Origin of the sequence: Streptomyces sp. NPDC059785 (assembly GCF_042732375.1) — a bacterium.
In the GTDB taxonomy this organism is placed as follows: domain Bacteria; phylum Actinomycetota; class Actinomycetes; order Streptomycetales; family Streptomycetaceae; genus Streptomyces.
The window spans coordinates 1-114,492 of the sequence record NZ_JBHWHV010000018.1 but is presented as its reverse complement, the minus strand read 5'-3'; the positions used below and the strand labels follow the sequence as shown (position 1 = coordinate 114,492).

Below are 114,492 nucleotides of genomic sequence, written 5' to 3'. Positions count from 1 at the left end.
AGCGGATCAGGATGTGCGGCAGTCCCGCGGTGCCCAGGACGAGGGCGATGCCCAGGGAGATGAAGTCGAGCTTGGACGTCGAGGTGGCGCCGTACTTCAGTCCGGGCTCCAGGAACGCCGCGCCCTTGGTGCTGTTCTCGGCCGCCGAGCCGAGCAGGTCGGAGACGTTGAAGTCGAACTTGAGCAGCACCAGGAAGGTCAGCAGCAGGGCGCCCGCCATGAGCAGCACGGCCTTGACCATCTGCACCCAGGTGGTGCCCTTCATGCCGCCGATGGTGACGTAGACGATCATCAGGACGCCGACCAGGGCGACGATGCCGATCTTGCCGCCGTCGCTGGTGATGCCGAGCAGCAGCGAGACCAGGACGCCCGCGCCCGCCATCTGGGCCAGCAGGTAGAAGATCGAGACGACGATCGTGGAGGTGCCGGCCGCGGTGCGCACCGGGCGCTGGCGCATGCGGTACGCGAGCACGTCGCCCATGGTGTACCGGCCGGAGTTGCGCAGCGGCTCGGCGACCAGGAGCAGCGCCACCAGCCAGGCGACCAGGAAGCCGATGGAGTACAGGAAGCCGTCGTAGCCGAAGAGGGCGATGGCGCCCGCGATGCCGAGGAAGGAGGCCGCGGACATGTAGTCGCCGGAGACGGCGAGGCCGTTCTGGAAGCCGGTGAACTGCCGCCCGCCCGCGTAGAAGTCGGCGGCGTCCTTGGTCTGCCGGCCGGCCCAGACGGTGATGACGAGGGTCGCGACGACGAAGACGGCGAACAGGGTGATGATCAGGGTGCGGTGCTCGCTGGCCTCTCCGGCCGCCAGCAGGGTGCTCTGAACGGGGCTCATGCGCCGCCCTCCATCCGGGACTTGATCGCCTCGGCCTTGGGGTCGAGCTTGGCGGCGGCGTGCCGCGAGTACCACCAGGCGATGAGGAACGTGGTGAGGAACTGGGCGAGGCCGAACACCAGGGCGACGTTGATGTTGCCGAACAGCTTGGTGCCCATGAAGTCGCCCGCGTAGTTGGAGAGCAGGACGTACAGCAGGTACCAGACGATGAAGCCGACGGTCAGCGGGAAGGCGAAGGAGCGGTAGGACTGGCGCAGTTCACCGAACTCCGCGCTCTGCTGGACCTCGGCGAACTCCTCGGTGGAGGGGAGCCCGGGTCGGGATTTCGAGGGGGGCGGTGCGTCGGTAGCCACGGAGTCTCCTCGGCTGGGCACGGACATACGGCTGGAGCTTCACTGTGATGTGGATCACGTGAGCCGGGTGGCGATGTTAGTGGCACCCGGCCGTGATCCGACAGGGGCCCGATCGTGCTCGCGCTCCCTGTTCAAGGTCACGGCGCCGCGCGTGGACCGGTTCAACCGCTCTGACTTCTTTCGCATGTACTCGCCGGAATTCATTGCTGGCCAGGTGGGGCGGGGGTTAACTTCGCCCTGCACCACCGTCATGTACCTGCCCGAGCGCCACTCGCGTCCGGGCCGGTTCCTGTTCCGGATGATGTGGAGACCCCATGGCTCATCTGCGTTCCAGACGTTCCGGGCGCCGGCTCGCCCTCGCCGTACCGGTCGCGCTGTCGCTCACCGCGACGCTCGGTTTCCTGCCGGGCACCGCGGCCGCGGCCCCCGCCGCCGCGGCCGCCGCGGTGACCGCCGACGGCCCGGAGCTGGCGTACGTGGTCAACACCCGCACGGATCACCACACGATCGGGTCGGTGAAGCGGGCCGTTGCCGAGGCGGGCGGCAGCGTGGTGTACGCGTACGACCGGATCGGTGTGCTCGTCGTCCACTCGGCGAACCCGTCGTTCGCCCGGGAGATACGCGCGGTGCGCGGCGTGCAGTCGGCCGGCGCGACGCGTACGGCGCCGCTGACCGCGTCGGGGACGACGGACGAGGGCGCCGTGCAGAAGCTGTCGGCCGGGCAGGCGGCCGAGACCGCCAGGAGCGCGGCCCCGGGCCAGGAGCCGTACGAGGCCGACCAGTGGGACCTGCGGGCGATCGGCGCCGACCGGGCCGCGAGGACCGACCCGGGCAGCCGCCGGGTGACCGTCGCCGTGATCGACACGGGCGTGGACGACACCCACCCGGACCTCGCGCCCAACTTCTCCGCGTCCCAGTCGGCGAACTGCGTCGGCGGCAAGGCGGACACCAGCGAGGGCGCCTGGCGCCCGTACGACCCGGCCGAGGACTACCACGGCACGCATGTGGCCGGTGAGATAGCCGCGGCCCGCAACGGCATCGGCGTCGCGGGCGTCGCCCCCGGCGTCAAGGTCTCCGCCATCAAGGTGAGCGACCCGGACGACGGCCTGTTCTACCCGGAGAACGTCGTCTGCGCCTTCGTCTTCGCCGCCGACCACGGCGTGGAGATCACCAACAACAGCTACTACGTGGACCCGTGGCTGTACAACTGCCTCGACGACCCCGACCAGCGGGCCATCGTCGACGCGGTGAACCGGGCCCAGCTCTACGCCCAGAAGAAGGGCACGCTCAACGTCGCCGCGGCCGGCAACTCCGCGCAGGACCTCGCCTCGCACGCCCTCCTCGACGACACCAGCCCCGACGACTCGACGCCCGTGCCCCGCACGATCGACCCGCACGAGTGCTTCGACGTGCCGAACCAGCTCCCGGGCGTCGTCACCGTGAGCGCCGTCGGCGTCGACAACGACAAGTCCTACTACTCCTCGTACGGCAACGGCGTGGTCGACGTCGCGGCCCCCGGCGGCGACCGCATCTACCAGATTCCGGACACCCCGTCGCAGAACGGCCGCATCCTGTCCACCCTGCCAGGCAACACCTACGGTTTCCTCCAGGGCACCTCGATGGCGTCACCGCACGCCGCGGGCGTCGCCGCGCTGCTGAAGTCCGCGCACCCGCGGGCGACACCGGCGCAGCTCCAGGCACTGCTCAAGGCCCAGGCCGACAACCCGGGCTGCCCCGCCGTCTACGACCAGGACGGTGACGGCACCGCCGAGGCGGTCTGCGAGGGCGGCAGGCGCGCGAACGGCTTCTACGGCCACGGAGTCGTCAACGCCCTCAAGGCGGTCGAGTAGCCGCGGCGCGGCGGTCCGCCACCCGGACCGCGCGCCCTGAACGAACCGCACGGCCGACACGTCCGCCGCCTGCGCACCCCAGCACGGCCGACGCGTCCGCCGTCCACGAACCCCCGCACGGCTCGTACGAGTACGTACGACCGGTACGTACCGCGAACGAACTGGAGATTCCATGACAGCGCCCCACCCGCGTACCCGGCGCGCGATAGCCCTCCCGCTCGGGACCGCGCTCGCCACGGCCCTCGCCTTCCTGCCGAACATCAGCGCGTCGGCGGCCGAGGGCACCGCGTCGCAGGCCGCCGCCACCACGGCGGTCTCGGACACCGCCGACGCGGCCTCGCTCAGCTACGTCGTCAACGTCCGCCCCGGCACGGCCACTTCGTCCTCCCTCAAGAAGGCCGTCGGCAAGGCGGGCGGCACGATCGTGACGGCGTACGACCGGATCGGCGTGCTCGTCGTCCACTCCTCGAACGCGGACTTCGCCAACACGATCCGCCGGGTGCGGGGCGTGGAGTCGGCCGGTGCCACCCGTACCGCGCCGCTGTCCGCGCAGTCGACCACGGACATGGGCACGCCGAAGGTGCTCACCGCGCAGGAGGCCGCCGGAGCCGGGGCCGCGGCCTCGGACGGGCAGGACCCGCTCGAGTCCCTCCAGTGGGACCTGCCGGCCATCAAGGCGGACAAGGCGCACGAGAAGTCGCTCGGCAGCCGGAAGGTCACCGTCGCGGTGATCGACACGGGCGTCGACGACACCCACCCGGACCTGGCGCCGAACTTCGACCGGAAGGCGTCCGTCAACTGCGTCACCGGCAAGCCCGACACGACGGACGGGGCGTGGCGGCCCACCGCCGCCGAGTCCCCGCACGGCACGCACGTGGCCGGGGAGATCGCCGCCGCCAAGAACGGCGTCGGCATGACCGGTGTCGCGCCCGGGGTGAAGGTCGCGGGCATCAAGGTCTCCACCGAGGCCGGCTTCTTCTACACGGAGGCCGTCGTCTGCGGCTTCGTGTGGGCCGCAGAGCACGGCGTCGACGTGACCAACAACAGCTATTACACCGACCCCTGGTACTTCAACTGCACCGACGACCCGGACCAGAAGGCCCTGGTCGACGCGATCACCCGGGCCACCCGGTACGCGGAGAAGAAGGGCGTCGTCAACGTCGCGGCGGCCGGCAACGAGAACTACGACCTGGCGTCCGACGAGATCACCGACCCGTCCTCGCCGAACGACTCGACGCCCGGCGACCGGGTGGTCGACCCGTCCGAGTGCTACGACATCCCGACCCAGCTCCCGGGCGTGGTCACCGTGGCCGCGACGGGCGCGAAGGGCATCAAGTCGTCCTTCTCCAACCACGGTCTGGGCGTCATCGACATCGCCGCGCCCGGCGGCGACTCGACGGCCTACCAGACGCCCGCCCCGCCCGCCACGAGCGGCCTGATCCTCGGCACCCTGCCCGGCGGCGGCTACGGCTACATGGCCGGTACGTCGATGGCGTCCCCGCACGTCGCGGGTGTCGCCGCGCTCATCAAGTCGACGCACCCGTACGCCTCGCCCGCCGCGGTGAAGGCACTGCTGTACGCGGAGGCCGACGCCACCCCGTGCACCGACCCGTACGACATCAACGGCGACGGCAAGGTGGACGCGGTCTGCGAGGGCGGCAAGAACCACAACAGCTTCTACGGCTGGGGCACCGCGGACGCGCTGGACGCGGTGACCAAGTAGTCACGGGCACCGCGTCCCGTATCCGAGGGGGCCGGTCGGCCGTACGGCAGCACGCCGTCCGGCCGGCCGGCCCTCGCGCGTCCGGAGCCCAACTCGGGCCCCCGCAGGGCGTGTTGATTCGGTACATACGGCACAGTGTGGTCATGACGCGCGCGACCACCACCGCCACGGAGTACGCGTGGGCCGCCCTCGGCGGCGATCCCGCGCTGCTCGCCCACGTCTCGGCCGTCGTACGCGACGGCGCACTGAACGCCCGGCTGCCCGTACGCGAGCTGGCCCGCGCGTGCGTCGGGGCGTGCGCCCTGGCGGCGGCCGAACTGGCCGCCGCGCGGACCGGGGGCGCGGTCCCCGGGGTGCGGGTCGACGACGGGGCCGTCGCCACGGCGTTCGCCAGCGAGCGGTGGCTGCGCGTCGACGGGCGGGAACGGTCGTCTTCGCGCCGCTGTCCCGGTTCTGGCGGACCGCCGACGGCTGGGTGCGCACCCACGGGAACCATCCGCACCACCGGGCGCGGTTGACGGCGGCGCTCGGGCTGCCCGGGGACGCCTCCGCCGAGGCGGTCGCCGGGCGCCTGGCCGGGCGGCCGGCCGCCGAGGCCGAGGACGCCGTGTACGCGGCCGGCGGCCTGGCGGTCGCGCTGCGGACGGCGCGGGAGTGGGCGGCGCACGCACAGGGTGCCGCCGTCGCACGGCTGCCCCTGGTCGGCCGGGAACGGCTGGACGCGGGGCCACCGCGGGCTCTCCCCCGCCCGGCCGCAAGCCCGCTGCTGCCCGCTTCGGGCGTGCGCGTCCTCGACCTCACCCGGGTCGTCGCGGGCCCGGTCGCCACCCGCACGCTGGCCCTGCTCGGCGCCGACGTCCTGCGCGTGGACCCGCCTCGGCTGCCCGAACTCCCCGACCAGCACGCCGACACGGGCTTCGGCAAGCGCTCGGTCACCCTGGACCTCTCCCGGGACCGGCGGGCCTTCGAGGAACTGCTCGACGCGGCCGACGTCGTCGTCACCGGCTACCGGCCCGGATCCCTCGACCGGTTCGGGCCGGCTCCGCGGGCGCTGGCCGAACGCCGCCCGGGGCTGGTGGTGGCCCAGTTGTCGGCGTGGGGCCACGAGGGTCCCTGGGCCGGACGGCGGGGCTTCGACAGCCTGGTGCAGGCCGCCACCGGGATCGCGGTGGCCGAGGGCTCGGCGGAGCGGCCCGGCGCGCTGCCCGCCCAGGCGCTCGACCACGGCACGGGATAGCTGCTGGCGGGCGCCGTGCTGCGGTCCCTCACCGACCGGTCGCGGGAGGGCGGGACCCGGCTGGTGCGGCTGGCGCTGGCGCGGACGGCGGCCTGGCTGACGGACGGGACGCCCCGGGACCCCGGCCCGGCGGACGCCGTCCACGAGGGGCCGGGCCCCTGGCTCACCGAGACCGACAGCCCGCTGGGCCGCCTGCGGTACGCCCGCCCGCCGGTCTCCTTCACCGGCGGGCCCGACGACTGGACGCGGCCGCCGGGGCCGTGGGGCGCCGATCCCGCGCGGTGGGCCACCGGGGCCTGAGGGGCGGATGGGCGCGCGGAGGAGCGGGGAGCGGAGGAGCGGGGAGCGGAGGAGCGGGGAGCGGAGGAGCGGGGAGCGGAGGAGCGGGGAGCGGAGGAGCCGGAAGCGGAGGAGCCGGAAGCGGAGGAGCGGGGAGCGGAGGAGCCGGAAGCGGAGGAGCCGGGAGCGGAGGGAGCCGGGAGCGGGTGGGCGCGGAATGCCGTTCCTCCAGTTGTTTCCCACCACTTGCCCTGATCTGTCCTACCTGGTGAAGATCTTGAGGTGACCCTGATGAGACCGACGGCCGGGGCGGCCGAGGCCACGGACCCCGGCGGCTCCACCCGGCGCCCGGCCACCGGCCGGGCCGTCGCCGTGCTCGCCCTGGTGGCCCTGGCCGCGCTGATCCCGCTGCTCGGCCCGTCCGCCGCGCTGCACGGCACCGGTGAGGCCGCCGCGCCCGGCGCCGGTGGCACGGCCGTGCTGCGTACGGTCCTGTTCGCGGCGCTGTGCGTCCCGGTGGGCGAGCTGTTCGCGGCCCGGCTGGCCCGCCGGGTGCCGGGCGCGCCGCTGGAGCGGGCGCCGCGCAGCCTGGCTCCGTACGCGGCCGTCTGCGGGTTCGCCGCCGCGCTGGGGCTCGCCTCCGTCGTGAGCACCGGCAACCTGGTGCCGCACGGCCTCGGCGACATCGACGTGGGCGGCCTCTACCGGACCCGGGACGGCACGCTGGCGCTCCTGGAGGTCAACGCGTTCGTGGTGGCCGGGCTCTGCGCCCTGTCGCGGCGGCCGGCCCGGCAGGTGTGGCCGCTGACCGCGGTGGCCGTGGCGGAGGCGCTGCGCGCCCATCCGCCGTCCGAGCACGGCCCGCTGACCGGCTCGGGCCTGACCCTCGTCCATGTGCTCTGCGCGACGCTGTGGGCGGGCGGGCTGCTGCACGTGCTGCGGACCCTGCGCGCCTGGCGCGCCCCGGAGGCGGGCGCCGCGCTGCTCGGCCGCTACGCGCGCGTGGCGGCCGTCCTGCTCGCCGCGATCACGGCGACCGGCGTGTGGAGCACCCTGCGCCGGATGCCGCCGGACACCGTCCTGGACCAGCTCACGACGACCGCGTACGGGCGGGTCCTGCTGGCCAAGGTGGTCCTGGTGGCCGGTGTCGCCGCGCTCGCGCTGTGGGCGCGGCTGCGCCTCGCGCGCGCGGCCGACCCGCTCGGGGCGTGCTCCCCCGCGCGCGCGGAGGTGGTGGTGCTGGGCGTGGTCGTCGCGGTCTCGGCACTGCTGACAGCACTGCCGCTGCCGATCAGGTGGTGACCGTCGGTCAGAGTCGGGGACCGTCAGCCGTCAGCCGTCAGCCGTCAGCCGGCGACGATGACCTTCAGGGCGGTGCGCTGGTCCATCGCCTTGTAGCCCTCGGGCACGCCGTCCAGACCGACGGTCAGGTCGAAGACCGGCGACGGGTCGATGGTGCCGTCCAGGACGTCGGGCAGCAGCTCCGGGATGTACGCGCGCACGGGCGCGACGCCGCCGCGCAACGCGATGTTCCGGCCGAACATGACGCCGAGGTCGAGCCCGGTCGCACTGCCGTGCGGCACGCCGACGTAGCCGACGGCGCCGCCCGGCCGGGTGATCTCCACGGCGGTGCGCATCGACTGCTCGGTGCCGACCGCCTCGATGACGCTGTGCGCGCCCTGACCGCCGGTGAGTTCGCGCACGGCCGCCACGGCCGCCTCGCCGCGCTCGGCGACGACGTCCGTGGCACCGAAGCGGCGCGCGATGCCGGTACGCGCCTCGTGCCGCCCGAGCGCGATGATCCGTTCGGCGCCCAGCCGCTTGGCGGCCAGGACGGCGCACAGTCCCACGGCGCCGTCGCCGACGACGGCCACGGTCCGGCCTGCCCGGACGCCCGCGCCGACGGCGGCGTGGTGTCCGGTGCCCAGCACGTCGGAGAGGGAGAGCAGCGCGGCCAGCAGCCGGTCGTCGCCCGCCGCGTCCTTCGGCAGCCGGACGAGGGTGCCGTCGGCGAACGGCACCCGGACGGCCTCGCCCTGTCCGCCGTCGTAGCCGACGGCGCCCCAGACGCCGCCGTGCTCGCACGACGTGGTGAGCCCCTCGCGGCAGTAGTCGCAGACGCCGTCGGACCACTTGAAGGGCGCGACGACCAGGTCACCCGCGCGGACGCCGGTCACGCCGGAGCCGGTCTCCTCGACGACACCCAGAAATTCGTGCCCGATACGCTGTCCGGGCTCGCGCGCAGCCTCGCCCCGGTAGGCCCACAGGTCGCTGCCGCAGATGCAGGAGCGCAGCACCCGGACGACCGCGTCGGTCGGCAGCTGCACCAGGGGGTCGGGGACGTGCTCCACCCGTACGTCGTAGGGGGCGTGGATGGTGGTGGCGCGCATGTGCGGAGGTCCTTGTCGGGCGATCGGCGGTGCGGTGGGCTCAGGAGGTGACCGGCCGCCCCTCACCGTACGCCCCGGTTGGCGCGGGTCTCTCGCCGAGGGTGTCCGGCGCCTCGCGGGCCGGGAGGGTGTCCGGGAGCGGGAGGAGGACGACGGCCGCCGGACGCGCGGGTCGCCACACCGGCCCAACCGGCCCATCGCGCCCGCCTGTTGCGACGCCCCGGCGTCCACTTCACGCCGGATCGACCTGATAGCACAGCAAAAGTTCCGTTGACAGCAGGGGTACGACGGGCCAGAGCCCTCGATGTCAGCGCCGCCCCGTATCCTCAGGGACCATGCTCGAAGACCTCACGACCGCAGCGTCCCCAGCCACCTGGCCGGCCGCGTATCCGAAGGGATACGCGGTCGTTGACGTGGAGACCACCGGACTGGCCCGGGACGACCGGATCATCTCGGCGGCCGTCTACCGGCTGGACGCACGCGGCGAGGTCGAGGACCACTGGTACACGACGGTCAACCCGGAGCGTGACCCGGGCCCGGTCTGGATACACGGCCTGACCAGCGAGGTGCTCGAAGGCGCGCCCCTCTTCCACGAGATCGCCGAGGAGTTCGCCGCCCGCCTGGCCGACCGGGTCCTGGTCGCGCACAACGCGGTCTTCGACTGGTCGATGATCGCCCGGGAGTACGCGCGCGCCGAGCGCGAGGCCCCGGTGCGCCAACGGCTGTGCACCATCGCCCTCTCCAAGGAGCTGGGGCTGCCGCTGCCGAACCACAAGCTGGAGTCGCTCGCCGCCCACTTCGGCGTCGTGCAGCAGCGGGCGCACCACGCGCTGGACGACGCGCGCGTCCTGGCGGAGGCGTTCCGGCCGAGCCTGCGGGCCGCCGCGCGCGACGGCGTCCGGCTGCCCCTGCTCGAATGCCGCCCGCTCACCGAGTGGTCCGCCGCGCCGCGGATCGGCCGGCAGGCCGGGGGCTCCTCGGACGGCTACCGGCCGGGCAGTTGGCGCCCCTCCCGCAAACGCCCCGCATGCCCCTATCCCAACCCAGGGCGGTACGAAGACGGCAAACCGCTCAAGCAGGGCATGCGCATCGCCTTTTCGGGTGACACGTCCGTCGACCGGGAGCTGCTGGAGGACCGCGCCGTCGAGGCGGGACTGCACGTGGCGACCAGCCTGTCCCGCCTCACCAGCCTGCTCGTCACCAACGACCCCGACTCGGGCACGTCCAAAGTGGTCAAGGCCCGGCAGTACGGGACCCCGGTGATCGACGAGGCCGCCTTCGGCCAGCTCCTGCGGGACGTGGAGCCGGCCTCCGGGACGTGACACGGCGCGAGGCCGGACGGACGGTGCTCGCCGGTCGCGCGCGGACGCCGGACGGGCCTGCTCACCGATCGGCCGCGGACGCCGGACGGGCCTGCTCACCGATCGGCCGCGGACGGCCGCGGACGCCGGACGGCCGCGGGCGTCAGACGGGTGATTGCCGGGCGACTCGCCCGGCACCCGCTCGCCCGTGCCGCGGACCGCACCCCACCCTGTGGCGCATGGCACGTTGCGAAGTCTGCGGAAACGACTACGGCATGACGTTCGAGGTGCACGCGCAGGGCGCGGTGCACGTCTTCGACTGTTTCTCCTGCGCGATCCACCGGATGGCCCCCATCTGCGAGCACTGCCGCGTCCAGATCATCGGCCAGGGCGTCGAGGTGGAGGGCCGCTGGTTCTGCGGCGGGCACTGCGCCCGCTCGGAGGGGAAGGTGGGCATCGTCGACAAGGTGTGACCCGGACCACGCGCGCCGCCGGCCCGGACCGCGTACGGCACGGCACCGGCCCGGATCCCGCGCGACACGGCCCCCGCCGGGGACCCTCCCGGCGGGGGCCGCACCGTGCGGGGGTACCGTCAGTGGGGTGTACCGCTTCTTGTTGTCCCGGCAGTGGGTGATCCTCACCCTCGTGATGATCGCTCTCATCCCCACCATGATCGAGCTGGGCTTCTGGCAGCTGCACCGCCACGAGCACAAGGTGGCGCAGAACGAGCTGATCGCCCGCTCGCTGGCCGCGAAGCCGGTCCCCGCGGAGTCGGTGACCTCGCCGGGGCACGAGGTCGAGCACGAGGACCTCTACCGCCGGGTGACGGCCAAGGGCACCTTCGACACCGCGCACGAGGTCGTGGTGCGCCGCCGCACCAACGTCGACGGCAAGGTCGGCTACCACGTACTGACCCCGTTCGTGCTCGACGACGGACGGGTGCTGCTGGTCAACCGCGGCTGGATCGCGGCGGACGGCTCGCAGACCGAGTTCCCCGACGTGCCCGCGCCCGCCAAGGGCGAGGTCACCGTCACGGGGCGGCTGATGGCGGACGAGACGACCGCCGCGAGCGGCATCAAGAACGTCCAGGGCCTGCCCGACCGCCAGGTCATGCTGATCAGCAGCGAGCAGCAGGCGGAGCGGCTCGGCAAGCAGGTGCTCGGCGGCTACATCGAGCAGACCGCGCCCGAGCCCAAGAGCGGCTCGCCCGAGCTGATCCCCGACCCCGAGCACGGCGACATCGGCACGCACATGGCGTACGCCGTCCAGTGGTGGCTGTTCTCGGCGGGTGTCCCGGTGGGCTGGTTCGTGCTGGCCCGCCGCGAGCGCAGGGACCGTGCGGAGGCCGCGGCCAAGGAGACCTCACCGGAGCCGGCAGCCCCGGCGGCGGTCTAGAGCCGGCAGGCGTCCCGGAGACGGTCAAGGACGAGCAGCCGTCCCGGCGGCCGTCCGGGACCAACAGCCGTCCCCGCGACCCGATTGGACACCGTCTTCTTCGGGAACCCGTCCGGAGTGCATCGACGCATCGAGGACTACGCACTGATCGGGGACGAACAGACCGCCGCACTGGTGGGACGCGACGGCTCCATCGACTGGCTCTGCCTGCCCCGCTTCGACTCGCCCGCCTGCTTCGCGGCGCTGCTGGGCGACGAGGAGAACGGACGCTGGCGCATCGCCCCCGAGGGGGCGGACGAGTGCACCCGGCGCGCCTACCGGCCCGACTCCCTCGTCCTGGACACCGAGTGGGAGACGTCCGAGGGCGCGGTGCGGGTCACCGACCTGATGCCGCAGCGCGACGGCGCCCCCGACGTCGTACGCATCGTCGAAGGGCTGAGCGGCCGGGTGACCGTGCGCAGCACGCTGGTGCTGCGCTTCGACTACGGCTCGGTCGTGCCGTGGGTGCGCAAGGCGCACGGCCACCGGGTGGCCGTCGCGGGGCCCGACTCGGTGTGGCTGCGCAGCGAGCCGTCCGTACGCACCTGGGGCAAGGACTTCCGCACCCACTCGGAGTTCACCGTCGAGGAGGGCGAGTCGGTCGCCTTCGTACTGACCTGGCACCCCTCGCACCGCCCGCGCCCGGCCCTCATCGACCCCTACGAGGCGCTGGAGCACAGCCTTCACGACTGGCAGGCGTGGGCGGGCCGCTGCCGCTACGACGGCCCGCACCGGGACGTCGTCGTCCGGTCCCTGATCACGCTGAAGGCCCTCACCTACGCGCCGACCGGCGGCATCGTCGCGGCCGCCACCACCTCGCTCCCCGAGGAACTGGGCGGCGTCCGCAACTGGGACTACCGCTACTGCTGGCTGCGCGACTCCACCCTCACCCTCGGCGCGCTGCTGGCCGCCGGCTATCTGGAGGAGGCCGAGGCCTGGCGCGACTGGCTGCTGCGCGCGGTCGCGGGCGCCCCGGCGGACCTCCAGATCATGTACGGCCTCTCGGGCGAGCGGCGGCTGACCGAGTTCGAGCTGCCGTGGCTGCCCGGCTTCGGCGGCTCGGCCCCGGTCCGGATCGGCAACGACGCCGTGCGGCAGCTCCAACTCGACGTGTACGGCGAGGTCATCGACTCGCTCTCGCTGGCCTGGCAGGCGGGCCTGCCCATGAAGCCGCACATGTGGCGGGTGCAGTGCGCGCTGATGGACTTCCTCACCACCGCCTGGCGGCAGCCGGACGAGGGGCTGTGGGAGGTGCGCGGGCCGCGCCGGCACTTCGTGCACTCGAAGATCATGGCGTGGGTGGCGGCCGACCGTGCCGTCCGCGCCCTGGAGGAGGACTCGGGACTCGACGGCGACCTCGACGGCTGGCGCGCCATGCGCGACGAGGTGCACCGGGAGGTGTGCGAGAAGGGCTACGACCCGGAGCGCAACACCTTCACCCAGTCCTACGGCTCCCGTGAACTGGACGCCTCGCTGCTGCTGATACCGCGCACCGGGTTCCTGCCGCCCGACGACCCGCGGGTCCTCGGGACGATCGACGCGATCCAGGAGGAGCTGGGCCACAGCGGCTTCGTACGCCGCTACAGCACGGACGGTGCCGAGGTCGACGGGCTGCCCGGGGTCGAGGGCACGTTCCTCGCCTGCTCCTTCTGGCTGGCGGACGCCCTGTACCTGACGGGCCGCCGGAAGGAGGCGCGGGAGCTGTTCCGGCGGCTGCTGTCGACGGCCAACGACGTCGGTCTGCTGGCCGAGGAGTACGACCCCGTGGCCGGCCGCCAGCTCGGCAACTTCCCGCAGGCGTTCAGCCACATCGGCCTGGTGAACACCGCCCTCGCCCTGTACGAGGACGAGGAGGCAGGATAGGGCCATGGATCTTGGACTGAAGGACCGTGTGTACGTCGTCACCGGAGCGACCCGGGGCCTGGGCAACGCCACCGCGCGCGAACTCGTCGCGGACGGTGCGAAGGTGGTCGTGACGGGCCGGGACGGCGAGAGCGTCGCCGCGGCCGCCGCGGAACTCGGGGCGAACGCCGTCGGGGTGGCCGCCGACAACGGCGACCCGGCGACCGCCGAGCGGCTGATCGGCGCCGCCCGTGAGCACTTCGCCCGCTTCGACGGCGTACTCATCAGCGTCGGCGGCCCGGCGCCCGGCTTCGTCGCCGACAACACGGACGAACAGTGGGGCGCCGCCTTCGAGTCGGTCTTCCTCGGCGCGGTGCGGCTGGCCCGCTCGGCCGCGGCGGAGCTCGGCGAGGGCGGCGTCATCGGTTTCGTGCTCTCCGGTTCCGTCCACGAGCCCATCCCCGGGCTGACCATCTCCAACGGTCTGCGCCCCGGCCTCGCGGGCTTCGCCAAGTCCCTTTCGGACGAGCTGGGCCCGCGCGGCATCCGCGTCGTCGGCCTGCTCCCGTCGCGCATCGACACCGACCGGGTGCGCGAACTCGACGGCATGTCCGCCGACCCGGAGGCCACCCGCGCGGCCAACGAGTCCCGTATCCCGCTGCGCCGCTACGGCACCCCGGAGGAGTTCGGCCGGACGGCCGCGTTCCTGCTGTCCCCGGCGGCGTCGTACCTGACCGGCCTCATGCTGCCGGTGGACGGCGGCATGCGGCACGGCTTCTGAGGCCCTGCCGCACGGTTCTGGCGCCGCGGACCGCTTTCCCTTCGGGCCTCAGCTGACGCGTTCCGCCCGGTGCCGGGCCGCGCGCAGGCGCACCTCCGCCGGGAGCGCGGCGAGGCCCGCCGAGTCCCGGGCGTGCGCCAGCGCCTCGGCCGTGAGCCGGCGCAGGGTGTCGCCGGGGTCCGCGTGCGGTTGCAGCAGCAGCCGCACCCGTGTTCTCGGTGCGGTGCGCCGCCCGGTGAGCCGGATCCGCGCGCGCTCCACGCCGTCCAGTTCCCCGGCCTCGTCGCTCAGCGCGCTCTCCACGGCCCGGCCGCGCAGCAGCGCGCCCTCGCCGTCGCCGGTGTCGACCAGCACCTCGGCGAGCCGGCGCCGCCGCAGCACCGCCGACAGCCACCACAGGGCGAGCAGGACGAGCGCCGCCAGGACGGCGATGACGGTGGGCCACCACCAGCCCGCGTCCCGCCACCGGGTCCGCCGGGCGGCGCTGAGCAGCACGTCGTGCGGCCCGTCGTGGATCCACCAGGAGGGCGGCCGGACCCCGAGTCCGACGGCGAGCACACTGCCGCCGCCGACGAGCAGCACCAGCCCCGCGAGCGCCAGCAGGACGCGGTTGACGGTCTTCAGCACCGGTGCTCACCTACCCCTTCCGGCCCGGCCGCCGCACGTGCACCGACAGCGCGGGCGACCGGACGAGTCCGAGTCCCCTCATGCCGTCGGCGAGCGTAGCGTCCAGGTCGGCGCGTACGTCGTCGAGTTCGCGGAAGTGCGCCACGGCGCGGCAGTCGACCTTCCGGCGCCGCACCCTGACCCGGGCCGACCGCACGCCGGAGACCTCCATGGCCCGGTCGCGCAGCACCATGGCCGCGGCGCCGCGCAGCAGCCCGGCCCGTACGTCGGGGTGCGGGGACCGCATCGTCAGCACATCCCGCCGGCCCGGTGTCGCGGCCAGGAGGAGCAGCCAGAGCCCGGCGGCCGCGGCGACCCCGGCGCCGACGAGCACCCAGGTGTCGTCCAGGGGCCGTTCGGCGAGCTGCCGGGCCAGCGTCCGGCGCCAGCGCATGGCGGGCCGGTCGGCGCGGACGGCCACCACGTCGTACAGGAAGAGGCCCGCGCCCGCGAGAACGAGGAGGGCGACGATCGCGGCGGGCACGCGGCGCGCCGACCAGAACCGTCCCCGGCCGCCCTCGCCGCCGGCGTCGGGCAGCGGTTCGTAGGCCGCGGCCGGGGCGGACTGGCCGAGATCGCCGTCGGCCGGTGCCCCGTCCGGCTTCTCGATGACGGGCAGCCGCTGCGTACTGCCCTCGGGGTACCAGGGTTCGGAGTGCTGGGGATCAGGGTGCTGGGGATCAGGGTGCTGGGGTACGGGGTGCTGGGGTACGGGGTGCTGGGGTTCGCTCACTGCGTCCTCCCCTGTGCCGCGCCGGGCGCCTGAACCAGGTGCAGCCTCTCCACTTCGACGGCCACCTCGGGCACTTCCAAGCCCGCCAGCGCCCCGACGCGGCGGGCCACTTGACGGCGCACGGCCCGGCACCGGCCGCCGATGTCCGAGGGGTAGCCGAGTTCGAGGCTGACCCGGACGCGCGCGCTCCCGTGGTGCACCACCACCGTGGCGTGCGGGGGCACGGCGTCGTCCGGCAGGTCGTCCAGCGCCTCGTGGGCCGCCTGGGTGGCGATCTTCGCGACGACCCGGTCGGCGATCCGGATGGCGCCGCGCTCGGCGGCCGGCACGACGGTGCCGGGGTGCGTTTCCCGGAACTCTCCGACGTGAGCGGGCACGCCTCACCTCCGCCGGTCGTCGCGGGAACGGAAGAGATCGCCGAGGTCGAGATCGCCCTCGAGGAACCGCCCCACGACGAAGCCGACGGCCCCCAGGGCCGCCACCAGCAGGAAGGCTCCGAATCCGCCGAAGTACCCGGCGAAGCCGAGCGCCATCCCGGCGATCATCCCGATCACGGCCAAGCTCATGGTGCGCTCCTCAACAGTCCGGGCCGCCGGCGGGTCACTGGAGTCGTGACTCCGGCTCCTCGTCCTCCTCGTCCGGCAGCTTCACGTCGCTGACGGCGATGTTGACCTCCACGACCTCGAGTCCGGTCATCCGCTCCACGGCTGTCACGACGTTCTCACGGACCGCCCGCGCCACGTCGGCGATCGACACGCCGTAGTCGACGACGATCTCCAGGTCGAGCGCGGTCTGCGTCTCGCCGACCTCGGCCTTGACGCCGCGCGAGACGGACTTCGTACCGCCGCCGGGCACCCGGTCGCGCACCGCGCCGAAGGTCCGGCTGAGGCCGCTGCCCATCGCGTGCACACCGACCACGTCCCGGGCCGCGAGACCGGCGATCTTCTCCACCACACCGTCGGCGATGGTGGTCCGTCCCCGTGAACCGGGGTCCCCGCCCCCGCGTTTGGTCACGTTCGCCCGGCGGGCTCCCGCCGTGTCCCGCTCGCCCTCGGGGCTGTCCGGCCTGCTCCGCTCGCTCATGTCGGTCATCGCCGTATGTCCCTTTCGATCGCCTTCGACCGTCCTACTTCACCCAGAGTAAGCGGGAATGCACCGTCACGCGCCGTGGATGCGGCAGGCTGGAGCAATGACGGCGGACCGGTGGACGCAGGTTGTACGACGACAGCTGGGACTCGGCAGGCTGCTGCCCCTCGGCGGGGCGCGCGACGGCGCGTGGATCACCGAGGCGGCGGCCGGGACGGTGCTGCGGCACGCGGCAGAGCTCCTGCCGGGCGTGCGCCCCGGCACTTTGCGCATCGCGCTCGCCGATCCGGACGAGGTGCGGGAGGCCGCCGTACCGCCTCCGCCGAGCGCGCTGCCGCCCGGCCCGCTGCGCGTCACGGCCGAGTTCACGGCCGCGGCGGACCCCGCGGCACCGGACTCGGAGCCCCTGCCTCAAACGGCGGACCGGCTGCGTACTGCGCTGCTGGCGGCGGCGCACCAGCGCCTCGGCCTGGCGGTCGACGAGGTGGACCTGCGCGTGACGGACCTGCTGAACGGGGACCCGGACGGCGACAGCGGCCCCGACTCGCCCGCCGCCCCGGACACCGGGGCCCGGCGGCCGGCGGCCGGACCGCCCGCCGGTGACGGCGAGACGTCCCGGGCCGCCGCGGCCGCCCTGTCCGTCCCGGGCGTCACCCGTACGACGGACATGCTGGGGCATCCGGTCCACATCCAGGACACCGGCCCGGGGGACGACGCCGCCCTGCCGCGCCGCCACGTCCGCGTCGAGATCGCCGTCACGGCGGACGTACGCGCCCTGGACGCGGCCCGCGCTGTACGCGGCGCGGTGGCGGCCGCCCTGCCGGACCACCCGTCGGTGGCGGTGGTGGTCACGGCGGTGGACGGCTCCCTGTGAGGCGCCCCCTCAGGGGCGCGGGGCCTTGTCCGTGTGTGTCTAGTCGCCGGCGCCGGCCAGGTCCCGCAGCCGTCGCGCCTGCGCCGCCCGCTCCGCGGCGCGCTGCTCCTCGTACGTCCGCTGCTGGGCGCCGCTCAGCAGCGCCTTGGTCTCGATGACCGCGTCGCGGGGTGCGGACAGCAGCGCGCCGACGAGGTCGCGTACGGCGTCGTCGAGCTGGTCGGCGGGGACCGCGAGGTTGGCGAGTCCGGTCCGCTCGGCCTCCTCGGCCAGGACGTAGCGGCCGGTCGCGCAGATCTCGAGCGCGCGGGCGTAGCCCACGAGGCCGGTCAGCGGGTGGGTGCCCGTCAGGTCGGGCACCAGGCCGAGGCTGGTCTCGCGCATGGCGATCTGCACGTCGTCCGCGACGACGCGCAGATCGCAGGCGAGCGCGAGCTGGAAGCCCGCGCCGATGGCATGTCCCTGCACGGCGGCGACGGACACGATGTCACTGCGCCGCCACCAGGTGAACGCCTCCTGGTACTCGGCGATGGTCGCGTCGAGGTCCGCGTCGGAGCCGCGCGCGAGGTCGAGGAACGACGGTTCGCCGTCGAAGCCCTCGGGCGTGAACGCCTGCCGGTCGAGCCCGGCCGAGAACGACTTGCCCTCGGCACGCAGCACGACCACGCGGACCGTGCCCGGCAGCGAACGGCCGGCCTCGGTCAGCGCCCGCCACAGAGCGGGGCTCTGCGCGTTGCGCTTGGCCGGGTTGGTCAACGTCACCGTGGCGGTCGCCTCGTCGACGGTGAGCCGTACGCCGTCCTTGTCGAGTACCGGGTCGAGCGAAGCCATGGCAAGCCTCCGATGGGTGCGGTCACTGGGGACGCCGTACGACGGCATCCTTAAGTGACTGCACAGTAACCACCCGGTCGATCGCCCGACCGACCGGGTGGCCACCACCGAAGCCGATGGGGACGCCCGGCCTCAGGCCGAGGCGGCCTTCTTGCCCCGCGTCGCCCCGCCACGCCCTCGGAGCGTGACACCCGACTCGCTGAGCATCCGGTGCACGAAGCCATACGAGCGGCCGGTTTCCTCGGCCAGCGCTCGGATGCTCGCACCGGAGTCGTACTTCTTCTTCAGGTCTGCCGCGAGCTTGTCGCGCGCGGCGCCGGTCACCCGGCTGCCCTTCTTCAGAGTCTCGGCCACCCGTGCCTCCTCATGGGAAGTGCGCTCTGGACTTCTCATGATCACCCCTCCCGGGCTTCATGGCCACCCATTCGGCAAGGTCCGTAAGACAAGGTTTTGACGACAGGAGTCCGTCCCCACGAGCGGAATTCCAAATTCCGCACTGAGCCGTTCGTTCGACCGAGCGAGTATCTGGGGGAAGCAGCAGGTCAGCGACGTAAGACGGCCGAGCCCCCGATAACGGAGAGCTCGGCCGGAAAATCGATGTAGGACACACCTCGGTACGAGGAGATCTCACACAGATGATGGATCACGGATCGGCCGAATGATCCATACGCAGTGGATCAGTCTTTCGATCAAGTACCGCTGACGCACGAGACACCCACGAGTTCCGTTGAAGGACGTAACTCTTTGTGGGCCCCGCGGCTACGCCAGGGCGACCAGGTCCGCGTAGTCCGAGCCCCACAGGTCCTCGACGCCGTCGGGCAGCAGGATGATGCGCTCCGGCTGGAGCGCCTCGACCGCGCCCTCGTCGTGGGTGACCAGGACGACGGCGCCCTTGTAGGTGCGCAGCGCGCCGAGGATCTCCTCGCGGCTGGCCGGGTCCAGGTTGTTGGTGGGCTCGTCCAGGAGGAGGACGTTCGCCGAGGAGACCACCAGGGTGGCCAGCGCGAGCCGGGTCTTCTCGCCGCCGGACAGCACACCGGCCGGCTTGTCGACGTCGTCACCGGAGAAGAGGAACGAGCCGAGCGTCTTGCGCACGTCGACCAGGTCGAGGTCCGGGGCGGCGGAGCGCATGTTCTCCAGGACCGTGCGCTCGGGGTCGAGGGTCTCGTGCTCCTGCGCGTAGTAGCCGAGCTTGAGGCCGTGGCCCTCGACGACCTGCCCGGTGTCGGGCTTCTCGACGCCGCCGAGGAGCCGCAGCAGGGTGGTCTTGCCCGCGCCGTTCAGGCCGAGAATGACCACCCGGGAGCCCTTGTCGATGGCCAGGTCGACATCGGTGAAGATCTCCAGCGAGCCGTACGACTTCGACAGGCCCTCGGCCATCAGCGGGGTTTTGCCGCACGGGGACGGCTCCGGGAAGCGCAGCTTGGCGACCTTGTCGGACTTCCGCTCGGCCTCCAGGCCGGCCAGCAGCCGGTCCGCGCGCCGCGCCATGTTCTGCGCGGCGACGGTCTTGGTGGCCTTGGCGCGCATCTTGTCGGCCTGCGAGTGCAGCGCGGCGGCCTTCTTCTCGGCGTTCTGCCGCTCGCGCTTGCGGCGCTTCTCGTCGGACTCGCGCTGCTGCTGGTAGAGCTTCCAGCCCATGTTGTAGATGTCGATCTGGGACCGGTTGGCGTCCAGGTAGAACACCTTGTTGACGACCGTCTCGACCAGGTCGACGTCGTGGGAGATCACGATGAAGCCGCCGCGGTAGGTCTTCAGGTAGTCCCGCAGCCAGACGATCGAGTCCGCGTCGAGGTGGTTGGTCGGCTCGTCCAGGAGCAGGGTGTCGGCGTCCGAGAACAGGATCCGGGCCAGCTCGATACGGCGGCGCTGACCGCCGGAGAGCGTGTGCAGGGGCTGGCCGAGCACCCGGTCGGGGAGATTCAGCGCGGCGGCGATGGTGGCGGCCTCGGCCTCGGCGGCGTACCCGCCCTTGGTGAGGAACTCCGTCTCCTGGCGCTCGTACTGCTTGAGGGCCTTCTCGCGGGTGGCGCCCGAGCCGTTGGCGATGCGCTGCTCGTTCTCGCGCATCTTGCGGATCAGGGTGTCCAGGCCGCGGGCGGACAGGACGCGGTCGCGGGCGAGCACGTCGAGGTCGCCGGTGCGCGGGTCCTGCGGGAGATAGCCGACCTCGCCGGAGCGGGTGACGGTGCCGGCGGCGGGGATGCCCTCGCCGGCCAGGACCTTGGTGAGGGTGGTCTTGCCCGCGCCGTTGCGGCCGACCAGACCGATGCGGTCGCCCTTGGAGATGCGGAAGCTGGCGGACTCGATGAGGACGCGGGCGCCGGCACGCAGCTCGATACCGGAGGCGGTGATCATGGACAGGCTCCAGGGCGATGACGGGTCCCCCGCCCGGCGGGGCCGGAGCGCGGGGAGGTTGGCGGGACGGACGGCTGAGGACGTTCCCGCCGTCTAATGCGCGAGGAGAATGGCCATGGGCCAAGTCTAACGGGCGTCTGCAACCACTTTTTCTGCCCCTTCCGCCTCCCTTCCCTTCCCTTTGAGCCGGGGCGTTGTCAGTGCCGGGTGCGAGACTGTGCAACAGGTCACATTCGCATCACATGCGACTCATATGCGACTCATATGCGACGACGCGGGAGAGAGGGAGTGATCGGCATGACAGGCACGGACGGCGGACGCCCGAGCATCTGCCCGGCGCTGCTGTACGCGGACGCGAAAGCGGCGATCCGGCAGCTCACCGAGGCGTTCGGCTTCACCGAGCTGTCGGTGTACGAGACCGAGGACGGCTCCGTGGCGCACGCCGAACTGGCCTATGGCAACGGCGTGGTGATGCTCGGCTCGAAGGACCGCGGTGCCGTCTTCGACAAGGCGATGAAGGGCGCCGGCCCCGCCTCGGTGTACGTGGTGGTGGACGACGTCGACGCCCACCACCAGCAGGCCGTGGACCACGGCGCGGACATCCTGGTTCCCCCGACCGACCAGGACTTCGGCTCCCGTGACTACAAGGCCCGGGACCTGGAGGGCAACGTGTGGAGCTTCGGGACGTACGCGCCGGAGACAGGGGCGTAGGGGCGGGGTCCGGAGATCCGCCGGTCCGGTGCCCCGCCGGTCCGGGGGTGCGGGGGCCCGCCGGTCCGGGGGTGCGGGGGCCCGCCGGTCCGGAGGGCCGCCCGGCGGTTCCGTCAGCTGCCGCCCGTGTGCACCTGGAAGGCGGCCCGGCGTACGGCCTTGGCCAGGGCCGGGTCCGGGTGCGCGGCGGCGAGCGCCACCAGCACCTGCACGGTGCGGGGGTGCCCGACCGCGCGCACCTCGTCGAGCAGCGCGGGCACGGTGGGCTGCACAGCGGACTCCAGGTGCCGTACGAGGAGCGGGGCCTCGCCGTGGTCGGCGACGGCGGCCGCGGTGTCCACCCACAGCCAGGTGGCCTCGTCCCGGGTGAGGACCTCGTGGGCGTCCTCCGGGTCGTGGCCCTCGTGCTCGGCGAGCCACAGCAGGGCGTAGGGCCGCAGCGGCGTCTCCTCGGCCACGGCGCGCACATCGGGCTCGGCGGGGGCGCCGACCACGCGCAGCGCCTCGAAGGCCAGCCCGCGCAGCAGGGCGTCCTCGCCGCGGGCGGCGTCGAGGAGTTCGGTGACGGCGCTGCCGACGGGGCGGGCGGCGAGCCAGGCGCGGTACTCGGCGCGGGCCGCGTTCGGGCGGAGCTGGGCGCAGCCGCGGAGCATGTCCTCGGCGGCCTGCTCGATGTTGCCCGCGGGGCTCTGCGCGGCGACGCAGATCTGCTCGAGCTTGACCCAGACCGCCCAGCTTCCGAGCGGGGTGAGGGTGGCCTGACCGTCGGCGCAGGTGAGGGCGCCCACGGCGGCGAGGGCGTGCAGGGCCCAGTCGAGCAGCGGAGCGAGGGGGGCGTCGGGGGTCCCGGCCGCGGCGACCGGCTCCACCGCCGCTACGGGGTCCGCCGCCGCCACCGGGTCCCCTGCCGTCGCCGGCTCCGCCGCCGTCGCCGGTTCGGCCGTCTCCACCGGCTCGGCCGATCCGGCCGTATCCCGTTCCTGGGGGTCGGGCTCGGGGCCGTAGGTGATCTCGCAGCGCTCGGTGCGCAGTTCCGTGACGCGCTGTCCGAGGAGGTCCAGGAGCTGGTCCACGGGGACGGGGCCCGCGGAGAGCTGGAGGAAGGAGAGCACCTGGGGCATCGCGGAGACGACCTCGGCGACGGCGGCGGGCTCGTGGTCCACCGGCTCCGGGTACGCGAGCGACCAGGCGTCGAACAGGGCGACCCAGCCGCGCAGTACGGCACTGTCGTCACGGTTCCAGGCGCGCAGGCGCCAGCCCGGGCGCGCGCTGTTGCCGTGCACCTCGACGAGGCCGGCGAGGCGTGCGGTGTCCCAGTCGGCGCGGACCTGAGCCGCGGTCAGGCCCAGGTCGGACGCGGCCTGTTCGGCGGTGACGCCGGAGAGGGTGCCCTTGCCGTCGGGGGTCGCGCCGTCCCGGCCGGGGCTCAGGGGCGTGTCGGCCCAGCGGGCGACGCGGGCCGCGCCGGCCAGCTCGGCGCGTGCCATGCGGGCCAGCTCGGAGGGTGCCGGTGTGCCCTCGGGGGGCCTGGGCGCCGGGCGGCGTGAGCGGCGCTGGGTCACCGCTCGGGGGGCGGCGGCGAGGGGCCGCGGGCGGACGAGTCGGAGCCTGGAGTCGCGCGGGGTACGGGACGTCACGGGTGCAGTCTTCCGGTTGACCCTGCGAAAACCCAAACGGAAAGCCACGCGGGACGACACGCGCGGTCCGCCGAGCCGCTCGTGCCGCCCGTTCGACGCCCGTTCGACGACCACCGGCGCCCGTGGCGGCCGCCGGGACCGCGGACACGGCTCGCGCGTCGCACGACCCGGGCCGCGGCCCCGCCCTACATGAGCGGCGTCAGGAAGCGGCGGAGTTTCTCCTCGTAGTCGGCCGGGGCGCGGTTCCACATGGCGGCGTGCGGGGCGTCCGGGACCTGGTGCAGGGTGACGAGGTCCTGGCGCCGGCGGGCCAGGCGGCGCGAGAGGTCCCAGGGGGCGATGGTGTCGCCGGGGCCGTGCACCAGCAGGGTCGGGACCCGGAGCCGGTCCGGGTGCGCGGCCTGCGTAATGCGGTCGCCGTGCAGACCCGTGCGCCCCTGGGCGGCGCGTACCGCGAGGGGCAGCAGCGCGGCGGGCGTCCGCCGGGCCGCGGCCAGGGCGCGCAGCGTGGCCTCCCAGCTCAGCACCGGCGAGTCCAGGACGAGACCGGCGACGCGGTCCCGCAGCGCGGAGTGCGCGGCGGCGCGCAGCGCCATGGTGGCGCCGGTGGACCAGCCGTACAGGACGACCTGCTCGGCGCCGTGCCGGACGGCGTAGCGGATCGCCGCGTCCAGGTCGCGCCACTCCGTCTCGCCGAGGTGGTGCAGGCCGTCCGGGGAGGCGGGGGCGCCCGGGTCGCCGCGGTAGGCGAGGTTCAGCACGGGGAGCTGCTGCCGGTGCAGGAACTCCATGACGTTCAAGGGATGTTCGCGGGTGGCGCCGAGGCCGTGCACGGTGATCACCCACAGGTCGCGGCTGCCGGGTACGAACCAGGCGGGCAGCGGGCCGAGTTCACCGGGGAACGCGACCTCTGCGTAGTCGAGGCCGAGTGCGGTGCGCGGGTCGCCCAGGTGCAGGTTCGGGGTGAACCACACCCTGTCGCCGGATCGCGGAGTGCCGTGCGTGACGCGTTCGAGGCGGCGTACGACGGTGTCGACGGAGTGTGCGGCGCCGTCGAGGACGGGGCCGACGACCGCGTGCGTGCCGTCGCCGCCGAGCCCGTACGTGCCCGGCCGCAGCGAGGCGAGGTCGCGGGTCAGCGTGACCTGGCCCGCGGCCGTGCAGTGCACGGTGAGCCGGGGTTCGGTGGGCAGCGGCCGGCCGGGGGGTGCCTTCAGCGCGGCATCGCTGGCGTACCGGCCGGCGGCGACGGACGCCGCGCCGGCGGCCAGGGCAACGGTGACGGCGGCGGCCGTCGCTTTGACAGTGCGCACCGGTCCAGTGTCCAGGGACCGCCCGCCATCGGCCAGCGGAAGCCACCCACCGGCGGTTCCCGCCCCGCGCACCGCCCCCACCGCCCCGCGTCCCGTCCCCGCCAACCCGCGCGCCCTCGCCGTCCCACGCACTGTCCCCGCCGACCCGCGCGCCCTCGTCACCGCCCCGCGTCCCGTCCCCACCGACCCGCGCACCGTCCCCACCGGCCTGCGTCCCGTCCCCACCGACCCGCGCGCCATCGCCGCCCCACGCACCGTTCCCACCGGCCCGCGCACCTTCATCGCCGCCCCGCGCACCGTTTCCACCAGCCCGCGCACCGCCCCCACCGCCCCGCGTCCCGTCCCCACCGACCCGCGCGCCATCGCCGTCCCACGCACCGTTCCCACCGGCCCGCGCACCTTCATCGCCGCCCCGCGCACCGTTTCCACCAGCCCGCGCACCGCCCCCACCGCCCCACGTCCCGTCCCCGCCAACCCGCGCGCCCTCGCCGTCCCACGCACTGTCCCCGCCGACCCGCGCGCCCTCGTCACCGCCCCGCGTCCCGCACCTACCGTCTCGCGCAACCCCGTCGCCGTGTCGCGCACCGCTTCCACCGCCCCGCGCCCGGCCCCCGCCACCCCGCGCACCATCCCCGCCACCCGCTGCCGTCGCCCCATGCCGCCACCACCGCCCGTTCCGCTCGTCGTCGCCTCCGCCGCGCGTGTCTCCGGGACCGCGCCGGTGCCGGTGCGGAGCCGGTGCGGTGCCGGGAGCACGCGCGGCAACCGCACCCCGTCTACCCCCGCTGCTGGTTCCGTCTACCTTCGCTGCTGGTCCCGTCTACCCCCGCTGCTGCCCGTACCCCCGCAACCGTTCGCCCGCCTCCGTGAGCTGTTCCGGTGTCAGGAGGGACGGGGTGAGGCCCGGGACGCCGGAGGCGGTGAGCCAGACGCGGCACATCCACTCGAGCTGGGCGGTGCGGTCGTACGCCTGGTCGAGGGTGTCGCCGTAGGTGATCGTGCCGTGGTTGCGCAGGAGGCATCCGGAGCGGCCGGTGAGCGCGCGCAGCATGTTCTCGGCCAACTCCTCCGTGCCGTATGCCGCATACGGGGCAACTCGGACGGGGCCGCCCAGTGCGGCGGACATGTAGTGGATCGGCGGGAGTTCGGTCACGAGGGTGGAGAGCGCCGTCGCGTGCACGGCGTGCGTGTGCACGACGGCGCGTGCGCCGGTGGTGCGGTAGATCGCGAGGTGCATGGGCAGTTCGCTGGTCGGTGCCAGTGAGCCGCGCACCTGGCGGCCGGCCAGGTCGACGCCGACGAGATCGCCCGGCGTCAGCCGCTCGTAGGGCACGCCCGAGGGCGTGACCAGCACGGTGTCCCCGACGCGCACCGAGACGTTGCCCGAAGTGCCGACGACCAGACCGTCGGACACGGTACGGCGGGCCGCCGCCACCAGGCCCTCCCAGGCCCGTGCGGACTCCTCCGGTTCCCCCGGCGCGTCCCGCCGCCGCGCCCGCCCCGGCGCCTCCCGCCCGGCCCCGCCGCCGCCCGCGTCCCCCGCGCCTCCGGTGTTCCGCCGCCGCTCAGTCATGGCGCGATCCTCGCAGCCGGACGCCCCGAGGTCATCGGCATCCCGAGCCGCGACCGGCGCACTTTAGGGCGGAACCCTTTCGTCCGAAAGGGCGCATGTCTGCATACGTCACCCTCTTCATGGATTGGCCGGTGATGACCTGGCATTCAGGGATCTTCCAGTAACCTCTGGGAGGTTTTTCGCGCACGCCGCCATTCCGGGGGGAATCATGGCTCGTGAACACCGATCGCACCGCCACCGCTTATGCGCCGTCGCGGCCGCCGTGACGGCGCTGACCGTCACCGGCACCGTGCTCGCCGACGCACCGGCCACGGCGGCCGGCAAGCCGCGGGGACACGACGTCTCCTCGCACCAGAAACACGTCAACTGGTCGAAGGCGCGGGCGAGGGGCGCCAGGTTCGTCTACATCAAGGCGACCGAGTCGACCACCTACCGCAATCCCTACTTCACGCAGCAGTACAACGGCTCGCGCGCCGCGGGCCTGCTCCGCGGCGCGTACCACTTCGCCGTCCCGAACAAGTCGTCCGGCACCGCGCAGGCCGCGTTCTTCGTGCGCCACGGGGGCGGCTGGCGCGCGGACGGCCGGACGCTGCCGCCCGCGCTGGACATCGAGCACAACCCGTACAGCAGGAAGAAGAAGTGCTACGGCCTCAGCAAGGCGCGGATGGTCCACTGGATCGCGGCCTTCAGCAACGAGGTGAAGCGCCGGACCGGCCGCCGCCCGGTGATCTACACGACCACGCTCTGGTGGAACAAGTGCACCGGCGGCAGCCGCGCCTTCGCGGCGAACCATCCGCTCTGGCTCGCCCGCTACGACGCTGGGAGCGCGGGGGCGCTGCCGGCCGGCTGGTCGTTCTGGACCTTCTGGCAGTACGACAACCGGGGCCGGCTGCCGGGTGACCAGAATCTCTTCAACGGCTCCATGAACCAGCTGCGGAAACTCGCGAGCGGATAGCGAAACCGCGAAGGCCATAAGCGGGGGCCATACGCGAGGCCGTACGCGAGGCCATGAGCGGAGACGCAGATTCCACCTTTGTTCGGTCCGGCGGGCCGTCACTCCCTCGTAAGTGGAGTGGCGGCCCGCCGATTGGGTCACCCCACCGCCCGCCTCAGTTCATCTTCCGTTCACCCTGGTTGCCTACGTTCAGCCTGCCACTGACGTCCAACAGAAGCCTGGGTAAATGGAACACATCACGCTTCTCCTCGGGATCGTGATCGTCACCGCTCTCGTGTTCGATTTCACGAACGGTTTCCACGACACCGCCAACGCGATGGCCACCACCATCTCGACCGGCGCACTCAAGCCCAAGGTCGCGGTGGCCATGTCCGCCGTCCTCAACCTTGTCGGCGCGTTCCTGTCCGTCGAAGTCGCCAACACGATCTCCAAAGGTCTCGTCGACGAATCCGGCATCCAGCCAGAGGTGATCTTCGCGGCGCTCGTCGGCGCGATCCTCTGGAACCTGCTGACCTGGCTCGTCGGACTCCCCTCCAGCTCCTCCCACGCCCTGATGGGCGGTCTGATCGGCGCCACCATCGCCTCGGCCGGCACGGCCGCAGTGCACGGCGGCGTACTGGTCACCAAGGTGCTGATCCCGGCCGTCGCGGCCCCCGTGGTCGCGGGCGTCGCGGCACTGATCGCCACCCGCATGTCGTACGCGCTCGGCGCCAAGGCCGGCGGCAGGTCCACCGAGAAGGGCTACCGCGCCGGCCAGATCGCCTCCGCGGGCCTGGTCTCGCTGGCCCACGGCACCAACGACGCCCAGAAGACGATGGGCATCATCACCCTGGCCCTGGTCGCAGGCGGCGCCGTCGCCCCCGACTCCGACCCGCCGGTCTGGGTCATCCTCTCGGCCGGCTGCGCCATCGCGCTCGGCACCTACCTGGGCGGCTGGCGCATCATCCGCACGATGGGCAAGGGCCTGACCGACCTCCAGCCGCAGCAGGGCTTCGCCGCCCAGACCAGCGCGGCCACGGTCATCCTCGCCTCCTCCCACATCGGCTTCTCGCTCTCCACCACGCACTCCGTCTCGGGCTCCGTGATGGGCGCGGGCCTCGGCCGCAAGGGCGGCGTGGTCCGCTGGTCCACCGCCACCCGGATGTGCGTCGCCTGGGTCCTGACCCTGCCGGCCGCCGCTGTCGTCGGCGCCCTCGCCGAGTGGGTGACCGGCTTCGGCGACTGGGGCACCGCCCTCGTCGCCGTCTTCCTGATCGCCTCCTGCACCGCGATCTGGCTGGTCTCCCGCCGCGGCGAGGTCGTCGACCACACCAACGTCAACGAGCCGGACGCCGATGCCGAGCCCGCCGGTGTGGTGACCGCGGCCATCGCCGCCGTCACCCCGCCCCCGGCCGGCCCCGTGACCGGGACACTCACGGCAACCGTCCCGGCGACCACCGACACCCCGGCGGCCCCGAAGGCCCCCGAGGCCGTGGCCTGACCTCCAAGGACCAAGGAAGCAGCATGAACATCGACTGGGCAGCCCTCGGCTCCGTCTTCGGAGTCAGCCTCGTGGTGACCGTGGTCCTCGTCGGCCTCTTCACCCTGGGCATACTCGGCCTCTCCAAGCGCGAGTCCGCTACCGCGCAGGGCGGATCCGCGGCCCTCGCGGCCACCGGCGCCTGCGTCTGCTTCGCCGCGTGCGCGGCGGCGGTGGCGTACGGGATCTATCTGATCGTCGCCTGACGGCAGGGACCGGAGGCGACGACAAGGGGGACTTCCGAGGCGGGGTGCGGGACCGGAGCGGGTCCCGCACCCCGCCTCCGTGTGGGCCTCGGCACACTGTCCCCGCGCAGGTCAACAGCAAGTTGACGGGTGTTCTCAGCGCGTGGTGAACTGCCAAGGCCAAGTACGGCGGCAGGAGAGGAAGCCCGGTGCGAATCCGGCGCGGTCCCGCCACTGTCACCGGGGAGAACCTCCCCGGGAGCCAGGAACTCTCACCGCCGGTCTCGTCGAACCAGGGCGTGGACACCCTGAGTGAGGACATATCGCCATGCGCGGCTGCCCGGTGCCGTTCCCGTTCCGTGCGTTCAGTGCGTTCCGTACCAGGTGTTCCGGCCGTACGAGGGTGACGGTGCCAGGTCCCGGCTCCGCCGGCGCGGGCATCGGCTGAACCGATGGGTGCCGATCGCGTCTTCGCGTACGGCGCCGCCGCCGGCCTCCTCGGTGACCTGCTCCTCGGCGATCCCCGCCGCGGGCATCCCGTCGCCGTGTTCGGCCGGGCCGCCGGTGCCGTCGAGCGCGTGCTGTGGCGGGACGACCGGGGCCGCGGCGCGCTGCACACCGCCGTCTGCGTGGGCTCGGCCGTCGGGCTCGCCGCGCTGGCCGACCGCTCCGTACGCCGCTCCCGCGCCGCCTCCGTCGCACTGACCGCCGCCGCCACCTGGGCCGTCGTCGGCGGCACCAGCCTGGCCCGGGAGGCCCGCGCCATCGGCGGCGCGCTCGCCGCCGGGGACATCGACGTCGCACGCGAACGGCTGCCGCACCTGTGCGGGCGCGATCCGCAGGCGCTGGACGCCGACGGGATCGCGCGGGCGGTGGTCGAGTCCGTCGCCGAGAACACCTCCGACGCCGTGGTCGGCGCCCTCATGTGGGGGGCCGCCGCCGGGGTCCCGGGGCTGGTCGGCTTCCGCGCCGTCAACACTCTCGACGCCATGGTCGGGCACAAGTCCCCCCGTTACCGCCGCTACGGCTGGGCCTCCGCGCGCCTCGACGACGTCGCGGGCTGGCCCGGCGCGCGGCTGACCGCCGTGCTCGCCACCGTCGCGGGCGGCGACCCGCGGGGCGCCCTGCGCGCCTGGCGGGCCGACGCGAGGAAGCACCCGAGCCCCAACGCCGGACCCGTCGAGGCCTCCTTCGCGGGCGCGCTCGGGGTCCGGCTCGGCGGGACGCTGTCGTACGGCGGCCGGGTCGAGCACCGGCCGGTGCTCAACGAAGACGGCCGGTCCGTGGAGATTGGCGACGTCGAACGGGCCGTACGGCTGTCGCGGCGGGTGGGCTGGCTGGCCCTCGGCGTCTGCGCAACAGGACGGCTGCTGGGGCGACGCCTGCACGCATCACGGCTACGAGGAGGCAGATGATGAGCGGCGGCGGACTACTGGTCGCGGGCACCACCTCCGACGCGGGCAAGAGCGTCGTCACCGCCGGGATCTGCCGGTGGCTGGTACGGCAGGGCGTCAAGGTCGCGCCGTTCAAGGCGCAGAACATGTCCCTCAACTCCTTCGTCACCCGCGAGGGCGCCGAGATCGGACGGGCGCAGGCCATGCAGGCCCAGGCGTGCCGGATCGAGCCGACCGCGCTGATGAACCCCGTACTGCTCAAGCCCGGCGGCGACCGCAGCAGCCAGGTCGTGCTGATGGGCAAGCCGGTCGGCGAGATGAGCGCGCGCGGCTACCACGGCGGCCGGCAGCAGGCGCTGCTCGGCACCGTCCTGGACTGCCTGGCCGAGTTGCGGGGCACGTATGACGCGGTGATCTGCGAGGGGGCCGGCAGTCCCGCCGAAATCAATCTGCGCCGCACCGACATCGTGAACATGGGCATCGCCCGCAACGCGCGGCTGCCCGTGCTCGTCGTCGGCGACATCGACCGCGGCGGCGTCTTCGCCTCCTTCTTCGGCACCGTCGCGCTGCTGAGCCGCGAGGACCAGGAACTCGTCGCCGGTTTCCTGGTGAACAAGTTCCGCGGCGACGTCTCCCTGCTGGAGCCGGGCCTCGACATGCTGAAGGACCTCACCGGCCGCCCCTCCTACGGCGTGCTGCCGTTCCGGCACGGGCTCGGTATCGACGAGGAGGACGGACTCCGTGTCTCGCTGCGCGGCGCCGTCCGCGAGTCCGCGGTCTCCTCCCCCGTCGGCGAGGACATCCTCCGCGTCGCCGTCTGCGCCGTCCCGCTGATGTCCAACTTCACCGACGTCGACGCGCTGGCCGCCGAGCCCGGCGTCGTCGTGCGGTTCGTGGACCGCCCCGAGGAACTGGCCGACGCCGATCTCGTCGTCGTACCCGGCACCCGCGGCACGGTGAAGGCCCTGCGGTGGCTGCGCGAGCGCGGGCTCGCGGACGCGATCGCGCGGCGGGCCGCCGAGGGACGGCCCGTGCTCGGCGTCTGCGGCGGCTTCCAGATCCTCGGCGAGCACATCGAGGACGAGATCGAGTCCCGCGCGGGCGCCGTCGACGCCCTCGGCCTGCTGCCCGTACGCGTGCGGTTCGCGCGCGAGAAGACCCTGACCAGGCCGGCGGGCGAAGCCCTCGGCGAGCGCGTCGAGGGCTACGAGATCCACCACGGCGTCGCGGACGTGCGCGGCGGCGAACCCTTCTTGGACGGCTGCCGGGTCGGCGCCGTCTGGGGTACGCACTGGCACGGCTCGCTGGAGTCCGACGGATTCCGGCGCGCCTTCCTGCGCGAGGTGGCGGCCGCCGCGGGACGCCGCTTCACACCGGCCGCCGGTACATCCTTCGCCGCGCTGCGCGAGGAGCAGCTCGACCTGCTCGGCGATCTGATCGAGGAACACGCGGACACGGACGCGCTGTGGCGGCTCATCGAGTCGGGCGCGCCCCAAGGACTGCCCTTCATCCCCCCGGGAGCACCCGCATGAGCACAGTGTTGTTGTTGTCGACCGCCGACACGGATCTGCTGGCGGCGCGCGCCTCCGGCGCCTCCTACCGGATCGGCAACCCGACCCGGGTGGACGTGGCGGAGGAGCTGCCGGGTCTTGTCGAGGGCGCGGACCTCGCCGTCGTACGCCTCCTCGGCGGCAAGCGCGCCTGGGAGGACGGGCTCGCCGCGCTGAAGGCGTCCGGTGTGCCGACCGTGCTGCTCGGCGGCGAGTCCGTGCCCGACGCCGAGCTGATGGCCGAGTCGTCGGTGCCGGCCGGTGTGGTGGCGGAAGCGCTGCGCTACCTGGTCGAGGGCGGCCCGGACAACCTCACCGAGCTGGCCCGCTTCCTCTCCGACACCGTGCTGCTCACCGGCGAGGGCTTCGACGAGCCCCGGAAGATGCCGGAGTACGGCGTCCACGGCGACCGCCCGCTCACCGAGGGCCGCCCGACCGTCGGCGTGCTCTTCTACCGCGCCCACGAACTGTCCGGCAACACCGCCTTCGTGGACACCCTGTGCGACGCGATCGAGGCACGGGGCGCCAACGCCCTTCCCGTGTACTGCGGTTCGCTGCGCGGCGCCGACGACGGGCTGTACGAGATCCTCGGCCGGGCCGACACGCTGGTCGCCACCGTGCTCGCGGCGGGCGGCACGCACGCCTCGCAGGCGTCGGCCGGCGGCGCGGACGAGACCTGGGACATCGGCGCCCTCGCCGACCTCGACGTACCGGTGTTGCAGGGCCTCTGCCTCACCTCCTCGCGCGCCGCCTGGGAGGCGTCGGACGCCGCCCTCTCCCCCATGGACGCGGCGATGCAGGTCGCCATCCCGGAGTTCGACGGCCGGCTCATCACGGTCCCCTTCTCCTTCAAGGAGCAGGGCCCCGACGACGTACCCGTGTACGTCGCCGACCCCGAGCGGGCCGCCCGCGTCGCCGGGATCGCCGTGCGCCACGCCCGCCTCAAGCACAAGCCGAACGCGGAGAAAAAGCTCGCGCTCGTCTTCACCGCCTACCCCACCAAGCACTCCCGCGTCGGCAACGCGGTCGGCCTGGACACCCCCGCCTCCGCGGTACGGGTCCTGGACGCGCTCCGGGACGCCGGGTACGTGGTCGAGGGCCACCCCGACAACGGTGACGAGCTGATCCACCGGCTGATCAACGCCGGTGGCCACGACGTCGAGTGGCTGACGGAGGAGCAGCTGGCCGCCGCCCCCGCGCGGGTACCGCTCGCCGACTACCGGGCCTGGTTCGACAAGCTCGACCCCGAGCTGCGCGACGCGATGACGGAGGCGTGGGGCGAGCCGCCGGGCAGCCTCTACGTCGACGGCGACGACATCGTGCTCGCCTCCCTCCAGTTCGGGAACGTCGTCGTGATGATCCAGCCGCCGCGCGGCTTCGGCGAGAACCCGATCGCGATCTACCACGACCCGGACATGCCGCCGTCGCACCACTACATGGCCGCGTACAGGTGGCTGGAGAACTCGTTCGGCGCGGACGCGGTCGTACACATGGGCAAGCACGGCACGATGGAGTGGCTGCCGGGCAAGGGCCTGGGCCTGTCCGGCGGCTGCGCCCCCGACGCCGTCCTCGGCGAACTGCCCCTCATCTACCCGTTCATCGTCAACGACCCCGGCGAGGGCACCCAGGCCAAGCGCCGCGGCCACGCCACGGTCGTGGACCACCTGGTCCCGCCGATGGCCCGCGCCGACACCTACGGCGACCTCGCCAAGCTGGAACAGCTCCTGGACGAGTACGCGCTCGTCTCCGACCTGGACCCGACGAAAGCGCCGGCCGTACGCGCCCAGATCTGGACCCTCGTCAAGGCGGCGGAACTCCACCACGACCTGCACGTGGACGAGCAGCCGGACGACGGCGACTTCGACGAGTTCGTCATGCACATCGACGGCTACCTGTGCGAGATCAAGGACGTGCAGATCCGCGACGGGCTGCACATCCTGGGCGGCGGCCCCGAGGCCGAGCCGCGCGTCAACCTCGTCCTGGCCGTGCTGCGCGCCTCCCAGGTGTGGGGCGGCAAGGCGAACGCGCTGCCGGGCCTGCGGGCCTCGCTCGCCGAGCACTTCGGCCTGGTCGAGAAGGAGCTGCTGGCCGAGCCGGGCGCGCCGACGAAGGTACCGGCGGAACTGAGCGACCTGGTCGAGGGACCGTCCCGGACGGCCGCCGACACGATCGACCTGCTGGAGCAGCTGTGCCGGCGGCTCGCGGAGGGCATGGAGGAGCGCGGCTGGGACGCGACGGCGGCTTTCGGCCTGGTCCGTGACATCCTGGGCACCGAACTCGCGCCCGCCGTCGCGGTGTTGGAGTTCGCCTGCCGCGAGGTCGTACCGCGCCTGGCCCGGACGACGGACGAGATCGACCACATCCTGCGGGCGCTGCGCGGCGGTTACGTCCCCGCGGGCCCCTCCGGCTCGCCGACCCGCGGCCTGGTCAACGTCCTCCCGACCGGCCGCAACTTCTACTCCGTCGACCCCAAGGCGATCCCTTCCCGGCTGAGCTGGGAGGTCGGCCAGTCACTCGCCGACTCGCTCGTCCAGCGCTACCTGACCGACGCCGGCGAGTACCCCAAGTCCGTCGGCCTGACGGTCTGGGGCACCTCCGCGATGCGCACCCAGGGCGACGACATCGCGGAGATCCTGGCGCTGCTCGGCTGCCGTCCGGCGTGGGACGACGCGTCGCGCCGGGTGACCGGCTTCGAGATCGTGCCCCTGGCGGAGCTGGGCCGGCCGCGCATCGACGTCACGGTTCGCATCTCCGGCTTCTTCCGGGACGCGTTCCCGCACGTGGTGGGTCTGATCGACGACGCGGTGCGCGCGGTGGCGGAACTGGACGAGCCCGCCGAGTCGAACTACGTGCGGGCCCACGCCGACGAGGACACCGCCGAGCACGGCGACCGGCGCCGCGCGACGGCCCGCGTGTTCGGCTCGAAGCCGGGCGCGTACGGCGCCGGTCTGCTGCCGTTGATCGACGCCCGTAACTGGCGCTCCGACGCCGACCTCGCCGAGGTGTACGCGGTGTGGGGCGGCTACGCGTACGGGCGCGGCCTGGACGGGCGGGCGGCACGCGGCGACATGGAGACGGCGTTCCGGCGGATCGCGGTGGCGGCGAAGAACGTCGACACGCGCGAGCACGACCTCGTCGACGCCGACGACTACTTCCAGTACCACGGCGGCATGGTGGCCATGGTGCGGCACCTGACGGGCGAGAGCCCGGAGGCGTATGTGGGTGACTCGGCCGTGCCCGACCAGGTGAAGACACGGACGCTGGGCGAGGAGACGCACCGGGTGTTCCGCGCCCGCGTGGTCAACCCGCGCTGGATGGCCGCCATGCGGCGCCACGGCTACAAGGGCGCCTTCGAGATGGCGGCGACCGTCGACTACCTCTTCGGCTACGACGCCACCGCCGGGGTCGTGGACGACTGGATGTACGAGAAGCTGTCGGCGGAGTACGTCTTCGACGCCGAGAACCAGGACTTCATGCGGAAGTCCAACCCCTGGGCCCTGCGCGGCATCACGGAACGCCTGCTGGAGGCGGCGGACCGCGGGCTGTGGGCGGAGCCGGACCAGGAGACCCTGGACCGGCTCCGGGCGACCTACCTCGAGCTTGAGGGAGATCTGGAGGGGGACGCGTGAACATCCCGAAGACCCCCGCGTCGGCGGGGAGCAGGCTGTCATCCGCCGTCACGGATACAACGGCGCCGGACCATCCCCGCGGCGGCGGGGACCAGATCTTCACCCTGATCGGCCGTCGGCCCGACCGCGAGCCGCTTCGCCTGGAGTCACCCGAAGGAGTGATCGCCGCGTGAGCACGCCCTTTCCCTTCACCGCTGTCGTCGGGCAGGACGACCTGCGCCTGGCCCTGCTCCTCAACGCCGTGAGCCCCGCCGTCGGCGGCGTCCTCGTCCGCGGCGAGAAGGGCACCGCCAAGAGCACCGCCGTGCGGGCGCTGTCCGCGCTCATGCCGACGGTGGACGTCGTCTCCGGATGCCGTTTCTCCTGCGACCCCGACTCCCCCGACCCCGCCTGCCCGGACGGGCCGCACGCGCCGGGGGCGTTCGAGTCGCGGCCCGCCCGGATGGTCGAGCTGCCCGTGGGCGCCTCCGAGGACCGGCTCGTCGGCGCGCTCGACATCGAGCGGGCGCTCGCGGAGGGGGTCAAGGCGTTCGAGCCGGGCCTGCTCGCCGACGCGCACCGCGGCATCCTCTACGTGGACGAGGTCAACCTCCTCCACGACCATTTGGTCGACCTGCTCCTCGACGCCGCCGCGATGGGCGCCTCGTACGTCGAGCGCGAGGGCGTCTCCGTACGGCATGCCGCGCGGTTCCTGCTCGTCGGGACCATGAACCCCGAAGAGGGCGAGCTGCGGCCGCAGTTGCTGGACCGGTTCGGGCTGACCGTCGAGGTGGCCGCCTCGCGCGAGCCCGACCAGCGGGTGGAGGTCGTACGGCGGCGGCTCGCCTACGACGACGACCCGGACGGCTTCGCGGCGCGCTGGGCCGGCGAGGAGACCGCCGTACGGGCGCGGATCGTCGCGGCGCGGGAGCTGCTGCCTTCGGTGCGCCTCGGTGACGCCGCGCTGCGGCAGATCGCCGCGACCTGCGCCGCGTTCGAGGTGGACGGCATGCGCGCCGACATCGTGATGGCACGCACGGCGACGGCACTGGCCGCGTGGGCCGGACGTACGGACGTGCTCGCCGAGGACGTGCGGCAGGCGGCGCTGCTCGCGCTGCCGCACCGGCGGCGGCGCAATCCGTTCGACGCGCCGGGCCTCGACGAGGACAAGCTCGACGAGACGCTGGAGGAGTTCGGCGGCGGGGACGATGAGGACCCCGATCCGGACGGGCCCGGCGGTGGCGGGCAGCCGCCGCAGGACGGGCCCCAGGACGGGCCCGACAGTGGTGAGTCGGCCGATGACGGCGGTGACGCCCGTGACGGGACCGCGCGGCCGGAGGCCGGTGAGGGCGGGCAGCCCGCGCCTTCCGGTGCCGGTGAGCAGCAGCCCGTACGGGCCGCCGAGCCGTTCCGTACCAAGGTGCTGAGCGTGCCCGGGATCGGTGAGGGTGCCGCCGGGCGGCGTTCGCGGGCGCGGACCGAGCACGGGCGGACGACGGGGTCGCGCCGGCCGCGGGGTGCGCTGACCAAGCTGCATCTGGCGGCGACCGTGCAGGCGGCGGCGCCGCACCAGCGGGCGCGTGGCCGGTCGGGTCCGGGGCTCGTCGTACGCCGGGACGATCTGCGGCAGGCGACCCGCGAGGGCCGCGAGGGCAACCTCGTCCTGTTCGTGGTCGACGCCTCCGGCTCGATGGCCGCCCGGCAGCGGATGAGCGCCGTGAAGGGCGCCGTGCTGTCGCTGCTGCTCGACGCGTACCAGCGGCGGGACAAGGTGGGGCTCGTGACCTTCCGGGGTACGGGCGCGGAGGTCGCGCTGCCGCCGACCTCGTCGGTCGACGCGGCGGCGGCCCGGCTGGAGTCGCTGCCGACCGGCGGGCGTACCCCGCTGGCCGCCGGGCTGCTCAAGGCGCACGACGTACTGCGGGTGGAGCGGCTGCGGGACGCGGCGCGGCGGCCGCTGGTGGTCGTGGTGACGGACGGGCGGGCGACAGACAGAGGTGCGGCGCGAAGCGCCTCCGGCCGGGGTGGTGGCCGGGCGACGGGTGGGACGGAGCCCGTGGCGCTCGCAGGCCGTGCGGCTCGGCTGTTCGCCGCCGACGGGCTCGCGTCCGTGGTCGTGGACTGCGAGTCGGGGCCCGTACGGCTCGGGCTCGCGGGGCAGCTCGCGGGTGAGCTGGGAGGTACGGCCGTGACGCTGGACGAGCTGCGGGCGGACTCGATCGCCGGGCTGGTCAGGGACGTGCAGGGCAGCCAGGGCAGCAACAGGAGGGCCGCGTAATGCCGCAGGGACAGCCGAGTGTCGTACCGGACGACGGGCTGACGACGCGTCAGCGGCGCAACCGGCCGCTCGTCGTCGTGCACACGGGCATCGGCAAGGGCAAGTCGACGGCCGCGTTCGGGCTCGCGCTGCGGGCCTGGAACCAGGGCTGGCCGATCGGGGTGTTCCAGTTCGTCAAGTCGGCGAAGTGGAAGGTCGGTGAGGAGAACGCGCTGCGCGTGCTCGGCGCCTCCGGCGAGGGCGGCTCCGTCGACTGGCACAAGATGGGCGAGGGCTGGTCGTGGGTCCAGCGCGACGCGCAGATGGACAACGAGGAGAAGGCCCGGGAGGGCTGGGAGCAGGTCAAGCGCGACCTGGCGGCCGAGACGTACAAGCTGTATGTGCTGGACGAGTTCGCGTATCCGATGCACTGGGGGTGGGTCGACACGGCGGAGGTCGTCGACGTGCTGCGCCGGCGGCCCGGGACCCAGCATGTGGTGATCACCGGGCGCAACGCGCCCGCCGAGCTGGTGGACTTCGCCGATCTCGTGACCGACATGTCCAAAATCAAGCACCCGATGGACGCGGGGCAGAAGGGCCAGAGGGGCATCGAGTGGTGACGCGTCCAGTCCGTCCAGTCCGTCCAGTCCGTCCAGCGGTGACGGTCCAGTGGTGATCTCCGTCCCGCGGCTGGTCGTCGCCGCGCCCTCCTCGGGCAGCGGCAAGACCACCGTCGCCACGGGGCTGATGGCCGCGCTCGCCTCGCGGGGGCTCGCCGTGTCCCCGCACAAGGTGGGCCCCGACTACATCGACCCCGGCTATCACGCGCTCGCCACCGGGCGCGTGGGGCGGAACCTCGACGCGTACCTGTGCGGTCCCGAGCTGATCGCGCCGCTGTTCGGGCACGGTGCGCGCGGCTGCGACATCGCGGTCGTCGAGGGTGTGATGGGGCTGTACGACGGGGCGGCCGGGGAGGGTGAGCTGGCGTCGACCGCGCACGTGGCGAAGTTGCTGCGGGCGCCGGTCGTGCTGGTCGTGGACGCGTCCTCGCAGTCGCGGTCGGTGGCCGCGCTGGTGCACGGGTTCGCCTCCTGGGATCCGGAGGTGCGGATCGGCGGGGTGATCCTCAACAAGGTCGGGTCCGACCGGCACGAGGAGCTGCTGCGGGAGGCGATGGACTCCGCTGGGGTGCCGGTGCTCGGGGTGCTGCGGCGGGCGTCGCGGGTGGAGACGCCGTCGCGGCATCTGGGGCTGGTGCCGGTCGCGGAGCGGAGCGCTGCGGCGGTGGAGGCTGTCGCGGCGATGTCCTTGCAGGTGGCGGACGGGTGTGATCTTGACGCGCTTGTCTCGCTGGCACGTAGTGCGCCCTCCCTGCCGGGGGATGCGTGGGACGCAGGGGTGGTTGCTTCGCCCCCTCCGCCCCTTCCCTCTCCCGTGGCTTCGGGGGCTGCCGCCCTCAGGCCCCCGCTTCGGCCTGGACGGCCTCGTCCTCAAGCTTCCCCGGAGGGGGTACCCCCAGACGGGCTGAAAGTGGTCGCTCTTGCCGGTGGGGCCGCCTTCAGCTTTTCCTACGCCGAGCACGCCGAGCTGCTTGCCGCCGCCGGGGCCGAAGTGGTCGTCTTCGATCCGCTCCGGGACGAGGAGCTGCCCGAGGGGACGGGTGGGCTGGTCATCGGGGGTGGGTTTCCCGAGGTGTATGCCGCTGAACTGTCCGCCAACGAGTCGTTGCGGAAGGCCGTCGCCGAGCTGGCGTTGTCGGGGGCGCCGGTGGCCGCCGAGTGTGCGGGGCTGCTGTATCTGTGCCGGGAACTGGACGGGCGGCCGATGTGCGGTGTGCTGGACGCGACGGCGCGGATGCACGAGCGGCTGACGCTCGGCTACCGGGACGCCGTCGCCGTCGGCGACAGCGTGCTCGCCGCGGCGGGGACGCGGATGCGCGGGCACGAGTTCCACCGGACGGTGGTCGAGCCGGGGGCCGGGTCCGAGCCCGCCTGGGGGGTGCGCCGCCCTGAGCGGCGTGTCGAGGGTTTTGTGCAGCGAGGCGTGCACGCGAGTTATCTGCATACGCACTGGGCGTCGTCGCCCGGTGTCGCCCGTCGGTTCGTGGAGAGGTGCCTGACGTCATGAGCAGCAAGCTGATCGGAGTCGGGGTCGGCCCCGGTGACCCGGAGCTGGTGACCGTCAAGGGCGTCAACGCGCTGCGGGCGGCCGAGGTCGTGGTCGTGCCCGTCCTGGACACCGGTGAGCGGGGCCGCGCGGAGGCGACGGTCCTGCACTACGTACCGCAGGAAAAGGTGGTGCGGGTCGTGTTCGCGCTCAACGAGCGGACCGACCGGGCGCGGCGCGAGGCCGCGTGGGACGCCGCGGGCGGACGGGTCGCCGGGCTGCTGAAGCAGCACGCCGTCGTCGCGTTCGCGACCATCGGCGATCCCAACGTGTACTCGACGTTCACCTATCTCGCGCAGACCGTCGCGGAGCTGGTGCCGGGGACCGTGGTCGAGACGGTGCCGGGCATCACGGCCATGCAGGATCTCGCCGCCCGCTCCGGTGCCGTCCTCACCGAGGGGACGGAGCCGCTGACGCTGGTGCCCGTGACCGCCGGTGCGGCCGTGCTCAAGGACGCGCTGCACGGGCCCGGCACGGTGGTGGCGTACAAGTTCGGGCGGCAGGCGCAGGAGGTCGCGGCGGCGCTGCGGGAGACCGGGCGGGTCGGCGACGCGGTGTGGGGGTCGGCGCTCGGGCTGCCCGAGGAGTCGATCCGTCCGGCCGCCGAGCTGGACGGCGCGCCGCTGCCGTACCTGTCCACGCTGATCGCGCCCGCGCGGCGCGACGGCGGCCGGGGCGGGAAGCTGTGAGGTTCCGGGCCGGGAGCCGGCCGGCGCTCTCAGTGGGCCACGCCCACCACCAGCCAGATGAAGGCCGCGCCCGCGATCGTGCACAGCACGGTGGAGCGGGCCGGGTGGTCGTGGTGGGCCTCGGGCAGGATCTCGGCGGCGGCCAGGTAGAGCAGTACGCCGCCGAAGAGGCCGAGGTAGCCGCCGAGCAGCCGTTCCGGGATGGTGAACAGCAGCGTCGAGGCGGCGCCGGCCACCGGTGCCACCGCGTCGGCGACGAGCATGGTGACCGCCCGGCGGCGGGCGTTGCCGTACAGGCTCGTCAGTGTGTACGTGTTGAAGCCGTCGGCGAAGTCGTGGGCGATCACGGCGAGCGCCACGGCGACGCCCATGCCGCCGCCCACCTGGAAGGCGGCGCCGATCGCCACGCCGTCCATCGCGCTGTGCGCGACCATCGCGGCCGCCGCCGTCAGGCCCACCTCGGGCACCCGGCCGGGCTGGTCGCCGCCGCCGTGCGGGGCCAGTGCGCCGCCGGGGTGGTGGTGGCCCTGCGGGCGGGCGGCGAGCAGGCGTTCCACCAGATGGGCGAGGAGGAACCCGGCGACGAACAGCAGCAGTGCGGCGGGTACGCCGAAGATCTCGTCGCCGGCCGCCTCGATGGCCTCCGGCAGCAGGTCGAGTCCGACCACGCCCAGCATCAGGCCGCCGGCCAGGCCCAGGACCAGATGACGGCGGTCGGTCACGCGCTGTGCCGTCCAGCCGCCGGCCAGCGTCATCAGGAACGCGCCGAGCGCGACGAAGACCGCCATACGCCCTTGCTATCCGATCAACCCGCCTTCACGCATGTCCGCCGACGTCCGCGGACGGCCTGATCCCCCGGGCTCAGCCCGGCTCTGCCCACCCGGCAGCGACCCCGTACTTGCAGGAGAGGACCCGATTCCCATGGCCGATGCCCCCACCGGCAAGGTGACCTTCGTGGGCGCAGGCCCCGGCGCCGCCGACCTGTTGACGTTCCGTGCCGCCCGCGCCATCGCGGCGGCCGACGTGGTGATCTGGGCGGCCAGCCTGGTGCAGGCCGAGGTCCTCGACCACGCGCGCGAGGACGCGCAGATCCTCGACTCGGCGACGATGTCGCTGGAGGACGTGGTCGCCGTCTACGAGCGGGCCGCGCGGGACGGGCTGAAGGTGGCCCGGATCCACTCGGGCGACCCGGCGCTGTGGGGCGGTACGCAGGAACAGCTCGACCGGTGTGCCGAACTCGGCGTGGACACCGAGATCGTGCCGGGTGTCTCCTCGTTCTCCGCGGTGGCGGCGCTCGCCGGGCGGGAGCTGACGATTCCCGAGGTCGCGCAGTCGGTGATCCTGACCCGGCTGGGCGGCGGCAAGACGCCGATGCCGCCCGGCGAGGAGGTACGGGAGTTCGCCCGGCACGGCACGACGATGGCGCTGTTCCTGTCGGCGGCCCGCAGCGGGCAGCTCGTCCGTGAGCTGCTGGAGGGCGGCTATCCGACGTCGACGCCGGTCGTGGTGGCGTACCAGGCGACCTGGCCGGAGGAGCTGATCGTGCGGTGCACCATCGGCACGCTGGAGGAGACGGTCAAGGAGCACAAGCTCTGGAAGCACACCCTCTTCCTGGTCGGCCCCGCGCTGGACGCGAGCGGCACCCGCTCGCACCTGTACCACCCGGGCCACTTCCACGGGTTCCGCAAGGCCGACCCCGAGGCCCGCAAAGCGCTGCGCGCGCAGGGCGCGAAGCCGTGACGGTGATCACGGTCGTCGGTACGGGGACGGGGGCGCCGCTGCCCGCTCAGGCGGCGGAGACGGAGGCGCTGCTCGCCGGGGCCGGTCTGGTCGTCGGCGGGCGGCGGCACCTGGCAGCCGCCCGGCTGCCCGATGCGGCGGAGCGGGTGGTGCTGGGACCGCTGGCCCCCGCCCTCGACGCGATCGAGCGCTACCTGGAGCAGCCCGGAAAGGAGCGGCCGGTGGTCGTGCTGGCCTCCGGTGACCCCGGGTTCTTCGGGGTGGCGCGGGTGCTGGCCGAGCGGTTCGGTCCCGGGCGGCTGGCCGTGCGCCCCGGTGTGTCCTCGGTCGCCGCCGCGTTCGCCCGGCTGGGGCTGACCTGGGACGACGCCGTGGTGGTCAGCGCGCACGGGCGTGCGCTGCGGACCGCCGTCAACGTGTGCCGGGCGTATCCGAAGGCGGCGGTGCTGACCGGTCCCGGTGCCGGGCCCGCAGAGCTGGGCGCGGCGCTCGCCGACGGGTCCCCGCGGCGGGTGCTGGTGGTGGCGAGCGCCCTGGGCGATCCCGGGCGGGAGCGGGTGGAGCGGGTGACGCCGGCCGAGGCCGCCGCCCGCGACTGGGGCACGGCGGTGAGCGTCGTCCTGTGCCTGGACGAGTCCCGCCGCCTCGGACCCGCCGCCCGTACGGTGGCGGGTCCGCCCGCCGGACCGGCCCGCTGGGCCCTGCCGGAGAGCGGCTTCGAGCACCGCGACTCGATGATCACCAAGTTCGAGGTGCGGGCGCTGGCGCTCGCGCGGCTCGGTCCGCGGCTCGGGGACCACGTCTGGGACGTGGGCTCGGGGTCCGGGTCCGTGGCCGTGGAGTGCGCGCGGTTCGGCGCCGCCGTCACCGCGGTCGAGAAGAGCGCGGACGGCGCGGACCGCGTGCGCGCCAACGCCGCCGCGCACGGGGTGGACGTCCGGGTGGTGCACGGCACCGCGCCCGCGGCGCTCGACCGGTTGCCCGCGGATGACGACCCCGACGCCGTGTTCGTCGGCGGCGGGGGCGGCGACCTGCCCGCGATCGTCGCTGCGTGCGCGCGGCGCGCCCGGCGCACCGTCGTGGTGGCGCTGGCCGCGCTCGACCGGGTGCCCGCGGTCCGCGCCGCGCTGTCCGGTGCCGGTCTCGACTGCGACGGGGTGCTGCTCCAGTCGTCCCGGCTCGCGCCGCTGCCGGGCGAGGTGACCCGGCTCGCGGCGGCCAACCCCGTTTTCCTGCTGTGGGGCGACCGTCCTGCGGCACTCAGCGAAGGAGTCCCTCAGTGATCGGCCTGATTTCCGCGACGGCGGCGGGCGCGGCCGCCCGTGACCGGCTGGCGGCGGCGTGGCCCGCGCGCACCCGGGTGTACGACGGGCCCGTCGGGGACGCCGTGCGGCGGGCCTTCGGCGAGTGCGAGCAGTTGGTGTGCTTCCTCGCGACGGGCGCGGTGGTGCGCCTGGTCGCGCCGCTGCTCGGCGACAAGGCGTCCGATCCGGGGGTCGTGTGCGTGGACGAGGGCGGCCGGTTCGCCGTGTCGCTGGTCGGCGGGCACGGCGGCGGTGCCAATGAACTCGCCGGTGAGGTGGGCGAGTTGCTGGGCGCCGAGCCGGTGGTGACGACCGCGACGGACGCCGTCGGGGTGGCCGGGCTCGACACCCTCGGACTGCCCGTGGAGGGCGCGGTCGCGGCGGTGTCCAGGGCACTGCTCGACGGCGGATCCGTCGCGCTGCGCACGGAGACGCCGTGGCCGCTGCCCCCGCTGCCGCTGACGGAGGAGAGCGCGGTGGGTACGGAAGGTACGGGCGGCGCGGATGGCGCGTACGCGGTCGTCCGGGTCACCGACCGCGCGGTGGTGCCCGGCGAGCGGGAGGTGCTGCTCCGGCCGCCGTCCCTGGTCGTGGGCGTGGGCGCCTCCCGCGGCGCCCCGGCGGACGAGGTGTACGGCCTGGTCGAGGAGTGTCTGCGGGAGGCCGGACTCTCCCCCGCGTCCCTCGCCGCACTCGCCACCGTCGACGCCAAGGCGGACGAGCCGGGCATCGTGGCGGCGGCCGGGAGGCTCGGGGTGCCGCTGGTGACGTACGGCCCGTCGGAACTCGCCGCGGTCGAGGTGCCGAACCCCTCTGACGCGCCGCTCGCCGCGGTCGGCACGCCGTCGGTCGCGGAGGCGGCGGCGCTCGCGGGCGGCGGTGAACTCCTCGTCCCGAAGCGGAAGTCGCGCCGGGCGGACGGGCAGCCCGCGATGGCGACCTGCGCGGTCGTACGGCGGGCGGCGCGCGGCCGGCTCGCCGTGGTCGGGCTCGGCCCCGGCGCCCGCGATCTGCTCACCCCGCGGGCCAAGGCGGAGCTGCGGCGGGCCGCCGTGCTCGTCGGCCTCGACCAGTACGTGGACCAGATCCGCGACCTGCTGCGCCCCGGCACCCGGATCCTGGAGTCCGGTCTCGGCGCCGAGGAGGAGCGGGCCCGCACGGCGGTGGCCGAGGCCCGCGCCGGGCGGAGCGTCGCGCTGATCGGCAGCGGCGACGCGGGGGTGTACGCGATGGCGTCGCCCGCGCTGGCCGAGGCCTCCGACGACATCGACGTGGTCGGGGTGCCCGGGGTGACCGCCGCGCTCGCGGCGGGCGCGATCCTGGGCGCGCCGCTCGGCCACGACCACGTGTCGATCAGCCTGTCCGACCTGCACACACCGTGGGAGGTCATCGAACGGCGGGTACGGGCCGCGGCCGAGGCCGACATCGTCGTCACCTTCTACAACCCGCGCAGCCGTGGCCGCGACTGGCAGCTGCCGAAGGCGCTGGCGGTCCTCGCGGAGCACCGGGAGCCGTCGACGCCCGTCGGGGTCGTCCGCAACGCCTCGCGCGCTGACGAGAGCAGCCGGCTGACCACGCTCGCGCACCTCGACCCGGCCACGGTCGACATGATGACCGTGGTGACCGTGGGCAACACGGCGACCCGTCGGATCGCCGGACGCATGGTGACCCCGCGCGGCTACCGCTGGCAGCAGGAGCCCAGGTGACACCGCCGCTCCGCCGCCACCCCGTACCGCCATTCGTCAAGGCCCACCCGACCGCTAAGGAGACATCGTGACCACCCCGCCACCCGCCCTGCTCATCGCCGGACACGGCACCCGGGACGAGGCCGGAGCCGAGGCGTTCCGCGCCTTCGTACGGGAACTGGACCGCCGCAACCCCGAACTGCCCGTCGCGGGCGGGTTCATCGAGCTGTCGCCGCCGCCGCTCACCGAGGCGGTCGGCGACCTCGTGGCCCGGGGCGTACGGCGGTTCGCCGCCGTACCGCTGATGCTGGTGTCCGCCGGGCACGCCAAGGGCGACATCCCGGCGGCGCTGGCCCGCGAGAAGGAGCGGCACGCCGGCATCTCGTACACGTACGGGCGTCCGCTGGGCCCGCACCCGTCGCTGCTGGCGGTCCTGGAGCGGCGGCTGGACGACGCGCTGGCGGGCGGGGCGGAGGGCGCGGAGGGTGCGCCCGTCGACCGGTCGGAGGTGACGGTGCTGCTGGTGGGGCGCGGCTCGACCGACCCGGACGCCAACGCCGAGGTGCACAAGGCGGCGCGGCTGCTGTGGGAGGGCCGGGGGTACGCCGGGGTGGAGACGGCGTTCGTGTCGCTGGCGGCGCCGGACGTGCCGTCCGGGCTGGACCGGTGCGCGAGGCTCGGGGCGCGCCGTGTCGTCGTCCTGCCGTACTTCCTCTTCACCGGGATCCTGCCCGACCGGGTGCGGCAGCAGACCGAGGAGTGGGCCGCCGCCCACCCGGAGCTGGACGTACGGTCCGCCGACGTGATCGGCCCGGAGCCGGAACTGCTCGACCTGGTCATGGAGCGCTACCGGGAGGCGGTCCAGGGCGATCTGCGGATGAACTGCGACTCGTGCGTCTACCGCATCGCGCTGCCCGGCTTCGAGGACAAGGTCGGCCTGGCGCAGCAGCCGCACTTCCACCCGGACGACGACGGCCACCACCATCACGGCCACGGACCGCACGGCCACGACCACGGCCACGACCACCAGGGGCACGATCACCACGGCGGCCATGCGCACTCCGCGGCGCACTGAGGTGCCGGACGGTTCGGGAAGCGGCTCCGCCCACGATCTGCGGCACCACGGGGACGCCGAGGTGCGCGACGACGGGGCCGCGCTGACCGATCTCGCCGTGAACGTGCGGGCCGGGACGCCGCCCGCCTGGCTGCGGGAGCGGATCACCGAGTCCGTCGCCGGGCTGGCCGCCTACCCCGACGGGCGGGCGGCGCGCGCGGCGGTCGCGGCGCGGCACGGGCTGCCCGTGGAACGGGTGCTGCTCACCGCCGGCGCGGCCGAGGCGTTCGTGCTGCTCGCCCGCGCCCTGAAGGTGCGGCAACCGGTCGTCGTGCACCCGCAGTTCACCGAGCCTGAGGCGGCGCTGCGGGACGCCGGGCACACCGTCGGACGCGTCCTGCTGCGGGCGGCGGACGGCTTCCGGCTCGACCCGGCGGCCGTCCCCGAGAGCGCCGACCTCGTCGTGATCGGCAACCCGACCAACCCGACGTCGGTGCTCCACCCGGCCGCCGCCGTCGCCGCGCTCGCCCGGCCCGGGCGGACGCTCGTCGTCGACGAGGCGTTCATGGACGCGGTGCCCGGGGAGCGGGAGGCGCTCGCCGGGCGCACGGACCTGCCCGGCCTCGTGGTGCTGCGCAGCCTCACCAAGACGTGGGGGCTGGCCGGGCTGCGGATCGGGTACGTCCTCGCCGGGCCGGAGACGATCGCCGCCCTCGAGCGTGCCCAGCCCCTGTGGCCGGTCTCCTCGCCAGCCCTCGCCGCGGCGGAGGCGTGCGTCTCGCCGCGGGCGCTGGCGGAGGCCGCGCACGCGGCGCACCGTGTGGCCGCCGACCGGGACCATCTCGTCGCGGGGCTCGGGCGGTTCGCGGGGGACGGGGTGCGGGTGGTGGGGCCGGCGGAGGGGCCGTTCGTGCTGGTGGAGGTTGTGGGGGCGGGGGTGGTGCGTCAGCGGTTGCGGTCCTTCGGGTTCGCGGTGCGGCGCGGGGACACGTTTCCGGGCCTGGGCCCGGACTGGCTCCGGGTCGCGGTACGGGACCGGGGGACGGCGGACGCGTTCTTGGCAGCGCTGGGGCGGGCGCTGCGGGGGTGACTCGCCCAAGCGCCGGACGGGCTGGAATCAGCCCCTCCGGCGTTTGCGGAGCGGGGTCCGGGGCGGAGCAGGTACGGGACGGGTAGGGGCGGAGGGGGCGAGGAACCCGGGCCGTCAGCCGACCACCCGCCCGTTCACCACCACCCGCCGCGGCGCGGCAAGCACCCTGACGTCCGCTCGCGGGTCCTCGTCGTAGACCACCAGATCCGCGGGCGCGCCCTCGTCCAGGCCAGGCCGGCCCAGCCAGCGCCGCGCCTCCCACGTGGTGGCGGACAGCGCCCGCAGGGGCGGGATCCCGGCGGTGACGAGTTCGGCGACCTCGCCCGCGACGAGCCCGTGGGCCAGCGCGCCGCCCGCGTCGGTCCCGGCGTACACCGGGATCCCGGCGTCGTACGCGGCACGCACCGTGTCGTGGCGCCGCTCGTGCAGGCGCCGCATGTGCGCGGCCCACTTGGGGAACTTGGCCTCGCCGCCGGCCGCGAGCCGCGGGAAGGTGGCGATGTTGACGAGGGTGGGGACGATGGCGACGCCGCGCTCGGCGAAGAGCGGGATGGTGTCCTCGGTCAGCCCGGTGGCGTGCTCGACGCAGTCGATGCCCGCCTCGACCAGGTCGCGCAGGGAGTCCTCGGCGAAGCAGTGCGCGGTGACGCGGGCGCCGAGCCGGTGGGCCTCGGCGATCGCGGCCTCGACGGCGCCGCGCGGCCAGCAGGCGCCCAGGTCGCCCGTCCCGCGGTCGAGCCAGTCGCCGACCAGTTTGACCCAGCCGTCGCCGCGCCGGGCCTCTTGGGCGACGTACGCGACGAGGTCCTCGGGTTCGATCTCGTGGGCGTAGTTGCGGATGTAGCGCCGGGTGCGGGCGATGTGCCGGCCCGCCCGGATGATCTTCGGGAGGTCGTCGCGGTCGTCGATCCAGCGGGTGTCGGAGGGCGAGCCCGCGTCCCGGATCAGCAGGGTGCCCGCGTCGCGGTCGGTCAGCGCCTGCTTCTCCGCGACGTCCGCGGGCACCGGCCCGTGCGTGTCGAGCCCGACGTGACAGTGCGCGTCCACCAGGCCCGGCAGCACCCACCCCGCGACCATGAGCACCTCACGAGCACCGACGGGACGCTCGTAGGAGATCCGTCCGCCGACCACCCACAGCTCGTCCCGGACGTCCTCGGGCCCGACGAGCACCCGCCCCGTCACGTGCAGCACCACGTCATCGCTCATGGACGGCACCTTAGTGAGCTACGGCTTCCCCTCGTCCCCCCGGTCCGCGCCCCCTTCCGTGCTCCCGTCCGTGGCCCCCTCCTCGACCTCCGCCATCGCCGGGTCGAGGAGCCGGGACAGGAAGTGGCGGGTGCGTTCGTGGCGGGGGGCGCCGATGACCTGGCCGGGGGTGCCGTCCTCGACGATCACGCCGCCGTCCATGAAGACGACCCGGTCGGCGACCTCACGCGCGAACGTCATCTCGTGGGTGACGACCATCATGGTCATGCCCTCGTCCGCGAGCATCCGCATGACGGCGAGCACGTCGCCGACGAGCTCCGGGTCGAGCGCGGAGGTGGGCTCGTCGAAGAGCATGACCTGCGGGCCCATGGCGAGCGCGCGGGCGATCGCGACGCGCTGCTGCTGGCCGCCGGAGAGCGCGGACGGGTAGGCGCCGGCCTTGTCGGACAGGCCGACCCGGCGGAGGTTCTCGGCGGCCACCCGCGCCGCCTCCTCCTTGCCCCGGCCGAGGACGCGCCGCTGGGGCAGCGTGAGGTTCTCGGTCACGGACAGGTGCGGGAAGAGGTTGAACTGCTGGAAGACCATGCCGATCCGGCGGCGTACGGCGTCGATGTCGACGTCGGGGTCGGTGAGTTCCGCGCCGCCGACGAAGACCTTGCCCCGGCTGGGCTCCTCCAGCAGGTTGACGCAGCGCAGCAGGGTCGACTTGCCGGAGCCCGAGGGGCCGATCACGCAGACGACGTCACCGGAGCCGACCTCCAGGTCGATGCCGCGCAGCACCTCGTTGTCGCCGAAGGACTTGTGCAGGCCCTCGATCCGGATCTCGGGCGTGCTCGCGGGCCCGGTCGCCGGCGTGCTGGTCGTGCTGGTCACTTGACGGCCTCCTGGGCCTTCGCCTCGAGACGGCGTACGACGAATCCGAGCGGGATCGTGACCAGCAGGTAGCACAGGCCCGCGACCAGGATCGGGGTGGAGTTGGCGGTCGTGCTGGCCAGGTCGCGGCCGAACTTGGTGAGTTCGCGCTCCTCCAGGGTGACCCCGAGGAACAGCACCAGCGAGGAGTCCTTGAAGAGCAGGACGAGTTCGTTGGTGAGCGGCGGGATCACGACGCGCAGCGCCTGCGGGATGATGATCGAGACCATGGCGCGGGCGTGCGAGAAGCCCAGCGAACGGGCCGCCTCCATCTGTCCCCTGGGCACGGCCTGGATGCCCGCGCGGATCGTCTCCGCCATGTACGCGGCGGAGACCAGGCCGAGCGCGAGCGCGACCTTGCCGTAGGTGCCGCCGGGGATCTCCGTGCCGGGGAAGGCCAGCGGGACGGCGACGCCCACGAAGACGAAGATCAGCAGGGCGGGCAGGCCGCGGAAGATCTCGATGTAGATGCCGGCGACCCAGCGGTAGGGGCCCACCGAGGAGAGCCGCATCAGGGCGACGACCATGCCGAGCACGAGGCCGAAGACGAAGCCGGAGAGCGTGTAGAGCACGGTGTTCTTCAGCGCCATCGTGATGACGTCGGGGAACATCTGCTTGACCAGCGCCCACTGGGCGAACTGGTTCTTCAGCGTCCCCCAGTCGGCCGTGGCCACGAGGGCGACCACGGCGGCGACGAAGACGAGGTACTGGACCCCGCGGGAGACGGCACGCTTCTGGCGGCGGGTGAGCCCGGACCTGCGGGGCTGGACCTGTGGTTCCGCCTTGCTCATGAGGCAGAGGCGGACGCGGACGGCGAGGCGGAGGCCGCGGACTCGTCGTACGGGCCGATCCACTGCTCGTACAGCTTCTTGTACGTGCCGTCGGCCCTGGCGTCCTTGATCGCCTTGTTGACCGCGGCGAGCAGCTTGCTGTTGCCCTTCTTGACGGTGAAGCCGTACTCCTCACCGGTGTTGATGTTGTCCGCCACCTGGAAGGCGCCGGCGTTCGCCTTGTCCTTCAGCCAGCCCTGGACGACCGGGTAGTCGATGACGACGGCCTGGACCTGTCCGGTGCGCAGCCCGTTGAGGACCGCGTCGGAGGACTCGAAGGAGACCGGGTCGAAGCCCTTCTTCTTGGCGTAGTCCTCGCCGGTGGTCTGGGCCTGGGCGCCGAGCTTCCTGCCCTTGGACTTCACGTCGGCGAGCGAGCCGATGCCGCTCTTTTTGTCGACGAGCAGGGCCTGGGTGGCCTCGAAGTAGGGGTCGGAGAAGTCGACGTTCTTCTTGCGCTCCTCGGTGATCGTCATGCCGGCCGCGGCGAGGTCGCACTGGCCCGAGTTGAGGAAGGCGCCGGTCTTGAAGTTCTCGAAGGGCGTGTCGACGACGTCCTGCTTCACCCCGAGGTCCTTGGCGACCAGGTCGATGAGGGAGACGTCGAAGCCCTGCACCTTGCCGTCGATCTCCGACTGGAAGGGCGGGTACGGCAGATGGGTGCAGGTGGTGAGCTGACCGCCCTTGACCAGGGTGACCCCGTTCGCGGTGGTCTTCTTGCCGCCGCCGTCGTCCGAGGAGCAGCCGGCGACGAGCAGCAGCCCGGCCGTCGCGGTGAGGGCGGCCAGCACGCGGGCGCGGCGTCCGAGGACCGTGTTCACGGGGACCTCCTGTGTGGGAACTGTGACTCCTGATTATAAGGAGTTGTTTGATCTGCTCAAATCAAAACGATGGTCACCGGGCCGTCCGGCCTCGGATTCTTCCGCCCGTCACGGGCGGATACGCTCGTACCGCGCGTAACCGCGTGTCCGCGCGGCCCCGCGGGACCGACGGTCCCGCAGCCGCGTACCGGAACCCGTGAACGAAGAGAGCACCGCCGTGACCCATCCCCTTCTCGACCTGGCCCCGCTGACCGCCGCGCGCTTCGCGGCGATCGAGGACCGGGTGGCCCGGCTGCTGTCCACCGAGCAGGACGTCGTGATCATGCAGGGCGAGGCGCTGCTGCCGCTGGAGGGCGCCATCCGCGGCACCGCGGGCCCCGGCACCACGGCACTCAACGTGATCACCGGCCCGTACGGGCAGACCTTCGGCGACTGGCTGCGGGACTGCGGCGCGCGGGTGATCGACCTGGCGGTGCCCTTCCACACGGCGGTCACCGCCGCGCGGATCCGCGAGGCGCTCGCCGCGCACCCGGAGATCGACTTCGTCTCCCTGGTGCACGCGGAGGCGGCCACCGGCAACACCAACCCGGTCGCGGAGATCGGCGAGGCGGTACGGGCGCACGGCGCGCTGTTCTACCTGGACGCCGTGGCGTCGATCGGCGCCGAGCCGGTGCTGCCGGACGCCTGGGGCGTCGACCTGTGCGTCATCGGGGCGCAGAAGGCGCTGGGCGGTCCCGCGGGCGTCTCCGCGGTGTCCGTGAGCGAGCGGGCCTGGCAGCGCATGACGGACAACCCGGCGGCGCCGCGCGGCTCCTACCTCTCGCTGCTGGACTGGAAGCGGCGGTGGATCGACGGCGGCCGCAAGGCCCTGCTGCACGCCCCGGCACAGCTGGAGATGCTGGCCCTGGAGGCGTGCGTGGAGCGCGTCGAGTCCGCGGGCCTCGATCGGGTGATGGCGCGCCACGCCTCGGCCGCGGCGGCCACCCGGGCGGGCACGCTCGCCCTGGGCGGCGGTCTGACGCCGTACGTCCACGAGGCGGCGGACGCGGCGCCGGTGGCGACAACACTGCGCACGCCGGCGGAGGTCGACGCGTCCGGCCTGGTCACGCGGGCGCTGGCGGCGGATCCGGCGCTGCCGCTGGCGGCCGGCGCCGGCGCGCTCGCCGAGGAGATGATCCGGGTCAACCACTATGGCCCGAACGCGGCGCCCGACACCGTACGGGCCTGCCTCGGCGCCCTGGGGGCGGCGCTGGAGGGTCTGGGCCGTGCGGTGGACCGGGCGGCGGCCGACCGCGCCGTGCTCGACGCCTGGGGCTGACGGAGCGGGAGTAGGGGTGAGCGGCGCGCGGACCGGGCTCCCGGGTGCGCGCCCGGCGCGCGCCGGGGACCGGCGGTCGCCCGCCCGGGGTGCCGGGAGAACCGGCGCGGATTCCGGCGCCCGCCCCGGGCGTCCGCGCACGCACGTACCGTCCCGCAGGCAACGGCGGCCCGTTTTCCCGAGAAACGCCGGAACCATGAGAATCACGGGAATCACGGAAAACCTGCCGCCCCTTTCCGTATATTCGCATTAATTAATCGAGCGCAGCTTCCCGTATTCTTCTGCCCGCTTTTTTCGGAGCTAAACGCAGAGATTTCGCGAACATCTACCTACGTAATTCGGGCAGATCTCGCGTGGGTTACCGAGCTGTGACGTACTCCACAACGCGCCCGATTCCTCCCCCAATATCCGGGCAAAAGCTGCCATTTCTCCGCCCCGAGAGCCGACCTCTCGCGCTCGCGCGATAACACAACCATGGCCGGGACGGAACCGTGTCCGGCGATGCATAACAAACTTTCCGTCGGTAAATTGAATCCGCATGACCGCCGCACAAGCAGACCTGTCAGCGGAATTCCTGAAATTGCCGGAGACCCTTCGGATAGATCGCCCCGAGGTGGCCGACGGCGCCGCTCTCTGGCGTATCGCCCGGGACTCCCGCACGCTGGACCTGAACTCCTCGTACAGCTACCTGCTGTGGTGCCGTGACTTCGCCGGCACCTCCGCGGTGGCCCGCGACGCCGCCGGGACCCCCGTCGGCTTCGTCACCGGCTACGTCCGGCCCGAGCGTCCGGACACCCTGCTCGTGTGGCAGGTGGCCGTGGACGCCTCCCAGCGCGGACGCGGGCTCGCCGGAGCACTGCTCGACGGGCTGACCGCCCGCGTCGCCAAGGAGAACGAGCACGGACTGACCCACGTCGAGACCACCATCACTCCGGGCAACACCGCCTCGGAGCGCCTGTTCGCCTCGTACGCGGAGCGCCACGGCGCGGCCGTCGAGCGGGACGTGCTGTTCGAGACCGGACAGTTCCCCGACGGCGCGCACGACCCCGAGGTGCTCTACCGCATAGGACCGCTGACCCGCTGACCCGCACGCGGTCCCCCCGGGCTCCTTCCCTGCCCCGATCGCTCCCCCTTCGGTATCCCCCACGACGTCCGTCTCCCAGGAGGAGATTCGCTGTGACCATCACCCAGCCCGACCTGAGCGTCTTCGAGACCCTGGAGTCGGAGGTGCGCAGCTACTGCCGCGGCTGGCCGACCGTCTTCGACCGGGCGCACGGCAGCCGCATGTACGACGAGGACGGCCACGAGTACCTCGACTTCTTCGCCGGCGCCGGCTCCCTCAACTACGGGCACAACAACCCCGTCCTCAAACGGGCGCTCATCGACTACCTGGAGCGCGACGGCGTCACCCACGGCCTCGACATGTCGACGACGGCCAAGCGCGCGTTCCTGGAGTCCTTCCAGAACCTGGTCCTCAGGCCGCGCGACCTGCCGTACAAGGTCATGTTCCCGGGCCCGACGGGCACCAACGCGGTGGAGTCCGCGCTGAAGCTGGCCCGGAAGGTGAAGGGCCGGGAGGCCATCGTCTCCTTCACCAACGCCTTCCACGGCATGTCGCTCGGCTCGCTCGCCGTCACCGGCAACGCCTTCAAGCGGGCCGGCGCCGGCATCCCGCTGGTGCACGGCACGCCGATGCCGTTCGACAACTACTTCGAGGGCAAGGTCCCGGACTTCCTCTGGTTCGAGCGGCTGCTCGAGGACCAGGGCTCCGGGCTCAACAAGCCCGCCGCGGTGATCGTCGAGACGGTGCAGGGCGAGGGCGGCATCAACGTCGCGCGCCCGGAGTGGCTGCGCGCCCTGGCGGAGCTGTGCGAGCGCCAGGACATGCTGCTGATCGTCGACGACATCCAGATGGGCTGCGGGCGCACCGGCGCGTTCTTCTCCTTCGAGGAGGCGGGCGTCACCCCGGACATCGTCACCGTGTCCAAGTCCATCAGCGGCTACGGACTGCCGATGTCGCTGTGCCTGTTCAAGCCCGAGCTGGACATCTGGGAGCCGGGCGAGCACAACGGCACCTTCCGCGGCAACAACCCGGCGTTCGTGACCGCCGCCGCGGCCCTCCAGACGTACTGGGCCGACGGCTCCGCCATGGAGAAGCAGACCCGCGCCCGCGGCGAGCAGGTCGAGCAGGCCCTGATCTCCATCACCGAGGAGAACCTCGCCGACATCCGCGAGTACCGGGGCCGCGGCCTGGTCTGGGGCCTGGAGTTCAAGGACAAGGAGCGGGCGGGCCGGGTCGCCAAGCGCGCCTTCGAGCTCGGCCTGCTCATCGAGACCTCAGGGCCGGAGAGCGAGGTCGTCAAGCTGCTTCCGGCGCTGACGATCACGCCCGACGAGCTGGACGAGGGGCTGCGCACCCTCGCCCGCGCCGTCCGCGAGACGGCCGTCTGACCGCGCGGAAACCGCACAACCCGCAGAACCCACTGCGCGACCGAGCACCGACAGAGAGGCAGCGACTGACCGTGATCGTCCGATCGTTCAAGGACATCGAGGGAACCGACCGTCATGTGAAGGCCGCCGGCGGCACCTGGGAGAGCAAGCGCATCGTGCTCGCCTCCGAGCGTGTCGGTTTCTCCCTGCACGAGACCACCATGTACGCGGGTACGGAGACCTCGATGTGGTACGCGAACCACATCGAGGCCGTGCTCTGCGTCGAGGGCGAGGCCGAACTGACCAATGACGAGACCGGCGAGAAGCACCTGATCACGCCGGGCACGATGTACCTGCTGGACGGCCACGAGCGCCACACGATGCGCCCCAAGACCGACTTCCGGTGCATCTGTGTCTTCAACCCGCCCGTCACCGGACGGGAGGACCACGACGAGAACGGCGTCTACCCGCTGCTGACCGAGGAGGTCTGAGGAACCGTGACCATCACCCCGGAGAAGATAAACGACCTGTACCCCAGCCGCGGCGCCGCCGAGGTGTCCGTGCCGCGGCAGGACCCGGTCGTCTGGGGCTCCCCCGACACCCCCGGACCCATCGCGCAGGCGGAGTTGCAGGCGTACGAACGCGACGGCTTCCTGCCGGTCGAGGAGCTGATCTCCGCCGACGAGGTCGCCGTCTACGCCAAGGAGCTGGATCGCCTCGTCGCGGACCCGGCGATCCGGGCCGACGAGCGCTCGATCGTCGAGCCGCAGTCGCAGGAGATCCGGTCGGTCTTCGAGGTGCACCGGATCAGCGAGGTGTTCGCGCGCCTGGTGCGCGACGAGCGCGTGGTGGGCCGGGCCCGGCAGATCCTCGGCTCGGACGTGTACGTCCACCAGTCGCGGATCAACGTCAAGCCGGGCTTCGGGGCCAGTGGCTTCTACTGGCACTCGGACTTCGAGACCTGGCACGCCGAGGACGGTCTGCCGAACATGCGCACCGTGTCCGTCTCGATCGCGCTGACCGAGAACTACGACACCAACGGCGGCCTCATGATCATGCCGGGGTCGCACCGGACGTTCCTCGGGTGCGCGGGGGCCACGCCGAAGGACAACTACAAGAAATCGCTCCAGATGCAGGACGCGGGCACGCCGTCGGACGAGGCGCTGACGCGGATGGCCTCGGACTACGGGATCAAGCTGTTCACCGGCAAGGCCGGTTCGGCGACCTGGTTCGACTGCAACTGCATGCACGGCTCGGGCGACAACATCACGCCGTTCCCGCGCAGCAACGTCTTCATCGTGTTCAACAGCGTGGAGAACGCGGCCGTGGAGCCGTTCTCGGCGCCGGTGCGCCGGCCCGAGTTCATCGGGGCGCGGGACTTCACCCCCGTGAAGTGACCGCGTGAAGTGACGACACGGCCGCGGGCCCGGTACACCTGACGGTGCCGGGCCCGCAGCCGTGTCCGCTCCGAGCGCCCCCTCCGGTCAGAGCCAGGCCAGCCGGGCGGCCCGCTCCAGTACGTTCCGCACGGCGCTCTCGTCGCCCGTGGCGCCGCGCGGCACGTCGCCGGGGTCGTACCTGCCGCCCACCAGCAGGCAGAAGTCGACCGGTTCCAGGGCGAGTTCGGCGCGCACCGGGTCGTCCTCGGAGCCCAGCACCCACTGCGCGTCGTGGTCCCCGCCGACCACCGCGAAGAGCACCGGCGGCGCCTCCGGGCCCAGCGCCGCGCCGAGGATGCGGACGGCCAGCCGCACGAGCTGCCACAGGTGGGCGTCCGGCGGCGGGGGCACGGTCCGGCCCAGCGCCCGGCCGATGTCGGCCGTGTGGATCCAGGTCTCGAAGGCCCGCACCAGGAAATGGTCGGCCAGCGGCAGCCGCATGCCCATCAGGGTGGTGGCGCACGCGGCCCGTTCGGGGTCGCGTGCCTCGGGGGCGGCGAGCAGTCCCTGTGCCTGCGCGTCCCAGGCGGTGACGGTCTCCTCCGGCGGCCGGGTCCGCTCGTGCGCTATCACGGCGGCGGTGCGGGCGGCCCAGGCGTCCTGCCAGTGGGCGCTCTCGGTGGCCGGAGGCGGCGGCAGCCGGGGATCGAGCCCCAGCCGCCGGGCCAGCGGCTCGTCCGCGGCGATCAGATGGGCGACCGTACTGTGCACGTCCCAGTCGTGCACGACCGGCGTGCCCCACCGGGCGTGGTCGTCGTCCAGCTCCCGCAGCAGGGCGTGCAGCCCGGTGACGGCGGCGGCGTAGGGGGCCGCGTGCCGGGCGACCCGGGGTACGGGGGCCCGCGAGCGGAGGATCGCGGACAGCACGTCACCCGACACGGCGGCACCACCCCCTTCGCGCACCCCGGCCGACGACTCGTGCCCCGGCGTCCGCGTGACCCCCGCTTCGTGCACGACGGCCTGCTCGTGCCCGGGAGCCGACGCGGCCGCCTGCTCCCGCTCCGGGAGTCGAGCACCCGGCGACCCGTGCGCGACCGACGGCTCGTGAACCGGGGCGGGCGCGGCCGGTGGTTGCTGGGGCGGACGGTCCGCCGGGGCGGCGTGGTCCGCCGTGTGTGCGGCGGGGCTCCGGTCCGGCGGGGGGCCGTGCGGCGGGCGATCCGCCGGGCCGACGTGATCCGCGGTGTACGCGCCGGGATCCGCTGGGGCATCGCGGCCGGTGGTGTGCGCGGCGGGAGGCCGGTCCGATGGGGTGCCGTGGTGCGGGGCGCTGTGCGGCGGGCGCTCCCCCGGGGCCATGTGGTCCGCCGTGCGCGCGCCGGAGTCCGCCGGGACGTCGCGGCCCGTGGCGCGTCCGGCGCGGGGCCGGTCCGGCGGGGTGCCCTGGGGCGGGCGGTCCCCCGGGGCGCCGGTGTCCGCCGTGCGCGGGCCGGAGTCCGCCGGGGCGGCGCGGCCGGTGGTGTGCCCGACATGGGGCCGGTCCGGCGGGGGGCCGTGCGGCGGGCGGTCCCCCGGGGCGCCGGTGTCCGCCGTGCGCGCGCCGGGGTCCGCCGGGGCGGCGCGGCCGGTGGTGTGCCCGACATGGGGCCGGTCCGGCGGGGTGCCCTGGGGCGGGCGGTCCCCCGGGGCGCCGGTGTCCGCCGTGCGCGGGCCGGAGTCCGCCGGGGCGGCGCGGCCCGTGGTGCGCCCGACATGGGGCCGGTCCGGCGGGGGGCCGTGCGGCGGGCGGTCCCCCGGGGCGCCGGTGTCCGCCGTGTGCGGGCCGGAGTCCGCCGGGGCGGCGCGGCCCGTGGTGCGCCCGGCGCGGGGCCAATCCGACGGGGTGCCCTGGGGCGGGCGGCCCGCCGGGGCCGCGGGGTCCGCCGTGGTGTGCCCGGCGTGAGTCCGGTCCGGTGGGGTGCCCTGGGGCGGGCCGTCCAGGAGGCGGACCGTTTCGTGCAGGCGGTGCGCCTCCGCGGCGCAGGCGGGGCACTCGGCCAGGTGCCGCGGCACGGTCCGCGCCTCGGCGGGCGGCAGCGCCCCGACCGCCCAGGCCGCCAGCAGCTCCCGTACGTCCTCGTGCTCGGTGCTCATCACGTGCCGCCCTTCCGGGCCGGGGCCGACACGGCGGCCGGGGCCCGCCCGCGGGCCTTGCGCCCTGCTCCGACCAGCGTACGCACGCCCACTCCCGCGGGACCCGTCCCCGGTGCCGCCGGACCCGCCGCCATCACGCGCCCCTTTCGAGACCGGCGTCCGGCGCGTCCGGCGGATCGGGCGGGTCGGTCAGGGAATCGGCCAGTTTGCGCAGGGCCGAGCGCAGCCGGGTCTTGGCGGTGCCCTCGGGGATGCCGAGTTCGACCGCGGCCTGCCGGTAGGTGCGGCCCGCGAAGTAGGCGAGGTGGACGACCTCGCGCTGCTGCTGCGGCAGTTGGGAGAGCGCGGTGTGCAGCATCAGGGAGCGTTCGCGGTCGACGAGGGTCTCGTCGGGCCCGGGGCCCGGCTCGGGGATGGCGTGCAGCGCGGTGTCGTCGGCGCGGGCGTCCTTGCGGTGCCGGGCCTCGCTGCGCACCCAGTCGACGGCCCGCCGGTGGGCGAGCATGGACAGCCAGGTGCGCAGCGAGCCACGGTCCGCGTCGAAGGCGTAGGGCCTGCTCCAGAGCTGGGCGAAGACCTCCTGCGCCACGTCCTCGGCGGCGACCGGGCTGCGGGTGACCCGGACGGCGACGCCCCGCACGAGGCCGCCGTACGCGGTGTACACCTCGGCGAGCGCGGTCTCGTCGCCGTACACCAGCCGCCGGTGCACTTCCGCGTCGACGGGAGGTTCTTCGAGCGTCGGCTCCACCGGCACCACCACCTCGTGGTGCCTTCCTAGCGTCCCCGTGCGGCCCGCGCCAGAGGTCAGCCGGACAGGACGTCGAGCAGTCGGTCGACGTCCGCGGGTGTGTTGTAGAGGTGGAACGCCGCCCGCAGGTTGCCCGCGCGGTCGCTCACCTCGACTCCGGCGCGGCTCAGGGCGGGCTGCCGGTGCCCGAGCCCCGGCACCGAGACGATGGGCGAACCGGGCGCGTCGACGGGCTCGTGCCCCAGTCCGACGACGCCCTCGCGGAAGCGGTCGGCGAGCGCGAGGTCGTGGGCGAGCACGGCGTCCGTGCCCAGTTCCGCCAGGAGTTCCAGCGAGTGCCGGGCTCCCGCGTACGAGAACAGGCTGGGGCTTTCGTCGAACCGCCGTGCCGAGTGGGCGAGTTCCGCGACGGGGCCGTAGCAGCTGTCCCAGGGGCGTTCGCCGGCCACCCAGCCCGCGAAGAGGGGGGTGAGGCCGCCCAGGTCCTCGGGGACGACCAGGAAGGCGGTGCCGCGCGGGCAGAGCAGCCACTTGAAGGCGACGGTGGCGACGTAGTCGTAGGCGTCCGCGTCGAGGGGCAGCCAGCCCGCGGCCTGGGAGGCGTCGAGGTAGACCCGGGCGCCGTGCTCGCGGGCCGCCGCGCGGACGGCCGCGAGGTCGGCGAGCCGTCCGTCGGCGGACTGCGCGGCGCTGACCGCGACCAGGTCCGTGCCCGCCCGCACCGACCCGGCGATCCGCTCCAGCGGCACGGTGCGCACCTTGAGGTCGCCGCGGACGTGGAAGGGGTTCACCGTGGAGCTGAAGTCGTCCTCGGCGGTGAGGACTTCGGCGCCCGCGGGCAGCGCGGCGGCGATCAGCCCGGTGTAGACGGCGACGGAGGCACCGGCGGCGACCCGGCGGTCCGGGACGCCGGTCAGCCGGGCGAAGGCGGCCCGGGACGCCTCCACGTCGGCGAACATGTCCTGCGGCTGCCCGGCCGCGACGGACTCCACCGCGGTCCGCATGGCCCGCACCGCACGGGCGGGCAGCAGTCCGGTGCTCGCGGTGTTGAGATAGGTGCTCTTCGGTGCGAACTCGGCGGTCACGAGGCTGTCGAAGCTTCCCTTGGTCTCCATGGCACCACTGTGCGGTCCGCGGGAACCTCCGTCCATCGCGTTTTCCTGCGTGGTACCGCGAAGGACGGCTTATGGATCGCCGCGGACCTGGGCTTCCGCCGGAGCTCCGGTGACCCGCCCGGCCCGCCCGGCCCGTCAGCCCTGCGGGACCGCGCAGCCGTCGGGCCCGCAGGCCGCCGCGTCCGTACCCGGCTCCTCGATCAGGCGCAGCGGGGAGCGCTCGCCCCACGCCTGCGTCAGGGCCTGGGTGAAGACCTCGGCGGGCTGGGCGCCGGAGACGCCGTACGTACGGTCGAGGACGAAGAACGGGACGCCGTTCGCGCCGAGTTCGGCGGCCTCGCGCTCGTCGGCGCGCACGTCGTCGGCGTACGCGGCCGGGTCGGCGAGCACCTCACGGGCCGCGTCCGCGCCGAGCCCGGCGGCGACGGCCAGCTCCACGAGCCGTTCGTCGTCGCCGAAGACGGAGCGCTCCTCGGCGAAGTTCGCCCGGTACAGGGCGCCGAGCAGCGCGTCCTGGCGGCCCTCGGCCTTGGCGAGGTGCAGCAGCCGGTGCATGTCGAAGGTGTTGCCGTGGTCGCGGCCCTCGGTGCGGTAGTCGAGGCCCTCGGCGGCGGCCTGGTTGCCCAGGTTCTCCTCGCCGGCCTGTGCCTGCTCCTCGCTCATGCCGTACTTCTCGGTGAGCATCGCGAGCACGGGCTGGGTGTCGCCCTTCGCCCGGTTCGGGTCGAGCTCGAAGGACCGGTGCACCACCTCGACCTGGTCGCGGTGCGGGAAGGCGGCGAGCGCCTTCTCGAAGCGGGCCTTGCCCACGTAGCACCAGGGGCAGGCGATGTCGCTCCAGATCTCGACGCGCATGCTGCGGCTTCCTTCGGGTCGTACGGGTTCGGAGGCGCGCTCCGGTACGGAGACGGCCTCCGTTGAACGTGTGAACGTTCAAGCGACCCGGCTCATTCCCCGGTGACCGCGTACCGCAGGTAGCGGTGGTGGTCGCCCTCGGCCGGCGGGTTCTCCGGGTCGGGGAGCCAGCCGAGCGCGGCGTAGAAGGACTGGGCGCGGTGGTTGTCGACGTGCACGTCGAGCACCGCCGACCGCTTGCCGGCGGCCCGCCAGCGTGCGACGCAGGCGGCGTGCAGCTCGGTGCCGGTCCCGGCGCGCCAGCGGTCGGGGTCGACGTGGAACTGGAAGAGCTTCACGGTGTCGGCGGGGGCGCCCTCGGGGGTGCGGAAGGAGGCGATGCCGGTGACGGCGCCGTCCTCGACGACGCACAGCACGGTTCCGTCAGGGCGCTCGACGGCGCCGCGCCAGACGGCGGACCAGTCGGTGCCGTCGTCGGGGACGCCGTCGGGGTAGTACGTCGCACGGGCGCGGGCGTGCAGCGCGGCGACGGCCGGGGCCTCGGCGGGCAGCGCGGGCCTGATGACCCGGCGGGCGGCTCCGTCGCGGTCCTCGATGATGCCGTCTTCGGTCACGCGGTCTTCGGTCATGCACCGGAGGACGTGACGGGTGGTGCGGCGGTTCCGGGAGAAACGGGTGAGACAGGTGGGCCGGGGCCTCGGCGCCCGTGGGCGGTGAGGCCCCGGTCTCGGTGTCAGCGCTCCAGCCGGCCGTCGTAACGGCGGGGCAGGCCGAGCGGGTTGTCGTCGCGCAGCTCCGGCGGGAGCAGCGCCTGAGGGGCGTTCTGGTACGCGACCGGGCGCAGCCAGCGCTCGATGGCGGTGCCGCCGACGGAGGTGGACGTGGAGGTGGTGGCCGGGTAGGGGCCGCCGTGGTGCTGGGCCGGGGCGACGGCGACGCCGGTCGGCCAGCCATTGACCAGGACGCGGCCCGCGAGCGGCGTCAGCTCGGCGAGGATCTCGGCGCCGCGGCCCTCGCCCGCCGCCTCCTCGGTGGAGAGCTGCACGGTCGCGGTGAGGTTGCCGGGCAGCCGGGCGAGGACCGCGCCGGCCTCGTCCTCGTCCGCATAGCGGACGACGACCGTGAGCGGGCCGAAGCACTCCTCCAGGAGCAGGTCGTGCACGCCCTCGGCGGTGAGCTTGTCGGCGGGCACCGTCAGGAAGCCGGGGCTGACGGTGTGCTCGCCGCCCGCGCCCGGGGTGACCGGGGCCTCGACGCCGGGGAGTCCGGCGCGCTCGGCGACCCCGGCGATGAAGTTGTCGCGCATGCGGTGGTCGAGCAGGACCCCGGCGTCGGTGTCGCTGACCGCGTCGGTCAGGGACTTCAGCAGCCTGTCGCCCGCGGCGCCCGCGGGGGCGAGGACCAGGCCCGGCTTCACGCAGAACTGGCCGACGCCGAGCGTCATCGAGCCCGCGAGCCCGGCGCCGATCTCCTCGGCGCGCTCGGCGGCGGCGGCCGCGGTGACGACGACGGGGTTCAGGGAGCCCAGCTCGCCGTGGAAGGGGATCGGTACGGGGCGGGCGGCGGCCGCGTCGAAGAGCGCCCGGCCGCCGCGTACGGAGCCGGTGAACCCGGCCGCCGTGACCAGCGGGTGCTCGACCAGCTCGACGCCCGCCTCGAAGCCGTGCACGAGTCCGAGGACGCCCGCGGGGATGTCGTGCCGGGCGGCGGCGCGGCGCAGGACGGACGCGACCAGCTCGGACAGGCCCGGGTGGTCCGGGTGGGCCTTGACCACGACCGGGCAGCCGGCGGCCAGCGCGCTCGCGGTGTCGCCGCCGGGTACGGAGAAGGCGAAGGGGAAGTTGGAGGCCGAGTAGACGGCGACGACGCCGAGCGGCACCTTGTAGCGGCGCAGGTCGGGAATGGGCGGGGTGGCGGTGTCGTCGGGGTGGTTGATCACCACGTCGAGGAACGCGCCCTCGTCGACGATGCCCGCGAAGGCCCTCAGCTGGTAGCAGGTGCGGGCGAGTTCGCCGGTGAGCCGGACCGGGCCGAGCGCGGTCTCGGCGTCGGCCGCCTCGACGAGCTGGTCCTTGGCCTCTTCGAGCAGGTCGGCAGCGGTCCGCAGGAACGCGGCGCGCACCGTGCGGTCGGCGAGGGCGCCCCGGGCTGCGTGCGCGGCGCGGACGGCCTCGTCCACCTCCTGGGCCGTGGCTTCCACCGCGACCTGCTCACGCTGCTTCCCGGTACGGGGGTCGACACTCCAGACTGGTGCTGCTGCCACCGGGTCCCTCCATATGTGATGCCGCGGTTCTGTGTCACCCACCAGGGGCGTTCGATATGCTGAACGCTGTCTCTGATGGTGAATATGCCGTTGGAGACTATTTCCCGTCCAACGAAGGGGTCAAGGGCGATGTCGGCAGGCGAGACAGGCGGCGGGGCGCAGGTCAAGTCCGCGGTGCGGACCGTGGAACTGCTCGAGTACTTCGCGGGCCGGCCCGGTATGCACTCGCTGGCCTCGGTGCAGGAAGCGGTCGGCTACCCGAAGTCGAGCCTGTACATGCTGCTGCGCACACTGGTGGAGCTCGGCTGGGTGGAGACGGACGCCACGGGCACGCGGTACGGCATCGGCGTCCGCGCCCTGCTGGTGGGCACGTCGTACATCGACGGCGACGAGGTGGTGGCCGCCGCCCGGCCCACCCTCGACCGGCTCTCGGACGACACGACGGAGACCATCCACCTCGCCCGTCTCGACGGCACGAACGTCGTCTACCTCGCCACCCGGCAGTCGCAGCACTACCTGCGCCCCTTCACCCGGGTCGGGCGGCGGCTGCCCGCGCACTCCACCTCCCTGGGCAAGGCGCTGCTCGCCACCCACACCGACGAACAGGTACGGGGGCTGCTCCCGCAGACCCTCCAGGGGCTGACCGAGCACACCATCACCGACCGCGAGAAGCTGATCGAGGAACTGCACCAGATCAGGGAGCAGGGCTTCGCGGTGGACCGCGAGGAGAACACGCTGGGGCTGCGCTGCTTCGGCGTGGCGATCCCCTACCGGACGCCCGCGCGGGACGCGATCAGCTGCTCGGTACCGGTGGCCCGGCTGACGCCCGCGCACGAGCAGACGGTGAAGGACGCCCTGTTCGACGCCCGCGACCGGCTCACCCTCGCGACCCGGAGGCTCTGACCGTGGAGAGCGTCGAGGTGGACCTGCGCCCGGTGCACGACAGCGACCTGCCCGTCTTCTTCCGGCAGATGAACGACCCCGAGTCGGTGCGGATGGCCGCCTTCACCGGCGGCGACCCGGCCGACCGGGCGGCGTTCGACGCGCGCTGGAAGCGCATCAGGGCCTCCGCCGACGTGGTGGCGCGCACCGTCCTCGCCGACGGCGACGTGGTGGGCAGCGCGGCGGTGTACGGGGAACCGGGCGAGCGCGAGGTCACGTACTGGATCGACCGCGCGTACTGGGGGCGCGGTATCGCGACCCGGGCGCTCATGGCGCTGCTCGCCGCCGTCCCCGAGCGTCCGCTGTACGCCCGCGCCGCCGCGGACAACACCGCCTCCCGCCGGGTCCTCGCCAAGTGCGGCTTCCGCGTGACGGCGCACGCCCGCGGCTTCGCCGAGGCCCGCGGCGAGGAGATCGACGAGGTCGTCCTGCTCCTGGAGAGCTGAGCGGCCCGCGGGACCGAAGCGGCACCGGCACATGAACGGCCGATGAGAAATCGGACGGCAGGGAACGATGCGCCCGTCCCGCTCGTCGTCCAGAGCGGGATGAACAAGACGATCAGGCGCGCCGCCGTCTTCACGCTGCTGCTCGTGATCGCCCTGCTGGTGCGGGCGACATGGGTGCAGTTCTACGACGGCAAGGCGCTCGCGGACAGCAAGTACAACCGGCGCAACGCGATGGAGCAGTACGCGAACCCGCTCGGGAACATCATCGTGGGCGGCGAGGCCGTCACGGGTTCCGCGCGGACGACGAGCGGCGACCTCGCGTACAAGCGGACGTACACCGACGGCAGTCTGTACGCGGCGGTGACCGGCTACAGCTCCCAGGTGTACGGGGCCACCCAGCTCGAGGGGATCTACCAGGACCTGCTCGACGGCACGGACACCCAGCTGAAGACCGTCATGGACACGGTCACCGACAAGCGCGCCGACCCGGGTGATGTGGTCACGACCATCGACCCGGACGTGCAGAAGGCCGCGTACAAGGCGCTCGGGAACAACAAGGGCGCCGCCGTCGCGATCGACCCGAAGACCGGGAAGATCCTCGCGGTCGTCTCCACCCCGTCGTACGACCCGACGCAGCTCAGCACCGGGAACAGTGACGCCTGGACGAAGCTCACCAAGAGCGAGGACAAGCCGATGACGAACCGGGCGCTGCGCCAGCCGCTGCCGCCGGGCTCGACGTTCAAGCTGGTGGTCGCGGCGGCGGCGCTGGAGGACGGGCTGTACGACGACGTGGACGAGAAGACCGACAGCCCGAACCCGTACCGGCTGCCGGGCACGACCAGGGACCTGGCCAACGAGAGCGCCTCCGCGCCCTGTGAGAACGCCTCGATCCGGGTCGGCCTCCAGTACTCGTGCAACAACGTCTTCGCCAAGATGGCCGTCGACCTCGGCCAGGACAAGCTCAAGGCGATGGCGGAGAAGTTCGGCTTCAACGACCAGACGCAGGACGTGCCGGTCCGCGCGTACGCCAGCGTGTACCCCTCGGACATGGAGGACTCGCAGACGGCGCTGACGGGCATCGGCCAGTTCGACGTGACGGCGACGCCGCTCCAGATGGCCATGGTGTCGGCGGCCATAGCCAACGACGGCAAGCTGGTCTCGCCGCACATGGTGTCGCAGACGAGTGACTCCGACGGCACGGTCCTGGAGAACTACGACGACGACACCGGGACCAAGGAGATCGTCAGCTCCTCGACCGCCCAGCAGCTCCAGTCGGCGATGCAGACGGTGGTCGAGGACGGCACGGGCACCAACGCGCAGATATCCGGCGCGACGGTCGGCGGCAAGACCGGTACGGCCCAGCACGGCGAGAACAACAGCAAGACGCCGTACGCCTGGTTCACCTCGTACGCGAAGTCCGACTCCTCGGACAAGGAGGTCGCCGTCGCGGTGATCGTCGAGCAGTCCGACGCGGCCCGCTCGGAGGTCAGCGGCAACGGCCTGGCGGCGCCGGTCGCCAAGGCGGCGATGGAGGCGGCCCTCGAGGACTGAGGGCCGCGGTCCGTGCACCGTTGTCACCGCACGCCGAGGAGCTGTTCCACCGGGTCGATGGCGAAGTACACCAGGAACAGCGCCGACGCCGTCCACAGCAGCCAGTGGACCTCCTTCGCCCGGCCGAGGACCGTCTTGATCAGCACGTAGGAGACGAAGCCCGCGCCGATGCCGTTGCTGATCGAGTACGTGAACGGCATGACGGCGATGGTCAGGAACGCCGGGACGGCGATCTCGTAGCGGTCCCAGTCGATGTGCTTGACCTGGGTCATCATCAGGAAACCGACGGCGACCAGGGCCGGGGCCGCGGCCTGGAGCGGGACGATGGTCAGCAGCGGCGTCAGGAACAGCGCGAGCGCGAACAGTCCGCCGGTGACCAGGTTCGAGAAGCCGGTGCGCGCGCCCTCGCCGACACCGGCCGCCGACTCGATGTAGGAGGTGGCCGAGGAGGCGGAGGCCGCGCCGCCCGCGACCGCCGCGGCGCCGTCGATCAGCAGCACCCGCCCGAGGTTCGGCACCTGGCCGTCCTCGTCGAGCAGCCCCGCCTCGGCGCTGACACCGACGACCGTGCCCATGGTGTCGAAGAAGTCCGACAGCACCAGCGTGAACACCAGCAGCACGACGGTGATCGCGCTGGTCTGCCCGAAGGCGCCGAAGACGCTGAAGTGGCCGAGCAGCCCGAAGTCCGGTGAGGCCACGACGTCGTCGGGGACCTCGGGCGTGGTCAGGCCCCAGCTCTTGACGTCGGCGACCGCGTCGACGACGACCGCCACGACCGTCATGGTCACGATGCTGATCAGGATCGCGCCCTTGCCCCGCCGGGCGAGCAGCGCGACGGTCAGCAGCACCCCGGCGCAGAACACCAGGACCGGCCAGCCCGACAGCGTGCCCGTGCCGCCGAGCTGCACCGGCACGGTGGTGTTCGCGGCGTCCGGGATCCGGCTGACGAAGCCGGCGTCCACGAATCCGATGAAGGCGATGAACAGGCCGATGCCGACGCTGATCGCCTGTTTCAGCGGCTGCGGGATGGCGTGCATGACGGCTTCGCGGAGCCCGGTCACCACCAGGACGCAGATGAGCAGCCCCTCCAGGACGATCAGGCCCATCGCGTCGTCCCAGCTCATCAGCGGGGCGATCTGGTAGGCGGCGACCGCGTTGATGCCGAGGCCCGCGGCGAGCGCGAGCGGCAGATTGCCGCCGACACCCATGACGATCGTCATGACGGCGGCCACCAGCGCGGTGGCGGTGGTCAGTTGGGCCGGGTCGAGCCGGTGCCCGAACTTGTCCTCGGCGCCGCCGAGCACGATCGGGTTCAGGACCAGGATGTAGGCCATGGTGAAGAAGGTGGCGAAGCCGCCGCGTACCTCCCGGCCGAAGGTGGAGCCCCGGGCCGAGATCCGGAAGAACCGGTCGACGCCGTCGGCCGCGGACCGCGGTGCGCCCGGCCGGTCGGCCACCTGCTGCGGTTCTGACATGGAGACGCTCCTCGCTGCCTGGGTCCCGGGCCCGGGGGCCGGGTCCGCGGATGCTGGCTGGATTGTTCCCCTGTCATGACCGTTTCAGGTTTTCCCCTTGTTACGGAACCGGGTTCGGCCCGCCACACGACGTTCGAACCCCTGTACGCACGCTGGTACGCTCTCGGATCCCGAAGGGACCCGCAGCGAGGAGAGGTCGGACGTGGGCACTGTCGTCGACGACGCAGCCTCCCTGGAGTTCCACGCCTTCTTCGAGCGGCACTACGCCGAACTCTCCCGTCTCGCCCACTTGTTGACGGGTGAGGCGGACGCCGCCGACGACCTGGCGGCGGACGCGCTGCTCGCCCTGTGGCACCGCTGGGACCGGGTCCGCGCGGCCGACCACCCGGTGGCGTACGCGCGCGGTGTGGTCGCCAATCTCGCCCGCAGCCGGATCCGCAGCGCGGTGCGCGAGCGGCGGCGCGTCACCCTGTTCTGGTCCCAGCGCGAGGACCGGACCGAGAACCCGGACGTCGCCGGGGTGGTGGACGTGCAAGAGGCGCTGCGCAGGCTGCCGTTCCGCAAGCGCGCCTGCGTGGTGCTGCGGCACGCCTTCGACCTCTCCGAGAAGGACACCGCGCTCGCGCTGGGGGTCTCCGTCGGTACGGTGAAGAGCCAGACGTCCAAGGGCATGGCCGAATTGCAGCGGCTCCTCGGCCCGGATCCGGCCCCGCAGCGGGTGCACGCGGCGGCCCTGCGGACGGGCGCGGCCGGAGGAAGGGACCGATGAGCAAGCCGCAGGACCACGACGAGCTGCGCGCCGCGCTGCGGGAGGCCGCCGGGCGGCACGAGCCCGACCGGGCGCGCATCCTCGCCCGCGTCGAGCGCGGCACGGCGGGCGACGGCGAGCACCGGCACCGGCCCGTGGGCGGCGCCCCGGTGCTCGGCTGGGCCCGGGTCGTGGGCGCGACCGCCGCGGTCGCCGGTGTCCTCGCGGTCGGCGGGTACGCGGTCGCCTCCGCGGTGCGCGACGACAGCCCGCCGCAGCAGACCGTGGCGGTCTCCCCGTCCCCCGAACCGTCGCCCGACGCGACGAGCCGCGCACCGGCCCCGCCGGACCCGTCGCCGAGCACGGGCGCGCCGGAGCGGTCCGGCACACCGAGCGCGCCCGCGTCCGGCACACCGGAGGGGAGCGCGTCCCCGCCCGCCTCCTCGCACCCGCCCGCGGCGGACGCCGAGGACGGCCCGCTGTGGTCGGACGGTTCGGTCGACCCGCACAGCAACGACTTCTGGGCACAGAGCAATGTGACGGTGAAGAACGACCGGGCCCTCACCGCGCTCACCGTGCGGCTGCGGATCGCGCAGACCGGCGGGGTCACCTCGACCGGCGCCTGGCGGTCGCTGCCCGAGGACGACTTCACGCTGACGGTCGGCGAACGGGACGGCTACCTGATCTACATCTGGGTGCTCAAGGACGGCAGGACCGTCCCGGCGGGCGCGTGGGTGTTCGCGGGCCAGTACGACCACGAGCGCGGCGGCCGGGACGCGAAGGACGACGGCTACACGGCGACCGCGCGGACGCCGGACGGAACGCTGAGCGTGGCGGGCGGCTTCGCCCGCACGAGCGACGACGACGGCGACTCGTAGCGCGCCCCCAGCAGCACCTCCCCGCCCACCGCGGTCACTCCCCCACGGGAAATCACTCGGCGGCGGCAACCTCTTTCCCGGCAGCGGCGACCAGGAGACGGATCACGCACCATCCCCTCCACTCAAGGAACCCGCTTCATGACTGCACGAGTTGAACAGCGCGTCAGCCACCGCCGCCGGACCGCCAGGCGGCGTGCCGTGATCGGCGGAGCCTCCGCGTTCGCCCTCACCGGCGCCGCCATCGTCACCTCCTCGCTGCTGGGCACCGCGGGCGCGGCCACGGCGTGGCCGGAGCCCACGGGCAGCCAGGCCGTGTCGGAGAAGATCGCGGTCTCGGGCACCTACGACGGCAAGCTCAAGGAGTTCTACGGCAGCGGTGATCTCGGCGACGGCGGCCAGGACGAGGGCCAGGACCCGATCTTCGAGCTCGCGGACGGGGCGGTCCTCAAGAACGTCATCATCGGCACCCCGGGGGCGGACGGCGTCCACTGCAAGGGCAGCTGCACGCTCCAGAACGTGTGGTGGCTGGACGTCGGCGAGGACGCGGCGAGCTTCAAGGGCACATCGTCGTCCGCCACGTACACCGTGACCGGCGGCGGGGCGAAGGCCGCCTCGGACAAGGTGTTCCAGTTCAACGGCGCAGGGAAGCTCACCGTGTCCGGCTTCCAGGTGGAGGACTTCGGCAAGCTGGTCCGCTCCTGCGGCAACTGCTCCACCCAGTACAAGCGCACGATCGTGCTGAAGGACATCGACGCGACCGCGCCCGGCAAGGTGCTCGCCGGCATCAACTCCAACTACGGCGACACCGCGACCCTCAGCGCCATCCGCATCCACGGCGACAGCAGCAGGAAGATCAAGCCGTGCGTGCGCTTCACGGGCAACGACACCGGCGCCGAGCCCACCGAGGTGGGCAGCGGCGCGGACGGCACCAACTGCAAGTACGCGTCCTCGGACATCACCTACGAGTGAGCCGACCGGGCTTGACGTCCGCGGCCTGACCGGTCCCGTCGTCCCAGGTGTTGTCTCGCGACACCGTCGACGGGCCCAGTTCGGCCGCGCCGCCGCCGTTGTCCGCCGCGGAGTTCTCCTCCAGGCGGGCGGCGCCGGTGGCGAACCAGAAGCCCGACCCGGCGTTGGCGCGGGCCGTGTTGCCGCGCAGCACGACGGCACCGGTGTTGGCGTTCTCGGTGAAGCCGTGCAGGGCGTTGTCCCAGGCCGCGTTGGAGTTCACGACGTGCGCCACCGAGACACCGCCGCCGCCGAGCTTGAAGCCGTTGCCGTTGCCCTCGAAGGCCACGTCGTGCCAGCGGTTCTCGCCGTTGCCGAAGGCCCGGGAGTGCTCGACGGTGACGGGGGTGGAGAACTGCCAGAGGTCCACCCCGTCATCCGCGTTTTCGTACAGAGCGGCGCCGGTGATCCTGTTGCCCGTGCCGGAGCCGAACCTGACGGCGAGCCCGTCGGCGTTGCGGCCGTGGCCGGCGGCGTCGTAGTTGCCGTGGCTGTCCAGGTCGCGCACGAGGTTGCCGGTGGTGCCGTCGCCGCGCAGGGTGAAGCCGGTGTCGCCGTTGTCCGCGGTGACGAGGTTGTCGAAGACGCCGCCGGTGGACGAGGTGGCGACGAATCCCTGGGCGGGCGCGTGCCGGAAGGTGAGGTCCCGCACGGTCCAGTAGTCACCGTCGATCCCGGCCAGCCAGGAGCCGTCGGGCAGCTTCGACCCGTCGATCGTGACCCGCTCGCCGTCGTAGGCGGTGAGCGTGATCCGGGCGGCGGCGGTGCCGTTCGCGGCCGATCTCAGGGTGCTGGTCGGGCGGTAGGTGCCGCCGCGGACCTGGACGGTGGTGCCGGCGGTGGCACCGGCGACGGCCGCCTGGAGCTGCGCGGTGGTCGACACGGTGACCGTGCCCGCGGCCCGTGCGCCGTCCTCGGTGAGACCGAGACAGACGCCGCCCGCCCCCGCGGCGACGGACACCGCGGCGGCGACCGAGAGCGTACGGGTGCGGCGGTGGCGTCCTGGGACGAGACGCACGGGGCGGGTCCTTTCCTGGGGGACGGGGCACGAAGCGGGCCGGAGGGGCCGCTCCGGCCCGCTTCTGTCCCCTGGTCGCCGCCGGATCAGGATCCGTTGCCGTCCCTCAGGATCCGTTGCCGTATCCCAGGACCCTGGCCCTAGCTCACGTAGTACGTGGGGTTCGGCAGCTTGTACGTCTTGTCGGCGTAGCCGCCCTGGAGGTCGGAGTACTGGTCGCCGAAGTTGGCCACGATGTCGTAGCCGAGGGACTCGATGTGCTTGCGGGTGCCCGCCTTGTACTGCACGGTCGTGCAGGTCCAGGAGCCGGCGGTGGCGCAGCCGCTGAGGTAGGACGGCGGGTTGGCGGTGTCCTTGAGGAAGATGTGGCCGGCGTCGAGGTTCACGTCGGCGCCGACCTTCTTCAGGTTCGCCACGGCGGCGGAGCGCTGCGCCTCGCTCAGGCCCGAGTTGTAGAAGACCTCGACGCCCTTGCTCTCGGCGTACCGGATCAGCTCGGGGCTGCCGAACACCGCCGGGCGGTCCGCCTGGTTGACGTAGGCGGCCCAACTGGCGCTGCTGTAGCCGTAGTTGTTCTTCTTCTCGTAGTCGAGGCTGAGCAGCACGGTGTCGTCGATGTCGAAGACGACGGCCGGCCTGGCCTTCTTGTGCTTCGCCTCGCGGGCCGCCTTGTCGATCTGCTGCTTCGCGGCCTTGTCGATCCGCGCCAGGTCCTTGGCGTACGGGCTGTCCGGGGACGCCTGGTACACCCCGGCGCTGTCCTGCGTGGTGCCGTAGTAGGTGTCGATGTCCTTGGTGAGCAGCCCGATGTTGTAGGGCTCGTGCGTGGAGTTCGCCGTCGACTGTCCGGCGGTGGCCGCCCCGGCGCCGTACAGGGCTGCGCCGGCGACGGCACAGGCGGCGGTGACGGCAACGGTGCGCAGTGGCTTATGCATGACACACGTTCTACGCGCGTCACCCCCGGGAGCGCGAGACCCGTTGCCCGATCTTTACCTCGTGCGCGGTCGGGCAGCGGGCCGGACGCCCCGGAGGGCGGGCACTCAGTCCATCGTCGCGCCGATCGTCGACGAGCCCGTGGTCAGGAAGGTCGTGGCGGGCAGCGAGCCGTCGGACTGGCGGGCGTTGTAGCACGTCGTCGCGTCCGTGGAGACGAAGGACGGGGTCGAGATGCCGGAGTCCCAGTTGTTGCCGGCCGAGACGACCGATGAGCTCTTGGAGACCGCGGTGCCGTTGCTCACGGCGAGGTTCTTGCCGAGCCGGGCGGCGCCGGTGGCGAAGTAGTAGCCGTACTTGACGTTGGCGTACGCGGTGGTGCGGTTGATGACGATGGCTCCGGTGTTGCTGTTCTCGGTGAAGCCGCTGCCCTGGTTGTCCCAGGCGGCGGAGTTGTTGACGACGTGGGCGACGACCTCGCCGTCGCCGCCCAGCTTGTAGCCGTTGCCGTCGCCCGCGAAGGCCGAGTCGGACCAGCGGTTCTTGCCGTTGCCGAAGGCCCAGGTGTGCTCGACGGTGACGGGCGAGGAGAAGGACCAGAAATCGATCCCGTCATCCGAGTTGTTGTACAGGCGGGCGCCGGTGATCAGGTTGCCGGTGCCGGAGCCGTACTTGACCGCGATGCCGTCCGCGTTCTCGCCGTGGTTGGCGGGGTCGTAGTGCCCGTAGGAGTCGATGTTCTTGACCGTGTTGTTCGTGGTGCCGTCGCCGGTGAGCGTGAAGCCGGAGTCGCCGCCGTTGATGGTCTTGATGTTGCTCCAGACGGTCCCGGTGCAGGAGGTGCAGACGACCGCGCTGTCCGGCGAGTTCTGGAAGGTGATGTTGGAGACATTCCAGTAGTCGGCGGTCAGCTTGAAGATCCAGTCGCCGTCGGGCAGCGAGGAGCCGTCGATCTTCACCGTCTCCGAGCCGTACGCCTGGAGGTAGATCCGGTTCGAGGAGGTGCCGTTGGTCGTGGACTGGAGGGTGGCCGTCGGGTAGTACGTGCCGGCGCGCACCTGGATGACCGTGCCGGCACTCGCGCTGGAGATGGCGCTGGTCAGTTCCGCCGTGGTGTCGACGACGACGGTGGCGGCGTGCGCCTGGCCGGGCAGGACGGCGAGTCCTGCCCCGGCGGCGACGGCGAGGGCGGTGAGGGAACTGCGGGTACGACGCATGACGTGCGGGTCCTTTCGTCGTGGTGGTGCATGGGGGGATGGGACGAGCGCCCGGCCGGGGACATGACACAGGCTCCGAGGCCGGGCGTCCGGTCAGAGGACCGCGTCGAGCCAGGCGAAGACCTCGTCCTGCATGCGGTCCACGAAGACGTGGCCGAGGTCGGGCCAGGTTCTGGTGTGCAGCCGGTCCCCGGCGTGCCGGGCGCGCCAGACGGCGCGCAGCTTGGTGTAGGCGGTCTCGACGCCCTCGGCGGTGAAGAGGGTGTCCTGGCCGCCGTTGAAGAAGAGCATCGGTCTGGGGGCGGCGATGCTCGCGACGTCGGGGATGTCCAGGTGCCGGGCGAGCCCGGGGTGGAGCATCCAGAACGCCGACTGGCCGCGCAGGGTGTTGTTGCCGGGCACCATCATTTCCTTCAGCCCGGTCATCCAGCAGACGCTGGCCGCGGCGGCGACGGCGTCGGTGAGCGCGGCGGTCTGCCAGGCCCGGTAGGCGCCCATGGAGAAGCCGACGGCGGCGACCCGGCGCCGGTCCACCCGGTCGAGTCCGGCCAGGAACCCGGCGGCGCGTACGTCCTCGAGGGCCATGAGACCGGCCGGGGACGAGCCCAGGTTGTAGAGGTTGCTCGCCAGGGCCTGCTGCTGGTCGTAGGCGATCGGGCCGCGGTCGCCCCAGCCGAGGGCGTCCACGGCGAGGACCGCGTAGCCGCGCCGGGCGAGCTCGTCGCCGACGAACCGGCCGCTGAAGTAGCGGTCGGCCCACGCCTGCGCGGACGGCAGCCGTTCCTCGCCGTCGTACCAGGGCCTGACCAGCTTCTCCTTGCCGATGTCGAACTTCGCGCCGTGGTCGTGCAGGAGCAGCACGGCGGGGAAGGGTCCGGTGCCGTGCGGGGTGAGCAGCGCGCCGCGGACCCGCCCGTACCGGGTGAGGGCGAAGGTGACCAGCTCCCGCGTGTACCCGTCGGCCTCGGCGCGGTCGCCGTACTCCGGCGCGTACGGGGTGTCGTCGTCCCCGGTGAGCAGGCACTCTTCGACCTTCGCCCGTGCGGTGCGGCGCCAGGTGCGGAAGTCCCGGACCGGTGAGGTGCCCCAGGCGAGCGGGAAGTGCAGCTCGTCCTTGAGCGCGGGGTAGAAGTCGGGGAGGTTGCCCTCGACGATCCCGCCGGCACCGGCCGTGGCCGCCTCGACGGGTTCGGCGGCTTCGACGGGTTCGGCGGCTTCGGCGGGTTCGGCGGCTTCGGCGGTCGTCCCCGCCCCGAAGCCCCACAGCGCCGCTGCCCCGGCCCCGGCGACGAACGTCCTCCGGCCCACCCGTGACCGGTCGTCAGCGCCCGTCATGGCCGGGCCTCCAGTCACCGAGGTACGTGCGCGCGGTGTGCTCCCCGGCCTCGCCGGCGGTGAGCTGCGGCCGGTTCTCCGGCACGGTCACCTCGGCGCCGGGCCCGGTGTTGCGGTACTCGCGGAAGCGCATCGTCTGCCAGGGGTAGGCGTCGCGCATGTTGATGTAGGGGGTCACGGCGTCGATGCCGGGGCCGAGCCAGGTGTCCCGCACCACCAGCGAGGGCCACGCGGTCGTCTCGTAGGTCGGCACCCACGGCCGGGCGATCTTGTACGCGCCGTCCTCGGCCCCCGAGGTGATCCGGCTGCGCACGGCCAGGAAGCCGTAGGGGTTGGCGCGGGCCGTCGACGGGGCGAACACCATGCCCTCGGGGGTGAAGTCGACGTCCCGGTCCAGGGTGTGGAAGTGGCAGCGCTCGAAGACGGCCCGCGCCCGCCCGAAGACGAAGTCGACGTCGCCCTCGATGTAGCAGTCGCGGTAGCAGTGCCGGTCGAACGCGGCGAGGTCGCTGGTGTCGGCGAACAGCGTGTCCTGGTGGGCGAGCAGCCGCACCCGCTCGAAGTACGAGCGGTCGCCGGTGACGTAGGCGGCGACGGCCTGCGTCCCGGTGATGTCGGGGTGGTCGGCGCGCAGCCAGTCGTTGGCGAGGGTCAGCCCGCGCACGGTGAGCCCGGGCGCCGCCGAGGTGAAGGTGGCCGAGCCCGCCGTGCCGTACGTGGTCCCGTCGGGCCTGACCGTCCCGTTGGCGTGGTCGTGGACGATGACGGCGTCCCGGGGGTCGGGGCCGGCGCCGCGCAGGGTCAGTCCGGCCTTGCCGGCGGGGACGTTCACGACCTCCCGGTACGTGCCCGGGTGGACCACGATCGTCCAGCCGGGGCCGGTCACCGCGTCGACGGCGGCCTGGACGGAGCCGCCGGGGCGGACGTGCAGGGTCCGGCGGGCGTCCGCGCGGGCGGGCGCCGGGGCGAGGGCGGTCAGCGCCGTGGCCGAGGCGGTGCGGAGGAAGGCGCGCCGTCGCATCTCAGCACTCCTCCCTGGTCCACGGCTTCCAGTCGCCGAGATACGCCCCGCGGGTGGCCGACGCGGCTTCGGCGCGGGTGAGCTGGGGCCGGTTCTCGGGGACGGTCACCTTCGCGCCGGGGCCGGTGTTGCGGTACTCGGCGAACCGCTGCTGCTGCCAGGGGTAGGTGTCCGACATGTTGGTGTAGGGGGCGACCGCGTCGATGCCCGCGCCGAGGCGGGTCTCGCGGACGGTGAGCATCGGCCGGGCGGTGGTGTCGGAGCTGGGCACCCAGGGGCGGGCGAGCTTGTAGTAGGCGTCCGGGGCCTCGCTGGTGACACGGGAGCGGGTGACCAGGTAGCCGCGCGGGTTGGCCCCGGCGGTGGACGGCGCGAAGACGAAGCCGTAGGGGGCCGAGGTCAGGTCGGTGCGCACGAGGGTGTGGAAGTGGCAGTCCTCGTACACCGCGGTGGCCCGGCCGAAGACGAAGTCGACGTCCCCTTCGGCATAGCAGTGCGCGAAGTACTGCCGGGCGAAGACGGTGAGGGCGGTCGAGTCGGCGTACAGCGTGTCCTGGTGGCCGAGGAAGCGGCAGTGGTGGAAGGCGGAGCGGTCGCCCTGCGCCTTGATGGCGACGGCCTGGGTGCCGGTGACGTCGGGGTGGTCGGCGCGCAGCCAGTCGTTGGCGAAGGTGATCCGGCGGGCGGTGAAGCCGTCGGCCTGCACGGTCGTGGTGGCGGAGCCGGTGGTGCCGTAGGTGCCCGAGCCGTCCGGCTTGGGGGTGCCGGCCGCGTTGTCGTAGACGACCACGGTGTCGCGCGGGTCCTCGGCGACGCCGATCCAGGTCATGTCCGTGCGGTCGCTCTTGACGGCGACGGTCTCGCGGTAGACGCCGGGGGCGATGACGAGGGTGGCGCCGGTACCGGCCGCGGTCACGGCGGCCTGGACGGTGGTGTGGTCGCCGAGGCCGCCCGGGTGCACGTACAGGGTCTGTTCGGTCAGGCGGTGGGCGGGGGAACCGTAGCGGCCGAACGGTGCGCGGGACGCGGCGCGGGCGGGGGTGCCGAGCGCGAGCGCGGTGGCGGCACCGGCGCCCGCGAGGAGGAAGGCTCTGCGGCCGGGGGTGCTGCGGGGGTGCTGGGGAAGCATGGCGATGCTCCTTGGCTGTGCGGCTCTTGGGTCTGCGGGGTCCGGAGCGGGGCCGGAGCGGGCGCCCCGGGTGCGGGGCGCGTGGGGGCCGCTCCGGCCCCTCGGGGGGAAGGCCGGTCGTGTCCGGGGTCAGCGGAGCTTGCCCGAGCCGGCGCCGCGGCCGACGACGCCCGGCACCGCCTTCGGGGAGTCGACGTGCGTGCGCAGGGTGGGGGTCCAGCCGGCGCCCGACTGGAGCGTCTCCTCGGGGATCTCCGCGTTGTGCACGGCGATCAGGTCCACCGGACGGCCGTTGACGAGGTTGCCGTCGGCGGTGACCGGGGCCTCCTTCCACTTCTTGAGGACCGTGGCGGCGCTGACGCCCGACGGCAGCGTGAAGGCGTTCTTCTCCGCGACGAGCTGGGACTCCATGCCGACGCCGAAGCTGTAGGCGTACGAGGCGTCGGCGACGTAGTGGTTGTTGTAGACGTCGACCTGGCCGAAGCGGACCCGCGGGGCGCGCTCGACGAGGTGCGAGAACAGGTTGTGGTGCAGCGTGACCTTGAGGTGGCCGCGGTCGATCACGGCGGTGGACTCGCTGTCGCTGTTGCCGATCATCAGGGTCTTGTCGTGCTCGGTGAACACGTTCCAGGAGGCCGTGACGTAGTCGGCGCCCTTGACGATGTCGAGTTCGCCGTCGTGCTGCTGGTAGGTCATCCCGAAGTGGACCGGCAGCGAGCTGTCCGGGTGGTCGCCGTCGGTGAAGGTGTTGTGGTCCAGCCAGACGTGGGTGGAGCCGTAGACCACGGCGCTGTCGTACTCGGAGTTCCAGTTGCCGGTGTCACCGTCGGTGGGGTCCCACTGCGGGAAGCAGTCGAGAGGGCTCTCGAAGGTCAGATTGCGGACGATGACGTTGTCGACGCCCTTGATCTGGAGGCTGGCGCCCTTGATCCCGGCGTTCCGGCCGACGCCGATGATCGTGGTGTTGGCGGGCACGTTCGCCTTGATGGCGGCGTCCTGGACGGCGGCGGAGGCCCGGCGCAGTCCCTCCGGGCTGTCGTCGGGCTCGGCGGTGAGGTCGGTGTCCAGGCCCCAGGTCTCGGGCGCGTACTTCTCCAGGTAGGCGTCGAAGTCGTAGCCGGGGACGGCGAAGGAGTCGCAGCCGTCGGCGTTGGCGTCGATGGCGCCCTTCACCTTGATGATCTTCGGTGCGGTGCCGCCGTCGGCGAGGGCGGCTCTGAACCCGGCCCAGTCGGTGACGGTGTACACGTGCGCGGCGTCGGCGGCCGAGCCGCCGGTGGTGCCCGTCCCGTACGAGCCCCAGCCGTCGCCCGCGGCGAGGGTCTGGCGGGCGGTGTCGCGGCCGTGCGCCTGGGCGGCGGGGCCGGTGACGGTGAGGACGAGGGCGGTGCAGCCCACCAGGGCCGCGGCGACGCGACCGCGCCCCACGGCCGACCCTATGACGCGTCCATGACATTCCTGTGTGCTCAGCGTGCGCGTGCTCGTTGTGCGAGTGCTCATCGTGCGGCTCTCTCTTTCCCTCGGACGGTCGGACGGTCAGGCGGTGGGCCAGGTGATCCAGGACTCGGGGATCTCGTCCTCGAGACGGTGCACGTCCCGGGGCGCGAGCACCCGGCGGTGCAGCAGTTCGCCGGCGACGAGGCAGGCGACGGCGATCGCGCCGGGCGGGTTGAAGTGGGTGTTGTCCTGCTCGGTATCGGTCCAGTTGAAGTACGTCTTGGTCTCCTCGACGCCGAGCTTCTGCCACAGGGCGAGCGACAGGGCCTTGATGTCGAGCAGCGCCACGCCCTCGTCCGCCGCGAGCGCGCGCATCGCTGCCGGATAGTCGCCGTGGGTCGGCACCGCGTTGCCGTCCGCGTCGAACTTCCTGCGCTCGACGGGCGTGGCGAGCACCGGGCGCGCGCCCCGTGCCCTGGCCCCGTCGACGTACTGGCGCAGGTAGTCCTGGTACGTGGTCCAGGGCTCGGTGTAGCGCGTGGGGTCGGCGCTCTTCTCGTCGTTGTGCGCGAACTGGATCAGCAGCAGGTCGCCGGGGCCGATCTCCGCAAGGATCACGTCGAGCCGGCCCTCGTCGATGAAGCTCTTCGAACTGCGGCCGTTGACCGCATGGTTGGCGACCGTCAGCCGGTCCTCGCGGAGGAAGAACGGCAGGGCCATGCCCCAGCCGGTCTCGGGGGCCGCGTCGGCGTACTTCTGGGCGGCGGTGGAGTCACCGGCGATGTACAGGGTGCGGGTGCGGCGCTCCCCGTGCGGTGCGGGGGCGGCGGAGGCGGGACCCGTCGCCGCGACGGCGAGCGGGACGGCGGCGAGCGCCGCGGCGGTCAGGGTTCTGCGGGAGACGGACACGTCGGTGTGCCTCGCTTTCGGGCCTTTCGGGCAGGGGCTTGCGGGCAGGGTCGGTCCATGCGCACGTGCCGAGAGGGAGGGGAGGAGGGGCCGGCGGCGGGTGTCCCCGCCCGGGGTGCCGCCGGCCCGGTCCTGGTGTGCCTGAGCGCCGGCGGTCCTACTTCTGCTGCTCCTTGTACTCCGCCTGCGCCTTGTTGAGCTGGTCCGCCATCGTGTTCAGGAAGTCCTCGGCCGACATCTTGCCGAGCAGGACCTTCTGGAAGTTCGGCTCGTTGTCGGTCTTCGAGATGGTGTTCCAGTCGGGCAGGTAGTACGGGAGCTGCACGATCTTGGTGCTGCCGCTGCCCAGCGCCTCGGCCGCGAGCTTGGTCGGCTCGGCCTTCTGGATCCACGCGTCCTTGGCGGCCTCGGTGTTGGCCGGGATGGCGCCCGCCGACTCGTTCCACTTGCTGTTGGACTCGTGCGAGGCGGCGAACTCGATGAACTTCCAGGCGGCCGACTTGTTCTTGCTCGACTTGAACAGGGCGAGACCGTCGACGGGGTTGGAGACCTGGACCCGTACTCCGTCGTCCGTGGTCGGGTTCGGCAGGCCGCGGAACTTCTCGGTGCCGAGCGCCTTCACGTGGTCCTGGTAGGAGCCCAGGTTGTGGTTCAGCATGCCGATCTTGCCGCTGTCCCACTGGGCGACCATCTTGGTGAAGTCGTTGTTCACGTCGGCCGACGGGGTGTCCTTCTTGTACAGCGCGACGTACTTCTTCAGCGCGGCCACGTTCTTCGGGTCGTTGACCGTGGTCTTGTCACCGTTCCAGAACTCGGTGATCCCGGTCTGGCCGTACATCGCGTCCAGGGCCTGCGCGATGGAGCCCGCGCCGCCGCGGATGGTGTAGCCGAACTCGTTCTTGCCCTTGTCGGTGAGCTTGCCGGCGGCCTCGTAGAACTTGGACCAGGTGGTCGGCTCGTCCACACCGGCCGCCTTGAACAGGTCGGTGCGGTAGTACAGCACGCCGTTGCTGGCCGAGGTGGGCACCGTGAACAGTTTGTCCTGGCCGCCCGCGACCCGCACCGAGTCGAGCATGCCCGCGTTCAGCTTGCCGTTCAGCGAGCTCTTCTCGATCCGCTCGTCCAGCGGCTCGAGCGCGTTCTGCGCGGCGATCCCGGCGAGCATGGCGGCGCCGACCCCGCCGACGTCCGGCAGCCCGCCGCCCTGGATGGAGGTGTCGTACTTGGACTGGACGCTCTCCGAGGGCACCCCGACGTAGTTGACCTTGATGTCCGGGTACTTCTTCTCGAAGTCCTTGATGATCTCCATCCAGATGTCACGGCGGACGGCCGTGTTGTTGTCCCAGAAGGTGATCTCGCCCTTGCCCGAACCCTCGTCCCCCTTGTCGCCGCCGCTCCCGCTGCCGTCGTCACCGCAGGCGGTGGCGGTCAGCGCGAGCACGGCGCTCAGGGCGACGGCGCCGGCTGCGCGACGTCCGGTCCGGCTGCTTCTGCGCGAATTGATGTTCATGGTCCGGCTCTTCTCTTCTGTCCCGTTGTTCTGGATGGATCCAGCGGTGATGTGATCTAGCGGTGATGTGCGGTGGTGCGTGGTGCTGTGGGGTCTGTCGGTGCGCGGCACGGGCCCGGCTCAGCGCCGGACCGCGGCGTACGGCGCCCAGCCGTCCGTCCCGTTCAGGTAGTCGGCGACGGTGTGCCGGGCGGCGTCGGCCGCCGTCATCTGCGGGCGGTCGGCGGTGACGGCCGCGCCTGGGCCGTGATTGCGGTATTCGGCGAAGCGGGCGTCCTTCCACGAGAAGCCGCTCATGTCGGTCCAGGGCGACGCCTTGATCGCGGCGGGCAGTTCGGTGTCCCGGATCAGCACCTGGGCGACCGCGTCGGGTTCGCCGCCCGGGTGCCAGGGCCGGCCGAGGTGGAAGGTCCCGGCGGGCGCGTCGCTGACCACCTTGGACCGGGTGATCAGGAACCCGTAGGGGTTGTCCTTCCAGGTCGAGGCGGCGGTGAGGTAGCCGTTGTTGCTGTCGGAGCCCCGGCTGAGCGCGCGGATCACCGAGTGCTCGATCACGGTGGTGGCGCGCCCGTAGACGAAGTCGACGTCGCCCTCGATGGAGGAGTCGCGGACGTAGACCCGGCTGACCGTGTCCAGCTTCGGGCTGTCGGTCATCAGGGTGTCCTGGTTGCCGAGGAAGGCCGTGTTCTCGAAGACGATCCGGTCGCCCGTCGTCTTCATGGCCAGCGCCTGTTCGGAGCCGTACTCGTGGGCTGCCTCGTCGAAGTCGTTGCTGAAGGTGAGGTCGCGCGCGGTGACGTCGTCGGCGGCGATCCGCACGGTGGCGCTCCCGGTGGAGCCGCCGGACTCGGCCGGCGTGTCGTACACGAGCACGGTGTCGGAGCGGTCGCGTCCGGTGCCCTGGAGCACCACATGTCCCTTGCCCGCGGGGATCAGGACCTTGGCCCGGTAGGTGCCGGGCGCGATGGCGATGGTCACCGTGGTGGCGTTGCCGTCGGGGACGGCGTCCACGGCCGCCTGGACGGTCGGGTAGTCGGCCGGGACGCGCAGCACCGTGCCGAGGGCCCGCTGCGGTCCGGCGTACGTGCGCAGCAGCGCCGGGACGGCGGAGGCGGGGTCGAGCCGGTAGGCGTAGAAGGCGTGCGGGTCGAAGGCCGTGCCCCACGCGTCCCGGCGTCCGGTGGTGTTCCTCAGGACCGAGCCGCGCTGCACCAGCTCGGCGGTGGCGTCGGCCTGGTAGGGGTGCTGGACCCCGTCGTAGTAGCTGTTCTCGATGACCATCTTCGTGGCGCCGCGCGACCAGTTGCCGTACGTCCACACCGGGTCGCCGTCGGCGACCTGCGCGGAGAGGTAGTTGTTGTAGAGGTGCGCGTGGGCGCAGTTGTCCGCCGAGGGGTTGCGCTGCTTGGTGGCCTCGAACCAGTTGTGGTCGATGGTGATCTGTGTGGTGACGTCCTCGGTCCAGCCGATGCCGAACGCCTTGTTGTGGTGGTCGAACCGGTTGTAGGAGACGGTGACGTACTGGCTGTTCTTGCGGATGTCGAGCAGCCCGTCGCCCATGTGCGTGAACCGGTTGTGGTCGATCCAGACGTGGTCGGCGGTGTCCATCTGGATCGCGTCGAAGTCCTGCGTCTTGCCGTCCCAGTCGCCCTCCACGTAGGAGTCGCGGATGGTCAGGTTGCGGATGATCACGTTGTGCGTGCCGGGGTCCAGGTGCAGTTCGCCGTGGACGATCTCCCCGGTGTCCCCGACGCCGATGATCGTCTTGTCCGAGGCGACGGTGATGTCCGAGCCGAACGGCTCGACGGCGATGGCTCCGGCCACCCGGATGACGTACGGCTCCTCGGCCGCCGCGTACGCCGCGAGCGACGCCTGGTCGGTGACCGTGACGACCCCGCCGCCCGCACCGCCCGTGGTGCCGCCGGCCAGCGAGGCGAAGCCGTGCGCCCGGTCGGAAAGGCGGCCGGCCGCAGGTGCGGAGGCGGCGGCCTCCGGCGCGGCGGCGGAGGCGGCGGTGGTGACGGTGGCGGCCTGCGCCTGACCGGCCGTGCCGAGCCCGAGGGCGGCGAGCAGCCCGGCGAGGGCCGCCGCGACCACGGCGAGGCGCGGGCGCGGGGGTAACCCCGGTCTCCCGTGCGGCAAGCGCTTGCTACGGAGGTGCGTCATTGCTTCTCCCGACAGGCGTACGGACGGCTGACGTTGCCCCTAGGGGGCGGCGGTGATCCGGAACGAGGTGAACGTGGCCGCGCCGGCGTGGCCGCCGCCGGACGGTGCGAGCGCGAAGAGTCCGAGCAGGGCGCCGACCCAGCGCCAGGGGGTGGCGGCGAACACCGGGCCCGAGGGGCGCGGGCCGTCGCCGAGGTCGGCGAAGAAGCGGCAGCGGGCCCCGGCGGAGGTCTCGATGCGCAGCCGGGCGCGCCCGCCGGGCGCCGGGCGCGGGTGCGCGGCGTCCCGTTCGTGTTCGGCGACGGACTCGGCGAACCGGTGCACCAGGTGGACCGAGCCGTCCGCGGCCCGTTCCAGCCCGATCCAGCCGAACGCGTCCCCGAGCACGGCGAGCCCGGCCCGCGCCCCCGGTTCCTCGCTGTCCAGCCGCAGGTCGACCTCGACGACGGCCGGGATCCCGGGCAGCCGCTGGGTCAGCACGTTCGCCAGCCTGCGCAGGTCGTGCGCGTCGCCGGTGCGGACGCAGGTCAGCCGGAGCCCGTCGCCCGCGTGCCCGGTGGCCCAGTCCTTGCCGGGGTTGGCGGTCCACTGCCACTGGGGGCCGAACCGGCCGCCGGGGAAGTCGTCGTCGGTGGCCGGGGCCGCCGGGCGCTGCGGCGGCAGGTCCGGCTTGCGGTGCGTGCCGACCGGTTCGCCGTCATCACCGATCACCGGCCAGCCCTCCGTCGTCCAGCGCAGCGGCTGGAGGTGGACGACCCGCCCGTACGGGCCCCGGGACTGGAAGTGCAGGAACCAGTCCTCGCCCGACGCCGTGCGCACCCAGCCGCCCTGGTGCGGGCCGTTGACCCCGGTGCCGCCCTGCTCCAGCGCGATCCGCTCCTCGTAGGGACCGGAGAACGAGCGCGAGCGCAGGACGCCCTGCCAGCCGGTCTCCACTCCCCCGGCCGGGGCGAAGATCCAGAACCAGCCGTCGTGCCGGTAGAGCTTGGGGCCTTCGAGGGTGAACCAGCCGGGGATGCGGTCGCCGTCGACGATCACCTCGCCGTCGTCGAGCAGCCCGGTGCCGTCGGGCCGCATCCGGTGGCCGGTCAGCCGGTTCTTGACGCCGGAACGGGACTTCGCCCAGGCGTGCACGAGGTACGCCTCGCCGGTCTCCTCGTCCCACAGCGGGCAGGCGTCGATGAGCCCCTTGCCCGCCTTGACCAGGTGCGGCCGGGTCCAGGGCCCGCTGATCCCGGGGGCGTTGATCTGGAAGATCCCCTGGTCGGGGTCGCCCCAGAAGATCCAGAAGCGGTCGTCGTGGCGGCGCAGGGACGGTGCCCACACCCCGCAGTCGTGCCGGGGCGCGGTGAACTCGCGTGCCGGTTCGAGCCGGGTCAGGGCGTGTCCGATCAGCGTCCAGTTGACCAGGTCGCGGGAGTGCAGCAGCGGCAGGCCCGGGGCGCGCCCGAAGCTGGAGGCGGTCAGGTAGAAGTCGTCGCCGTCGCGCACCACGTCCGGGTCGGACCAGTCGGCGTTCAGGACCGGGTTGCGGTAGGTGCCGTCACCGAGATCGGCGGAGAAAGAGGAGTCGGCGGACGTCACGGGCTCACCGCCTTCCGTACCAGGGCCGCGGCCCCGTCGCGCTCCAGACGGCCGTCCGCGACGACGGTGACCACCCGCCGTACGACGGTCTCCCCGGCCGGGAGCGGCAGCCGCCGGTCATGGGCGAGGGAGGAGCCGACGCCCGGGTACTCGGCGGTGCGCACGAACCACGGGTCGCGGCGGGTGGCGTCGGTGGCCCCGGCGAAGACGAGCGTCCAGGTCTCGCCCGCGAGGGCCAGCCAGTCGGCGCGGCTGCCGTGCACGGTCTCCTCGCCCTCGCCGCCCGCGGTGAACACCCGCGGCGGCGCCTCCTCCTTGCGGGCCCGCCAGAAGAACCCGCCGTACGCCGCTCCCGGCCGCCCGTTGGTGGCGGGGCTGCCGAAGGACAGCTCCCGCCCGGTGGTGTTGGTCAGCGAGAAGGTGAAGTCCAGCGCCCAGGCGGCGGTGGTGAGTTCGGTGGCGGCGACGGTACGGCGCTCGCGCAGCAGCTCGTGGTCGGCGGCCACCCAGCGCAGCTCCTCCACGAACCCGTCGGGGTCCTTGAGCTGGAAGGCGGTGTGCCGCTGGGTGCCGTGGTTGTCGAGCTCGGTGGGCCCCTGCCCGCGGACGTAGGTGCGCCCGCCCCAGAAGTTGTGCCCCTCGACGTCGGGAACGGCGACACCGACGCCGAGGTGGTGTGCGTGGTCGGCGGGGCCCCGCTCGGTGACCGCCGTACCGGACAGGGTGGTGACGGGGTGCAGGTACGGGCGCGGGGAGAGGCGTACGGGCAGCTCGGGCCGGACCACGTACCGGCCGACGGGGCGGCCCGCGACGCGCAGGACGGGTGAGTCGTGGGTCATCGGCCGCTCACCTCGTCCGGGCGCGCCCAGGAGACGCCTAGTTCGGAGTAGAGGGCGAGGGTGTCGGCGGCGGCGGCCACGAGTCCGTCGATGCCGGTGACGACGCGGCGGTTCTCGGCGGGCAGCCGTTCCCAGGCGCCGGCCGGGAGCCGGTCCGGGTCGGGGGCCCGCCGGATCGCCTCCACCACCTTCATGAAGGCGCCCGTCGACTCGGGCGCGACCAGGAGCGGGGTGGAGTCCGTGAGGTGCGCGACCAGGTTCTCCAGCAGGTCGGTGCGGCCGTACTCGGTCTCTTCGGGGCCGTGCCCGGAGCGCTGGACGAGCACCCGGTCCTGCTTGTACCAGAAGGTGATCCGGCCGCTGTCGCCGTGCACCAGGACGTAGGGCTCGCCGGGCCGTTCGGCGCAGAGCGTGGCGGCCACCGTGATCCGGCGGCCGTCCCGCGTGGTGACCCGTACGCAGGAGGTGTCGTCGGACTCGATGTCGTTGGCGCGCAGCAGTTCGGTCTCGATCCCGGCGACGTCGTCGGCGCGGGTGCTGCCGTCCAGGGCGAGCGCGGTGGCGACGGCGTGCGCGAGGGGGTTGGTGAGCACCCCGTCGACGACGTCGGCGCCGTCCATGCGGCGGCGGCCCGCCCAGGGCGCCCGCCGGTAGTACGCCTCGTCGCGCGCCCAGGCTCCGGCCGCGCCGATCCCGGTCACCTCGCCGAGCACGCCCTTGGCGATCAGCTCGCGGATCGCGGGCACGGCGTGCGAGCCGAGCGACTGGAAGCCGATCTGGCAGACCGTGCCGGCCGCGGCGATCCCGTCCGCCATCCGCCGGAACTCGGCGTAGGACGGCGCGGGCGGCTTCTCCAGGAGCAGGTGGACGCCCCGTTCGGCGGCGGTCAGCGCGAGGTCGGTGTGGGTGGGGATCGGGGTGCAGATCACGGCGATCGCCGCCCCGGTGGAGTCCAGCAGGGCGCCGAAGTCGGCGGACTGCTCCGGGGTGCCGAGGCCGGTCAGCTCGTCCTCGGTGAGCGGGGTGAGGTCGCAGACGCCGGCCAGCCGGACGAGGCCCTTGTCCTGAAGGCGGCGGATGTTCGCCAGGTGCCAGTGGCCGTGGCCGCGGGCGCCCGCGAGGACGACCGGCAGCGCGGTGCGCGCCGGTATGTGCGCGCTCATCGGATCCTCCCCGCGCCGGCCCCGCGCGCCACCGCGCGGTCGGCCCGCTCGGCGCTGTCGATCGTCCCGTGCAGGACGGGCGTCCAGCCGACGTCGTCGGTCAGATCGCGTTCGCTGCCGGAGTTGTACGCGTTGTGGATGGCGAGCAGGTCGACGGGATAGCCGTTGAAGAGCGTCCCGGTCTGGTGCAGCGCGCTGCCGTTCCAGCTCTTCACCAGGTCGGCCACCTCCACGTGCGAGGGTGTGCGGAAGGAGTTGTTCTCGGCGTAGACCGCGGACTCGGTGGAGACGCCGAGCGAGTAGCGGTACTCGGAGCCCTCGGGCACCACGTACCGGTTGTCGTAGACGTGGACCTGGCCGAAGCGGACGCGGGGCGCGCGCTGCACGACGGAGTCGAACTCGTTGTGGTGCAGGGTGACGCGCAGCCTGCCGCGGTCGCCGGTGGCCGAGTCGCTGTTGCCGATCAGCATCGCCTTGTCGTGTCCGGTGAACCGGCTCCAGGAGACGGTGACCAGGTCGGAGCCGCCTGTGATGTCCAGCAGGCCGTCGTGGCGCAGGTAGTTGCGCGCGAAGTACGCCGGCTCGTCCGCGTCGGGGTGGCCCTCGTCGCTCGCGGTGATGTGGTCGACCCACACATGGGTGGCGCCGCTCAGCCACAGGTTGTCGTACGCCGTCTTCCAGTCGCCGAGGCCGCCGGTGTTCGGCTGCCAGACGGGGAAGCAGTCGTAGGCGTCGCGGAGTTCGAGGTTGCGGACGATGACGTTGTCCGCGTCCTTGACCTGGAGGCTCGCGCCCTTGAGGACGGCGCCGGAGCCGAGGCCGACGATCGTGGTGTTGGAGCCGACGCGCAGTTCGACCCGCTCGGCCTGCCGGGCCGCCGATGCCTGCCGGGCCTCCTCCTGCGCGCCGCTGGGCTTGGCCGGGCCCCAGGTGCGCGGATCGTAGGCGGCCAGGTACTTCTTGAGTGTGTAGCCGCCGGTGGCGTAGTCGTCGCAGCCGAGGCGGTCGCCGTCGTCGCCGGTGTTGGCGTCGATGGTCCCCGCGATCCGGATGATCTTCGGGACGGCGCTGCCTCCGTCGAGCGCGCGGACCAGTTCGGCCCGGGTGCGTACGGTGAGGACGTGCGCGTCGTCGGCCGCGGCGCCGCCGGTGGTGCCGCCGTCGGCGGCGGCCCAGCCGTCGTCGGCGGCGAGGGTGTCGCGGCCGATGTCACGGGCCTCGGCGCCGGCCGGGCTGCCGAGCAGGCCCAGCAGCCCGGCGACGGCCGCCGCCCGGAGGACTCTTCGTATGCCCGTCATCCCTTCACCGCCCCCGCGCTGAAGCCGGTGATCAGCCACTTCTGGATGAAGGCGAAGACGATGACGACCGGGACGGCGGCGATGATGCCGCCCGCGGCGAGCGCTCCGAGGTCGACGCTGTCGGAGCTCATCAGGGTGTTGAGGCCGACGGGCAGCGTCTGCTGGTCCTGGTTGCTGAGGAACATCAGGGCGAACAGGAAGTGGTTCCAGGCGTGCACGAAGGCGAAGGAGCCGACGGCGATCAGGCCGGGCCGCAGCAGCGGCAGGACGACGACCCGGAAGGCGTGGAAGCGGTTGCAGCCGTCCACCCAGGCGGCCTCCTCCAGCGAGTACGGCACGTTCCTGATGAACCCGCTGATCAGGATCATCGACAGGGGGAGCTGGAAGACGGTCTCGGCGATGATGACGCTGCCCAGTGAGTTGATCATCTGGAGCTTGGCGAAGATCTGGAAGAGCGGCACGAGGAGCAGCGCGCCGGGCACGAACTGCGAGCAGAGCAGCGCCAGCATGAACGCGCGCTTGATCCGGAAGTCGAAGCGGGCCAGCGCGTAGCCCCCGGCCAGCGCGATGACCGTGGTCATCACCAGGGTGGCGACCCCGATCAGCACGCTGTTCTGGAAGTAGGTCCCGAAGCTCCGCTCGGTCCACACCTTGTCGAAGTGCTCGAAGGTCATGGGCCAGGGCACGAGTGAGGTCGAGCCCGGCGGGCGCAGCGCGAAGAGCAGGATCCAGTAGAAGGGGACCAGCGTGAAGAGCAGGTAGACGGTCAGGGGCAGGTAGATCTGCCAGCGGGGCACCTCGTCCCAGGCGCGGCGTCTTCCGCGCGGGCGCTGCGGCGGGGCCTCGGCCCGCGGGGCGGGAGCCACGGGCACGCGCGTCCCGGCGTCCTTGGTGATCACTTGTCGCCACCTCCGAACTTGCTCAGTCGCAGGTAGACGATCGAGCAGAAGAGCAGAATCACGAACGCCACCGTCGTCAGGGCCGACGCGTAGCCGAAGTTGTGGGCGTCGACGCTGGTGTTGGCGATGTAGAGCGGCAGGGTGGTCGTCTCGCCCGCGGGTCCGCCGCCGGTCAGCGTGTAGAGCAGGTCGACGTTGTTGAACTCCCAGACCGCGCGCAGCAGCGTGGACAGGACGATGGCGTCCTTCAGGTGCGGCAGCGTGATGTGCAGGAACTGCCTCAGCCGGCTCGCTCCGTCGACCTCGGCGGCCTCGTACAGGTCCTTGGAGACGGACTGGAGGTCGGCGAGGATCAGGATGGCGAAGAAGGGGACGCCGCGCCACAGGTCGGCGACGACGGCCGCCGGGAAGACGGTGGCGGTGTCCGACAGCCAGCTCGTGCCGTACTCGCCGATGCCCATGTCGGCGAGGTAACGGGTGATGCCCGTCTGGGAGTTGTAGAGCAGCACCCAGATCGCGGAGGTCAGCACGCCGGAGACGGCCCACGGCGAGAAGACCAGGGCGCGGCCGAGCGCCCGGCCGGCGAAGGTCTGGTTGACGATCAGCGCGAGCGCCAGGCCGAAGAGCAGTTGCAGGCCCACCTCGACGACGACCCATTTGACGCTGAAGGTGAGCGTGTCCCAGAACTGGGGGTCGGCGGTGAAGGCGTGGGTGAAGTTCTCCAGGCCCGCATAGCCGTTCCGCCACGGCTTGGTCGGGTTGTAGTCCTGGAGGCTGTAGTAGAAGACGCTGATGACCGGGTAGGCGATGAAGCCCAGCATCAGCAGGCCCGCCGGGGCGATCAGCAGATACGGCAGTCTGCGCGGCGTCGCCGAGCCACGGCGGCGCCGGGGCGGCGCGGGCTGTTTCGCCACGGCTGCGGCATGGGCCATGACTTGTTCTCCGTTCTCGGTGTGCGGTGTTTCTCATGATCGAAGCGCTTGCGGGAAGCGCTTACTGCGTGGGTCGAAAAGTCCGGCCGGCGGTTCGCGCGGCCGGTGTGCTCAGCCCGCGTAGGGGTCGGGCACCTTGCCCGGGCGGGCCAGGAAGGCGAAGTCGCAGCCGGTGTCGGCCTGGGTGATCTGCTCGTTGTAGAGCGCCCCGTAGCCGCGCTCGAAGCGCTCGGGCGGCGGCGTCCAGGCGGCCCGGCGGCGCGCCAGCTCGGCGTCGTCCACGTGCAGCCGCAGACTCCGCGCCGCCACGTCGAGGGTGATCGTGTCCCCGCTGCGCACCAGCGCGAGCGGCCCGCCGACGTACGACTCCGGTGCCACGTGCAGCACGCAGGCGCCGTAACTGGTGCCGCTCATCCGGGCGTCGGAGATCCGCACCATGTCCCGCACCCCCTGCTTGAGCAGGTGGTCGGGGAGGGGCAGCATGCCGTACTCGGGCATGCCGGGCCCGCCCTTGGGACCGGAGTTGCGCAGCACGAGCACGCTCTCGGCGGTAATGCCGAGAGACGGGTCGTTGATGGTGCGCTGCATGGTCCGGTAGTCGTCGAAGACGACCGCGGGTCCGGTGTGCTTCAGCAGGTGCGGCTCGGCGGCGATGTGCTTGATGACGGCGCCGTCCGGGCAGAGGTTGCCGCGCAGGACGGCGACACCGCCCTCGTCGGCGACCGGGTTCTCCCGGGTGCGGATCACGTCGTCGTCGTGCACGCGCGCGCCGGCCAGCTGCTCGCGCATGCTGTCGTGCGACACCGTCGGCCGGTCCAGGTGCAGCAGGTCGGTGATCCGCGACAGGAAGCCGGGCAGCCCGCCGGCGAAGTGGAAGTCCTCCATCAGGTACGGGCCGCCGCCGGGCCGGACGTTGGCGAGGACCGGCACGGTCCGCGCGATCCGGTCGAAGTCGTCCAGGGTGAGGGTGACCCCGGCCCGCCCGGCCATGGCGATCAGATGGATCACGGCGTTGGTCGAGCCGCCGAGTCCGAGGACGGTCGTCACGGCGTCCGCGAAGGCGTCGGCGGTGAGGATGTCGGACAGCTTGCGGTCCCGGCGTACGAGTTCCACGATCCGGAGTCCCGCCGCGGCGGCCATCCGGTCGTGCCCCGAGTCGACGGCGGGGATGCTGGAGGCGCCCGGCACCGTCACGCCCAGCGCCTCGGCGGCGGCGGTCAGCGTGGACGCCGTGCCCATGGTCATGCAGTGCCCTGGCGACCGGGCGAGGCCGCTCTCCAGCTCGGCCATCTCGCAGTCGCCGATCAGCCCGGCGCGCTTGTCGTCCCAGTACTTCCACATGTCGGTGCCGGAGCCGAGGACCTCGTTGCGCCAGTGGCCCGGCAGCATCGGCCCGGCGGGCACGAAGACGGCGGGCAGGTCGGCGGTGGCCGCGCCCATGAGCAGCGCGGGCGTGGACTTGTCGCAGCCGCCCATCAGCACCGCGCCGTCGACCGGGTACGAGCGCAGCAGCTCCTCGGTCTCCATCGCGAGCAGGTTGCGGTAGAGCATCGGGGTCGGCTTCTGGAAGGTCTCGCTCAGCGTGGACACCGGGAATTCGAGCGGGAAGCCCCCGGCCTGCCACACCCCCCGCTTCACGGCCTGCGCGCGGTCCCGCAGGTGCACGTGGCAGGGGTTGATGTCGGACCACGTGTTGAGGATCGCGATGACCGGCTTGCCGAGGTGCTCCTCGGGGAGGTAGCCGAGCTGCCGGGTGCGGGCCCGGTGGCTGAAGGAGCGCAGGCCCTCCGTCCCGTACCACTGGTGGCTGCGCAGTTCTCCGGAGACCTCGTTCACAGCGCCCACCCCGCGGCTATCGCGGCGACCTCCGCGCGCTCGTCCTCGGGCAGCGGCTTGCTCGGCGCCCGTACGTCGCGGCGGCACAGGCCGAGCGAGGCCAGCGCCTCCTTGACCACGGTCACGTTGTTGGCGGAGCTGTCGGCGGCGCGCAGCTCCTCGAAGCGGCGGATCTGCTCCCAGACCTTCATGGCGGCCGGATAGTCGCCCGATCGAAGCGCTTCGATCATGTTCAGCGAAAGAGCCGGGGCGACGTTCACGAGCCCCGAGGTGAAGCCGGTGGCGCCCGCCGAGAAGTACGAGGGCGCGTACGGCTCGGCGAGCCCCGCCACCCAGACGAAGCGGTCCAGGCCCGCGTCCCGAGCGAAGGCGGCGAAGCGCGCGGCGTCCGGGACGGCGTACTTGACCCCGATGACGTTCGGGCAGTCGTCGGCGAGTTCGGCGAGCCGCGCCCCGGAGAGCAGCGGGTTGCGCAGATAGGGCACGACGCCCAGCTCGGGCACGGCCTCGGCGATGGCCCGGTGGTAGTCGACCCAGCCGCCCTCCGACACGTACGGGTGCACGGGCTGGTGCACCATCACCATCTGCGCGCCGTGCTCCCGGGCGTGCCGCGCGGAGGCGACGGCCGTCGGCACATCGTGGCCGACCCCGACCAGGATCGCGGCCCGTCCGCCCGCCTCCTCGACGGTCAGCTCGGTGACGGTCTGCCGCTCCTCGGGGGTGAGCGCGTAGAACTCGCCGGTGTTCCCGTTCGGCGTCAGGGTGCGGATGCCACCGTCCAGCAACCGGCGCAGCAGGGCCCGATGGGTGTCGCGGTCGATCGAGCCGTCCGCCGTGAACGGGGTCACGGGGATCGCCACGACCTCGGCGAGCGCCGCCCGCTGGGTCTCGTACGTCGCTGTCATCGCTGTTCATCCTCTTCCTGGCCCTGGGGGAAGGCCCGTTGCACGAACGAGGCGATATGCGCGTGCAGGGCGCCGGCCGCGCCGTCGGCGTCCCCGTCGAGGGCGAGCCGCAGGATCTCCCGGTGCTCGTCGGCCTCGCGCTCCCAGGAGGGGTCGGCGGCCCAGGCGACGGCGGAGACCAGGGCGGCCTGGTCCCGTACCTCGTCGAGCATCCGGCCGAGCAGCGGGTTGCCGCAGGAGAGGTACAGGGCGCGGTGGAACTCCCGGTTGGCCAGCGAGCGTTCGGCGGTGTCGGCGGCGCGGTCGGAGCGGGTGAGCGCGTCGCGCGCGGCGTCGAGGGACGCCCCGCGCCGCACGGCCCGCCGCAGCGCCTCGGGTTCGAGCAGCAGCCGGACGTCGTAGACCTCGCGTGCCATGTCCGCGTCCACCATGCGCACCGTGACGCCCTTGTACTGGCTCATCACGACGAGCCCGGTGCCGGCCAGGGTCTTGAGCGCCTCGCGCACCGGGGTCTTGGACACCCCGAACCGCGCGGCCAGCTCGGTCTCGACCAGGGCCTGCCCCGGGGTCAGCTGCCCGGTGAGGATGCGGTGCTTGATCCCCTCCAGGACGTACTGCGTGCGGGAGGGGATCGGGGTCGGCACAGAGGTCATGCGCGCCTCTCGGATCTCGCATATCGCGTCTCATATATGACGTACGAAGTACGACGCGATGAAGCTAGGGGCGCGCCCGTGTCCCGTCAACGCTTCCGGCAGAGAAAACTGACGGTCCCGTACACGTATCCGTACGGACGGTCACGGGTTCCTGTGCGGGGCTCGGCCGGTCGAGTCACGGCTTCCAGTGCGGGTCCCGGCCGCTGAGGCCGATCACGTGGTCCAGGAGCGGGGCGTCCTCCGGTACCGGCACGACCGGGCCGAAGGCGCCGCCGCCGCGGTTCGGCGCCTCGGCCGCCGCGAGCAGGAAGCCGTACGCGGCGCGCAGGGCGCCCGGGTCCGGCTCGTAGTCCTGGCCGGTGGCCCTCGCCAGGTCCCAGCCGTGCACGACGAGTTCGTCCGCGGCGACCGCCCCGGCCACCGAGCCGGGCAGGTCGACGCCGCCCGCGCGGGTCTCGCCGGTCCAGGCCGCCGGCTCGCGCCAGGCGTCGGCGAGGCCGTCGAGCGCCTTCACCAGTGTCTCGCGCCAGTCCGGCCCGAGGCCCCGCGGCGAGGCGCCCCCGGGGACGTCCGTGCTGACCCCCAGGTCCTTGCGGGCGGCGTCCCGGAAGGCCGCGGAGAGCCCGATCAGATGGCGCAGCAGGTCGCGCACCGGGAGGTCCGGGCAGGGCGTGACGGCGTCGAGCCGCTCGTCGCGCACGCCCGCCGCGAGGCGCGCCACGATCAGGGCCTGCGGCCCGAGGTCCAGCGGGGTGTCGGTCATACGTCATCTCTCCTCGGCTCACGAGGCCCCGTTCGAGCGGGCGCCTCCGGGAGATGGACCGCCGGCGCCGCGGAAACTCATCGCCGGGGAGCCGCCGCGGACAACCCGGCGCCGAGAAGTCGTCGTTGCAATGCGCCGCAGAAGGCTGGCCGCCGCTCGGGACCGCCGCGATGCTCGGTGCATCCCGGTGCGTCCCGGTGCACCGACCGCGCGAGGGAGCGTTTCATGAAAGCGATCGTCCAGGACGCCTACGGCTCCGCCGACCGGCTCGAACTGCGTGACATCGACCGCCCCGTGCCCCGCTCGGGCGAAGTCCTTGTCCGGATCAGAGCGGCCGGCGTGGACCCCAGCGTGTGGCACCTGATGACGGGCCGGCCGTACGTGGCCCGGCTCGCCCTCGGGGTGCGCAGGCCCCGCAACCCGGTGCGCGGCTGGGACGGCGCCGGGGTCGTGGAGGCGGTCGGCGGGGAGGTGACCGGCCTGAAGCCGGGCGACGAGGTCTTCGGCGTCTGCGACGGCTCGTTCGCCGAGTACGCGCGCGCCAAGGCCGGCCACGTCGTCGCCAAGCCGCCGGGCCTCTCCTTCGAACAGGCCGCCGTGCTGCCGACGTCCGGGCTCACCGCGTTCCAGGCCCTCAGCGGCACGGCTCGTCCGCGCCCGGGCCAGGACGTCCTGGTCATCGGCGCCTCCGGCGGGGTCGGCACGTACGCCGTGCAGCTCGCCGTCCACCACGGCGCCCGCGTCACGGGCGTCTGCGGCCCGGCGGGCGCGGACCTCGTACGGTCCCTGGGCGCGGCGGACGTCGTCGACTACACCCGCGGGGAGATCACCGACGCGGGCCGCCGGTACGACGTCGTGCTGGACAACGCGGGCAACCGCCCCCTCTCCCTCCTCCGCCGCGTCCTGGCCCCGCGCGGGACCCTCGTCATCATCGGGGGCGAGCGCGGCGGCGCCTGGTTCGGCGGTCTGCACCGGGGGCTGGGGGCCGTGCTGCTCTCCCCGTTCGTCCGGCAGAACCTCCGCAACCTGGTGGAGAAGCCCGCCCGGGAGGACCTGGCCGCCCTGCGGGACCTGGCCGACAGCGGCGCGCTCCTCCCGGTCGTCGAGCGCACCTACCCACTGCCCGAGGCACCCGCGGCGGTACGCCACCTGAGAGAGGGCCACCCCTTGGGCAAGCTGGCCGTCACCGTATGACGCCGCCCAGCCGCGCCCGCGTCGACCTCGCGCCACCACGCGTCACCCGCCCGCCGCGCACGCCGCGCCCGCGCACGCCACGCCCAGCCGCCCGCCGCCGCGTCAGCCACGCCCAGCCCGCCCAGCCGCGCCAGCCGCGCCCCGCCGTCCAAGCCACGGCCGCCCTGTCAGCCGCACGCCACCGTGCCTGCCGCGCCCAGCCGCACGCCACCGTGCCAGCCGCCCGCCGCCGCGTCAGCCACGCCCAGCCCGCCCCGCCGCGCCAGCCGCGCCCCGCCGTCCAAGCCACGGCCGCCCTGTCAGCCGCACGCCACCGTGCCTGCCACGCACACCGAGCCCGCGCCTGCCGCGCACGCCAAGCCCGCGCATGCCGCATTCAGCCACGCCCAGCCGCGCGCCGCCGCGTCATCCGCACACCGTCGTCCCAGCCGCGCCCCGCCGCGTCACCCGCCCCTCGTAAACACCTCCCCCACGCGCGCGAGGTCCGCGTCGGAGGCGAGGCCGGCGTGGTAGAGCCGGGCCTCGGTCGCGCCGAGGTCCGCCGCTCGGGCCAGGTCGGCGCCGAGGGTCGCCGGGCTGCCGCCCATGCCGCTCACGACGGTGAAGTTGGCCGCCAGCACCCGCCCCTCGGCCCGCTGTTCCGCGAAGGGGGTCAGCAGCTCCGGGCCCCCGGTGCACGGGACCACGACGCCGTCGGCGACCGACAGGATGTGCGCGGGGTCGACCCCGGCGTTGGCTCCGCAGTGGTACGACACGGGGTCGGCGTGCAGCAGTACACGGAAGCCGTCCGGGGCGGCGGCGCGGACGGCGGCGACGGTGTCCGCCTGGAGGGACGCGGCGACGGAGTCCCGCCACGCGCGCGTGCCCGCCGCGAGCTCCGCGCCGAGCAGCTTCTCCACCGGCTCCCACCCCCCGGCGGGACACTCACCGCGCCAGACCGGCTCCAGCGCCCGCCGCACCGCGGCCCGCACCTCCCCCGCGTCCAGCCCCTGTTCCGCGTAACCGCCCTCGCACGCCGGACAGAAGCACAGCGACATCAGGTACTGCCCGGCCTCCCCAAGGGCCACGCCGCCGGTCTTGTCGTGGGCGTGCAGATGCGCGAGCCCGTACCAGCCGAGGGACTCCAGCTCCGTACCCCCGGCGCCGGGCCGCACCGCCGACTCCACGGCCAGGCCGACGAGGTACTCGCGAGTGCCGGGCTGGGCGATGCAGGGCGCCCACGGATACCGGTCCCCGTAGGCGTTGACCACGCAGGTGTCGGGGAACTCCGCTCCGAGGCGGGAGTTGTGGGCGAGCACCACCCAGGTGTGCACGTCGAGCCCGGCCCCGGCGAGCGCCGCCGCCGCCTCCCCGTACGCGTCGCCGGGCGCCCAGTCGCCCGCCGGATACGGGCGCAGCCGGCGTCCCTCCCAGCGGGCGGCGTCGACCGGGTACAGCACGGCGGCGTGTTCGGCGGTGACGATGCGGTGGCGCGGGTGACGGGGGGTCAGGGCGCGGGTGGAGTGGTAGGCGGCGGCGAGTGTCACCTGCCGGACGCCGAGGCGGGCGATGCGTTCGGGGGCCTCCGGGTCGCCGTTGACGTCCCACGGGTAGACGAAGGCGGCGGCCGGCAGCGCGGTCACCGGCCCTCCTCGGCCAGCACGTGGCCGCGCTCGATCAGCTCGGCGAGCCGCTTGACGTGGTCACCGGCCGGTTCGTGCAGCGGCGGCCGCACCTCGCCCACGTCCAGGCCGCGCAGCCGCACCCCGGCCTTGACCAGCGAGACGGCGTAACCGCGGCCCTGGGCTCGCAGCTCGACGAAGGGCCGGTAGAAGCCGTCGACGAGCCGCTGCGCGGTGGCGTCGTCCCCGGAGTTCAGCGCCCGGTGGAAGGCGAGGGCGATCTCGGGCGCGAAGCAGAAGACGGCGGAGGAGTAGAGGGTGATGCCGATGCCGCGGTAGGCGGGCATGGTGAGTTCGGCGGTCGGCAGTCCGTTGAAGTAGAGGAAGTCTCCGGGTGCCTCCTCCCGCACGGCGCTCACGATGCGCTGCATCAGATCGAGGTCGCCGACCCCGTCCTTGAGCCCGATGATCCCGTCGGTGCGCGCCAGTCCGGCCACGGTCCCGGGGGTGAACACCGCGTTGTCCCGCTGGTAGACGACGGTGTCGAGGGAGGTCGCGGCGGCGAGCTCGCGGTAGTGCCGCAGCAGCCCCTCCTGCCCGGCCACCACGAGGTACGGGGGCATGGCGAGCAGCCCGTCGGCCCCGGCCTCCTCGGCGAGCCGCGCGTACCGCACGGCGAGCGCGGTCCCGTACCCGGCCCCGGCGATCACCGGCACCCGCCCCGCCGTCTCGTCCACGGCGGCCCGTACGCACTCCTGGAACTCCTCCGGGGTGAGCGCGTGGAACTCGCCGGTGCCACAGCACGCGAAGACGGCGGCGGCACCGGCCTCGACGCCCCGGCGTACGTGCTCGCGGTAGACGTCGAGGTCGACCGAGCCGTCGGGTCCGTACGCGGTGACGGGGAAGAACAACGGGCCGCTGGGGGCGCGCAGTCGAGCGGCGAGAGTGGCTGACGTCACGGGCTCTCCCTGAACAGGCACGGCGCCCGGCGCGGCGCGCCCGACCGGCGCTCACGCGCACTACGCGGTGCACGTCTCTGATTCACGTCCATATCTCTGAACAGGCCCACGCTAAGCCGCCGCCTCGGGGCCGGTCAAGCAGGCAAACCCGCAATACAGAGGCGGATTTGACACCTTCACGGGACACGCGCAGGACACTTGACGCAGAGCACCGGCGCTCCCTAGCGTGTCCACGGATGTGAATGTGATACACGCATGCGTATGGCATGTGGGCCGCCGATGCAAGGAGACCGAGAATGCCCGCCCCCCGCACCGTCCTGCTCACCGGCGCCGCCGGCGGACTCGGCACCCTGATGCGGGGCCTGCTGCCGCGGTACGGCTACGAGCTGCGGCTCTTCGACCTCCTCCCCGTCGAGGGCGAGCCGGACGCGATCACCGCGAATCTCTCGGACCGGGCGGCGCTGCGCGAGGCGGTGCAAGGCGTCGACGCGATCATCCACCTCGCGGGCATCTCCCTGGAAGCCTCCTTCGACAAGATCCTCGCGTCGAACATCGAGGGGACGTACAACCTCTACGAGGCGGCACGCGAGGAAGGGGTGCGGCGGATCGTCTTCGCCTCCTCCAACCACGCGGTCGGCTACACCCCCCGCCCGGCGGGCGAGCCGCCCTTCGCCCCCGCCGATCTGATCCCCATCGACACCCCGCGCCGCCCGGACACCTTCTACGGCCTCTCCAAGTCCTTCGGCGAGGACCTCGCCCAGCTCTACTGGGACCGGCACGGCCTGGAGACGGTCTCGGTGCGCATCGGCTCCTGCTTCCCCGAGCCCACCAGCGTCCGCATGCTCTCGGTGTGGATGAGCCCCGAGGACGGCGCCCGGCTCTTCCACGCCGCGCTGACCGCCGAGGACGTCCGGCACACGGTCGTCTACGGCTCGTCCGCCAACACCCGTCTGTGGTGGGACCTGACCACCGCCCGCGCGCTGGGCTACGAACCGCGGGACGACTCCGAGCCCTACGCCGCGAAGCTCGTCGCCGAACAGGGCGAACTCGACCCGGACAACCCGGACCACGCCCACCTCGGCGGCCACTTCACCACGAACCCGCCGATCTGGCCGTACTGACGCGGAGGCCGGCGACGGCGTCAAGGGGCGGGCGGGCACCGAACGGGCCCGCCCGCCCCGCTGTTCGGGCACCGGCACTGCCCGATTCCACTCCCCGCACAGCTCCGCCCCAGGTCCGCACCCGGGCACCCGAGGCATGGAACGGGCACATCCGGGCATGATCGGGCATGCAACAGGCCTGGTCAGTGGCCAGAACCCGCTGTACAACTTCCCACGTGGCCCCAGCGGGCCCGAACGGGCAGCGCGCGCAGTGGAAGTTGAGCAAGAAAGCAGGTGACCGCGATGACGGCGGAGGAACGACAGCGCGAGATCGTCCGGGTCGCCCGCCACGCCGGGTCCGTCGACGTGACCGCGCTCGCCGCCGAACTGGGCGTGGCGAAGGAGACCGTCCGCCGCGACCTGCGCACCCTGGAGGACCACGGCCTGGTACGGCGCACCCACGGCGGCGCCTACCCGGTGGAGAGCGCCGGCTTCGAGACGACGCTCGCCTTCCGCACCACCAGCCACGTGCCCGAGAAGCGCCGGATCGCGGCCGCCGCCGCCGAACTGCTCGGCGACGCCGAGACGGTCTTCGTCGACGAGGGCTTCACCCCGCAGCTCATCGCCGAGGCACTGCCGCGGGACCGGCCGCTGACCGTGGTCACCGCCTCCCTGGCCACGGCGGGCGCGCTCGCCGAGGCCGACAACACCAGCGTCCTGCTGCTCGGCGGCCGGGTCCGCCCCGGCACGCTCGCCACCGTGGACCACTGGACGACGAAGATGCTCGCCGGCTTCGTCATCGACCTGGCGTACATCGGCGCCAACGGCATCTCGCGCGAACACGGCCTCACCACCCCCGACCCGGCGGTCAGCGAGGTCAAGGCGCAGGCGATCCGCGCGGCGCGGCGCACCGTGTTCACCGGCGCGCACACCAAGTTCGGCGCGGTCAGCTTCTGCCGGTTCGCGGAGATCAGCACGCTGGAGGCGATCGTCACGAGCACCCTGCTGCCCGCCTCCGAGGCCCACCGCTACGCATTGCAGGGCCCGCAGGTCATCCGAGTCTGACCATCCCGTCCGAGCCCCACCCGGGGCACCCCCTTCCCTACCCGCACCCTAAATCCCCCTTTGATCCCCATGCATCCCTTACTCCCCATTCGTCCTTACGTCCAGGAGCGATCCATGCGAACCCAGAGCCGACGGAGGCCGCGCGCGATAGCCGTGGCCGCCGCAGGGACGCTGCTCGCCCCGCTGCTCTCCGGCTGCTGGGCCGGGGCGGGCGGAGCCGGTTCCGGCGGCAACTCCATCAATGTGCTGATGGTCAACAACCCCCAGATGGTCGAGTTGCAGAAGCTCACCGCCGCGCACTTCACCAAGGAGACCGGCATCAAGGTGAACTTCACCGTGCTGCCCGAGAACGACGTGCGCGACAAGATCAGCCAGGACTTCGCCAACCAGGCCGGCCAGTACGACGTCGCCACCCTGTCGAACTACGAGATCCCGATCTACGCCCGCAACGGCTGGCTGCACGAGATGGACTCCTACGTCGCCAAGGACTCCGCCTACGACGAGCAGGACATCCTCAAGCCGATGCGCCAGTCGCTCACCGGCGACGACGGCAAGCTCTACGGCCAGCCCTTCTACGGCGAATCCTCGTTCCTGATGTACCGCAAGGACGTGTTCGCCGAGAAGGGCCTGAAGATGCCGGAGCACCCCACCTGGGAGCAGGTGGCGGACCTCGCCGCCCAGGTGGACGGCGCGGAGTCCGGCATGAAGGGCATCTGCCTGCGCGGCCTGCCCGGCTGGGGCGAGCTGATGGCACCGCTCACCACGGTGGTGAACACCTTCGGCGGCACCTGGTTCGACAAGGACTGGAAGGCGCGGCTCGACTCCCCCGAGTTCGTGAAGGCGACGAAGTTCTATGTCGACCTGGTCCGCGAGCACGGCGAGTCGGGCGCCGCCCAGTCCGGCTTCGCCGAGTGCCTGAACAACCTCACCCAGGGCAAGACGGCCATGTGGTACGACGCCACCTCCGCAGCCGGGTCCCTGGAAGCGGAGAAGTCCCCCGTGAAGGGCAAGATCGGCTACGCCCCCGCCCCCGTCGAGAAGACCGACAACTCCGGCTGGCTCTACACCTGGGCCTGGGGCATGCAGAAGGCGTCCCACAACTCCGACAAGGCGTGGAAGTTCGTCTCCTGGGCGTCCAGCAAGGAGTACGAGCAGCTCGTCGGCGACGAGATCGGCTGGTCCAACGTACCGGCGGGCAAGCGGGCCTCGACGTACACGAACGCCGACTACCGCAAGGAGGCGGGCGCCTTCCAGGACATGACGCGCGCCGCCATCGAGGGGGCCAGGCCCACCGACCCGGGCGTGCAGCCGCGCCCCGCGCCGGGCATCCAGTTCGTCGGCATCCCCGAGTTCACCGATCTCGGCACCAAGGTCTCCCAGGAGATCAGCGCGGCCATCGCCGGACGCCAGTCCGTCGAGTCGGCCCTCAAGAAGTCCCAGCGACTCGCAGAAGAGATCTCCGAGGAGTACGAGGGCCGATGACCGCCACCACGACAGCACCGCCCGCCGCCGTCCCGTCCCGCGCCACCCAGGGACCCCCGTCCGGCCGCCTGCGCGCCTGGGCCACCCGCGCCCCGCTCCTGCCCGCCCTGATCTTCATGATCGCGGTGACGCAGCTCCCGTTCGTGGCGACGCTGGTGATCTCGTTCTTCGACTGGAACGCCCTCTACCCGGACGCCCGCAGTTTCACGGGCTTCGGCAACTACTCGGAGGTCCTGACCGACGCGGACCTGCGCAAGTCGGTGTGGACCACGATCCTCCTCACCGCCACGGTGGTGATCCTGAGCCTGGTCATCGGCCTGGCCCTGGCTCTCCTGATGGACCGCAAGTTCCGCGGCCGTGGCCTGGTCCGCACCCTGCTCATCGCACCGTTCCTGGTCGTACCCGTGGCGGCGGCCCTGCTCTGGAAGCATGTGCTGTACAACCCGGAGTACGGCCTCTTCAACGGCTTGCTGCACTATGTGGGCGGCCCCCAGCCGGACTGGATCAGCGACACCCCCCTCCTTGCGGTGGAGGCGTCCCTCATCTGGCAGTGGACCCCGTTCATGATGCTGATCCTGCTGGCGGGCCTCCAGAGCCGCGACAACCAGCAGATAGAGGCCGCACGGGTGGACGGCGCGAGCGACTGGCAGATCTTCCGCCACCTGACGCTGCCGCACCTGCGCCGCTACCTGGAGCTGGGCGCTTTGCTGGGCTCGATCTACATCGTCCAGAACTTCGACGCGGTCTTCACGATCACCTCGGGCGGCCTGGGCACCGCGAACCTCCCGTACACCGTCTACCAGAGCTTCTACCAGGCCCACGAGAACGGCCTCGCCTCGGCCGCGGGCGTCCTGGTCGTCATCGGTTCCATCATCATCGCGACCTTCGCCCTGCGCGTGGTGTCGTCCCTGTTCCGCGAGGAGGCGTCCCGCGCATGAGCGCCACCACCGCAACACCCGTACGCAGCCGGCGCGCCCGGGGAGCGGGCCTGGGCCTGCTGGCCTGGCTGGCCGGCGTGGTCTTCTTCCTGCCGATCGCCTGGATGGCCCTGACGTCCTTCCACTCCGAGTCGGACGCGGCGACCAACCCGCCGTCCTTCGCGGCGTCCCTCACCCTCGACGGCTACCGTGAGTTCTTCGGCTCGGGCGGCGGCGCGAGCCCCTGGCCGTCCCTGATCAACTCAGCTGTGGCCTCCCTCGCCTCCACCCTCCTGGTCCTCGTCCTGGCCCTCCCGGCGGCGTACGCCTTGTCGATCCGCCCGGTAAAAAAGTGGACGGACGTCCTCTTCTTCTTCCTGTCGACAAAAATGCTCCCGGTAGTAGCGGGTTTGTTGCCCATCTACCTCTTCGCCAAGAACACGGACATGCTGGACAACATCTGGCTGCTGGTCATCCTCTACACGTCGATGAACCTGCCGATAGCCGTGTGGATGATGCAGTCGTTCCTGGCGGAGGTCCCGGTGGCGGTCATCGAGGCAGCGCAGATCGACGGCGCGAGGCTGCCGACGATCCTGGCCCGCATAGTGGCGCCGATCTCCGCGCCCGGCATAGCCGCGACAGCCTTGATCTGCTTCATCTTCAGCTGGAACGAGCTGCTGTTCGCCCGGGTGCTCACCGGCGTGGTGGCGGAGACCGCCCCCGTCTTCCTGACCGGCTTCATCACTAGCCAGGGCCTGTTCCTGGCCAAGGTGTGCGCCGCGTCGCTCGTCATCTCCCTGCCGGTGCTCGCCGCGGGGTTCGCCGCCCAGGACAAACTGGTCCAGGGCCTGTCGTTGGGAGCAGTGAAATGAAGGCCGCCGTCATCGAGTCCGTGGGCAAAGCCGTCGTCACGGAGGTCCCCGACCCGACGCCCGGCCCCCGCGAGGTGGTCGTCGAGGTCGCCGCCTGCGGCCTGTGCGGCACGGACCTGCACATCCTCCAGGGCGAGTTCGCCCCGAAGCTGCCGATCGTCCCGGGCCACGAGTTCGCGGGCACGGTGGCCGCCGTCGGCACGCAGGTCTCCGAGGTCGCGGTCGGCGACCGGGTGGCGGTCGACCCGTCCCTCTACTGCTACGAGTGCCGCTTCTGCCGTGACGGCCACAACAACATGTGCGAACGCTGGGCCGCGATCGGCGTCACCACGGCGGGCGGCGCCGCCCAGTTCGCGGTGGCCCCGGTGGCCAACTGCGTCAAGCTCCCCGAGAACGTCCGCACCGAGGACGCCGCCCTCATCGAACCGCTGTCCTGCGCGGTGCGCGGCTACGACGTCCTGAACTCCCGCCTCGGCGCCCACGTCCTGATCTACGGCTCGGGCACGATGGGCCTGATGATGCTGGAACTGGCCAAGCGCACGGGCGCGGCGAGCGTGGACATGATCGACCTCAACCCGGAACGCCTGGCCACGGCCCAGCAGCTCGGCGTCTCGGCCTCCGCGGCGAACGCGGACGAACTGGACCGCCCGCAGGGCTGGGACGTGGTGGTGGACGCCACGGGCAACGCGGCGGCGATCCAGGACGGCCTGTACCGGGTCTCCAAGGCGGGCACCTTCCTCCAGTTCGGAGTGGCGGACTACGCGACCCGCGTGGAGATCGACCCGTACCGCATCTACAACCAGGAGATCACCATCACGGGCTCGATGGCGGTCCTGCACAGCTACGAGCGCGCGGCGGAGCTCTTCGCGGCGGGCGTCATCGACCCGGACGTCTTCATCAGCCACCGCCTCCCGCTGGCGAACTACCCGCAGGCGCTGGAGCAGTTCGCCGCGGGAGTGGGCCGCAAGATCATCGTCACCCCGTAACAATTCCCTGTCTCCGGGCATGGCCGGGTCCTACCATCCGGCCATGCCCCGACCCACTGGATTCGCCTACGAAGAACACCCGGACGGCACCGTAACGATCACCCACCACAACCGCCCCGCCACCACCCTGAGAGGAGCCAGGGCCCGCGAATTCCTGGCCGCCCTCCAGTCCACCGACGCACAGCAACTGATGGCCCGCTGGACCGGGAACTACAGACACGGCAACGAACGCACGGCACGCGACCACCCCCGCAACAAACGCTGACCCATTCGGCGCCAGGTAAGGGAACGGCAAAGTCCCCCCGCTCGTTCACCCGTCATGACCGCTATGACCCCCGGCTCGAACATCCCTCTCCCCGTCACCCGCGTGACGGTGGACGTGGCCGCCCCGGTGCGGCTCGACGTTTCGGGCCTGCTGCTCACCGCCGCCGGCAAGGTGCGTTCCGACGACGACTTCATCTTCTACAACCAGCCGTCGGGCCCGGGCGTGACCTACCGCTCGGGCGGCGGCTCGGCCCCGGACGCGATCACCGTCGACACGACAGCGGTCCCGCCGGGCATCGAGAAGATCGTCGTCACCGCGAGCCCCGACTCCGCGGGCCAGACCTTCCAGGGCATCGAACCCACGGCCACCCTGCGCAACGCGGACGACGGCTCCGCCCTGGCCACGTTCACCCCACCGGCCCTGGGCACGGAGACGGCCCTGGTCGTGGTGGAGATCTACCTGCGCAACGGCGCCTGGAAGGCCCGAGCAGTGGGCCAGGGCTATGCGAACGGCCTGGCAGGCATCGCCACGGACTTCGGCGTGACGGTGGAGGAGCCGCCCCCGGCCCCCCAGCAGCCCACCGCACCCCCGGCCCCGCCCACGGACCCCCGCCTGTCGACCACCCCGCCCGCACCCACGACCGCACCCGCACCCCAAGCCCCTCCCGCCCCTCCCGGCGCTCCCGCCGCCCCCGGCAAGATCAACCTCGACAAGGGCCGGGTGAGCCTCCAGAAGAACCAGACCGTCTCCCTGGTGAAGGCGGGCCGCCCGCTGCTCTCCCAGGTCAAGATGGGCCTGGGCTGGGAGCCCGCGTTCCGCGGCAAGGACATCGACCTGGACGCCTCGGTCATCGCCTACGGCCCGCAGCGCAACCACATCGACAGCTGCTACTTCGGCAAGCTCTCCATCGTGAACGGCGCGATCAAGCACTCCGGCGACAATCTCACGGGCGAGGGCGGAGGCGACGACGAGGTCATCGTCGTGGACCTCGGCCGCCTCCCCCAGGACGTCACGGGCCTGGTCTTCACGGTCAACTCGTTCTCCGGCCAGAAGTTCACCGAGGTGGCCAAGGCGTACTGCCGCCTCCTCGACGCAGCCACCGGCGAGGAACTCGTCCGCTTCGACCTCACCAACGCCGAACCGCAGACCGGCGTCATGATGGCCAAGCTCATCCGCCAGTTCTCCGGCGAGTGGGACATGACAGCAATGGGCGACTTCGTGAAGTCCCGCACAGTCCGAGGAATGGTGAAGCCGGCAGCGGCCGCGCTGTAAGCCCCCCGCAGCCGCCATCCGGACGAAAGGAACCGTGCGCCGGCGGCGTCCCGCACCCCCACCCGCCGCACCCGCCATCCGGACGGGAGGGGCCGTGCCGGTGCATCACATGCCCGTCGAGACGTAGTCACACCCAAGGTCAGCACCTACCAGCAAGCCCAAGTGCCCGACCACCGACGGGCGGATGCACCGGCACGGCCCCGCACCCCCACCCGCCGCCGGCGCACCGGCACGGGCCCCGGCCCCCGTTCCCCGAATTCCCCGCATACGAGCCCCGCGTTTGCCCTACTCTGCTCCCATTGCCGGGTACGTGCGCGACAGGGAGACAGATGGAGCCCGCGGCCATCGGCGCCCGCCTGGCCTCAAGCGTGGTCGCCCCGCTGATCAAGAAACTGTTCGTGGCGGAAGGCCCCGGCGCGGGCCTGGTCGACAACCCCGTACGCGTGTCCCGCCTGCTGTCCTTCACCGGCGAGAAGCGGACCCTCTCCGAGACCGACCTGCACAAGATCGCCAGAGAACTGGTAGCCCGCGCCGCCCAGTCCACCGGCGTCGCGGAACAACTCCCAGCGTACGAACGACGAGCCGTGGCCCACGCGGTCGCAGACTCGCTGCGCGCCATGGACAGCATCGACATGGAAGACGTACAGGCCGTACAGCTGGGCCACATGGCGTTCGCCCAGCACCTGCGCGCCCAGAGCAGATCGGCCACGCTCGGCCTGTCCAACGACGCCGTCCTGCTCTACGTGAGCGTGCTGGACACCGCCTGCCTGCACATCGTGCACTTCTTCACCCAGAGGTCGACCTTCGTAGCCCGCACCCTGGTGGAACAGAGCCGCCGCATCGAGGAACTGTCGATCAAGATCGACACGCTGATCGCCCGCACCCCGTCCCCCGCGGACGCACCCTTCGAGGAACGGTACGCGCAGTACATCGCGTCCAAGCACGGCAAGCTGACCATCTTCGGCCTCGACCTCGCGGAGTCACCGGGCATCTGGCCCCTGGACACCGCCTATCTCAGCCTGGACGCGGTGGGCGACACGACGCACCTGCCCGCCGACCAGATCCTGGCGGGACGCCACCGCGTGCTGCTGCGCGGAGTCGCAGGCTCGGGCAAGACGACCCTGATCCAGTGGCTCGCGGTGTCCACCGCGCAGAAGAACCTCGACGAACGCCTGCTGTACCTCTACGGTCTCGTCCCCTTCGTCCTTCCCTTGCGCACGCTGACGCGGGGCGGCGCGAAACTGCCGACACCGGACGAGTTCCTCTCCGAGGTGAGCTGTCCGATCGCCGCCCTGCAACCGGCGGGCTGGTTCGACCGGGTGCTCCGCTCGGGACGGGGCCTCATCCTGGTCGACGGCATCGACGAGATCCCGGAGAGCGAACGCCAGGGCGCCCGTCGCTGGTTGCAGGACCTGGTCGCCACCTACCCCCGCAACCGCTGGCTGGTCACCTCGCGCCCCTCGGCCGTCCGGGAGAACTGGCTGACAGGTGACGACTTCGCCGAACTGGACCTCGCCGCGATGAGCAGGGACAACATCGCGGCGTTCGTCGAACGGTGGCACAAGGCGGCCGGCATCGGCGACCAGTACGCCCAGGATCTGATGCGGGCGATCCGGGCGAAGCAGGACCTGGCGCGGCTCGCGACCAACCCCCTCATGTGCGCATTGATCTGCGCGCTCCACCAGGACCGCCGCGGCTACCTCCCGGACGGCCGCAAGGAGATCTACGACGCGGCGCTCAGCATGCTGCTGTCCCGCCGGGACCGCGAACGGGGCATTCACAAGCCGGGTGCCATCCGTATCGGCGAAGCCCATCTGGTGCAGCTCATCCAGAAACTCGCGTACTGGATGATCCGCAACGGCCGGTCGGAGATGGACCGGGGCGACGCCGTTCGTCTGCTCGACCACGCGCTGCCGACGATGCCGAAGGTGGCCGAGCAGGGCTCTCCGGAGGAGATCTACCGCCATCTGGTGGTCCGCAGCGGTCTGCTGCGCGAGCCGACCGCGGGTGCCATGGATTTCATCCACCGGACGTTCCAGGACTACCTGGGCGCCAGGGCGGCCGTGGAGGGCCTCGACTTCGACTTTCTCATCGCGCACGCCCACCTGGACCAGTGGGAGGACGTCATCCGCATGTCCGTGGCGCACGCGCGGTTCATGGAACGCACGCGGCTGCTCACCGGCCTCGTCGCACGCGGTGACGCGTCGGAGAAGGAGGGGCGCCGCCTCCACCTGCTGGCCGCGGCCTGTCTGGAGCACGCGACGGAACTGGACCCCGACGTGCGCGACGAGGTGCAGCGGCGGGCCGCGGCGCTCATCCCGCCCCAGTCGGCCGAGCAGGCCCGTGCCCTGGCCGAGGTCGGCCCGGTCGTCCTGGACCTGCTTCCGGGCCCCGCGGACATCCCTCCCGACTCCCCGGACAGGGCGTACTTCACCGTACTGACGGCGACGCGCATCGCGACCGACGCGGCGATCCCCGTGCTGGCGCTGTACCGGGACGAGCCGGACCTCAGGATCCGCACCGAACTGGCCCGGGTCTGGAACCGTTTCGACTGCGACCGCTACGGCGAGGAGGTCATCGCGCACCTCAGCCCGGAGTTCCTGTACTTCCCGGTCTCGAACACCAGGGAACTGCGGGTGCTCCGCAGATTCGGCGGCCGTCCCCGGCTCAAGATCTCGGGGTCGTTCTCACCGGAGGAGTTCCTGCGCGTCTGCGACCGGGAGAGCCCGCACGACCTCTGGGTGGAGGTGGATCCGGGCGGTACGTGGGAATGGCTGAGCGCCTTCCCCAACCTGCGGACCGTCTACTTCGAGGTGCCGGTGTCCACGGCGGAGACGGTCCCGCGGTCGGTGCGGGTGGTCGGGGAACCCATCGCCCCGCCCACGACCTCCGGTACGGCCGCGGAGTCCTGGGACGACGTGGATTCGCTCGGAACCTGATCCGCGTCCCGCGTCCGCGGCCGCAGCCCCTCCGTCAGCAGGGACAGATACCGCCGGATGCGGGCGCCCGACCCGTCCGCCAGTTCGGACGCCGTGGCGACACCGTGGACCAGCCGCAGCAGGTCGATCGGCTCCACGTCCGTCCGCAGGCTCCCCTCCCGGCGGGCCGCTTCGACCAGTCGTCCCGCCGCCGCCCTGACCGACGTACCGCAGGCGCCCTCGGCCGCGGGCCCGCCGTCGGTGACGGCGGGCCCGAGCAGCGCCTTCAGGCCACGGACCCGGATCATGCCCTCGCACAGCTCGTTGAGCCACTCGACCAGCGCCTGCCCGGGGGGCAGCCGGTCCGCCAACTCGTCCGCGCGGGCGGCGATCGCCTCGACGCTGTCGACGTAGACGGCTTCCAGCAGCGCCTGCCGCGTCGGGAAGTGACGGTACAAGGTCCCGGAGCCCACGCCCGCCCGCTTGGCGATGTCGTCGAGCGAGGCGCCAACCCCGTGCTCGGCGAAGGCCACGGCCGCTTCCTCGAGCAGCCGCTCGTAGTTGCGCCGCGCATCCGCCCGCATCGGCCTGACCCGCGCCATTCACCTGCTCCTTGCCGACCGGGGACGCTTCGACCACCTTAGCCGGGGGCGGTACGGAGCCGACGGGACACCGGACGGACGTGGCTCGCGCGGAACCTCAGCGCCGCTGCCGCTTCCAGGGCCCCGTGATGGCGAGCATGATGCCGGGCTCCTGGATGTTGGCGTAGAGCGTCCGCCCGTCGGGCGAGAAGGTGACGCCTGTGAACTCGCTGTACTCCGGCTCGTCGGCCGTACCGATGTTGAGCTCGTTGCGCGCGACCGGGTACGTACGCCCGCTGTCGGTGGCGCCGAAGAGGTGCTGGACGCCCTCGCCGTCCTCGGCGATGACGAGGCCGCCGTACGGGGAGACGGTGATGTTGTCGGGCCCGTCGAAGGCGCCGTCCTCGTCGGGGTCGGTGTTCACGCCGAGCAGCACCTTCAGGGTGAGCGTGCGCCGCTTGGGGTCGTAGAACCAGACGGCGCCGTCGTGCTGGACGGGGCTCTCCTCGCGGGCGTAGGAGGAGACCACGTACACGCCGCCGTCGCCCCACCACATGCCTTCGAGCTTGCGGGCCCGGGTGACCTGCCCGTCGGTGAACTGCTTGCGCACCGAGACGCTCTTCGCGTCGCGGTCGGGCACGTCCACCCAGTCCACGCCGTACACCGTACCGGTCCTCGTGGCGCGGGAGAGGTCGTCCACGAACCGGCCGCCGGAGTCGAAGCACTTGAACGCCTGGAGGGAGCCGGCGTCGTCCGCGAGCGAGGCCAGCTTCCCGTGGCCGTGCTCGAAGCCCTGCGGCGGCGTCCAGCGGTAGAGCAGGCCGTTGGGTCCGGAGGCGTCCTCGGTGAGGTAGATGCGTCCGCGCTTGGGGTCGACGACGGCGGCCTCGTGGGCGTACCGGCCGAGCGCCTTGACCGGCTTCGGGTTCCGGTTGCGGCGGCGGTCCTCGGGGTCGACCTCGAAGATGTAGCCGTGGTCCTTGGTCATGCCGTTCTCGCCGGCCCGGTCCTCGGTCTCCTCGCCGGTGAGCCAGGTGCCCCAGGGGGTGCTGCCGCCCGCGCAGTTGGTGGAGGTGCCGGCGATGCCGACCCACTCGGCGACATGGCCGTGGCGGACCTCGACGACCGTGCAGCCGCCGGACGCGGCCGGGTCGTAGACCAGGCCCTCGGTGAGCGGGACGGGGTACTTCCAGTTCGCGCGGGGGCCCTTCAGCTCGTGGTTGTTGACCAGGAGGGTGGCGCCCCGGGGCCCGTCGAAGGTGGCGGTGCCGTCGTGGTTGGACGGCGTGTACTCACCGGACTCCAGCTTGGTCCGGCCGCTGTAGGTGATCACCCGGTACGAGAACCCGGCGGGCAGCGCGAGGATGCCGTCCGGGTCGGGGACCAGCGGCCCGTATCCGACGCCCCCGTGCCGGTCAGCCGTCTCGTCGCCCGTGCTCTCGTGGTCCGTGGAGGCGAGCGCCTGCGGTGCCGTGGCCAGGGCGGCGACGCTGCCGGCCAGCGCGATCCCGGCACCGCTGAGCGCCGAGTTTCTGGCGAAGTCCCTGCGGGTGAGCGACATGAGCTGTCTCCTGAGAGGTGGAGTGGGCGAGCGGAGGGCCGTGCCGGGGGGCGGACTTCGATGCGGCCACACGGTCCCGCTCACCGCTGAACGGCAGTTGAACGCGGACCGACATCGGGGCCCCTGCTTACGTGAATCCACCTGGCAGGAGCACCCCACCCACAACACAGCACCCCCCCACAACGCAGCGTCCCACCCACAACCTGAAGCCACACCACGCACCACTGGGAACCGCCCACCCGCACCCCCCGGACACGGCAACGACCCCGCCCGGCGATGTTCCGCCGGCCGGAGCCGTCCCGGTGAGCGTGGACCGGTGAGCGTGGACCGGTGAGCGTGGGGCGGTCAGCCCCCTTGCGCAGACCGCGCCTTGAACGCCGCCTTGCGGGCCTCCTTCGCCACCTTCTTGTCGGGGTGCAGCCGCCCCATCGCCTCCAGGACGTCCGCGGTGGCGGGGTGGTCGACCCGCCAGGCGGCGGCGAAGAAGCCGCTGTGCTGCGCGGCCAGCCCCTCGACCAGGGCCTGGAGCTCGGTGGAGTTGCCCTCGGCGGCGAGCTGGGCGGCGACCGTGTCGACGGTCAGCCAGAAGACCATCGCCTCCGGCGGCGCGGGCACGTCGGCCGCGCCCCGCTCGGCGAGCCAGACCCGGGCGAGCCCGCCGAGTTCCGCGTCGTCGAGGACCTCGCGCAACGCCGGTTCCGCCACGGCGCCGACGAGCGACAGCGCCTGCTGGCAGCGCAGCCGCCGCAGCGGCGCCCCCGGGTCCGTACCGCGGGCGGCGGCCAGCAGTTCCCGTGCCGCGTCGAGCGGTTCGCGCCGGGCGAGCCACTGTTCGGTCTCGGCCTGCGCGGCCGCGGGCGGGAAGCCGGACGTGCCGTCGAGGAGCGCGTCGGCGCCCTTGTCCGACAGGTCGCCGACCGCGGGCGCGTCGATGCCCGCCTCCAGCAGCCGGGCCCGCAGCCCGTACAGCCCGAGCGGGGTCAGCCGCACCATCCCGTACTTCGAGACGTCGGTCTCGTCGACGGGCGCGGGCTCCCCGCCCCGGTCGTCACCGTCGCGGTCCCCCTCGCCCTCGCCCTCCTCCTCACCGTCGGCCATCAGCGCCTCGTCGACCGGCTGGAACTCCACGAGCCCGACGGGTTCGAGCAGCCGGAACTGGTCGTCGAGCCGCATCATCGCGTCCGACACCTGTTCCAGCACGTCGTCGGTCGGCTCCCCCATGTCGTCGGGCACGATCATCGACGCGGCCAGCGCGGGCAGCGGCACCATGCTCTCGCCGAGCCCCTCCTCGCCGACGGTCAGCAGGTACAGGTTGCCGAGGACCCCGTCCAGGAACTCCGCCTCGGCCTCGGGGTCCCAGTCGAGCTGGGAGAAGTCGACGGAGCCGCCCTCGTCCATGGCGTCGACGAGATCGTCCAGGTCGGGCACGCTCGCGTCGGCGAGCACGGTCTCCAGCGCGCCCAGCCACACCTGGAGGACGTCCTGCGGCGCGCCCCCCGTGAGCAGCGCCAGCTCCGCGCCCGCGGTGACCGTGCCCTCCTCCTCGTCCACGATCTCGACCAGGCCCGTGTCGACGGCGACCCGCCATGCCTCGCTCGCGTAGGCGGCGGCGTCGTCCCCGGTCAGTCCGAGTTCACCGGCCGCCTGCGGAAGCTGCTCCTCCACGAGATCGCCGCCGGCGCCCACACGCGTGTCCGGTCCGGCCCAGCGGGCGAGCCGCGCGGCGCGGGACAGCAGCGGGGCGGTGAGCGCGTCCCGCGCCAGCTCCGCTTCGGACTTCAGCCGCACGGGCGGCAGGGGGGAGCTGTCTGACATCGGCTGATTCTCCTCCGGACAAGCAGGACGGGGGTGTACGGGCGGTGCGCGCGCCGGTCGACGCGGACGGAACGGAGCCGGGGACGGACCAGGCGGGCACCGCCGCCCGGCACCGCCCGCCGCACCGCCCGCCGCGTCACCACAGCCGCTCAGCCTAGACGGATTTCCACCCATGCCGCCTGGTTCACGTTCCCGTCGGCCGCCGTCCACCGCCGAAACCTTGACAACTCCCCCGGCCACGGACGAGATTGACGCGCGTAGAAAAGCACGGACGTTCGCCCGTCCGCTGCTGAGTGCGTCCCGGCCCGCACCGGAAGAAGCCCGGGCCGGACTCCCCCACGCCGCCTCACCCTCGTCCCGGCGCTCACGTATGTCCCCGGAGGGATCCCTTGCCGAGCAGGAGAACCGCGCGCATCGCCGCGCTGACCGTCGCCGCGGTCTGTTCCACCGTTTCCACCGTGGTGCTCACCGCACCCGCCCAGGCGGACGCGGCCGACGCCGTCCGTATCCACGACATCCAGGGCACCACCCGGATATCCCCGTACGCGGGCAAGCAGGTCACGGACGTGGCGGGCATCGTCACGGGCGTGCGGACGTACGGATCGTCGCGGGGCTTCTGGATCCAGGACCCGAACCCGGACGCGGACCCGGCCACCAGCGAGGGCGTGTTCGTCTTCACCAGCTCCACGCCGCAGGTCGCCGCCGGGGACTCCGTCACGGTCACCGGCACCGTCTCCGAGTACGTGCCGGGCGGCACCTCCACCGGCAACCAGTCGCTGACGGAGCTCACCAAGCCGACGGTGACCGTGCTCTCCAGCGGCAACGCGGTCCCGGCGGCGACGGTCGTGAACGCCCGGTCGGTCCCGGACGCGTACACCCCGGCGGGCGACGCGGCCGCGGGCGGTTCGGTCAACGGCCTGACGCTGAAGCCGAAGAAGTACGCCCTGGACTACTACGAGTCCCTGGAGGGCATGAACGTCCAGGTCTCCGACACTCGCGTGGTCACCGCCACGGACCCGTACACCGAGCTGTGGGTCACGGTGAAGCCGCACGAGAACGCCACCCGGCGCGGCGGCACGGTGTACGGCTCGTACACCTCCCAGAACACGGGCCGGCTCCAGATCCAGTCGCTCGGCTCGACCGCCGACTTCCCCGCCGCGAACGTGGGCGACACGCTGGAGGGCACCACCGCGGGCCCGCTCGACTACAACCAGTACGGCGGCTACACGCTGGTCGCCAACCAGCTCGGCACCCTGGACGCGGGCGGTGTGAAGAAGGAGACGACGGACCGGCAGTCCCACGGTGAGCTGGCGGTGGCCACGTACAACGTGGAGAACCTGGACCCGGGCGACGACACGTTCGCGGACCACGCCGCCGCGATCGTGGACCACCTGCGCTCGCCCGACATCGTGTCCCTGGAGGAGATCCAGGACAACAACGGCGCGACGGACGACGGCACGGTGGCCGCCGACCAGACGGTGACGAAGCTGATCGACGCGATCGTCGCGGCGGGCGGCCCGCGGTACGAATGGCGCGGCATCGACCCCGAGAACGACAAGGACGGCGGCGAGCCCGGCGGCAACATCCGCCAGGTCTTCCTGTTCAACCCCGAGCGGGTGTCGTTCACCGACCGCGCGGGCGGCGACGCGACCACCGCCGTCGGTGTCACCGAGCGGCACGGCAAGGCGGCCCTCACGGTCTCCCCCGGCCGGATCGACCCGGCCGACGCCGCCTGGGACGCCAGCCGCAAGCCGCTCGCGGGCGAGTTCGTCTTCCGCGGCAGGACGGTCTTCGTGATCGCCAACCACTTCGCGTCCAAGGGCGGCGACCAGGGGCTGACCTCGCAGTACCAGCCGCCCACGCGCAGCTCCGAGACGCAGCGCCACCTCCAGGCGACCGCGGTGAACTCCTTCGTCAAGGACCTCCTCGCCAAGCAGAAGAACGCGGACGTCGTCACGCTCGGCGACATCAACGACTTCGAGTTCTCCACGACGGCGAAGCTGCTCGAGGACGACGGCGCGCTCTGGTCGGCGATCAAGTCGCTGCCGAAGAGCGAGCGTTACACCTACGACTACCAGGGCAACAGCCAGGTCCTGGACCAGATCCTGATCAGCCCCGCGATCCGCCGGGGCGGGAACTTCGACTACGACAGCGTGCACATCAACGCGGAGTTCTCCGACCAGATCAGCGACCACGACCCGCAGGTGCTGCGGTTCCGGCCCTGACCGGCCATGACCGTGGCGGATGTGTCCGGCCGTAGCCGGTCATGACCGTGGCGCGGGCCGGACGTCCGGCC

98 protein-coding genes, 2 pseudogenes and 1 riboswitch (1 of these 101 only partly in view) are annotated in these 114,492 nt (G+C 72.8%); of the genes and pseudogenes, 49 read left to right on the top strand and 51 right to left on the bottom strand.

Annotation, left to right across the window (positions count from 1 at the left end; genetic code table 11):
- Window positions 1-835, bottom strand: partial view of a cation acetate symporter gene (locus ACFV6E_RS16610; protein ID WP_385167710.1) — the 5' portion only. It extends 791 nt beyond the left edge of the window; 835 of the gene's 1,626 nt are visible here — the first part of the coding sequence; its start codon is at window positions 833-835; the stop codon falls past the left edge of the window.
- Complete coding sequence (locus ACFV6E_RS16605) at window positions 832-1,188, bottom strand: DUF485 domain-containing protein (protein WP_385167712.1); 357 nt, start codon at window positions 1,186-1,188, stop codon at window positions 832-834. Before ACFV6E_RS16605 ends, ACFV6E_RS16610 begins: the two co-directional genes overlap by 4 nt.
- A gap of 314 nt (window positions 1,189-1,502) precedes the next feature.
- On the opposite strand from ACFV6E_RS16605, the gene ACFV6E_RS16600 reads away from it, so the two are divergent.
- The 4 genes and pseudogenes from ACFV6E_RS16600 to ACFV6E_RS16585 all read left to right on the top strand — a co-directional run bounded on the left by ACFV6E_RS16600 (window position 1,503) and on the right by ACFV6E_RS16585 (window position 7,579).
- Window positions 1,503-3,038, top strand: coding sequence for a S8 family serine peptidase (locus ACFV6E_RS16600; protein WP_385462231.1), 1,536 nt, complete (start codon window positions 1,503-1,505; stop codon window positions 3,036-3,038).
- A 172-nt stretch (window positions 3,039-3,210) separates the two neighbouring features.
- Window positions 3,211-4,761, top strand: coding sequence for a S8 family serine peptidase (locus tag ACFV6E_RS16595; RefSeq protein WP_385462228.1), 1,551 nt, complete (start codon window positions 3,211-3,213; stop codon window positions 4,759-4,761).
- A gap of 143 nt (window positions 4,762-4,904) precedes the next feature.
- Window positions 4,905-6,298 (top strand): annotated as a pseudogene (locus ACFV6E_RS16590) (CoA transferase).
- 261 nt (window positions 6,299-6,559) lie between these two features.
- Window positions 6,560-7,579: a CopD family protein gene (locus ACFV6E_RS16585; protein ID WP_385462225.1), complete on the top strand. Its 1,020-nt coding sequence runs from the start codon at window positions 6,560-6,562 to the stop codon at window positions 7,577-7,579.
- A gap of 44 nt (window positions 7,580-7,623) precedes the next feature.
- Here ACFV6E_RS16585 and ACFV6E_RS16580 read toward each other — a convergent pair whose 3' ends face one another.
- A complete protein-coding gene (locus ACFV6E_RS16580) occupies window positions 7,624-8,667 on the bottom strand; it encodes a zinc-dependent alcohol dehydrogenase family protein (protein WP_385167720.1) in 1,044 nt (347 codons plus the stop codon).
- 335 nt (window positions 8,668-9,002) lie between these two features.
- Here ACFV6E_RS16580 and ACFV6E_RS16575 point away from each other — a divergent pair, with 335 nt between their 5' ends.
- The 5 genes from ACFV6E_RS16575 to ACFV6E_RS16555 all read left to right on the top strand — a co-directional run bounded on the left by ACFV6E_RS16575 (window position 9,003) and on the right by ACFV6E_RS16555 (window position 14,025).
- The gene (locus tag ACFV6E_RS16575; RefSeq protein ID WP_385167722.1) at window positions 9,003-9,989 is read left to right on the top strand and encodes a DEDDh family exonuclease; all 987 of its coding nucleotides are present in this window, start codon (window positions 9,003-9,005) and stop codon (window positions 9,987-9,989) included.
- 218 nt (window positions 9,990-10,207) lie between these two features.
- Window positions 10,208-10,441, top strand: coding sequence for a hypothetical protein (locus tag ACFV6E_RS16570; RefSeq protein WP_385167724.1), 234 nt, complete (start codon window positions 10,208-10,210; stop codon window positions 10,439-10,441).
- 127 nt (window positions 10,442-10,568) lie between these two features.
- On the top strand, window positions 10,569-11,363 hold the full coding sequence (locus ACFV6E_RS16565; protein ID WP_385167726.1) for an SURF1 family protein: 795 nt from the start codon (window positions 10,569-10,571) through the stop codon (window positions 11,361-11,363).
- A 117-nt stretch (window positions 11,364-11,480) separates the two neighbouring features.
- Window positions 11,481-13,265, top strand: coding sequence for a glycoside hydrolase family 15 protein (locus tag ACFV6E_RS16560; protein ID WP_385462222.1), 1,785 nt, complete (start codon window positions 11,481-11,483; stop codon window positions 13,263-13,265).
- Window positions 13,266-13,269: 4 nt separating this feature from the next.
- On the top strand, window positions 13,270-14,025 hold the full coding sequence (locus ACFV6E_RS16555) for an SDR family oxidoreductase (RefSeq protein ID WP_385167730.1): 756 nt from the start codon (window positions 13,270-13,272) through the stop codon (window positions 14,023-14,025).
- A gap of 48 nt (window positions 14,026-14,073) precedes the next feature.
- On the opposite strand, the gene amaP is transcribed toward ACFV6E_RS16555, so the two are convergent.
- The 5 genes from amaP to ACFV6E_RS16530 form a co-directional block, all read right to left on the bottom strand.
- Complete coding sequence (amaP, locus tag ACFV6E_RS16550) at window positions 14,074-14,652, bottom strand: alkaline shock response membrane anchor protein AmaP (RefSeq protein ID WP_385167732.1); 579 nt, start codon at window positions 14,650-14,652, stop codon at window positions 14,074-14,076.
- Window positions 14,653-14,662: 10 nt separating this feature from the next.
- Window positions 14,663-15,310, bottom strand: coding sequence for a DUF6286 domain-containing protein (locus ACFV6E_RS16545; protein WP_385167747.1), 648 nt, complete (start codon window positions 15,308-15,310; stop codon window positions 14,663-14,665).
- Window positions 15,311-15,420: 110 nt separating this feature from the next.
- The gene (locus ACFV6E_RS16540; RefSeq protein WP_385167733.1) at window positions 15,421-15,801 is read right to left on the bottom strand and encodes a hypothetical protein; all 381 of its coding nucleotides are present in this window, start codon (window positions 15,799-15,801) and stop codon (window positions 15,421-15,423) included.
- Window positions 15,802-15,804: 3 nt separating this feature from the next.
- On the bottom strand, window positions 15,805-15,990 hold the full coding sequence (locus tag ACFV6E_RS16535; RefSeq protein ID WP_385167734.1) for a hypothetical protein: 186 nt from the start codon (window positions 15,988-15,990) through the stop codon (window positions 15,805-15,807).
- 34 nt (window positions 15,991-16,024) lie between these two features.
- The gene (locus ACFV6E_RS16530) at window positions 16,025-16,516 is read right to left on the bottom strand and encodes an Asp23/Gls24 family envelope stress response protein (RefSeq protein WP_385167736.1); all 492 of its coding nucleotides are present in this window, start codon (window positions 16,514-16,516) and stop codon (window positions 16,025-16,027) included.
- Between the two features lie 97 nt (window positions 16,517-16,613).
- On the opposite strand from ACFV6E_RS16530, the gene ACFV6E_RS16525 reads away from it, so the two are divergent.
- Window positions 16,614-17,384, top strand: a complete 771-nt coding sequence (locus ACFV6E_RS16525; protein WP_385462220.1) for a nucleopolyhedrovirus P10 family protein — start codon at window positions 16,614-16,616, stop codon at window positions 17,382-17,384.
- Window positions 17,385-17,423: 39 nt separating this feature from the next.
- On the opposite strand, the gene ACFV6E_RS16520 is transcribed toward ACFV6E_RS16525, so the two are convergent.
- From ACFV6E_RS16520 to ACFV6E_RS16510, 3 genes are all read right to left on the bottom strand, one after another.
- On the bottom strand, window positions 17,424-18,215 hold the full coding sequence (locus tag ACFV6E_RS16520; RefSeq protein WP_385462217.1) for an enoyl-CoA hydratase/isomerase family protein: 792 nt from the start codon (window positions 18,213-18,215) through the stop codon (window positions 17,424-17,426).
- Between the two features lie 132 nt (window positions 18,216-18,347).
- Window positions 18,348-18,569 (bottom strand): helix-turn-helix domain-containing protein, encoded by a 222-nt coding sequence (locus tag ACFV6E_RS16515; protein ID WP_006123601.1) that lies wholly within the window; start codon window positions 18,567-18,569, stop codon window positions 18,348-18,350.
- A gap of 405 nt (window positions 18,570-18,974) precedes the next feature.
- Complete coding sequence (locus ACFV6E_RS16510; protein WP_385167741.1) at window positions 18,975-20,573, bottom strand: ABC-F family ATP-binding cassette domain-containing protein; 1,599 nt, start codon at window positions 20,571-20,573, stop codon at window positions 18,975-18,977.
- A 297-nt stretch (window positions 20,574-20,870) separates the two neighbouring features.
- Between ACFV6E_RS16510 and ACFV6E_RS16505 the strand changes: the two genes are divergently transcribed.
- On the top strand, window positions 20,871-21,284 hold the full coding sequence (locus ACFV6E_RS16505; RefSeq protein WP_385167742.1) for a VOC family protein: 414 nt from the start codon (window positions 20,871-20,873) through the stop codon (window positions 21,282-21,284).
- 113 nt (window positions 21,285-21,397) lie between these two features.
- Here ACFV6E_RS16505 and ACFV6E_RS16500 read toward each other — a convergent pair whose 3' ends face one another.
- From ACFV6E_RS16500 to ACFV6E_RS16490, 3 genes are all read right to left on the bottom strand, one after another.
- Entirely contained in the window at window positions 21,398-22,921 is a 1,524-nt protein-coding gene (locus ACFV6E_RS16500) for a hypothetical protein (RefSeq protein ID WP_385462214.1), read from the bottom strand.
- 185 nt (window positions 22,922-23,106) lie between these two features.
- Complete coding sequence (locus tag ACFV6E_RS16495) at window positions 23,107-24,234, bottom strand: alpha/beta hydrolase family protein (RefSeq protein ID WP_385462212.1); 1,128 nt, start codon at window positions 24,232-24,234, stop codon at window positions 23,107-23,109.
- An 820-nt stretch (window positions 24,235-25,054) separates the two neighbouring features.
- A complete protein-coding gene (locus ACFV6E_RS16490) occupies window positions 25,055-25,807 on the bottom strand; it encodes a class II aldolase/adducin family protein (RefSeq protein WP_385170399.1) in 753 nt (250 codons plus the stop codon).
- Window positions 25,808-26,015: 208 nt separating this feature from the next.
- Between ACFV6E_RS16490 and ACFV6E_RS16485 the strand changes: the two genes are divergently transcribed.
- From ACFV6E_RS16485 to cobI, 11 genes are all read left to right on the top strand, one after another.
- On the top strand, window positions 26,016-26,762 hold the full coding sequence (locus ACFV6E_RS16485) for a lysozyme (RefSeq protein WP_385170396.1): 747 nt from the start codon (window positions 26,016-26,018) through the stop codon (window positions 26,760-26,762).
- 226 nt (window positions 26,763-26,988) lie between these two features.
- Window positions 26,989-28,242: an anion permease gene (locus tag ACFV6E_RS16480; protein ID WP_385170393.1), complete on the top strand. Its 1,254-nt coding sequence runs from the start codon at window positions 26,989-26,991 to the stop codon at window positions 28,240-28,242.
- Between the two features lie 23 nt (window positions 28,243-28,265).
- On the top strand, window positions 28,266-28,487 hold the full coding sequence (locus ACFV6E_RS16475) for a hypothetical protein (protein WP_385170391.1): 222 nt from the start codon (window positions 28,266-28,268) through the stop codon (window positions 28,485-28,487).
- A gap of 128 nt (window positions 28,488-28,615) precedes the next feature.
- A riboswitch (cobalamin riboswitch) is annotated at window positions 28,616-28,759 on the top strand.
- A gap of 159 nt (window positions 28,760-28,918) precedes the next feature.
- A complete protein-coding gene (locus ACFV6E_RS16470) occupies window positions 28,919-29,881 on the top strand; it encodes a cobalamin biosynthesis protein (protein ID WP_385462209.1) in 963 nt (320 codons plus the stop codon).
- On the top strand, window positions 29,881-31,392 hold the full coding sequence (locus ACFV6E_RS16465) for a cobyric acid synthase (RefSeq protein WP_385462206.1): 1,512 nt from the start codon (window positions 29,881-29,883) through the stop codon (window positions 31,390-31,392). Before ACFV6E_RS16470 ends, ACFV6E_RS16465 begins: the two co-directional genes overlap by 1 nt.
- A complete protein-coding gene (gene cobN, locus ACFV6E_RS16460; RefSeq protein WP_385462203.1) occupies window positions 31,389-35,039 on the top strand; it encodes a cobaltochelatase subunit CobN in 3,651 nt (1,216 codons plus the stop codon). Before ACFV6E_RS16465 ends, cobN begins: the two co-directional genes overlap by 4 nt.
- The gene (locus ACFV6E_RS16455) at window positions 35,036-35,212 is read left to right on the top strand and encodes a hypothetical protein (protein WP_385170382.1); all 177 of its coding nucleotides are present in this window, start codon (window positions 35,036-35,038) and stop codon (window positions 35,210-35,212) included. Before cobN ends, ACFV6E_RS16455 begins: the two co-directional genes overlap by 4 nt.
- Window positions 35,209-37,296: a putative cobaltochelatase gene (locus tag ACFV6E_RS16450; protein ID WP_385170379.1), complete on the top strand. Its 2,088-nt coding sequence runs from the start codon at window positions 35,209-35,211 to the stop codon at window positions 37,294-37,296. The genes ACFV6E_RS16455 and ACFV6E_RS16450 overlap by 4 nt, the downstream gene beginning before the upstream one ends.
- Window positions 37,296-37,895: a cob(I)yrinic acid a,c-diamide adenosyltransferase gene (gene cobO, locus ACFV6E_RS16445; protein ID WP_385170376.1), complete on the top strand. Its 600-nt coding sequence runs from the start codon at window positions 37,296-37,298 to the stop codon at window positions 37,893-37,895. The genes ACFV6E_RS16450 and cobO overlap by 1 nt, the downstream gene beginning before the upstream one ends.
- A gap of 49 nt (window positions 37,896-37,944) precedes the next feature.
- Window positions 37,945-39,402, top strand: coding sequence for a cobyrinate a,c-diamide synthase (locus tag ACFV6E_RS16440; protein WP_385462200.1), 1,458 nt, complete (start codon window positions 37,945-37,947; stop codon window positions 39,400-39,402).
- The gene (cobI, locus tag ACFV6E_RS16435; RefSeq protein ID WP_385462197.1) at window positions 39,399-40,130 is read left to right on the top strand and encodes a precorrin-2 C(20)-methyltransferase; all 732 of its coding nucleotides are present in this window, start codon (window positions 39,399-39,401) and stop codon (window positions 40,128-40,130) included. The genes ACFV6E_RS16440 and cobI overlap by 4 nt, the downstream gene beginning before the upstream one ends.
- Before the next feature lie 29 nt (window positions 40,131-40,159).
- On the opposite strand, the gene ACFV6E_RS16430 is transcribed toward cobI, so the two are convergent.
- A complete protein-coding gene (locus tag ACFV6E_RS16430; protein ID WP_385170368.1) occupies window positions 40,160-40,918 on the bottom strand; it encodes a ZIP family metal transporter in 759 nt (252 codons plus the stop codon).
- Window positions 40,919-41,051: 133 nt separating this feature from the next.
- On the opposite strand from ACFV6E_RS16430, the gene cobM reads away from it, so the two are divergent.
- From cobM to cobC, 5 genes are all read left to right on the top strand, one after another.
- Window positions 41,052-41,870, top strand: coding sequence for a precorrin-4 C(11)-methyltransferase (gene cobM, locus ACFV6E_RS16425; protein WP_385462194.1), 819 nt, complete (start codon window positions 41,052-41,054; stop codon window positions 41,868-41,870).
- Between the two features lie 2 nt (window positions 41,871-41,872).
- Window positions 41,873-43,153 (top strand): precorrin-6y C5,15-methyltransferase (decarboxylating) subunit CbiE, encoded by a 1,281-nt coding sequence (gene cbiE, locus ACFV6E_RS16420; RefSeq protein ID WP_385462271.1) that lies wholly within the window; start codon window positions 41,873-41,875, stop codon window positions 43,151-43,153.
- Window positions 43,150-44,880 carry a precorrin-3B C(17)-methyltransferase gene (gene cobJ / locus ACFV6E_RS16415; protein ID WP_385462191.1) on the top strand — a complete coding sequence of 577 codons (1,731 nt, stop codon included), beginning with the start codon at window positions 43,150-43,152 and terminating at the stop codon, window positions 44,878-44,880. The genes cbiE and cobJ overlap by 4 nt, the downstream gene beginning before the upstream one ends.
- 67 nt (window positions 44,881-44,947) lie before the next feature.
- Entirely contained in the window at window positions 44,948-45,934 is a 987-nt protein-coding gene (locus tag ACFV6E_RS16410; RefSeq protein WP_385462188.1) for a sirohydrochlorin chelatase, read from the top strand.
- Window positions 45,912-47,003, top strand: a complete 1,092-nt coding sequence (cobC, locus tag ACFV6E_RS16405; protein WP_385170359.1) for an Rv2231c family pyridoxal phosphate-dependent protein CobC — start codon at window positions 45,912-45,914, stop codon at window positions 47,001-47,003. The genes ACFV6E_RS16410 and cobC overlap by 23 nt, the downstream gene beginning before the upstream one ends.
- Before the next feature lie 114 nt (window positions 47,004-47,117).
- Here cobC and ACFV6E_RS16400 read toward each other — a convergent pair whose 3' ends face one another.
- Genes ACFV6E_RS16400 through ACFV6E_RS16385 form a run of 4 tightly spaced genes read right to left on the bottom strand, consistent with a single transcriptional unit; the run spans window position 47,118 to window position 50,772 of the window.
- On the bottom strand, window positions 47,118-48,209 hold the full coding sequence (locus ACFV6E_RS16400; protein ID WP_385462185.1) for an amidohydrolase family protein: 1,092 nt from the start codon (window positions 48,207-48,209) through the stop codon (window positions 47,118-47,120).
- 18 nt (window positions 48,210-48,227) lie between these two features.
- Entirely contained in the window at window positions 48,228-49,082 is an 855-nt protein-coding gene (locus ACFV6E_RS16395) for an amino acid ABC transporter ATP-binding protein (protein WP_385462182.1), read from the bottom strand.
- Window positions 49,079-49,912 (bottom strand): amino acid ABC transporter permease, encoded by an 834-nt coding sequence (locus ACFV6E_RS16390; RefSeq protein WP_385170351.1) that lies wholly within the window; start codon window positions 49,910-49,912, stop codon window positions 49,079-49,081. Before ACFV6E_RS16390 ends, ACFV6E_RS16395 begins: the two co-directional genes overlap by 4 nt.
- Entirely contained in the window at window positions 49,909-50,772 is an 864-nt protein-coding gene (locus tag ACFV6E_RS16385) for a transporter substrate-binding domain-containing protein (RefSeq protein ID WP_385170348.1), read from the bottom strand. The genes ACFV6E_RS16390 and ACFV6E_RS16385 overlap by 4 nt, the downstream gene beginning before the upstream one ends.
- 217 nt (window positions 50,773-50,989) lie before the next feature.
- Here ACFV6E_RS16385 and ACFV6E_RS16380 point away from each other — a divergent pair, with 217 nt between their 5' ends.
- The 5 genes from ACFV6E_RS16380 (at window position 50,990) to thpD (ending at window position 55,917) form a co-directional block, all read left to right on the top strand.
- Window positions 50,990-52,090 carry a pyridoxal-phosphate-dependent aminotransferase family protein gene (locus ACFV6E_RS16380; RefSeq protein WP_385170345.1) on the top strand — a complete coding sequence of 367 codons (1,101 nt, stop codon included), beginning with the start codon at window positions 50,990-50,992 and terminating at the stop codon, window positions 52,088-52,090.
- Between the two features lie 538 nt (window positions 52,091-52,628).
- Entirely contained in the window at window positions 52,629-53,174 is a 546-nt protein-coding gene (ectA, locus tag ACFV6E_RS16375; RefSeq protein WP_385170342.1) for a diaminobutyrate acetyltransferase, read from the top strand.
- A gap of 92 nt (window positions 53,175-53,266) precedes the next feature.
- Window positions 53,267-54,541: a diaminobutyrate--2-oxoglutarate transaminase gene (gene ectB, locus ACFV6E_RS16370; RefSeq protein ID WP_385170339.1), complete on the top strand. Its 1,275-nt coding sequence runs from the start codon at window positions 53,267-53,269 to the stop codon at window positions 54,539-54,541.
- 71 nt (window positions 54,542-54,612) lie between these two features.
- Complete coding sequence (locus ACFV6E_RS16365; protein ID WP_385170336.1) at window positions 54,613-55,011, top strand: ectoine synthase; 399 nt, start codon at window positions 54,613-54,615, stop codon at window positions 55,009-55,011.
- 6 nt (window positions 55,012-55,017) lie between these two features.
- Window positions 55,018-55,917, top strand: coding sequence for an ectoine hydroxylase (gene thpD, locus ACFV6E_RS16360; protein WP_385462179.1), 900 nt, complete (start codon window positions 55,018-55,020; stop codon window positions 55,915-55,917).
- Between the two features lie 87 nt (window positions 55,918-56,004).
- On the opposite strand, the gene ACFV6E_RS16355 is transcribed toward thpD, so the two are convergent.
- The 6 genes from ACFV6E_RS16355 to ACFV6E_RS16330 form a co-directional block, all read right to left on the bottom strand.
- On the bottom strand, window positions 56,005-58,032 hold the full coding sequence (locus ACFV6E_RS16355; protein ID WP_385462177.1) for a maleylpyruvate isomerase family mycothiol-dependent enzyme: 2,028 nt from the start codon (window positions 58,030-58,032) through the stop codon (window positions 56,005-56,007).
- Between the two features lie 133 nt (window positions 58,033-58,165).
- Window positions 58,166-58,792: an RNA polymerase sigma factor gene (locus tag ACFV6E_RS16350; RefSeq protein WP_385462174.1), complete on the bottom strand. Its 627-nt coding sequence runs from the start codon at window positions 58,790-58,792 to the stop codon at window positions 58,166-58,168.
- Window positions 58,793-58,836: 44 nt separating this feature from the next.
- Window positions 58,837-59,931: an aminotransferase class V-fold PLP-dependent enzyme gene (locus ACFV6E_RS16345; RefSeq protein WP_385167560.1), complete on the bottom strand. Its 1,095-nt coding sequence runs from the start codon at window positions 59,929-59,931 to the stop codon at window positions 58,837-58,839.
- 99 nt (window positions 59,932-60,030) lie between these two features.
- A complete protein-coding gene (locus tag ACFV6E_RS16340; RefSeq protein WP_385462171.1) occupies window positions 60,031-60,750 on the bottom strand; it encodes a DsbA family oxidoreductase in 720 nt (239 codons plus the stop codon).
- Between the two features lie 92 nt (window positions 60,751-60,842).
- Window positions 60,843-61,379, bottom strand: coding sequence for a GNAT family N-acetyltransferase (locus ACFV6E_RS16335; protein ID WP_385462169.1), 537 nt, complete (start codon window positions 61,377-61,379; stop codon window positions 60,843-60,845).
- 104 nt (window positions 61,380-61,483) lie between these two features.
- A complete protein-coding gene (locus tag ACFV6E_RS16330) occupies window positions 61,484-63,013 on the bottom strand; it encodes an aldehyde dehydrogenase (NADP(+)) (RefSeq protein ID WP_385167556.1) in 1,530 nt (509 codons plus the stop codon).
- 129 nt (window positions 63,014-63,142) lie between these two features.
- Between ACFV6E_RS16330 and ACFV6E_RS16325 the strand changes: the two genes are divergently transcribed.
- The 3 genes from ACFV6E_RS16325 to ACFV6E_RS16315 all read left to right on the top strand — a co-directional run bounded on the left by ACFV6E_RS16325 (window position 63,143) and on the right by ACFV6E_RS16315 (window position 65,952).
- Window positions 63,143-63,916: an IclR family transcriptional regulator gene (locus ACFV6E_RS16325; protein ID WP_385167554.1), complete on the top strand. Its 774-nt coding sequence runs from the start codon at window positions 63,143-63,145 to the stop codon at window positions 63,914-63,916.
- A gap of 2 nt (window positions 63,917-63,918) precedes the next feature.
- Window positions 63,919-64,401, top strand: a complete 483-nt coding sequence (locus ACFV6E_RS16320) for a GNAT family N-acetyltransferase (protein ID WP_385462166.1) — start codon at window positions 63,919-63,921, stop codon at window positions 64,399-64,401.
- 99 nt (window positions 64,402-64,500) lie between these two features.
- Window positions 64,501-65,952, top strand: a complete 1,452-nt coding sequence (locus tag ACFV6E_RS16315; protein WP_385167565.1) for a peptidoglycan D,D-transpeptidase FtsI family protein — start codon at window positions 64,501-64,503, stop codon at window positions 65,950-65,952.
- 23 nt (window positions 65,953-65,975) lie between these two features.
- On the opposite strand, the gene ACFV6E_RS16310 is transcribed toward ACFV6E_RS16315, so the two are convergent.
- Window positions 65,976-67,427 (bottom strand): NCS2 family permease, encoded by a 1,452-nt coding sequence (locus ACFV6E_RS16310; RefSeq protein ID WP_385462163.1) that lies wholly within the window; start codon window positions 67,425-67,427, stop codon window positions 65,976-65,978.
- 202 nt (window positions 67,428-67,629) lie between these two features.
- On the opposite strand from ACFV6E_RS16310, the gene ACFV6E_RS16305 reads away from it, so the two are divergent.
- From ACFV6E_RS16305 to ACFV6E_RS16295, 3 genes are all read left to right on the top strand, one after another.
- Entirely contained in the window at window positions 67,630-68,196 is a 567-nt protein-coding gene (locus ACFV6E_RS16305) for a SigE family RNA polymerase sigma factor (RefSeq protein WP_385462160.1), read from the top strand.
- Window positions 68,193-69,053, top strand: a complete 861-nt coding sequence (locus tag ACFV6E_RS16300) for a hypothetical protein (protein WP_385167548.1) — start codon at window positions 68,193-68,195, stop codon at window positions 69,051-69,053. Before ACFV6E_RS16305 ends, ACFV6E_RS16300 begins: the two co-directional genes overlap by 4 nt.
- A 138-nt stretch (window positions 69,054-69,191) precedes the next feature.
- Window positions 69,192-70,022: a pectate lyase gene (locus tag ACFV6E_RS16295; protein ID WP_385167547.1), complete on the top strand. Its 831-nt coding sequence runs from the start codon at window positions 69,192-69,194 to the stop codon at window positions 70,020-70,022.
- Here the strand turns inward: ACFV6E_RS16295 and ACFV6E_RS16290 are convergent.
- From ACFV6E_RS16290 to ACFV6E_RS16195, 20 genes are all read right to left on the bottom strand, one after another.
- The gene (locus ACFV6E_RS16290; protein ID WP_385167546.1) at window positions 70,009-71,079 is read right to left on the bottom strand and encodes a right-handed parallel beta-helix repeat-containing protein; all 1,071 of its coding nucleotides are present in this window, start codon (window positions 71,077-71,079) and stop codon (window positions 70,009-70,011) included. The genes ACFV6E_RS16295 and ACFV6E_RS16290 overlap by 14 nt on opposite strands.
- Before the next feature lie 140 nt (window positions 71,080-71,219).
- On the bottom strand, window positions 71,220-72,014 hold the full coding sequence (locus ACFV6E_RS16285; RefSeq protein ID WP_385167545.1) for an HAD family acid phosphatase: 795 nt from the start codon (window positions 72,012-72,014) through the stop codon (window positions 71,220-71,222).
- A 105-nt stretch (window positions 72,015-72,119) separates the two neighbouring features.
- Window positions 72,120-73,229 (bottom strand): pectate lyase, encoded by a 1,110-nt coding sequence (locus ACFV6E_RS16280; protein WP_385167544.1) that lies wholly within the window; start codon window positions 73,227-73,229, stop codon window positions 72,120-72,122.
- A gap of 93 nt (window positions 73,230-73,322) precedes the next feature.
- The gene (locus tag ACFV6E_RS16275) at window positions 73,323-74,564 is read right to left on the bottom strand and encodes a dienelactone hydrolase family protein (protein WP_385462157.1); all 1,242 of its coding nucleotides are present in this window, start codon (window positions 74,562-74,564) and stop codon (window positions 73,323-73,325) included.
- Window positions 74,551-75,585 carry a pectinesterase family protein gene (locus ACFV6E_RS16270; RefSeq protein ID WP_385167541.1) on the bottom strand — a complete coding sequence of 345 codons (1,035 nt, stop codon included), beginning with the start codon at window positions 75,583-75,585 and terminating at the stop codon, window positions 74,551-74,553. The genes ACFV6E_RS16275 and ACFV6E_RS16270 overlap by 14 nt, the downstream gene beginning before the upstream one ends.
- 1 nt (window position 75,586) lies before the next feature.
- A complete protein-coding gene (locus tag ACFV6E_RS16265) occupies window positions 75,587-76,714 on the bottom strand; it encodes a pectinesterase family protein (RefSeq protein WP_385462154.1) in 1,128 nt (375 codons plus the stop codon).
- A 129-nt stretch (window positions 76,715-76,843) separates the two neighbouring features.
- Window positions 76,844-78,184, bottom strand: a complete 1,341-nt coding sequence (locus ACFV6E_RS16260) for a polysaccharide lyase family 1 protein (RefSeq protein ID WP_385462268.1) — start codon at window positions 78,182-78,184, stop codon at window positions 76,844-76,846.
- A 66-nt stretch (window positions 78,185-78,250) separates the two neighbouring features.
- Entirely contained in the window at window positions 78,251-79,060 is an 810-nt protein-coding gene (locus ACFV6E_RS16255) for a rhamnogalacturonan acetylesterase (protein ID WP_385462152.1), read from the bottom strand.
- A 157-nt stretch (window positions 79,061-79,217) separates the two neighbouring features.
- Window positions 79,218-80,570 carry an ABC transporter substrate-binding protein gene (locus ACFV6E_RS16250; RefSeq protein ID WP_385167536.1) on the bottom strand — a complete coding sequence of 451 codons (1,353 nt, stop codon included), beginning with the start codon at window positions 80,568-80,570 and terminating at the stop codon, window positions 79,218-79,220.
- A 120-nt stretch (window positions 80,571-80,690) separates the two neighbouring features.
- Window positions 80,691-82,736 carry a pectinesterase family protein gene (locus tag ACFV6E_RS16245; protein WP_385167534.1) on the bottom strand — a complete coding sequence of 682 codons (2,046 nt, stop codon included), beginning with the start codon at window positions 82,734-82,736 and terminating at the stop codon, window positions 80,691-80,693.
- A gap of 39 nt (window positions 82,737-82,775) precedes the next feature.
- On the bottom strand, window positions 82,776-84,320 hold the full coding sequence (locus tag ACFV6E_RS16240) for a family 43 glycosylhydrolase (RefSeq protein WP_385462149.1): 1,545 nt from the start codon (window positions 84,318-84,320) through the stop codon (window positions 82,776-82,778).
- Window positions 84,317-85,159 carry a PmoA family protein gene (locus tag ACFV6E_RS16235; protein WP_385167530.1) on the bottom strand — a complete coding sequence of 281 codons (843 nt, stop codon included), beginning with the start codon at window positions 85,157-85,159 and terminating at the stop codon, window positions 84,317-84,319. The genes ACFV6E_RS16240 and ACFV6E_RS16235 overlap by 4 nt, the downstream gene beginning before the upstream one ends.
- Window positions 85,156-86,322: a Gfo/Idh/MocA family protein gene (locus tag ACFV6E_RS16230; RefSeq protein ID WP_385462146.1), complete on the bottom strand. Its 1,167-nt coding sequence runs from the start codon at window positions 86,320-86,322 to the stop codon at window positions 85,156-85,158. Before ACFV6E_RS16230 ends, ACFV6E_RS16235 begins: the two co-directional genes overlap by 4 nt.
- The gene (locus ACFV6E_RS16225; protein ID WP_385167526.1) at window positions 86,319-87,620 is read right to left on the bottom strand and encodes a polysaccharide lyase family 1 protein; all 1,302 of its coding nucleotides are present in this window, start codon (window positions 87,618-87,620) and stop codon (window positions 86,319-86,321) included. Before ACFV6E_RS16225 ends, ACFV6E_RS16230 begins: the two co-directional genes overlap by 4 nt.
- Window positions 87,617-88,519, bottom strand: coding sequence for a carbohydrate ABC transporter permease (locus ACFV6E_RS16220; RefSeq protein ID WP_385167524.1), 903 nt, complete (start codon window positions 88,517-88,519; stop codon window positions 87,617-87,619). The genes ACFV6E_RS16225 and ACFV6E_RS16220 overlap by 4 nt, the downstream gene beginning before the upstream one ends.
- Entirely contained in the window at window positions 88,516-89,451 is a 936-nt protein-coding gene (locus ACFV6E_RS16215; RefSeq protein ID WP_385167523.1) for a carbohydrate ABC transporter permease, read from the bottom strand. The genes ACFV6E_RS16220 and ACFV6E_RS16215 overlap by 4 nt, the downstream gene beginning before the upstream one ends.
- A 111-nt stretch (window positions 89,452-89,562) precedes the next feature.
- Window positions 89,563-91,287, bottom strand: a complete 1,725-nt coding sequence (gene araD, locus ACFV6E_RS16210; RefSeq protein ID WP_385167521.1) for an L-arabinonate dehydratase — start codon at window positions 91,285-91,287, stop codon at window positions 89,563-89,565.
- Window positions 91,284-92,192: a dihydrodipicolinate synthase family protein gene (locus ACFV6E_RS16205; protein WP_385167519.1), complete on the bottom strand. Its 909-nt coding sequence runs from the start codon at window positions 92,190-92,192 to the stop codon at window positions 91,284-91,286. The genes araD and ACFV6E_RS16205 overlap by 4 nt, the downstream gene beginning before the upstream one ends.
- Complete coding sequence (locus ACFV6E_RS16200) at window positions 92,189-92,845, bottom strand: GntR family transcriptional regulator (protein ID WP_385167517.1); 657 nt, start codon at window positions 92,843-92,845, stop codon at window positions 92,189-92,191. The genes ACFV6E_RS16205 and ACFV6E_RS16200 overlap by 4 nt, the downstream gene beginning before the upstream one ends.
- A 175-nt stretch (window positions 92,846-93,020) precedes the next feature.
- Entirely contained in the window at window positions 93,021-93,608 is a 588-nt protein-coding gene (locus tag ACFV6E_RS16195; RefSeq protein ID WP_385167515.1) for a TIGR03086 family metal-binding protein, read from the bottom strand.
- 225 nt (window positions 93,609-93,833) lie between these two features.
- Between ACFV6E_RS16195 and ACFV6E_RS16190 the strand changes: the two genes are divergently transcribed.
- Window positions 93,834-94,802: an NAD(P)-dependent alcohol dehydrogenase gene (locus tag ACFV6E_RS16190; RefSeq protein WP_385167513.1), complete on the top strand. Its 969-nt coding sequence runs from the start codon at window positions 93,834-93,836 to the stop codon at window positions 94,800-94,802.
- 443 nt (window positions 94,803-95,245) lie between these two features.
- On the opposite strand, the gene ACFV6E_RS16185 is transcribed toward ACFV6E_RS16190, so the two are convergent.
- Both ACFV6E_RS16185 and ACFV6E_RS16180 read right to left on the bottom strand, forming a co-directional pair.
- A complete protein-coding gene (locus tag ACFV6E_RS16185) occupies window positions 95,246-96,415 on the bottom strand; it encodes a hypothetical protein (protein ID WP_385176837.1) in 1,170 nt (389 codons plus the stop codon).
- A gap of 5 nt (window positions 96,416-96,420) precedes the next feature.
- Complete coding sequence (locus ACFV6E_RS16180) at window positions 96,421-97,362, bottom strand: 5-dehydro-4-deoxyglucarate dehydratase (protein ID WP_385462143.1); 942 nt, start codon at window positions 97,360-97,362, stop codon at window positions 96,421-96,423.
- Between the two features lie 296 nt (window positions 97,363-97,658).
- On the opposite strand from ACFV6E_RS16180, the gene ACFV6E_RS16175 reads away from it, so the two are divergent.
- The 9 genes from ACFV6E_RS16175 to ACFV6E_RS16135 all read left to right on the top strand — a co-directional run bounded on the left by ACFV6E_RS16175 (window position 97,659) and on the right by ACFV6E_RS16135 (window position 108,260).
- Window positions 97,659-98,483 carry an NAD-dependent epimerase/dehydratase family protein gene (locus tag ACFV6E_RS16175; protein ID WP_385462140.1) on the top strand — a complete coding sequence of 275 codons (825 nt, stop codon included), beginning with the start codon at window positions 97,659-97,661 and terminating at the stop codon, window positions 98,481-98,483.
- A 282-nt stretch (window positions 98,484-98,765) separates the two neighbouring features.
- Window positions 98,766-99,527: a DeoR/GlpR family DNA-binding transcription regulator gene (locus ACFV6E_RS16170; protein WP_385176829.1), complete on the top strand. Its 762-nt coding sequence runs from the start codon at window positions 98,766-98,768 to the stop codon at window positions 99,525-99,527.
- A gap of 114 nt (window positions 99,528-99,641) precedes the next feature.
- The gene (locus ACFV6E_RS16165; RefSeq protein WP_385176827.1) at window positions 99,642-101,009 is read left to right on the top strand and encodes an ABC transporter substrate-binding protein; all 1,368 of its coding nucleotides are present in this window, start codon (window positions 99,642-99,644) and stop codon (window positions 101,007-101,009) included.
- Window positions 101,006-101,947 (top strand): carbohydrate ABC transporter permease, encoded by a 942-nt coding sequence (locus ACFV6E_RS16160; protein WP_385176825.1) that lies wholly within the window; start codon window positions 101,006-101,008, stop codon window positions 101,945-101,947. Before ACFV6E_RS16165 ends, ACFV6E_RS16160 begins: the two co-directional genes overlap by 4 nt.
- On the top strand, window positions 101,944-102,798 hold the full coding sequence (locus tag ACFV6E_RS16155; protein WP_385176822.1) for a carbohydrate ABC transporter permease: 855 nt from the start codon (window positions 101,944-101,946) through the stop codon (window positions 102,796-102,798). The genes ACFV6E_RS16160 and ACFV6E_RS16155 overlap by 4 nt, the downstream gene beginning before the upstream one ends.
- Window positions 102,795-103,784, top strand: coding sequence for a zinc-dependent alcohol dehydrogenase family protein (locus ACFV6E_RS16150; protein WP_385176819.1), 990 nt, complete (start codon window positions 102,795-102,797; stop codon window positions 103,782-103,784). The genes ACFV6E_RS16155 and ACFV6E_RS16150 overlap by 4 nt, the downstream gene beginning before the upstream one ends.
- 43 nt (window positions 103,785-103,827) lie before the next feature.
- On the top strand, window positions 103,828-104,049 hold the full coding sequence (locus ACFV6E_RS16145) for a hypothetical protein (protein ID WP_385176816.1): 222 nt from the start codon (window positions 103,828-103,830) through the stop codon (window positions 104,047-104,049).
- Between the two features lie 63 nt (window positions 104,050-104,112).
- Entirely contained in the window at window positions 104,113-105,321 is a 1,209-nt protein-coding gene (locus tag ACFV6E_RS16140; RefSeq protein WP_385462265.1) for a TerD family protein, read from the top strand.
- Between the two features lie 329 nt (window positions 105,322-105,650).
- Window positions 105,651-108,260, top strand: coding sequence for an NACHT domain-containing protein (locus ACFV6E_RS16135; protein ID WP_385462137.1), 2,610 nt, complete (start codon window positions 105,651-105,653; stop codon window positions 108,258-108,260).
- Between the two features lie 17 nt (window positions 108,261-108,277).
- Here ACFV6E_RS16135 and ACFV6E_RS16130 read toward each other — a convergent pair.
- The 3 genes and pseudogenes from ACFV6E_RS16130 to ACFV6E_RS16120 all read right to left on the bottom strand — a co-directional run.
- Window positions 108,278-108,841, bottom strand: a pseudogene (locus ACFV6E_RS16130) (TetR/AcrR family transcriptional regulator); the annotation flags it as partial.
- 97 nt (window positions 108,842-108,938) lie between these two features.
- Entirely contained in the window at window positions 108,939-110,381 is a 1,443-nt protein-coding gene (locus ACFV6E_RS16125; protein WP_385177093.1) for an alkaline phosphatase PhoX, read from the bottom strand.
- 345 nt (window positions 110,382-110,726) lie between these two features.
- On the bottom strand, window positions 110,727-112,196 hold the full coding sequence (locus ACFV6E_RS16120; RefSeq protein ID WP_385462134.1) for a hypothetical protein: 1,470 nt from the start codon (window positions 112,194-112,196) through the stop codon (window positions 110,727-110,729).
- A gap of 389 nt (window positions 112,197-112,585) precedes the next feature.
- On the opposite strand from ACFV6E_RS16120, the gene ACFV6E_RS16115 reads away from it, so the two are divergent.
- Entirely contained in the window at window positions 112,586-114,421 is a 1,836-nt protein-coding gene (locus ACFV6E_RS16115; protein ID WP_385462131.1) for an endonuclease/exonuclease/phosphatase family protein, read from the top strand.
- Window positions 114,422-114,492 lie beyond the last annotated feature (71 nt).

What these genes read in the sequence shown, in the direction of transcription:
- ACFV6E_RS16155 (WP_385176822.1), top strand. Translation starts at nt 101,944, where the DNA reads ATGAGCGCCACCACCGCAACACCCGTACGCAGCCGGCGCGCCCGGGGA.
- ACFV6E_RS16295 (WP_385167547.1), top strand. Translation starts at nt 69,192, where the DNA reads ATGACTGCACGAGTTGAACAGCGCGTCAGCCACCGCCGCCGGACCGCC.
- ACFV6E_RS16530 (WP_385167736.1), bottom strand. Translation starts at nt 16,516, where the DNA reads ATGACCGACATGAGCGAGCGGAGCAGGCCGGACAGCCCCGAGGGCGAG.
- ACFV6E_RS16400 (WP_385462185.1), bottom strand. Translation starts at nt 48,209, where the DNA reads ATGAGCGATGACGTGGTGCTGCACGTGACGGGGCGGGTGCTCGTCGGG.
- ACFV6E_RS16580 (WP_385167720.1), bottom strand. Translation starts at nt 8,667, where the DNA reads ATGCGCGCCACCACCATCCACGCCCCCTACGACGTACGGGTGGAGCAC.
- ACFV6E_RS16250 (WP_385167536.1), bottom strand. Translation starts at nt 80,570, where the DNA reads ATGAACATCAATTCGCGCAGAAGCAGCCGGACCGGACGTCGCGCAGCC.
- ACFV6E_RS16280 (WP_385167544.1), bottom strand. Translation starts at nt 73,229, where the DNA reads ATGCGTCGTACCCGCAGTTCCCTCACCGCCCTCGCCGTCGCCGCCGGG.
- ACFV6E_RS16430 (WP_385170368.1), bottom strand. Translation starts at nt 40,918, where the DNA reads ATGGCGGTCTTCGTCGCGCTCGGCGCGTTCCTGATGACGCTGGCCGGC.
- cobI (WP_385462197.1), top strand. Translation starts at nt 39,399, where the DNA reads ATGAGCAGCAAGCTGATCGGAGTCGGGGTCGGCCCCGGTGACCCGGAG.
- ACFV6E_RS16340 (WP_385462171.1), bottom strand. Translation starts at nt 60,750, where the DNA reads ATGCGCGTCGAGATCTGGAGCGACATCGCCTGCCCCTGGTGCTACGTG.
- cobO (WP_385170376.1), top strand. Translation starts at nt 37,296, where the DNA reads ATGCCGCAGGGACAGCCGAGTGTCGTACCGGACGACGGGCTGACGACG.
- ACFV6E_RS16120 (WP_385462134.1), bottom strand. Translation starts at nt 112,196, where the DNA reads ATGTCAGACAGCTCCCCCCTGCCGCCCGTGCGGCTGAAGTCCGAAGCG.
- ACFV6E_RS16125 (WP_385177093.1), bottom strand. Translation starts at nt 110,381, where the DNA reads ATGTCGCTCACCCGCAGGGACTTCGCCAGAAACTCGGCGCTCAGCGGT.
- ACFV6E_RS16465 (WP_385462206.1), top strand. Translation starts at nt 29,881, where the DNA reads ATGAGCGGCGGCGGACTACTGGTCGCGGGCACCACCTCCGACGCGGGC.
- ACFV6E_RS16575 (WP_385167722.1), top strand. Translation starts at nt 9,003, where the DNA reads ATGCTCGAAGACCTCACGACCGCAGCGTCCCCAGCCACCTGGCCGGCC.
- ACFV6E_RS16600 (WP_385462231.1), top strand. Translation starts at nt 1,503, where the DNA reads ATGGCTCATCTGCGTTCCAGACGTTCCGGGCGCCGGCTCGCCCTCGCC.
- ACFV6E_RS16265 (WP_385462154.1), bottom strand. Translation starts at nt 76,714, where the DNA reads ATGCTTCCCCAGCACCCCCGCAGCACCCCCGGCCGCAGAGCCTTCCTC.
- ACFV6E_RS16160 (WP_385176825.1), top strand. Translation starts at nt 101,006, where the DNA reads ATGACCGCCACCACGACAGCACCGCCCGCCGCCGTCCCGTCCCGCGCC.
- ACFV6E_RS16300 (WP_385167548.1), top strand. Translation starts at nt 68,193, where the DNA reads ATGAGCAAGCCGCAGGACCACGACGAGCTGCGCGCCGCGCTGCGGGAG.
- ACFV6E_RS16175 (WP_385462140.1), top strand. Translation starts at nt 97,659, where the DNA reads ATGCCCGCCCCCCGCACCGTCCTGCTCACCGGCGCCGCCGGCGGACTC.
- ACFV6E_RS16390 (WP_385170351.1), bottom strand. Translation starts at nt 49,912, where the DNA reads ATGAGCAAGGCGGAACCACAGGTCCAGCCCCGCAGGTCCGGGCTCACC.
- ACFV6E_RS16145 (WP_385176816.1), top strand. Translation starts at nt 103,828, where the DNA reads ATGCCCCGACCCACTGGATTCGCCTACGAAGAACACCCGGACGGCACC.
- ACFV6E_RS16285 (WP_385167545.1), bottom strand. Translation starts at nt 72,014, where the DNA reads ATGCATAAGCCACTGCGCACCGTTGCCGTCACCGCCGCCTGTGCCGTC.
- ACFV6E_RS16345 (WP_385167560.1), bottom strand. Translation starts at nt 59,931, where the DNA reads ATGGACGGAGGTTCCCGCGGACCGCACAGTGGTGCCATGGAGACCAAG.
- ACFV6E_RS16335 (WP_385462169.1), bottom strand. Translation starts at nt 61,379, where the DNA reads ATGACCGAAGACCGCGTGACCGAAGACGGCATCATCGAGGACCGCGAC.
- ACFV6E_RS16315 (WP_385167565.1), top strand. Translation starts at nt 64,501, where the DNA reads ATGAACAAGACGATCAGGCGCGCCGCCGTCTTCACGCTGCTGCTCGTG.
- ACFV6E_RS16165 (WP_385176827.1), top strand. Translation starts at nt 99,642, where the DNA reads ATGCGAACCCAGAGCCGACGGAGGCCGCGCGCGATAGCCGTGGCCGCC.
- ACFV6E_RS16235 (WP_385167530.1), bottom strand. Translation starts at nt 85,159, where the DNA reads ATGACCCACGACTCACCCGTCCTGCGCGTCGCGGGCCGCCCCGTCGGC.
- cobN (WP_385462203.1), top strand. Translation starts at nt 31,389, where the DNA reads ATGAGCACAGTGTTGTTGTTGTCGACCGCCGACACGGATCTGCTGGCG.
- ACFV6E_RS16195 (WP_385167515.1), bottom strand. Translation starts at nt 93,608, where the DNA reads ATGACCGACACCCCGCTGGACCTCGGGCCGCAGGCCCTGATCGTGGCG.
- ACFV6E_RS16535 (WP_385167734.1), bottom strand. Translation starts at nt 15,990, where the DNA reads ATGAGCTTGGCCGTGATCGGGATGATCGCCGGGATGGCGCTCGGCTTC.
- ACFV6E_RS16245 (WP_385167534.1), bottom strand. Translation starts at nt 82,736, where the DNA reads ATGACGCACCTCCGTAGCAAGCGCTTGCCGCACGGGAGACCGGGGTTA.
- ACFV6E_RS16170 (WP_385176829.1), top strand. Translation starts at nt 98,766, where the DNA reads ATGACGGCGGAGGAACGACAGCGCGAGATCGTCCGGGTCGCCCGCCAC.
- ACFV6E_RS16555 (WP_385167730.1), top strand. Translation starts at nt 13,270, where the DNA reads ATGGATCTTGGACTGAAGGACCGTGTGTACGTCGTCACCGGAGCGACC.
- ACFV6E_RS16510 (WP_385167741.1), bottom strand. Translation starts at nt 20,573, where the DNA reads ATGATCACCGCCTCCGGTATCGAGCTGCGTGCCGGCGCCCGCGTCCTC.
- ACFV6E_RS16225 (WP_385167526.1), bottom strand. Translation starts at nt 87,620, where the DNA reads ATGACGGGCATACGAAGAGTCCTCCGGGCGGCGGCCGTCGCCGGGCTG.
- ACFV6E_RS16525 (WP_385462220.1), top strand. Translation starts at nt 16,614, where the DNA reads ATGACGGCGGACCGGTGGACGCAGGTTGTACGACGACAGCTGGGACTC.
- ACFV6E_RS16325 (WP_385167554.1), top strand. Translation starts at nt 63,143, where the DNA reads ATGTCGGCAGGCGAGACAGGCGGCGGGGCGCAGGTCAAGTCCGCGGTG.
- ACFV6E_RS16480 (WP_385170393.1), top strand. Translation starts at nt 26,989, where the DNA reads ATGGAACACATCACGCTTCTCCTCGGGATCGTGATCGTCACCGCTCTC.
- ACFV6E_RS16310 (WP_385462163.1), bottom strand. Translation starts at nt 67,427, where the DNA reads ATGTCAGAACCGCAGCAGGTGGCCGACCGGCCGGGCGCACCGCGGTCC.
- ACFV6E_RS16140 (WP_385462265.1), top strand. Translation starts at nt 104,113, where the DNA reads ATGACCCCCGGCTCGAACATCCCTCTCCCCGTCACCCGCGTGACGGTG.
- ACFV6E_RS16475 (WP_385170391.1), top strand. Translation starts at nt 28,266, where the DNA reads ATGAACATCGACTGGGCAGCCCTCGGCTCCGTCTTCGGAGTCAGCCTC.
- ACFV6E_RS16355 (WP_385462177.1), bottom strand. Translation starts at nt 58,032, where the DNA reads ATGAGCACCGAGCACGAGGACGTACGGGAGCTGCTGGCGGCCTGGGCG.
- ACFV6E_RS16520 (WP_385462217.1), bottom strand. Translation starts at nt 18,215, where the DNA reads ATGGCTTCGCTCGACCCGGTACTCGACAAGGACGGCGTACGGCTCACC.
- ACFV6E_RS16205 (WP_385167519.1), bottom strand. Translation starts at nt 92,192, where the DNA reads ATGACAGCGACGTACGAGACCCAGCGGGCGGCGCTCGCCGAGGTCGTG.
- cobM (WP_385462194.1), top strand. Translation starts at nt 41,052, where the DNA reads ATGGCCGATGCCCCCACCGGCAAGGTGACCTTCGTGGGCGCAGGCCCC.
- ACFV6E_RS16230 (WP_385462146.1), bottom strand. Translation starts at nt 86,322, where the DNA reads ATGAGCGCGCACATACCGGCGCGCACCGCGCTGCCGGTCGTCCTCGCG.
- ACFV6E_RS16200 (WP_385167517.1), bottom strand. Translation starts at nt 92,845, where the DNA reads ATGACCTCTGTGCCGACCCCGATCCCCTCCCGCACGCAGTACGTCCTG.
- ACFV6E_RS16150 (WP_385176819.1), top strand. Translation starts at nt 102,795, where the DNA reads ATGAAGGCCGCCGTCATCGAGTCCGTGGGCAAAGCCGTCGTCACGGAG.
- cobC (WP_385170359.1), top strand. Translation starts at nt 45,912, where the DNA reads ATGCGCACTCCGCGGCGCACTGAGGTGCCGGACGGTTCGGGAAGCGGC.
- ACFV6E_RS16190 (WP_385167513.1), top strand. Translation starts at nt 93,834, where the DNA reads ATGAAAGCGATCGTCCAGGACGCCTACGGCTCCGCCGACCGGCTCGAA.
- ACFV6E_RS16135 (WP_385462137.1), top strand. Translation starts at nt 105,651, where the DNA reads ATGGAGCCCGCGGCCATCGGCGCCCGCCTGGCCTCAAGCGTGGTCGCC.
- ACFV6E_RS16490 (WP_385170399.1), bottom strand. Translation starts at nt 25,807, where the DNA reads ATGACTGAGCGGCGGCGGAACACCGGAGGCGCGGGGGACGCGGGCGGC.
- ectA (WP_385170342.1), top strand. Translation starts at nt 52,629, where the DNA reads ATGACCGCCGCACAAGCAGACCTGTCAGCGGAATTCCTGAAATTGCCG.
- ACFV6E_RS16275 (WP_385462157.1), bottom strand. Translation starts at nt 74,564, where the DNA reads ATGACGGGCGCTGACGACCGGTCACGGGTGGGCCGGAGGACGTTCGTC.
- ACFV6E_RS16485 (WP_385170396.1), top strand. Translation starts at nt 26,016, where the DNA reads ATGGCTCGTGAACACCGATCGCACCGCCACCGCTTATGCGCCGTCGCG.
- ACFV6E_RS16215 (WP_385167523.1), bottom strand. Translation starts at nt 89,451, where the DNA reads ATGGCCCATGCCGCAGCCGTGGCGAAACAGCCCGCGCCGCCCCGGCGC.
- ACFV6E_RS16270 (WP_385167541.1), bottom strand. Translation starts at nt 75,585, where the DNA reads ATGCGACGGCGCGCCTTCCTCCGCACCGCCTCGGCCACGGCGCTGACC.
- ACFV6E_RS16595 (WP_385462228.1), top strand. Translation starts at nt 3,211, where the DNA reads ATGACAGCGCCCCACCCGCGTACCCGGCGCGCGATAGCCCTCCCGCTC.
- ACFV6E_RS16470 (WP_385462209.1), top strand. Translation starts at nt 28,919, where the DNA reads ATGGGTGCCGATCGCGTCTTCGCGTACGGCGCCGCCGCCGGCCTCCTC.
- ACFV6E_RS16570 (WP_385167724.1), top strand. Translation starts at nt 10,208, where the DNA reads ATGGCACGTTGCGAAGTCTGCGGAAACGACTACGGCATGACGTTCGAG.
- ACFV6E_RS16505 (WP_385167742.1), top strand. Translation starts at nt 20,871, where the DNA reads ATGACAGGCACGGACGGCGGACGCCCGAGCATCTGCCCGGCGCTGCTG.